Source organism: Vibrio sp. 10N.261.51.C6, from assembly GCF_041471785.1.
Classification (GTDB): Bacteria; Pseudomonadota; Gammaproteobacteria; order Enterobacterales; family Vibrionaceae; genus Vibrio; species Vibrio crassostreae_C.
On the sequence record NZ_JBFRPB010000065.1, the window covers coordinates 1 to 83,511 of the forward strand.

73 protein-coding genes, 2 tRNA genes and 2 pseudogenes are annotated in these 83,511 nt (G+C 43.7%); 35 read left to right on the forward strand and 42 right to left on the reverse strand.

Annotated elements, in window-relative coordinates; translation table 11 throughout:
- The 3 genes from AB4375_RS17375 to AB4375_RS17385 form a co-directional block, all read right to left on the reverse strand.
- Positions 1–1,176, reverse strand: a 1,176-nt coding sequence (locus tag AB4375_RS17375) for an efflux RND transporter periplasmic adaptor subunit (protein ID WP_372052136.1), incomplete at its 3' end; no start/stop codon positions are given.
- Between the two features lie 194 nt (positions 1,177–1,370).
- Positions 1,371–2,564, reverse strand: a complete 1,194-nt coding sequence (locus AB4375_RS17380; RefSeq protein ID WP_017069136.1) for an outer membrane protein transport protein — start codon at positions 2,562–2,564, stop codon at positions 1,371–1,373.
- Positions 2,554–4,785 (reverse strand): lipase, encoded by a 2,232-nt coding sequence (locus tag AB4375_RS17385; protein ID WP_017069137.1) that lies wholly within the window; start codon positions 4,783–4,785, stop codon positions 2,554–2,556. Before AB4375_RS17385 ends, AB4375_RS17380 begins: the two co-directional genes overlap by 11 nt.
- A gap of 356 nt (positions 4,786–5,141) precedes the next feature.
- Between AB4375_RS17385 and AB4375_RS17390 the strand changes: the two genes are divergently transcribed.
- The 3 genes from AB4375_RS17390 to dcuC all read left to right on the forward strand — a co-directional run bounded on the left by AB4375_RS17390 (position 5,142) and on the right by dcuC (position 8,169).
- The gene (locus AB4375_RS17390) at positions 5,142–5,837 is read left to right on the forward strand and encodes a winged helix-turn-helix domain-containing protein (protein WP_017069138.1); all 696 of its coding nucleotides are present in this window, start codon (positions 5,142–5,144) and stop codon (positions 5,835–5,837) included.
- Positions 5,830–6,336, forward strand: coding sequence for a hypothetical protein (locus tag AB4375_RS17395; protein WP_017069139.1), 507 nt, complete (start codon positions 5,830–5,832; stop codon positions 6,334–6,336). Before AB4375_RS17390 ends, AB4375_RS17395 begins: the two co-directional genes overlap by 8 nt.
- Positions 6,337–6,801: 465 nt before the next feature.
- Positions 6,802–8,169, forward strand: a complete 1,368-nt coding sequence (gene dcuC, locus AB4375_RS17400; RefSeq protein ID WP_372052139.1) for an anaerobic C4-dicarboxylate transporter DcuC — start codon at positions 6,802–6,804, stop codon at positions 8,167–8,169.
- Positions 8,170–8,371: 202 nt separating this feature from the next.
- On the opposite strand, the gene AB4375_RS17405 is transcribed toward dcuC, so the two are convergent.
- Together AB4375_RS17405 and narQ are read right to left on the reverse strand one after the other, a co-directional pair.
- Positions 8,372–9,004: a response regulator gene (locus AB4375_RS17405; protein ID WP_017062609.1), complete on the reverse strand. Its 633-nt coding sequence runs from the start codon at positions 9,002–9,004 to the stop codon at positions 8,372–8,374.
- A complete protein-coding gene (gene narQ, locus AB4375_RS17410) occupies positions 8,991–10,721 on the reverse strand; it encodes a nitrate/nitrite two-component system sensor histidine kinase NarQ (protein ID WP_017062610.1) in 1,731 nt (576 codons plus the stop codon). The genes AB4375_RS17405 and narQ overlap by 14 nt, the downstream gene beginning before the upstream one ends.
- 253 nt (positions 10,722–10,974) lie before the next feature.
- Between narQ and napF the strand changes: the two genes are divergently transcribed.
- The 6 genes from napF (at position 10,975) to AB4375_RS17440 (ending at position 15,591) form a co-directional block, all read left to right on the forward strand.
- The gene (gene napF / locus AB4375_RS17415; protein WP_017062611.1) at positions 10,975–11,454 is read left to right on the forward strand and encodes a ferredoxin-type protein NapF; all 480 of its coding nucleotides are present in this window, start codon (positions 10,975–10,977) and stop codon (positions 11,452–11,454) included.
- Positions 11,455–11,477: 23 nt separating this feature from the next.
- Positions 11,478–11,783 (forward strand): chaperone NapD, encoded by a 306-nt coding sequence (locus AB4375_RS17420; protein WP_017062612.1) that lies wholly within the window; start codon positions 11,478–11,480, stop codon positions 11,781–11,783.
- Entirely contained in the window at positions 11,780–14,269 is a 2,490-nt protein-coding gene (gene napA / locus AB4375_RS17425; RefSeq protein WP_104216304.1) for a periplasmic nitrate reductase subunit alpha, read from the forward strand. The genes AB4375_RS17420 and napA overlap by 4 nt, the downstream gene beginning before the upstream one ends.
- Before the next feature lie 109 nt (positions 14,270–14,378).
- Positions 14,379–14,834: a nitrate reductase cytochrome c-type subunit gene (locus AB4375_RS17430; RefSeq protein ID WP_017069143.1), complete on the forward strand. Its 456-nt coding sequence runs from the start codon at positions 14,379–14,381 to the stop codon at positions 14,832–14,834.
- A gap of 29 nt (positions 14,835–14,863) precedes the next feature.
- Positions 14,864–15,442 (forward strand): NapC/NirT family cytochrome c, encoded by a 579-nt coding sequence (locus AB4375_RS17435; RefSeq protein ID WP_017069144.1) that lies wholly within the window; start codon positions 14,864–14,866, stop codon positions 15,440–15,442.
- 11 nt (positions 15,443–15,453) lie between these two features.
- Positions 15,454–15,591: a TIGR02808 family protein gene (locus AB4375_RS17440; protein ID WP_017069145.1), complete on the forward strand. Its 138-nt coding sequence runs from the start codon at positions 15,454–15,456 to the stop codon at positions 15,589–15,591.
- Between the two features lie 127 nt (positions 15,592–15,718).
- Here AB4375_RS17440 and phaC read toward each other — a convergent pair whose 3' ends face one another.
- The 5 genes from phaC to AB4375_RS17465 all read right to left on the reverse strand — a co-directional run bounded on the left by phaC (position 15,719) and on the right by AB4375_RS17465 (position 21,290).
- On the reverse strand, positions 15,719–17,545 hold the full coding sequence (gene phaC, locus AB4375_RS17445) for a class I poly(R)-hydroxyalkanoic acid synthase (RefSeq protein WP_372052143.1): 1,827 nt from the start codon (positions 17,543–17,545) through the stop codon (positions 15,719–15,721).
- Between the two features lie 75 nt (positions 17,546–17,620).
- Positions 17,621–17,968 (reverse strand): phasin family protein, encoded by a 348-nt coding sequence (locus tag AB4375_RS17450; protein WP_372052144.1) that lies wholly within the window; start codon positions 17,966–17,968, stop codon positions 17,621–17,623.
- A 130-nt stretch (positions 17,969–18,098) separates the two neighbouring features.
- Positions 18,099–19,310, reverse strand: a complete 1,212-nt coding sequence (locus tag AB4375_RS17455; RefSeq protein WP_029235610.1) for an acetyl-CoA C-acetyltransferase — start codon at positions 19,308–19,310, stop codon at positions 18,099–18,101.
- Between the two features lie 26 nt (positions 19,311–19,336).
- Complete coding sequence (locus AB4375_RS17460) at positions 19,337–20,077, reverse strand: SDR family oxidoreductase (protein WP_017062618.1); 741 nt, start codon at positions 20,075–20,077, stop codon at positions 19,337–19,339.
- A gap of 529 nt (positions 20,078–20,606) precedes the next feature.
- Positions 20,607–21,290 carry an SH3 domain-containing protein gene (locus tag AB4375_RS17465; RefSeq protein ID WP_136979884.1) on the reverse strand — a complete coding sequence of 228 codons (684 nt, stop codon included), beginning with the start codon at positions 21,288–21,290 and terminating at the stop codon, positions 20,607–20,609.
- Positions 21,291–21,386: 96 nt separating this feature from the next.
- On the opposite strand from AB4375_RS17465, the gene AB4375_RS17470 reads away from it, so the two are divergent.
- Positions 21,387–21,962: a hypothetical protein gene (locus AB4375_RS17470; RefSeq protein ID WP_372052145.1), complete on the forward strand. Its 576-nt coding sequence runs from the start codon at positions 21,387–21,389 to the stop codon at positions 21,960–21,962.
- Between the two features lie 269 nt (positions 21,963–22,231).
- A complete protein-coding gene (locus AB4375_RS17475) occupies positions 22,232–22,474 on the forward strand; it encodes a hypothetical protein (protein ID WP_017062621.1) in 243 nt (80 codons plus the stop codon).
- Between the two features lie 169 nt (positions 22,475–22,643).
- Here AB4375_RS17475 and AB4375_RS17480 read toward each other — a convergent pair whose 3' ends face one another.
- Positions 22,644–23,102 carry an Lrp/AsnC family transcriptional regulator gene (locus tag AB4375_RS17480; protein WP_017062622.1) on the reverse strand — a complete coding sequence of 153 codons (459 nt, stop codon included), beginning with the start codon at positions 23,100–23,102 and terminating at the stop codon, positions 22,644–22,646.
- A 149-nt stretch (positions 23,103–23,251) separates the two neighbouring features.
- Between AB4375_RS17480 and AB4375_RS17485 the strand changes: the two genes are divergently transcribed.
- The gene (locus tag AB4375_RS17485; protein ID WP_372052146.1) at positions 23,252–24,181 is read left to right on the forward strand and encodes a DMT family transporter; all 930 of its coding nucleotides are present in this window, start codon (positions 23,252–23,254) and stop codon (positions 24,179–24,181) included.
- 148 nt (positions 24,182–24,329) lie between these two features.
- On the forward strand, positions 24,330–24,794 hold the full coding sequence (locus tag AB4375_RS17490) for an exoribonuclease R (protein ID WP_136974735.1): 465 nt from the start codon (positions 24,330–24,332) through the stop codon (positions 24,792–24,794).
- A gap of 48 nt (positions 24,795–24,842) precedes the next feature.
- Here the strand turns inward: AB4375_RS17490 and AB4375_RS17495 are convergent.
- Positions 24,843–25,598, reverse strand: a pseudogene (locus tag AB4375_RS17495) (sensor histidine kinase); the annotation flags it as partial.
- Between the two features lie 90 nt (positions 25,599–25,688).
- Here AB4375_RS17495 and AB4375_RS17500 point away from each other — a divergent pair.
- Positions 25,689–26,450, forward strand: a complete 762-nt coding sequence (locus tag AB4375_RS17500; RefSeq protein ID WP_026028612.1) for an IS5 family transposase — start codon at positions 25,689–25,691, stop codon at positions 26,448–26,450.
- A 229-nt stretch (positions 26,451–26,679) separates the two neighbouring features.
- Here AB4375_RS17500 and AB4375_RS17505 read toward each other — a convergent pair whose 3' ends face one another.
- Positions 26,680–27,021 (reverse strand): YggL family protein, encoded by a 342-nt coding sequence (locus AB4375_RS17505; RefSeq protein ID WP_017062629.1) that lies wholly within the window; start codon positions 27,019–27,021, stop codon positions 26,680–26,682.
- Positions 27,022–27,275: 254 nt separating this feature from the next.
- On the opposite strand from AB4375_RS17505, the gene AB4375_RS17510 reads away from it, so the two are divergent.
- The gene (locus tag AB4375_RS17510) at positions 27,276–29,303 is read left to right on the forward strand and encodes a PhoX family phosphatase (protein WP_372052147.1); all 2,028 of its coding nucleotides are present in this window, start codon (positions 27,276–27,278) and stop codon (positions 29,301–29,303) included.
- A 256-nt stretch (positions 29,304–29,559) separates the two neighbouring features.
- On the opposite strand, the gene AB4375_RS17515 is transcribed toward AB4375_RS17510, so the two are convergent.
- The 3 genes from AB4375_RS17515 to AB4375_RS17525 form a co-directional block, all read right to left on the reverse strand.
- Positions 29,560–30,180 (reverse strand): LysE family translocator, encoded by a 621-nt coding sequence (locus tag AB4375_RS17515; RefSeq protein WP_017064486.1) that lies wholly within the window; start codon positions 30,178–30,180, stop codon positions 29,560–29,562.
- 164 nt (positions 30,181–30,344) lie between these two features.
- Positions 30,345–31,631 carry a DEAD/DEAH box helicase gene (locus tag AB4375_RS17520; protein WP_017062632.1) on the reverse strand — a complete coding sequence of 429 codons (1,287 nt, stop codon included), beginning with the start codon at positions 31,629–31,631 and terminating at the stop codon, positions 30,345–30,347.
- Positions 31,632–31,813: 182 nt separating this feature from the next.
- Positions 31,814–32,797 (reverse strand): GTP-binding protein, encoded by a 984-nt coding sequence (locus AB4375_RS17525; RefSeq protein WP_017069160.1) that lies wholly within the window; start codon positions 32,795–32,797, stop codon positions 31,814–31,816.
- A gap of 551 nt (positions 32,798–33,348) precedes the next feature.
- Here AB4375_RS17525 and clcA point away from each other — a divergent pair.
- A complete protein-coding gene (clcA, locus tag AB4375_RS17530) occupies positions 33,349–34,755 on the forward strand; it encodes a H(+)/Cl(-) exchange transporter ClcA (RefSeq protein ID WP_372052148.1) in 1,407 nt (468 codons plus the stop codon).
- Between the two features lie 239 nt (positions 34,756–34,994).
- The gene (locus AB4375_RS17535) at positions 34,995–35,942 is read left to right on the forward strand and encodes a TDT family transporter (protein WP_017062635.1); all 948 of its coding nucleotides are present in this window, start codon (positions 34,995–34,997) and stop codon (positions 35,940–35,942) included.
- A gap of 158 nt (positions 35,943–36,100) precedes the next feature.
- Here the strand turns inward: AB4375_RS17535 and hmpA are convergent, their stop codons facing one another.
- The gene (gene hmpA, locus AB4375_RS17540; protein ID WP_017072224.1) at positions 36,101–37,297 is read right to left on the reverse strand and encodes an NO-inducible flavohemoprotein; all 1,197 of its coding nucleotides are present in this window, start codon (positions 37,295–37,297) and stop codon (positions 36,101–36,103) included.
- A 368-nt stretch (positions 37,298–37,665) separates the two neighbouring features.
- On the opposite strand from hmpA, the gene norR reads away from it, so the two are divergent.
- Positions 37,666–39,258 carry a nitric oxide reductase transcriptional regulator NorR gene (gene norR / locus AB4375_RS17545; protein ID WP_372052149.1) on the forward strand — a complete coding sequence of 531 codons (1,593 nt, stop codon included), beginning with the start codon at positions 37,666–37,668 and terminating at the stop codon, positions 39,256–39,258.
- Between the two features lie 89 nt (positions 39,259–39,347).
- Positions 39,348–39,707, forward strand: a complete 360-nt coding sequence (locus AB4375_RS17550) for a glutaredoxin (RefSeq protein WP_017062638.1) — start codon at positions 39,348–39,350, stop codon at positions 39,705–39,707.
- A 109-nt stretch (positions 39,708–39,816) separates the two neighbouring features.
- On the opposite strand, the gene AB4375_RS17555 is transcribed toward AB4375_RS17550, so the two are convergent.
- Entirely contained in the window at positions 39,817–40,452 is a 636-nt protein-coding gene (locus AB4375_RS17555) for an OmpA family protein (RefSeq protein WP_029235219.1), read from the reverse strand.
- Between the two features lie 258 nt (positions 40,453–40,710).
- Between AB4375_RS17555 and AB4375_RS17560 the strand changes: the two genes are divergently transcribed.
- From AB4375_RS17560 to AB4375_RS17585, 6 genes are all read left to right on the forward strand, one after another.
- Positions 40,711–41,337 (forward strand): thioredoxin domain-containing protein, encoded by a 627-nt coding sequence (locus AB4375_RS17560; protein WP_017062641.1) that lies wholly within the window; start codon positions 40,711–40,713, stop codon positions 41,335–41,337.
- Positions 41,338–41,413: 76 nt separating this feature from the next.
- The gene (locus AB4375_RS17565; protein ID WP_017062642.1) at positions 41,414–41,887 is read left to right on the forward strand and encodes an FKBP-type peptidyl-prolyl cis-trans isomerase; all 474 of its coding nucleotides are present in this window, start codon (positions 41,414–41,416) and stop codon (positions 41,885–41,887) included.
- A gap of 172 nt (positions 41,888–42,059) precedes the next feature.
- Entirely contained in the window at positions 42,060–42,650 is a 591-nt protein-coding gene (locus AB4375_RS17570; RefSeq protein WP_017062643.1) for a TetR/AcrR family transcriptional regulator, read from the forward strand.
- Positions 42,651–42,793: 143 nt separating this feature from the next.
- Positions 42,794–43,825 carry an NADP-dependent oxidoreductase gene (locus AB4375_RS17575; RefSeq protein ID WP_372052151.1) on the forward strand — a complete coding sequence of 344 codons (1,032 nt, stop codon included), beginning with the start codon at positions 42,794–42,796 and terminating at the stop codon, positions 43,823–43,825.
- Between the two features lie 35 nt (positions 43,826–43,860).
- Positions 43,861–44,481, forward strand: a complete 621-nt coding sequence (locus AB4375_RS17580; RefSeq protein WP_017064479.1) for a glutathione S-transferase family protein — start codon at positions 43,861–43,863, stop codon at positions 44,479–44,481.
- Between the two features lie 150 nt (positions 44,482–44,631).
- Positions 44,632–46,308, forward strand: a complete 1,677-nt coding sequence (locus tag AB4375_RS17585) for a pseudouridine synthase (RefSeq protein WP_372052152.1) — start codon at positions 44,632–44,634, stop codon at positions 46,306–46,308.
- Positions 46,309–46,474: 166 nt separating this feature from the next.
- On the opposite strand, the gene AB4375_RS17590 is transcribed toward AB4375_RS17585, so the two are convergent.
- The 3 genes from AB4375_RS17590 to AB4375_RS17600 all read right to left on the reverse strand — a co-directional run bounded on the left by AB4375_RS17590 (position 46,475) and on the right by AB4375_RS17600 (position 48,894).
- The gene (locus tag AB4375_RS17590) at positions 46,475–46,768 is read right to left on the reverse strand and encodes a YkgJ family cysteine cluster protein (protein WP_372052154.1); all 294 of its coding nucleotides are present in this window, start codon (positions 46,766–46,768) and stop codon (positions 46,475–46,477) included.
- Between the two features lie 175 nt (positions 46,769–46,943).
- A complete protein-coding gene (locus tag AB4375_RS17595; protein ID WP_017064476.1) occupies positions 46,944–48,128 on the reverse strand; it encodes a D-alanyl-D-alanine carboxypeptidase family protein in 1,185 nt (394 codons plus the stop codon).
- A gap of 178 nt (positions 48,129–48,306) precedes the next feature.
- Positions 48,307–48,894 carry a DUF4136 domain-containing protein gene (locus AB4375_RS17600; protein ID WP_017064475.1) on the reverse strand — a complete coding sequence of 196 codons (588 nt, stop codon included), beginning with the start codon at positions 48,892–48,894 and terminating at the stop codon, positions 48,307–48,309.
- Between the two features lie 268 nt (positions 48,895–49,162).
- Here AB4375_RS17600 and AB4375_RS17605 point away from each other — a divergent pair, with 268 nt between their 5' ends.
- Positions 49,163–49,417 carry a YgjV family protein gene (locus tag AB4375_RS17605; protein WP_017068159.1) on the forward strand — a complete coding sequence of 85 codons (255 nt, stop codon included), beginning with the start codon at positions 49,163–49,165 and terminating at the stop codon, positions 49,415–49,417.
- A 135-nt stretch (positions 49,418–49,552) separates the two neighbouring features.
- On the opposite strand, the gene AB4375_RS17610 is transcribed toward AB4375_RS17605, so the two are convergent.
- The 7 genes from AB4375_RS17610 to AB4375_RS17640 form a co-directional block, all read right to left on the reverse strand.
- The gene (locus tag AB4375_RS17610; RefSeq protein ID WP_372052156.1) at positions 49,553–51,016 is read right to left on the reverse strand and encodes a diguanylate cyclase domain-containing protein; all 1,464 of its coding nucleotides are present in this window, start codon (positions 51,014–51,016) and stop codon (positions 49,553–49,555) included.
- A gap of 295 nt (positions 51,017–51,311) precedes the next feature.
- Positions 51,312–54,479, reverse strand: a complete 3,168-nt coding sequence (locus AB4375_RS17615; RefSeq protein ID WP_372052157.1) for a chitinase C-terminal domain-containing protein — start codon at positions 54,477–54,479, stop codon at positions 51,312–51,314.
- 232 nt (positions 54,480–54,711) lie between these two features.
- Positions 54,712–55,176 carry an acyltransferase gene (locus tag AB4375_RS17620; protein WP_372052159.1) on the reverse strand — a complete coding sequence of 155 codons (465 nt, stop codon included), beginning with the start codon at positions 55,174–55,176 and terminating at the stop codon, positions 54,712–54,714.
- Between the two features lie 118 nt (positions 55,177–55,294).
- Entirely contained in the window at positions 55,295–55,444 is a 150-nt protein-coding gene (locus tag AB4375_RS17625; RefSeq protein WP_017067591.1) for a hypothetical protein, read from the reverse strand.
- Between the two features lie 94 nt (positions 55,445–55,538).
- On the reverse strand, positions 55,539–55,895 hold the full coding sequence (locus AB4375_RS17630) for a hypothetical protein (protein ID WP_017062659.1): 357 nt from the start codon (positions 55,893–55,895) through the stop codon (positions 55,539–55,541).
- A 213-nt stretch (positions 55,896–56,108) separates the two neighbouring features.
- Entirely contained in the window at positions 56,109–57,356 is a 1,248-nt protein-coding gene (locus AB4375_RS17635; protein WP_372052160.1) for a RidA family protein, read from the reverse strand.
- A gap of 569 nt (positions 57,357–57,925) precedes the next feature.
- The gene (locus AB4375_RS17640) at positions 57,926–58,810 is read right to left on the reverse strand and encodes an AraC family transcriptional regulator N-terminal domain-containing protein (protein ID WP_372052162.1); all 885 of its coding nucleotides are present in this window, start codon (positions 58,808–58,810) and stop codon (positions 57,926–57,928) included.
- A 193-nt stretch (positions 58,811–59,003) separates the two neighbouring features.
- Between AB4375_RS17640 and AB4375_RS17645 the strand changes: the two genes are divergently transcribed.
- Positions 59,004–60,152, forward strand: a complete 1,149-nt coding sequence (locus AB4375_RS17645; protein WP_372052163.1) for an iron-containing alcohol dehydrogenase — start codon at positions 59,004–59,006, stop codon at positions 60,150–60,152.
- A gap of 123 nt (positions 60,153–60,275) precedes the next feature.
- Here AB4375_RS17645 and AB4375_RS17650 read toward each other — a convergent pair whose 3' ends face one another.
- Together AB4375_RS17650 and AB4375_RS17655 are read right to left on the reverse strand one after the other, a co-directional pair.
- Positions 60,276–61,604 carry a hypothetical protein gene (locus tag AB4375_RS17650; RefSeq protein ID WP_372052164.1) on the reverse strand — a complete coding sequence of 443 codons (1,329 nt, stop codon included), beginning with the start codon at positions 61,602–61,604 and terminating at the stop codon, positions 60,276–60,278.
- Between the two features lies 1 nt (position 61,605).
- The gene (locus tag AB4375_RS17655; protein ID WP_372052166.1) at positions 61,606–62,064 is read right to left on the reverse strand and encodes an SET domain-containing protein-lysine N-methyltransferase; all 459 of its coding nucleotides are present in this window, start codon (positions 62,062–62,064) and stop codon (positions 61,606–61,608) included.
- A 213-nt stretch (positions 62,065–62,277) separates the two neighbouring features.
- Between AB4375_RS17655 and AB4375_RS17660 the strand changes: the two genes are divergently transcribed.
- The 3 genes and pseudogenes from AB4375_RS17660 (at position 62,278) to AB4375_RS17670 (ending at position 65,039) form a co-directional block, all read left to right on the forward strand.
- Positions 62,278–63,378 (forward strand): ISAs1 family transposase, encoded by a 1,101-nt coding sequence (locus tag AB4375_RS17660; RefSeq protein ID WP_102319868.1) that lies wholly within the window; start codon positions 62,278–62,280, stop codon positions 63,376–63,378.
- Between the two features lie 27 nt (positions 63,379–63,405).
- Positions 63,406–63,876, forward strand: a pseudogene (locus tag AB4375_RS17665) (amino acid ABC transporter permease); the annotation flags it as partial.
- A 218-nt stretch (positions 63,877–64,094) separates the two neighbouring features.
- The gene (locus AB4375_RS17670) at positions 64,095–65,039 is read left to right on the forward strand and encodes an ADP-ribosylglycohydrolase family protein (RefSeq protein WP_372052167.1); all 945 of its coding nucleotides are present in this window, start codon (positions 64,095–64,097) and stop codon (positions 65,037–65,039) included.
- A 63-nt stretch (positions 65,040–65,102) separates the two neighbouring features.
- Here the strand turns inward: AB4375_RS17670 and AB4375_RS17675 are convergent, their stop codons facing one another.
- Positions 65,103–65,984 (reverse strand): LysR substrate-binding domain-containing protein, encoded by an 882-nt coding sequence (locus AB4375_RS17675; protein WP_017062668.1) that lies wholly within the window; start codon positions 65,982–65,984, stop codon positions 65,103–65,105.
- Positions 65,985–66,086: 102 nt separating this feature from the next.
- On the opposite strand from AB4375_RS17675, the gene AB4375_RS17680 reads away from it, so the two are divergent.
- On the forward strand, positions 66,087–66,698 hold the full coding sequence (locus tag AB4375_RS17680; RefSeq protein ID WP_372052168.1) for a LysE family translocator: 612 nt from the start codon (positions 66,087–66,089) through the stop codon (positions 66,696–66,698).
- Between the two features lie 68 nt (positions 66,699–66,766).
- Here AB4375_RS17680 and AB4375_RS17685 read toward each other — a convergent pair whose 3' ends face one another.
- The 6 genes from AB4375_RS17685 to AB4375_RS17710 form a co-directional block, all read right to left on the reverse strand.
- Complete coding sequence (locus tag AB4375_RS17685) at positions 66,767–67,954, reverse strand: DUF1501 domain-containing protein (protein ID WP_017062670.1); 1,188 nt, start codon at positions 67,952–67,954, stop codon at positions 66,767–66,769.
- Between the two features lie 8 nt (positions 67,955–67,962).
- On the reverse strand, positions 67,963–69,324 hold the full coding sequence (locus AB4375_RS17690; protein WP_017081500.1) for a DUF1800 family protein: 1,362 nt from the start codon (positions 69,322–69,324) through the stop codon (positions 67,963–67,965).
- Positions 69,325–69,464: 140 nt separating this feature from the next.
- Positions 69,465–69,917: a GNAT family N-acetyltransferase gene (locus AB4375_RS17695; protein ID WP_372052169.1), complete on the reverse strand. Its 453-nt coding sequence runs from the start codon at positions 69,915–69,917 to the stop codon at positions 69,465–69,467.
- Between the two features lie 46 nt (positions 69,918–69,963).
- Positions 69,964–70,386 carry an N-acetyltransferase gene (locus AB4375_RS17700; RefSeq protein WP_017067098.1) on the reverse strand — a complete coding sequence of 141 codons (423 nt, stop codon included), beginning with the start codon at positions 70,384–70,386 and terminating at the stop codon, positions 69,964–69,966.
- A gap of 99 nt (positions 70,387–70,485) precedes the next feature.
- The gene (locus AB4375_RS17705) at positions 70,486–70,824 is read right to left on the reverse strand and encodes a zinc ribbon domain-containing protein YjdM (RefSeq protein ID WP_004731484.1); all 339 of its coding nucleotides are present in this window, start codon (positions 70,822–70,824) and stop codon (positions 70,486–70,488) included.
- 178 nt (positions 70,825–71,002) lie between these two features.
- The gene (locus AB4375_RS17710) at positions 71,003–72,166 is read right to left on the reverse strand and encodes a threonine/serine exporter family protein (RefSeq protein WP_004731486.1); all 1,164 of its coding nucleotides are present in this window, start codon (positions 72,164–72,166) and stop codon (positions 71,003–71,005) included.
- A 525-nt stretch (positions 72,167–72,691) separates the two neighbouring features.
- On the opposite strand from AB4375_RS17710, the gene AB4375_RS17715 reads away from it, so the two are divergent.
- The 3 genes from AB4375_RS17715 to AB4375_RS17725 all read left to right on the forward strand — a co-directional run bounded on the left by AB4375_RS17715 (position 72,692) and on the right by AB4375_RS17725 (position 73,462).
- Positions 72,692–72,766: transfer RNA gene (locus AB4375_RS17715), tRNA-Gly, on the forward strand.
- A gap of 38 nt (positions 72,767–72,804) precedes the next feature.
- Positions 72,805–72,879 (forward strand) — tRNA-Gly (locus AB4375_RS17720).
- 325 nt (positions 72,880–73,204) lie between these two features.
- Entirely contained in the window at positions 73,205–73,462 is a 258-nt protein-coding gene (locus AB4375_RS17725) for a hypothetical protein (RefSeq protein ID WP_065583933.1), read from the forward strand.
- A 126-nt stretch (positions 73,463–73,588) separates the two neighbouring features.
- Here AB4375_RS17725 and AB4375_RS17730 read toward each other — a convergent pair whose 3' ends face one another.
- The 5 genes from AB4375_RS17730 to AB4375_RS17750 form a co-directional block, all read right to left on the reverse strand.
- Entirely contained in the window at positions 73,589–74,128 is a 540-nt protein-coding gene (locus tag AB4375_RS17730; RefSeq protein WP_372052172.1) for a cupredoxin family protein, read from the reverse strand.
- A 107-nt stretch (positions 74,129–74,235) separates the two neighbouring features.
- Positions 74,236–77,379: an efflux RND transporter permease subunit gene (locus tag AB4375_RS17735; protein WP_372052173.1), complete on the reverse strand. Its 3,144-nt coding sequence runs from the start codon at positions 77,377–77,379 to the stop codon at positions 74,236–74,238.
- Entirely contained in the window at positions 77,376–79,115 is a 1,740-nt protein-coding gene (locus AB4375_RS17740; protein WP_372052174.1) for an efflux RND transporter periplasmic adaptor subunit, read from the reverse strand. Before AB4375_RS17740 ends, AB4375_RS17735 begins: the two co-directional genes overlap by 4 nt.
- 11 nt (positions 79,116–79,126) lie before the next feature.
- Entirely contained in the window at positions 79,127–80,569 is a 1,443-nt protein-coding gene (locus tag AB4375_RS17745; protein WP_372052178.1) for a TolC family protein, read from the reverse strand.
- Positions 80,570–80,668: 99 nt separating this feature from the next.
- Positions 80,669–81,133: a hypothetical protein gene (locus AB4375_RS17750; RefSeq protein WP_372052175.1), complete on the reverse strand. Its 465-nt coding sequence runs from the start codon at positions 81,131–81,133 to the stop codon at positions 80,669–80,671.
- Positions 81,134–81,367: 234 nt separating this feature from the next.
- Here AB4375_RS17750 and AB4375_RS17755 point away from each other — a divergent pair.
- Positions 81,368–83,511: VCBS domain-containing protein (locus AB4375_RS17755; protein WP_372052177.1), on the forward strand; the 2,144-nt coding region annotated here is incomplete at its 3' end.

Below are 83,511 nucleotides of genomic sequence, written 5' to 3' on the forward strand. Positions count from 1 at the left end.
TGATTCAGTCCAATCAACAGAAGGTTCAATCGGGTGTGACTCATCAACTTGAATTTCGGTCATTTCTGCTTCAGGCTTAACGGCTTTTTCCGAGCTATCTTTAGCGGCCTGCTCGGTTCTCAGCTCAACCGTTTTCTGCTCAGCATTTGGGTTCATGACCTTAACTAACGACGCTTTCTTTAGGTTCTGTTGCCCCGTCACAACGACGTTATCGCCTAGTGTTAATCCCTTCTCGACAACAACATATCCGTCGTTAGTATTCACACCCAATTCAACAACGCGTTGCTCAATCTTTTCACCATTCACAACCCAAACAAAGCGCTGCGCATCTTTTGCTTGAACTGAGTTTTGAGAAACCACCATCTTCGTTGAATCCTCGCTCGTCATTTGACTTACTTTGGAAAACATACCTGGGACTAAACGATGATCAGGGTTGGTCACATGCGCGTGCACTTCTACGCGGCCAGAGCTTTCATCAACGGCTGGCGCTATGTAATCCACCACACCAGAGAAGGCTTCATCAACAAAAGCATCAACTTGGATGGAAACGTTCTGTCCAAGCTGCGCGTTACCTAAATCCGACTGTCCAATTGAATACTGAACTTCGACAGGATCGAGTTTGATCAAGCTCACCAACGCGGTTGCACTATCAATCTTACTGCCCACTGAGTGGGTAAAGTTGGTTAACTGCCCATCAAATGGCACAACCAACAAATAGTCATTCATTAGCGCTTCTTTCTGACGGAAATCAGCCGCTGCTAAATTCGCCTGCTCTCCCAATTCTTCAACATCTTGTTGAGACATAGAGTCAGGCTGTTTCTTTAGTAATTCTTGTACTCGCTTTAATTTCGACTTTGCTAGCGCTAGAGAGCTTCTTGCTTTGTCTAAATCAGCTTTCGCTTTGGTATTGTCCAATTGAGCAATCAGTTCGCCTTTTTTAACTGAATCTCCATCTTTGAAATGGATGTTGAGAATTTTGTCGGAGGCACTGAATGTTAATGCTGCAGAATCCGTTGCCCTGATTTTGCCAACCTCGTTGATTGAAGATGTGAATGCTTGTTTGTGCGCTTTTTCGATAGTCACAGGAATTAAGTTTGAGTCTTGGGCAAACGATGGAGAGATATGTAAGGCAAACAGTGCCAAACAGATTGTTTTACTAAGCTTTGTAAATTTCATTTTTAATAACCATAACCGTTGAATTCGTCTGAATTAAAACGTTTTTCTAAGCAGCTATTTCTTACTTAATGAGCTTCCAGCTATTTAAATAATGCTAAAACAGCTAATAATGAGAAAAGGGCTCAACTCACTGTCGAGCCCTGCAATTTTTATATGATTCCTAAATTTTTACGTTCTGAACTCCAAAGTAAAAGTTAAAAACGATGCTGATACTGAACACCGAGCAAGAGAGCATCGGCAGTCACATCAGCAGTTATATTGGAACTCGTTCCTGGGATCGTCGTCAGGCTTTCGTCAATACCTTGTGATTCTCCGATGATAAATCCGACACCAATGTCCACAGAACTGGCAGCCGTGAAGTTATATGTCCCTCCGACCGTGAGCCAATGACGGTTAACATCAGGAATTGATAACGATGTAAGTTCATCAGTTGGGGAAATGTCGTACATATAACCCGCTCGTAGAACGATGTCTTTCGACATGGTGTACGTACCACCGACAGAAACATGCCCTGCATCTTTCCATTGATATTCTTTGATCGAGTCGTCATAAGAGTTAGATGTTAGCGAGTCAAATTCAGACCAGTTCACCCACTGCAGGCTGTAGTGAAAAGCCCACTGTTCGTTGAGCTGGTGCCAACCGGAAAACTCTAGAGTGTCAGGTAACGGGACATTCATCTTGTCGGCAGGGACACCGCCTTTGGTAATGTCACCTTCCACTTCGATATCTGGGCTGTAACGGTAAGTAATGCCAAACTTGTTATGTTCATTGACTTGGTAGGTCGCACCAATATTTGCCCCCAAACCGAAGCCGTCAGCGTCCACATTCAGAAGATTTTTTCGCGAGATTTCGCCCTCTCCGTAGATAACATCAATACCTGCGCCTAAATTGATCTTTTCAGAGAGCTCATAAGCGACGGCAAAGCCGACATTGATACTTGAGAGCGCTGTTTTTCCTCCAAACTCATCCGCTTCAAACGAATCATCAAACTCAACATCCGTACCGAAATTGGAATGGACGGTTGCGCCCAAGGTAAATTTGGAATCTTGAATGGGATGCACGTAATGGATATTCGGTACTAGCGTACCCGCGCTGAGCTCTTGGTCACTGATTGATGTCGTATCACCTATCAAAGGCGTATAACTGATATTCGATACATCAATTCCACTATCAATATAGATAGCGCCTACCGACAACATAGGTTGTTCGATGTAAGCCATCGCTGCACTGTTTTTGGCAACAATTGCTGCGCTATCTGCCATTACAGCGTCGCCCGCGAATGCACGACCTAAACCTGTTGCTGACTGAGCGTTAAGTTGAAAGCCAGCCGCACTAGTTAAACAAGGGATCAGAGCAGCTGCAGTGCCCAATAAAAGTTTATTCTTCATCTTGAGGCACCTCTGTTTCGATATGATCTTCGTTATTAATGACAACAAGCGAACCGTCAGTCATCACCATCGAAGCAACAGCTAATTGTTGGGTTGTCACGGCTTCACGTACATCTGACATATTTTCGCCTGGCATACCCGGTAGGCCATTTTCATCAACGGGGCCTTCATACGGGAATAAGTACGTACCATGTCCACCGGTTGTCGTTCTTATGACTCCACCGAGTTCGATCTGATCACGCTTTGTACCCGTTATTGGGTCTAAACCAAGGGCAGTAATTAAGGGCTCAGTGCCAGTTCGAATATTATTTGGCGCGGTATTCGGAATTACGCTGTCTGGCACATAATCAACGCCAACGTCACAGGTTTCGCCGCAATCTCCAACTGCAGCTAACAAAAGAGTCGGTTGCTCAGCCTTAACTTGACGAGAGATGAAACTAGCAGGGTCTGCACTATCAATTGTTGCTTGAACTCCTTGTTTAAGGTCGGTAACAACTAAATCGAAGATGTCGTTCTCTAGCTGATTAACAAGCAGCGCGTTATCAGATGAAAGCTCTACAAACTCTCTAAGTGCTTCAATACATTGTTGATTCGTTGCTTCTGTTATGCATGTATCTGGTATGACAGTTTCAGCAATGCCACGCTGAACATCAGGAGACTTCTTAACACCTTCAGACATTTCAGGGCCTAAGGTTTGAGAAGACAGAACCAAGTTGGTTAGCCCCTGCCCCGGAACAACAAAGTTCACCGTATTGAATTCAAAATTAGGATTAGTATCCGAGAGAAAATCAGGGCTTGCTTGACTAAACTCACTCACCATTACCGACATGATCCCACCCAACGATTGTCCGATTAGATGAACGTTATTGTTATCAACCCAACCTTCTTGGCTCAACGCATAGCGTAGACCCAGAAAATCAGAAACAGACTGCTGGAGGTTAGAACGAAGCGCTAAAGGGGAATCAATATTGATGAAGAAGGCTTTGTTTGCTCGGGCACTAATTTCCACGTGCTCAGGGCTTGAGTCATAACGTATCCGCTCACCGTGATATGGCATATCGATCGTAACCACGGCATAACCTTTATCAGTATATTCCGCAGCCATTAAAGAAGCAGTGCCGCGCTCTGCTGTAACACCATGAATAAAAATAACGACAGGTAACTCTATAAAACTATTCCAGTTAAACTCTTTTGGTACGTATATATCTGCCGTCACCTCAAGGTCTTCTGTCTTTTGAGGCATTGGATTCTCCGCAGTTGGAAAACTACCGGAAGTGTTGGTAATCCATTCATACAGTGGTGGGCAATTTTCTTTCGGGTCAAATTCATCGACGATACATTCCGCCTCCCTCTCTTTTGTAAAAGGTAAGTACGACGGAATTTTTAGCACTTTTGTATACAGGTTATATCCCCGCTTTTCCTCTACAATTACAGGCTCTTCTTGGGTGAATGAACTACCATATTGCAGATGGTTTCTTTTCATTGCATCTAGCGACGAATACGAACTCTGTGTTTTAAACTGCGCAGCATAAACGGGAATACCTTTCTCTGGATATAACGCATAATATGATTCAATAGCACTCAATACTTGATCTTGAAGGACTTCTTCTTTTTCGTTATTTAATGGGACGTCTGAATAAATCAACTCATCAAAACTGGCATCTGCTTTTAAAGGCTCATTAAATTCAGTTTTTACCCCGTCAGTAACAACGATCGAATAAGTCGTCCCCTCTTTTAATCCTGATTCGCACTGAATAATTATATTGGAACCATCGGCCGATATTTGAGTGTCAACTTCATCACCTGTTATTTCATCAATTAATACAACATTCCCGGCTAAGGTTTCGTTATTGAGTGGATAACGTTTATCAGAATTAACACTTTTTAGAGGAATCAAAATCGGTTCTGCACAAAGTCCCCAACCGTCTAGGGCTGCGTATGAGTTGTTGTAGTCCTGATAATACGCGTCGTTAGTCGATGACATTACGACAACGTCTTCACCGACACCGGATATTGTTCCATCCTCGTCATACCCATAACCATCGTTCGGTTTTGGTAATTCATTAATGTTGTAGGGAACCAATATCAATACGGCATCTTGAGCCGAGTCTTCAGACTGACAGCCGAGTAAGGCAAGCGTAATTAGTCCACATATATACGGCTTATTGAAATCTTTCAAAACAGCTCCTTCGTAGCTTTCGCATTTAACTGGTGTGGTCATGCGATTTATCGTTATTTGAATTGCCGATTGAGTCGGAGGTAAGCTCGACTTTTATTCGTAGAGAGCAAGGCAACACAGAGTTGGAATGACACGTTGATAAAACTACGTAAGAAATTTGAGCAGTTAACCCACACCCACTAAATCAGTGTCACCCGTTAATGATCTAATAGCGACTGGCGGCAAGCACCTGAAACCACATTAAACAACCTCAAAAAGGTTTATAAGGGAATATAAAAAGAGGGATAATCAAACAAATTCAATTATTTAAACATAAAATAAGACAAAGTGAGTGAGTTTATATTTATAGTGGTATTTGTTATATTTCAGTGAGAACGCTTATAACAATGAGAATCCAGATGTCTGCTGAATTTATTATCAATGATGATATACAGGTCAATTTAGAAGAGAGTGAAATCCATCACTTTAAGACAGGTCGTACGTACCCAATAGGTTCTAACGAATCAGAGCTACTTAAGTTTTTTATCTCGAGACCCAATGAGGTGATCACGCGCCAAGTTCTTATTGAACAAGTGTGGGTGTCTAAAGGTATCTACGTTGAAGATGGCAGCCTAATGCAAACCATCTCGATTTGCCGAAAAGCGTTAGAAGATAAGAGGGGGATGATCATCGTCACTGAGCGCGGTAAAGGCTACCGATTTGCAGGACAAGTGACACAAGACAAAGAACGCGCGCTGCGTATAGTTCAATCGCAACCAATACAAGAAACGAAACAACCTGAAGACAACACAGCGCCAGACAGATCACCAACCGCGGCTAAGAAAAAAACAAGTAGTGTACTAGCACTGATTGTATTATTTGTAGTGACTGCAGGTTTATCCCATTATCTGTTTTCTTATTTAGATAGAAATAGCCTAGGCGAAGATCTCGTGGGTCAACATTTTATCTCTTGTAAAATCGAATCCGACGAGTTCACTTTTAATGAGTTATTCAACGTGACGCTTTACGAATATAAGGAAAAAAAAATCATCATCGATAATTCAGGAAAATCTCTGAGCTTCCCAAGTGAATTTAAAGGAGTGACTTGTGAATAAAGAAAAACAGATCTTCGTTGCAATCGCCATAATCGGTATTATGGCCGGATGGATGACAACCTTTATTCCTCAAAGTTATCTTAAAGGTCATTATTTATCCAACACAGCCTCGGTGGTCAACCCACAAGAAAAAGTCATTTATAATCAAGCTGCCGTTAATATCGAGTTTAAGAAGAATAACAGCTATGAATTGTTATATGTCTCTACGAAAGAAGCTGGCTTTGCGTCGTCAGGTACTTACGTGGTAACCCAACACGACATTTCTTTAGACGAGACTCAACATGAACAAATCATACCAAATAGAGAGCTCACATTTTACGAAAAGGTGATGATCAGTGAAGGTGCAGTGCTTTCTTCAGATACCATGGCTTATATCCCACTAAATAATGATGAATTATTATTGGTCACTCAGCGCGGAATGATTCACTTCTGTAAAAAAGTGATATGCGCCGACCTGCCCACTTACTCGAATGCAGATCCTGAATTGAACATTAACTAATCGTTTAACTATCAACTATTTCGGTCAGTAGCTGTACTTAAGCCAATACGTTAGGAGCTATGCATTTCCACATCAATTCAACTCTCGCTGAAGCCTACTTAACTTTCCATTCCCAGTAGGCATCAGTTCATAAATTAATCCGATATCATGTAAAAATACACACTTCTTTTTAGTTCTGCACGTTAGGCTCCAAAAGTCATAGATTTATAAATCCACACCTTTGTATACAACTCCTCACTATAAAAGTGATCCAAGTTATATTCTGACAAGCCACAAAATTTGTTTATTAACATCTAAACAACAGTAGTTATTCACGATTTACAACCACAATTAACATCGAAAAAAATGTTTGTCTTAGATCATATCAACCTCAACTATGCCTCGTGCCACAGTGCAGTTTTCTGTACATTCATTGTCATATTCTGAAACACTTTCTTATATTTTTTAAACTTTGTGGAGATTTCTATGTTAGAGCTCTTGATCGGATTAGTGATTACTATTGCTGTTGGTTACTTTATTGTAAAAGGCTATAAAGCGGCGGGTGTATTACTAACTGCTGGCCTTTCCCTACTTCTTATCACCGGCCTTATTGGTCACACAGTCTTACCAGCTAAGGTAGCTTCAACAGGTAACATGGTTACCGACTCACTAGAATTTGTTAAATACATGCTTCAGTACCGCGGGGGCGGCCTAGGCATGCAAATCATGCTTCTTTGTGGCTTTGCTTCTTACATGACGCATATCGGCGCAAACAATGTGGTAGTAAAACAATTCTCTAAACCGCTTGCTGCTATCAAATCTCCATACGTACTTCTTGTTGCGGCTTACATCGTAGCGTGTCTAATGTCTCTAGCAGTAAGTTCTGCAACAGGCCTTGGCGTGCTATTGATGGCGACCCTATTCCCAATGATGACGGCAATGGGTATTTCTCGTCCAGCAGCGGTGGCGGTTTGTGCATCACCTGCAGCAATCATTCTTTCACCAACGTCGGGTGATGTGGTTATCGCAGCAGAAAAATCAGGTATGTCTCTTGATGTGTTTGCTGTTCAAACGGTACTGCCTGTTTCTATCTGTGCGATCATCGTGATGGCGGGTGCGGCTTTCTTCTGGAACAAATACCTAGATAAGAAAGAAAACACGCCAATGGAAAAAGTAGACGTTTCAGAAATTGAAACGAATGCGCCGGCTTTTTATGCTGCTCTTCCATTCTTACCTATTTTTGGAGTATTTCTATTCAACGGTCGTACCATTCCGGGCCTTTCACTTGATATCTACACCATCGTAGTAGGTTCAATTTTCGTGGGCGCTGTTATCGATTACGTTGTGAAGAAGTTTGACGGCGAAAAAACACTAGAAGACCTAGATTCTTGCTACCAAGGTATGGCCGAAGCATTTAAAGGCGTCGTAATGCTGTTGGTTGCGGCGGGTGTATTTGCTCAGGGCCTAATGTCTATCGGTGCAATTGATAACCTAATCGGCCTTGCTGAATCAGCTGGCGCTGGCGGTATCGCATTAATGCTTATCCTGACTGGTCTAACAGTTGCTGCTGCTATCGCGACAGGTTCTGGTAACGCGCCATTCTATGCATTCGTAGAACTGGCTCCGTCACTTGCTGCGAAAATGGGCTTGAACCCTGCGTTCCTAATCATCCCAATGCTTCAAGCGTCTAACTTAGGCCGTACAATTTCTCCTGTTTCGGGTGTAATTGTAGCGACTTCTGGCATGGGTAAAATCAGCCCATTTGAAGTCGTAAAACGTACGTCTGTACCCGTAATCTGTGGTCTTATTACGGTTATCTTCGGTACGCTTGTATTGGTTCCAATGTCGGCGTAAGCCTTAAGTTTCTAATCTCAAAGAACGAAGAACAAACGAACACCAATACTGAATATAAAATGCGTAAACAAAAAGGCGCTGAACTTAATAAGTTCAGCGCCTTTTTTAATGTCACTTTCTCAACATCGTTAAAACTATCGAGACATGTACAAAATGTATAAACAGTCAGGCTTGAAATAGTGTTATCTCAAAGGAACAAGCCCTACTTCATTTCACCATAGCGTTCTAGATACAGAACCGTTGCAGCGGTACGGGAAGGCACTTGCAGCTTTTTCAACAAGCTTTTCATATGTACCTTAACTGTCGATTCAGAAATAAACAGGTGATCGGCGATCTGCTTATTACGGTAACCTTTCGCGACTTCTTGAAGGATCTGCATTTCACGTTCAGTCAGTTGTTCGAAGATATCATTGCGGCTTCCAGCATCATTTAGGTAGCGAGCAACCACACTGCTGTAAGCCTTGTCACCGCTGTGTGCTTGCTTAAGCAGTTCAATTAACTCATCGGGTTCAGTGTCTTTCAACAAGTAGCCATCAGCGCCTGCTTTTACAATCGCTTCAATGTCTGCAGGGCTATCAGAAACCGTTAGAATAACAATGTTTGCGCTAGAACCGTCAGTGCGAAGTGCTTTCAAGGTATCTAAACCAGACATGCCCTTCATATTGAGATCCAAAAGGATCAAATCAGGTTCTTCTTCATGAGCAAGAGCAACCGCTTCAGTGCCGTTACTTGCTTCTGCAATCACTTCGAATTCGTCTTCAAAGCTCAGTAATTGGCTTATACCTCTGCGCATCAATGGATGATCATCAACCAGCATTACTTTACAAATCGTCAACTTTAACTTCCTTCAAACTTTTATATTTCAATATGACTGTACAGCCTTCACCTTGCGCCGCTTCAATCGTCAAGTCGCCATTCAGTCTTGCCGCACGCTCCTGCATAATGCTCATCCCGTAGTGGTTCACCTTGGAACTACTTGAGTCAAAGCCATCTCCATTATCTTTTATCACGACTAATACTTCACCGTCCTCATCGATACAGCATACATCTATCAAGTCGGCATTGGCGTGTTTTATTGCATTTATTGTTGCTTCACGAATCAATTGAAGCAAGTGAACCTGACTATGCGCATCAAGCTCGATCGATGAGAGATTATTAGTGAGGTTAATCTTCGCATCGGTTCTCTCGCTGAGCGCCTCAAGCATGGTACTTAAGGCGTCTCCAAAGTTGCCCTCTTTAATGGTCAACCTAAATGTGGTGAGTAGCTCTCTTAACTGGGTATAAGCGTCGGCTAAGCCGTTTCCGATCTCAGACGCGATTTGTTCAGATTGCTCTCGGTGCTGTTGCTCTGGCAGTTTGCCAATCACACGCTTTAATAGTGTAACTTGAATTTTCAAGTACGACAGTGATTGAGCCAATGAATCGTGGAGTTCACGTGCAATCGTGGCACGCTCTTCCATGATAATAAGCTGTTCAGCTTTCTTTTGAGCACGATTGTAGTAGATCGCTCTCGATAGCAGTTGAATGAAGCTTTCGATCAGAGCTTTAGTTGAGTGCCCGTGGTGATATGAACAGTATAAATAGCCGAGAATAAGTTCGTTATCGTCGAGTTTCATCTCAAACTTTTCGTAGTCTAAATTCGAATCGTAACCTTCATCCATAATCAATGAACGGCCTGAGTTATCGACAATCTCGAGCCTCAGTGATCCAATCCCTTCCAAGCTCACTAGATGCTGCAAGATAGCTCGGAAGTTTTCAGGAGCAATACGCGTCACCGTGAGCTCTTGTGACGAGTTATAAAGTGCCTGCAGCGACTGGTTCGCATTTTGCAGCTCAATCGTCTTTGCATCCACCACATCTTCAAGGTTTCGATAAAGCACGCCTAAATCTTTGGCCATCGAGTTGAAGGTTTTGGTCAAAATGCCCATTTCGTTGTTACTGGTCACCTTGAGTTCTACCTCGAAGTCGCTGTTTTTGATTCTTTGGCTCGCACCGACAAGAGCATGTAGCGGTTTAACAACCTGTTTACGTACAAAGTGAACAACAAAAAGAGATATGACCAGAATCCCACCAAGGCCGATACCACCAGCCCACGCTAACTTTATTAACTTGTCTTCAGAGAATTCTTGCAGCTTATAAACGAAGCCATCGATTTCAGCCACGAAGTTTTCAACCAACACGAGATAGTGATCGCGCTCTTCGCTATTCAAGACCTGTTTTAGCTCATGCCAACGGCCGATAATTAAATAGTAATCTTCTGTGATGTCTGTCGGAACATTCCAACTGACCAAATTAGTCATGGATGGCGAGTAAAGAGAACTTTCGAATTCACGAATATGAGATTCATAATCGACAGATTCTATTTGAATATCATGGGCTAAACGGTAGCTTTGCATTCGCATTGAACCGGCCACGTTAACCGCTTCCGCATCATTCAAACTTGAAGCCAAAGTAAAGATGGCAAAGCCAGTCGTAGCAACCGACAACAGCAGTATAGAGAGCAAAGATTTTGCTATCGTACTTGTTACAGATGAAACCGGTTTTATAAGCAAAAGTGCCTTCCTATTGATAAATGACTTGCCAGCGATATCGTATTGTCACACATCAAAAATCATAGCTCCATTCAATATGTGATCACTCGCTCCGTAATTTATTGATCTAAGACAATATATGCCCCCAATTAGCCCTTAGGGGGTATTTATACAATTGTTTCTAAAACTACACTACTTGTGAGGACTCATTACAAGATATTAATAGAATAATGACCTACAATTACAACATCTTAGTAACATCTATAGGTATCTAGTGGTAGATCTATCAAAACGCCGTCTTTTTTCTAGACGAAAAGTTGACTCAAGCCAGATTCGTTTGCCTTGGATTGACAGCCTAGAAAGCTTTACAGATGACTGTACTCGCTGCGGTAAATGCATCGAGAGTTGTGAGACTAAGATAATCATTGTAGGCGATGGTGGTTTTCCCACTGTAGATTTCTCTATTGATGAGTGTACGTTCTGCTATCAATGTGCAGATGTTTGTCCCGAACCCATTTTTAAGCCAAAGCAAGGAGAGCCTTGGCAAGCAAAAGCACAAATCTCTGATAAGTGTTTAGCGCAACAAAATGTTGAATGCCGAAGCTGTGGTGACATGTGTGAACCTATGGCCATTCAATTTGAACTTAGAGCAGGCAGTGTTGCTCTACCAAAAATCGAGTTAGATGAGTGTAGCGGTTGTGGGGCCTGCGTAGCAATTTGCCCTACTTCGGCTATTCTTGTGAGTAATGCATAAAACAAAAATAACGAGAGCAATTTATGGCACTAAATGAAGTGCATATATCAAGTTTAGTCGTGCATGTGAGCCCTGAGCATCTAAATGAGATCAAAGCGGAGATCGATCAATTCGATAACGCTGAAATCTACGGAGATAGCCCTGAAGGCAAAATCATCGTGGTCCTAGAAACTGAAAACCAAGGTTTTGTAACGGACACCATCGAAGCAATAAACAACATTAAGAACGTTTTGGGGACAGCTTTGGTTTATCACCAAATCGAAACTGGACTCGACGAAACGGATTTAGAAACTGGAAGCAACAATTCTCAACTTGAGGGTGAAGTATGAAAATGACAAGACGTGCGTTTGTGAAAGCAAACGCAGCTGCATCAGCGGCAGCCGTTGCAGGTGTAACACTACCGGCAACAGCAACCAACCTGATCGCTAGCTCTGATCAAACAAAAATCACGTGGGATAAAGCGCCTTGTCGTTTTTGTGGTACGGGCTGTTCGGTACTAGTAGGTACTCAAAACGGCAAAGTGGTTGCGACTCAAGGCGACCCAGAAGCACCAGTAAACAAAGGCCTTAACTGTATCAAAGGCTACTTCCTTTCAAAAATCATGTACGGCAAAGACCGTCTAGAACAGCCTCTTCTTCGTATGAAAGATGGCGAGTTCCATAAAGATGGTGATTTCGCACCAGTATCTTGGGACAAAGCGTTCGACGTGATGGCTGAGAAATGGAAAGCATCTCTTAAGAAGAACGGTCCAACAGGTGTTGGTATGTTCGGTTCAGGCCAATGGACAGTAATGGAAGGCTACGCAGCCGTTAAGATGATGAAAGCGGGTTTCCGTTCAAACAACATAGATCCAAACGCTCGTCACTGTATGGCTTCTGCTGTAGTAGGCTTCATGCGCACTTTCGGTATTGATGAGCCAATGGGTTGTTACGATGACTTTGAACACGCAGACGCATTCGTACTGTGGGGTTCAAACATGGCAGAAATGCACCCAGTACTATGGACTCGTATTACAGACCGTCGTCTAAGCCACCCACACGTTAAAGTAAACGTACTGTCTACTTACTACCACCGTTCTTTCGAGCTTGCAGACACGGGTTACATCTTCGAACCTCAATCAGATCTAGCAATTGCTAACTTCATTGCTAACTACATCATTCAAAACGATGCCGTTAACTGGGACTTCGTGAACAAGCACACGAACTTCAAGCAAGCAACGACAGACATCGGTTACGGTCTGCGTGACGATGATCCACTACAGAAAGCAGCCGCAAACCCTAACTCAGGCGAAATGACTGCTATCTCTTTCGAAGACTACAAAGCGTCTGTTGCTGAATACACAGTTGAGAAAGCGTCTGAAATGTCAGGTGTATCTCAAGAAGACCTTATCAAGCTGGCTAAGCAATATGCCGATCCAAACATCAAAGTAATGTCACTTTGGACTATGGGTATGAACCAACATACTCGTGGCGTATGGATGAACAGCCTTGTATACAACATCCACCTTCTTACAGGTAAGATTTCTACTCCAGGTAACAGCCCATTCTCACTAACTGGCCAACCGTCAGCGTGTGGTACAGCGCGTGAAGTTGGTACATTCGCTCACCGTTTACCTGCCGATATGGTGGTTGCTAACCCTAAACACCGTAAAATTGCAGAAGATATCTGGAAACTTCCAGAAGGCACCATTCCACCGGTACCCGGCGCTCACGCTGTTCTTCAAGACCGTATGTTGAAAGACGGTAAAATCAACGCTTACTGGGTAATGTGTAACAACAACATGCAAGCGGGTCCAAACATCAACACTGAACGTCTGCCAGGTTACCGTAACCCAGATAACTTCATTGTATGTTCTGACCCGTACCCAACGGCAACAGCTCAAGCGGCTGACCTCATCCTTCCAACAGCAATGTGGATTGAGAAAGAAGGCGCTTACGGTAACGCAGAGCGTCGTACACAAGCATGGTACCAACAAGTGAAAACTGTAGGTGAAGCTAAGTCTGACCTATGGCAAATCATGGAATTCTCTAAGCGCTTCACTATTGAAGAAGTTTGGGGTGAAGAACTGGTTGCGAAAATGCCTGAGTACCGTGGCAAAACCATGTACGACGTGCTTTACAAAAACGGCAACGTTGATGCATTCCCACTGTCTGAAGCTCAAGAGCTTAACGACGATGCACAAGCTCAAGGTTTCTACGTTCAAAAAGGTCTATTCGAAGAATACGCAGCCTTTGGTCGCGGCCACGGTCACGATTTAGCACCATACGATCGCTACCACCAAGTTCGTGGTCTACGTTGGCCTGTTGTTGACGGTAAAGAGACACTATGGCGCTATAAAGAAGGTTCAGATCCATATGCTAAGAAAGGTTCTGATTGGGACTTCTACGGCAAACCAGATGGTAAAGCACTGATCATCAATGCACCATACGAAGCGCCACCTGAAGTACCAAACGATGAATACGATATGTGGCTATGTACCGGTCGTGTTCTTGAGCACTGGCACACAGGTACTATGACTCGTCGTGTACCAGAACTTTACAAAGCAGTACCGGATGCACTTTGCTACATGCACCCTGCTGACGCTAAAGCTCGTGGCCTACGTCGTGGTGATGAAGTTCTTATCGAAAACAAACGTGGTGAAGTTCGTGTGCGTGTTGAAACTCGCGGCCGTAACCGTCCACCACAGGGCTTGGTATTCGTACCATTCTTTGATGCAAGAATTCTGATCAACAAGTTGATCTTGGATGCAACGGATCCTCTGTCTAAACAGACAGACTACAAGAAGTGTCCAGTTAAGATCACTAAAGTTGCTTAAGCCCTAGGCTTAGAGAAACGATCTTAAGTATTTAATATTGCGACTACTTTTTCATCCTTTTGAAGAAGTAGTCCTCTCAAAGAATTAGCCTTTAGGCGGAGAAATTAACATGAAAAAACTGATTACTGCCCTACTATCAGCCGGTCTTTTGCTAGCTGGCGTAGCTCAAGCTGAGCTGGATAACCCTGGCGGCATTGGTGGCGTAGAATCTCTACGTGGTGCAAGTGAACTTGAAGCAACACGAGCAGCTGACGACTTCAAAGAGTACCCTCGCGACCAAGTACTTGAGAGTGACTACGTATACCAGCCACCATTGGTACCTCACAATATCCGTAGCTACGAAGTCTCTCTGAACGCAAACAAATGTCTGTCTTGCCACAGCTGGAAAAATGCGAAAGAGATGGGTGCGACAAAAATTAGTGTTACTCACTACATGAACCGTGAAGATGCAGTACTTGCTGACGTTTCACCTCGTCGTTACTTCTGTCTGCAGTGTCACGTTCCTCAAGCTAATGCGAAACCATTAGTAGAGAACGAGTTCAAACCTGTTGACTCACTACGCTAATCTTAGCCGTATTGTAGAGAGGCTATTATATGAAATTATTAAAAGCGTTTTGGAAAAGACTTGCGACACCAAGCAAAGCAGCCGTAGGCGTTGTTTTGTTCTTGGGTTTCTCGGGTGGTCTTTTGTTCTGGGGTGCATTCAACACGGGTATGGAGGCAACCAACACGGAAGAATTCTGTTCTGGCTGTCACGCACCTATCGTTGCTGAAATCCAAGAGACAATTCACTACTCTAACCGTTCTGGTGTTCGTGCAATCTGTTCAGACTGTCACGTACCGCATGAGTGGACTGATAAAATCGTTCGTAAAGTTCAAGCATCAAAAGAGCTATACGCTCACTTTATTGCTAAGACAATTGATACGCCTGAGAAATTCAAAGAGCGTCGTCATCACTTAGCTGAGCGCGAATGGGCTCGTTTGAAGAAGAACGATTCACTTGAGTGTCGTAACTGTCACCAGTTCGATTACATGGACTTCTCAGAGCAAAGCCCTCGTAGTGCAAAACAACACTCGACTGCGCTGGCTTCTGGTGAAAAAACGTGTGTAGACTGTCACAAAGGTATTGCACACAAACTACCAGACATGCACGGCGTTGAAGGCTGGCAATAAGGAGCGATTGAATGAGTACTTTAGAAAGCATAATTTGGCACATCCTAGGTTACAGCGCTATGCCAGTTATCATTCTTGGTGGCTTTGCAGGTGTTGCAGCCGTATCTCTTTGGATTTTATCTATGGGTAAAGACAAAGAAATCGATTAACAATCGAGATTCCATCAACTTCTACCAGATAATTCTGATATGAGTTGATACGAAAAAGCCACTGATTTCAGTGGCTTTTTTATTATCTGACGTTGTGTATCTTTATAATTGAATGTGACTTAACGCCCTAAGCTTCGTTTTCTGGCGCTTCTTTCTCTGCGGTCTCTTTATCAACCTGCTCTTGATCGACAATCGGCAGCACCTGTTTTACATAGTTGCCTGGCGCTTTGCCAATCACAGGATTAAGCTCTGAGCCTTGATTGAAAGGTTCGATTTTTTCGTCAGTTTCAAAACCTTGTAGCCACTGATTCCAGTGTGTCCACCAAGACCCCTCATTATGAGTCGCATTAGTTAGCCACTCATCCGCCGAGTCGTCTAGGTTGTCATTCAGCCAGAACCCGTACTTCTTCTTATCTGGATGGTTAACAATACCCGCGATATGACCAGATTCACCAAGCACGAACGTCTTGTTGCCACCGGTATTCAAGGCACCACGGTAAGTCCCCTGCCAAAGCGCGATATGATCTTCTTTCGCTGAAATGAAGTAGCTTGGTATTTTTATCTTATTGAGATCAATCCAGACACCGCCTACTTTCACGCCTTTGTCTTGAACAAGTTTATTCTCAAGGTAAAGCTCACGCAGCAAGAAATTATGGCATTTAGCTGCAACGTTAGTGCTGTCACTGTTCCAGTACAACAGATCAAACTCCATTGGGCTGCTGCCTTTTAGGTAGTTATCAATGTAGTAGTTCCAGTACAGGCTGTTTTCACGAAGCAAACTGAATGTCACGCTTAATGAACGACCATCCATGAATCCTTTAGCATCGTTCTGTTTCTCAATGGCGTTAATGATCGTTTCATTGATATATGCGCCAACCTCTCCCGGCTGAGAGAAGTCTAATAGAGTCGTAAAAAAGGTCGCAGTTTTAATGCGTTTCTTCATTCTTTTAGCAGCATAGTAAGCGACCGTTGAAGCGAGAACAGTACCACCAATGCAGTAACCTGCAGCATTGATTTGCTCTTTACCCGTGATATCTTCAATTGCCGTCACGGCTTTCGCTACGCCTTCCGTGACATAGTCACCGAACTCTAAGTCTTTTTGCGCTTCACCTGGGTTGCGCCAAGACATCATGAAGACGCTGTGCCCTTGCTCAAGCAACCAACGAACCATTGAGTTCTTTTCACGAAGGTCGAGAATGTAGTACTTATTGATGAATGGAGGAACGATCAACAAAGGCGTAGCGTTCACCTGAGGTGTTTTTGGGTAGTATTGAATAAGCTCGAACAGATCATTTTGAAAAACGACATCACCTTCCGTGTTCGCAACATCAACACCTAATCGGAAGGCATTATTGTTGGTCATACGGATCTTGAGGATATCCGCGCTCGCTTCAACGTCAGCTTGTAGCTGCTCTAGCCCATCTAGCAAGTTCTCACCATTGCGCTCAAGCGTTAGCTTCATCAACTCTGGGTTAGTCGCAATGAAGTTACTAGGAGAAAGAGCATTGATAGCCTGACGTGAAAAGAACGCCACACGTTCCTTGGTTTTCTCGTCTATGCCTTCGATTGAATTAATGGTGTCTATATAGCTTTTGCTGAATAACAAATAAGACTGCTTGATAAAGCTGTAAAACGGGTCATTTTTCCACGCTTCATCAATAAAGCGTTTATCACTGCGCTCTTCAGTAATGACGCTTTCGGTATTACCCATCAGTGCGGCATTTTGCCAAATCTTAAGTTGCTGCTCCCACCATTGAGATTGTAACTGAAGCAGAACGGCGGGTTGGTTGGCGGCTTGCTCGAAGATTTTTGATGCATCATCAAAGTTCAATTCTTGCATCGCTTGGTTTAGGGGAGATTGCGCGGCTTCCTTGTTTTGTTCAAAGCTTTCCCACCATTGCTGGTTCGTTTGTTGAAGTTTAACAAGGTAGTCCGAAAAGAAGTGTTGAAACATAACATGACTCCAATAATCGGAAAATCGCCACCGAGCCTCACAGTAAACACTGTGCTGACTCGATGGCGATTTTATTTATGCAGGTGTAACTGTTTTCAAGTTTTCAGTTGTTAGTTTTTCAACATCTTCTTTGAACTCTTTTGCAGCAGCTTGCATTTTTGAGCTATCACTCATCATCTGTTGAGACAGTTGAGTTAGCGCTGCTAGTTGCTGGCTGTTGAACGCCGTTAGGCTAGTCACGTCTTTTATTTCAGTCACTGCTTTCATTTGCGCAAGACCCATGTTCGTGTATGTCTGCATTGCATTCATTTGCAGTTCTGTCATCGTTTGGACGTTCTTTGCAACCAACTTGTTGAACTTTAAGTACGGTTCAAATTGCTTTTCAGTTTGGTCAGTAATTGTTTTGAAAATATCCGTGTACATAAGTAACTCCTGATGAATACATAGTTTAATAAATTTGTGTCACTATCGTTTCAGCCAACGCTCATCGATTAACTCGCGATGCTTTGAAAAGCTGATCCGATATTTAAGCTTGCTACCGATATATCAGGCTCTAACCTTCAATACCTTTTAGCAAAACAGCGGTTCCCATTCCTCCACCCACACAGAGTGAAGCAACGCCATAAGTCGTTTTCTGTTCAAGCATTTCATGGATGAGTGAAACAATAATTCGATTGCCTGAAGCACCTAAAGGATGGCCAAGCGCGATTGCACCACCATTCACATTGACCTTTGGCTTGAACTCATCAAGCGGTAAGTCATGCTGCTCTGACAATTGGTACATTACGCCAAGAGCTTGTGCTGCAAACGCTTCATTCAATTCAAACAAATCTACTTCTTCTAGAGTGAGATTCGCTTTATCAAGCGTTTTAGAAACGGCTTCTACTGGGCCTAAACCCATGATTTTTGGGTCCAAACCTGACTGTGCGTAGCTGGTCAGTTCCACTAAAGGTGTTAGACCATATTTCGCTACCGCCGACTCAGACGCTAAGATAATTGCACTCGCTCCATCATTGATGCCCGAAGCGTTACCTGCCGTAACAGACCCTTCACGGTCAAAAGCTGGACGAAGCTTTTGCAGACCTTCGAATGTCGCGTCTGACTTCGGATACTCATCGGTATCAAAAGTGACGGTTTGTCTGCGCTGCTTAACTTCTACAGGCACGATTTGCTCGTTAAACTTACCCGCTTCAATCGCAGCAACTGCTTTCTGTTGGCTTTCTAAAGCATAGTTATCTTGAGCTAGGCGCGAAATATTCAACGTGTGCGCGATATTTTCAGCGGTCATGCCCATGTGGTAGTGATTAAACGCATCGGTTAAGCCATCACCAACCAGTAAGTCTTTCATTGAGATGTCACCCATTTTGTGACCATTGCGAACGCTCGCTGGTACCACAAAAGGAATTTGTGACATCACTTCAACGCCAGCAGCAATAACCACTTCAGCATCTTGTGCTTTGATGTGCGCCGCTGCGTCCATCACTGATTTCATTCCGCTGCCGCAAATCATGTTCACGCCGTATGCTGGTGTTTCCTCAGGAAGCCCTGCATAGATGGAAGCCTGACGAGCAACCCCCATGCCTTGACCTGCCGAAATCACGTTGCCGACGATTACTTCATCAATCGCATCTAACGAAAGATCGACAGACTCAAGTGCACCTTTGATCGCAACGCCAGCCAGTTCACCCGCAGATACGTTTTTTAGCGACCCGGTAAATGCACCAATAGGAGTGCGCTTAGCCGCAACAATAAATACTTTTTCCATCATTCCAACCCCTTCAGTTTCGCCAATTACTGCATGTACAAGCCGCCATTCACAGACAATGTTTCGCCTGTAATGTACGCGCCAGATTCACTCGCTAAAAAGCCCACTGCGTCTGCAATTTCAACAGGTGTTGCTAAGCGTTTCATCGGAATTTGGTTCTTGATTGAATCCAGTACTTCAGGCTTCATTTGCTCAACCATAGGAGTTGCTGTGTAGCCAGGGGCAATCACGTTCACGGTTACGCCGCTACGAGCGCCTTCTGCAGCCAAAGCTTTAGAAAAACCAATCATTCCAGCTTTCGCTGCTGAGTAGTTAGTCTGTCCAAATTGACCTTTAAGACCATTGACGGAAGAGATGTTGATGACACGGCAGTTACCCTTTTCACACATAGGAGCGAACAAAGGTTGAGTCACGTTGAACAAACTGTTTAAGTTCGTTTCAATCACATCTTTCCACGCTTCGGCATCCATCTTTTTAAAGACGCTATCACGTGTAATACCTGCGTTATTGACCAGCACATCCACCGTGCCTTCTTCTTCTAACAACTTGCTTAAGCTCAGCGCACATTCCGCAGTATTGGTAACATCTAATTCAAACAGTCTCACTTGATCTTCGGTGAATTGTTTTTCGTTAAACCAATCCAAGGCACATTGGTAATTTCCAGTAAAATAAGTCGCGATAACACGATAGCCGTCTGCAACTAATTTAGAGGAAATTGCTGAGCCGATACCGCCTTTTGACCCTGTAATTAAAGCAAGCTTTTTCATTAATGGTTCCATCCCTTACAAGCAATTAAATAACAATGATGTTAATAAGATAATGTCTTAGTTGATAATTAAACTTTACGTTTTGCTTTAATTAAACCCTACAACTCAAAATCAAAAATTATTATTACAAATATAAAATATTTTCGTATTATGATTAAAAACTAGACTTGCATCCCAAAACCAATGAAATGTTACGATTATGTAAATCAACGCAAGACTCTGATATTAATAAGGTTTGTTTAATTTTACTTTTATCACCAAGCAGATAAGCCTTTGTAAATACGAGATAAATCTATATCTCTCAGCTTGTTTCAAGAATAATGCAATGTGGGAATTTGAAATGATTGATCACGAGAATAATAACAAAACTCTTATTAGCCATTAATAAATGGTTCCTAATTATTCTATATAACCTTCGATATAATTAACGTTCTAAATGGGAAAGATGAACATTATGGATAGACAAAAAAGCCCACTCAACCTATGAGTGGGCTTTAGTAAATAGCATTAATAAATTGAGCGTGGGATCTTACTTCGTAAATATTTCATTTGTATTTACATCAAGATAAATTTTGTTTTCAAGGGACAACCCACCACAATAAATAAAATAGACATCTCGATTGCTGTACTTAACAGATTTCACCCATCCGCCTAATTCTTCAAAATCACTTGGGGCACACTCCCCCTCAGAGATCAGTTTAGCCACCGAATTACGGAATTTTTCTTGATGGATCTTGAGGTCATCAGACTTAACCAAATAGGAATCCAATATCTCTTTGCTTTCTTTTTCCGAAATAATGACTTCATCATTCGATAAGCCTGACATAGAGACCCATTCCGCCGTCTGTGGGCCGCCATCTTTAAGGACAATATAGTCTGAGATACGAGCCCATTCTCCCTGTTTCTCGAGTACCTCCACCTTTTCCCCTTTGTAGAGGTAATCCGTTATCAAGCCATCAATTTCAGGTTGCTCGACCACTTCAAGCTTTCTCTCCAAAACGTAAAATTCCGTCTGCTCGGGTTCAGGCTGAAGATCCATGATGGGTACAAGCTCAGATTCAGATTGCTCGGTAGCTTCTAACGCCGGCTCTTCCGTTTTCTCTTGTGGGATTGGGTCTTTATTCATGACCAAGAAGTAGTATGCCGCTCCTCCCCCTCCGCCCAATATCAACAACACAAGTAAAGCGATCAGCGCTTTTTTCATCAAATCCACCAGCTCTTCCGTTATAGGTATGTCTCAAGTGTACATCAACTCATGCTGCTGCTCATCTATACTCTCAATAGAGCGCACGGTAAGTAGAGGAAAGTCATGAGTTTTTGGGGGAAAGTTATCATTGTAAGCGCAACTTTTAGTGCCAATGTCGCTCTAGCGAATCATTGTGACCGTGAAAACTGGCAAACACTGTTGGATCGTCAGCTCTCTTTTGAAGGTCGCTATAATCAGTACACCAAAGAGTTCAACCAAGTTCTTTCAACCTATGAGTCACAGACATTGTTATCTAAACACTTTAATGAAAAGCAGATCATTGAGCTTTGGGCAAAGTATGAAGAAAGGTTTAATGTGCAGCTCAATAGTCATATGAATACCGCGTATGACGTCTCCGAGGTTTTGCTACAACAGGCGTATGTTGTGTCTAGTGAACTTGAAGGCGCTGACTCTCTAGCGTATTCATGGCAAGCCGTCGCCAAACACTGCACCAAAGCAAAACTCCCACGCCAGGCAGAAAGCGCGCAGGTGCACGTCCAAAGCTCACAATCACTCTCCCGAGATCTCCATACACTCAGTGAAAAATTCCGTCAGCTGTCTTCAAAATACCGCAGAGAAGCGACGATGATTGATGAAGCGCGCCACATAAACCAACCAGCAAACGATGCATCAAACTGAAATCACCATTAGATTCTCTCACTCGTTCGACTGGACTTTTCCGATAAATATGCTCAATCCCATTCATAATATTCTAAGAACTCGTTAATCAAAGCTTTATCAATAGGTTGTAAAAGTAATGTGCTATCTATCAACAATGAAGTTCAATTTCCGACCAATGCAAGCGAGTATGTGAGATATTCATCACAAAATAGATTTACAAACGCCAGAAAATTGTTATCATGATTCTTCATATAACTTAATAACAAGAAACATTTTGGCTAGGTAATATGCAAAAGACTATGGCTTTCAACTGCTTGAGTAACACGGAATGGACTGCAGAGATAAGAGGTAAACTTTTATCTGTAGCTAAACACATGGAAGAGTTCGGTTCAGTAAGTGAGCTAGAGCTATGTAAGATATTTGGAGAGACAATTTGGAATGACGGCGTGGATTATCATTCACATGCTTTTTCATTCAGAATTAATGCACAAACTGGGGATTGTTCAATCTCTAACTTTAAGTATCACTAAGTTTTGCACCTATCATATACGGAGTACCTTTCAAGAGGTGCTCCGTTTTTTATTGCCTGAAGCCTGACACTTAATGGATGATTTTTGATATTGACCACGCTTCTACTTCAGGAGTAAACCATTTCGTTTTCAGCTCATTCTGCCTTCGTGTTACTGCTCAGAGTTTGGCTTAATCGGTATAAATTGGCAGTGGTGCATTGCCTTTTACTTGTCTTATCGCAAGGTGGGTATGAATATCTTTCACGTTAGAGAGCCTTTGAAGTTTTCTTGTAAATGCCTCGTAGGCCATCAAGTTCGGGCTAACCACTTCTAGCAAATAGTCATAAGCCCCAGATACAACGTGGCAACTGATCACCTCTTCCATCTCTACAACAGCCGCCTCAAACTTATCTATCGACACTTCTTGGTGGTTGTTTAGGCTCACCTCAACAAACACACTCATTGCGATGCCGACTTGTTCTCGTGACAAGCTCACACGATAACCGTCAATAATGCCCTTTTCTTCTAGCCTTTTGACTCGTCTTGCACAAGGCGAAGGTGATAAACCCACTTCATCAGCAAGTTCAGCCGTGGTTAACCTGCCATCTTTTTGTAACAGTTCGAGAAGATGTCTATCAATTCTATCCATAGTAAATGCCAAACATTAGTTAAATCCGTTAATTATTTGGTGAATATTAGCAGAAATCATCAACGATAGTTCAAGTTTAGCCAAAACTTGCCAACCTGTGGCACACCAACTGTTCCATAATGAGTCATCACCCACTCTCCTTCTAAATTATGAATCTTGGCTACTTATCTATTACTGTCACCCTACTCATTTGGGCGAGCTTTTTTCTTTCTCTTAAAGGCGGCGCAAATTCAGATTTAACACCTGCCGATATCGCTCTCACAAGATTTCTCATACCGGCTTTGGTGTTATTGCCTTTGATGTGGAAAGCACGCAGCGCAATTTCCGTCGTCCCTAAACGGTATCTAACGGGTATGTTCGTAGGTAGCGGATTACCTTATCTGCTTGTTGCCGGAACGGCCATGCAGTTTGTTCCGGTATCTCATGGCAGTGCTCTTGTTCCGGGCACGCTTCCTCTGTTCGTTACAGGAATTGCGGTACTCTTTTTTAAGCAGCCACTCAGCCGACATCGTGTTGTTGGTTTAGGTTTGGTTTTGCTCGGCATACTGTTGTTTTTAGGGAGTAGCTTAAGCAGCTTCAACTTCGAATACACCAAAGGTCATTTATTGTTTTTATGCGGAAGCTTAATGTGGGCGACGTTTACCATCTCAGCTCGTGTCGCTAATCTTAATGCGTTAGTCAGTGCCGGTTTTATTTCTCTCTGCTCTACTTTGCTGTTACTCGTCCTAATCTTTACTGGAACCCTCCCAAGCCACCTAATGGACACACCAATCGCTAATTGGCCCTTCACAGAGCTTGCCGTTCATTCAGCAGTGCAAGGCGTTGGGGCGGGTTTAATAGCGGCGTTCACTTACCTTTATGCGGTTAATACCTTAGGGGCTGAACGCTCTGCCGCTTTTGGCAGTGCAACACCTGCCGTTGCAACACTATTGGCAATTCCACTGTTTAACGAAGTGCCAGATACAATGGCTTGGATCGCCCTTGGCTCTATTTGTATTGGTAGCTTAGTCGCGAGCAATATCTTCATGAGAAACGACCAATCCATGCAGTATCAGCCTCCCACTCACAGCAAGGCCTAATTGCGGTTGCTCAGGTATTCCTACTACTCACTTTCACAAAGATGATGTCTAGATAAGCCTCCCTATGCAGGCTTATCTAAAATCTTCTTTTTCTCAGCCCGCTTCTCCATTAAACTGTCCGACCTTTTTGCAGATTCAAGAGAACACCATGCAACGCGACTACACCTTAAATTGTTTAATCACCATGCCTCGCCATGAACTAGAAGAATTTAGTTTAAGAATGATCCATCGCCTTGTTCCTGAAGACGCAATGACAGAATTGTTCACGTTCGAACAAGAAGAAGTGACCAGCGAAGAGCGCATGCAGTCGGCAAAATTCGATGCGATGCTACGAATGACGGCGATTGCGCTTGGCGAAGTAAACCTAGCGTTTTCTGAGTCGGACAACTCACAACAGAACATTGAACGTATGACTCGTCTGCTTCTTTGGCACTTCTACTCGATCTCTTTCAACCTAGAAGAAGCCATCGCTATCGAAGTGCACTGTGAGAAGGTTGAAAAGATCTTAAAGAACGCCCCAAAAGATGCGTTGGGCTGGGTTAAAGAATTAACTGAGCTACTTCACTTCTACGCGAAAGTGAACGAAGGCAACGAAGACAGTAAAGACGCTTAACGTTAGTTCTACGTAAGTATACATCGAGCTAAACGAAGGCAGACAGAGCTATACCGAAGGCAAATAAAAGCTTTGCTGAAAGGAGTTCTCTGCCTCTGTTGTTTCTAGCACGCTGTGATGTAACATCAGTATCGACTGCGCGATCTTGGTTCCTATTCCCAAAGAACCATTCGGCGCTTCCAGTTCAACCTCATTATGAATCACCACCTTCACCCGTTTGGAATCCGCTTCAAAACCAACATCTAACGACACCACAGTGCCACTTGGGCTATGCCTCAATGCATTATCTAACAGATTCAAAATCAACCTCTCAAGCAGATCACTGTCACCCACAGCCTTGATTCCAATAGGCATATTAATGTTCAACTCAACATTTTTATGGCGATATTGGCTTTGTATCGTTTCTAAGCATTCGCTCATCAGCCCATTGAAATCGATTGAAGCGTATTGATATGTGGGTACCGAGTTATCATTCTTGGCGCTATCTAACAGCGAATGGAGCTGTTCAGATAACTTGTTGCCATTGCGATATGCCACATCTATGAGTGGATCCGAATGTGGGTTTTGAATCCTCCACGTTTCTAGATACCCCAATACACTCGACAATGGCGTTTTCAAATCATGACTGAGCTGTAATAAGCTTTGTCTTCGATGTGACGACTGATATTCAAGTTGCAAAAATTGCTGTTGAATGTGCTTCGCCATCAACTGATACGAGCGTGCAATCGGCACCAATTCTGGTACTTGATGAATGAAGTTCGGGTCCAATCGAAAATCTTGCTCTGCTTGTTGTTGCAACTTGTTAGGGCGTGTTGATCTTTCGTGAGTGTTTTTTGAACAGCATGGTAAAGAGTTATAATTTGCTTCGCCAAAAGTAAAACCATAACCAATACCATGCCAAGAACAATGCTAACTGATATTCGCTGGGAACTGCTACTCCAAGTTATGAAAAGTACAGGTCGTATTTACGATAAAACTGAACATCGAATGACATTTGAAGGAATACTTTATCGAATGAGAACAGGTATTCCTTGGCGAGATCTACCCTCTGAGTTCGGAGAGTGGAGTACCGTTTACAGACGATTTAATCTTTGGTCAAAGAAAGGGATTTTAGATAATCTTTTCAAAAGTTTATCTAACATGGCTGATTTTGAATGGGTATTTCTTGATGGCTCTATAGTTAGAGCACATCAGCATAGTACAGGTGCAGCTACTGAAAGTTCAGAGCAAATAGGAAAAAGTCGCGGGGGCAACTCAACAAAAATTCACTTAGCCGTAGATAGTGGTGGCCTGCCGATTTGCTTTGATTTATCAGAGGGACAACGCCACGATATAGTGCATGCCGAAAGCTTAGTTGAGCAACTCGATGAAGTTAATACCATCGTTTGTGATAAAGGATATGACAGCGAACCTTTCCGTACTTTTGTTAAGGAACGTGGCGGAGAAACGGTAATTGCTAAACGCAATTACGGACAAGATATAGACAAAGACAGTATGGATTGGTGTTTATACAAGTATCGTCACTTGGTCGAAAATGCCTTTGGGAGAATTAAGCATTATCGAGCTATTTCAAGTAGATATGACAAGCTAGAAAGGAATTATGCCAGCATGTTATCGCTGGCATTCATGTTAATGTGGCTACCGATGTATTGTTGAACGCGAAATGTACAGCAAAGATCAACACGCCCTAATATTTAATCGAAAAATATCAATTTATCATTTACGTCAGAAGGGATAGAAAAGAAGATAAAGAATAGAAATGGAACGAATAAAACGCAAAAAGGCCGAATCGATTTAACGATTCGGCCTTTATTCTAGCGTACTGTTGTTACTCTTTCCTAAGCCGTATTTGGCCTTTCAATCGAGCTAACAACACAACATCAAATTAGAACGCGTAGTTTGCGTCAATCAGTTCGCTAACTTCCACTTTGCTTACTTCAGCACGAGCTTCAAGCCATTGAGCAACTTGCAGTTGTTCTGCTTCTGTTACTGAACGGTAGCGCTCAATTGAGCATAAGAAACCTTCAAACAGCTCAAGGCCGCCGCCACCAAAGCACAGACCGATGCTGTCGATGAAATCAATGAACTCATCAATGAACACATCGTATTGATCAAAATCAGTAATCGATGTCTTGCAGCTTACTTCAAAACCCAGAATCGCGAATTCACCTAGGTATAGCTTTTTGCGTAGGCGACGATTTTTGTTTTCGATTTTATCTAATTTCATAACTGCCTCTCTTTTCGTTTGATAAAGCATTTATACACAGTTCCACATCAATCCCCAAGAGTTTTGTATTACACAAGGGTGTTAATGGCAAAAATCGTGCTACAGAAACAAAACCTTAATCAAATCTATAAAAATCTGTCACTTAACTGCTTCACGATTAGTCACACATTGACCCAACTTATTAACCAATTAGTTAGTAGGTGGGTAAGTCATGAATAACGAATAATAAAATCAGCCAATAGGAAGCAGTAAAGATGAGCAAGGAAACATTTGATAGCACTCGTTTTAATAAGAGCAAAAACAAACCCTTCGAAGAAGTTTTAGATGCGAACCTTTCAAGAAGAAATGTTCTCAAAGGCGGTTTAGGCATCAGTGCAATGACCGCATTTGGCGCGTTTGGTTTAGCAGGCCACAGCACAGCGCACGCGGCGACAGCATCATCTAGCGCACCGCAAAAAAGCACTGCTACACTTGCATTCGAATCGGTTAAAGGCTCACTGACAGACAGTGTCGTTGTGCCAAAAGGCTATACAGCACAAGTATTGGTTCCTTGGGGTACTCCACTTAACAAGCAAGGCAATGCTTGGTTAAAAGATGGAACCAACAACGCACAAGATCAAGCAAACTCACTGGGCATGCACCACGACGGCATGCACTTCTTCCCGCTTAATGGCAACAGCAACGACGGTTTGTTGGTGATTAATCACGAATACATCGACCAAAAAGCACTGCACGCTAATGGTCCTACATACGATGAAGGCAACCGCCCTAGCCTTGATGAAGTACGTAAAGAGATCAACGCACACGGCGTGAGTGTGGTTCGTGTAAAACTTGAAGGCAACCAATGGGTGATGGTCGATAACGATCCTCTGAACCGCCGCTACACAGGCGCGACCGTAATGGATCTGTCTGGTCCTGTTGCACACAGTGAATTTACCAAAACCAAGTTCTCACAAGACGGCAGCCTAGCTCGTGGCACGTTGAACAACTGTGGTAATGGCTACACACCATGGGGCACTTACCTAACGTGTGAAGAAAACTGGCCGGGTTATTTCGTTAACAAAGGCGAGACAACACCAGCGCAAGAACGTATTGGTATCGCTACCGACAAAACACGTTACGGTTGGGACACGCTTTCTGGTGACAAACAAGAACGCCTAGACGAATTTGCTCGCTTTGACGTAACACCAACAGGTGAGTCAGCAATGGACGATTACCGTAACGAAGCACACGGTCACGGCTACATTGTTGAAATCGACCCATACACAGCAAACTCTCGCGCTAAGAAACGTTCTGCACTGGGTTGTTTCCGTCACGAAGGCTGTACGTTTGGTAAGTTGACCGAAGGCGAGCCAATCGTATTCTACTCTGGTCACGATTCTCGCTTTGAATACCTATACAAATTTGTTTCTGAAGAGAAATGGGACCCGCGTGACGCAGAGCCGAGTAATCGCCTAAGTGCGGGTGACAAGTACATGGACAAAGGCACACTGTATGTGGCTAAGTTCAACGATGATGGTTCAGGCACTTGGCTGCCACTGACAATGAGCAGTAAGACCACAAACGGCGGTAAGCTAGGTGATTCATTTGATTCTCAAGCAGCACTTATCATTAATACCGCAGGCGCAGCCGACCTTGTAGGCGCAACGCCAATGGATCGCCCTGAATGGTGCTCTGTTGACCCAATGACTGGTACGGCTTACCTAACGCTGACTAATAACAACAAGCGTAAAGAAGCGAACTCTGCGAACCCTCGCGTAGACAATAAGTTCGGTCATGTTATCCGTTGGGATGAAGGCAAAACGGCAGGCGAGTTCGATTGGGATATCTTCGTATTTGGCTCTCCAGCAGTGGAAGACAAATCTATTAACCGCTCTGGTCTAACAGACATGAACCAATTCGCGAGTCCTGACGGCTTAGCGTTTGATGCTCGTGGTATTTTATGGATTCAGACAGATAACGGCGCAGATGAAGTAACGGGCTACACCAATGACCAAATGCTGGCAGTGGTTCCATCTCAATTAACGGATGACCAAGGCAACAGCGCGGTAATTGATGCAAACAATCAAGCGCAGCTAAAGCGTTTCTTTGTGGGACCAAACGGATGTGAAGTAACAGGCTTTACCATCAGCCCAGATTTCAAGTCACTGTTTGTGAACATTCAACACCCGGCAAACTGGCCATCGTCTGAAGATGCAACCGCACAAACTCAAGGCAAAGTCCGCCCAAGAGCATCTACGGTTGTGATTCGTCGAGAAGACGGCGGTGAAATCGCGGTTTAAATATACAACGCAGGCTAAGATCAGAAACATTTCTGTTATCTAGTCTCTGTTCGCTAGCTAAGTAAAATCAAAAAGAGCGATAAGGCCAAATGCCCTATCGCTCTTTTTATATTCTATGCATTCTTCGGTTTAAGTAAGAATCCGAATTTTCAAAACTCACCGTAATCCTAAGTCGTCATCATCCCACGTACGCGTCACCCTCGAGAAGGAGGAACGACTGAGTCGGGGATCTCTGCTCGTTGTAGGCTAACCAGAATTAGCTCACGAACAACCAAACACCAACGCCCATCATCAACGTACCTGCAATGCGGTTCATCAACTTAACATTGTCGGCTTTGCCCAGCATATGCTTTAAGCTCTTTCCGCCTGTCGCGTATAAGGTCATGCAAACAAACTCAGAAACCAGAATGATTGACACGAGAATGAACAACTGCGGTGCTAAGTCTTTATTGCTGTTAATAAAAGGAGGCAGCAAAGAAATCATAAACGCCCAGCCTTTTGGGTTCGCAATTGCAGTGACAAAACCTTGAACCACCAAGTCCCAATCATTGCTGACTTTTGTTGTTTGGTTGTCAGTACTGATCGCCAGTTTGCCTCTCGAACGCCACATCTGAACGCCTAAATAAAACAGGTAACCCGCACCAACAAATTTAAAGCCCGTAAATAGCCATGGGTAATTCAACATGATCGAAGCGATACCCAATACCGCGGCAATAGAAACCACAGCGACACCAGCCAGTTCACCGATCATCATCCATAATGTACGCTTGTATCCAACACTCATTCCAAGTGTCAACGCCAAAGTCATACACATACCGGGCGTGATTGACACGAAGAAAAACGTGGGAATAAAAGCCCAAAGTAGTGCGCTATCCATATTATTACCTTATCGACTTGTTTTTATTTATTAGTTCTTGTTTCTTGATCGGGCTTGAAATGAAGCGAGGTTGAAACGAAGCAGTAATGACAATAAACAATATTGCGATCAATACAAACAAAAAGAGCCACATAACAGTGGCTCTTTTCAATCACCAACCGTAATTACTTACGACGGTTTTTAATTCGCTTCATCATAGTCAAACGACGTTCAGCGCTTGCTTGATCTTGTGGCTCTTCGTTCGCGTTGTTCTTACGACCCTGACGGTTTTTGTAAGCCGATTTAGTGTTCAGCTTCTCGATGTAAGCATCACGTTTCTTCGGTTCATAACCCGGTTGTTCAACACGACGAATGCGCTGTTGAATCAGTTTTTCAACTTGAACGACAGTCAGCTCTTCTTCGCGGTTAACGAAAGAGACAGCGTGACCTTGCTTACCTGCACGACCTGTACGGCCAATACGGTGAACATAGTCTTCTGCTAGGAAAGGCATGTCGTAGTTAATTACGTGTGGTAAGTCTTCGATATCAAGACCACGAGCCGCAACGTCGGTTGCTACCATTACACGCGCTTTACCTTCTTTAAAATCGTCTAGAGCACGACGACGAGCACTTTGCGCTTTATCACCGTGACACAGTACTGCTTTAATGCCGTCTAGCTTAAGCTCTTTAACTACATCGTTCGCTGTTTCTTTGTAGTTAACAAAAACAAGCACTTGGCGCCAGTTTTTACGACCAATCAGCTCAGAAAGCAGTTCTGTTTTACGCTCTTGATCCACTGGGTAAACCACGTGGCCGACAGTAGCAGCCGTTGAGTTTTCGCGCTCAACACTAATACGTTTTGGTTTACGCAGAATATCAACAGACAGTTGGTTTAACTGAGTAGAAGTCGTTGCAGAGAACATCATGATTTGCGGTGATGTTTCTACATCCAACATGATCTTACGAACGGCATTGATAAAGCCCATATCAAGGATACGGTCAGCTTCATCAAATACTAGAAATTCTAGGTTAGCAATAGACACGTTACCCGCTTCTAAGTGCTCTTCTAAACGGCCAGGTGTTGCAACCAAAATATCCACACCCAGTTCTAGTTGACGAACTTGTGAAGACATCTTGTTACCACCGTAAACCGCAGAAACACTTAGATCTGTGTATTTAACGTAGTCTTTAATGTTTTGAGCGATCTGCGCAGCAAGCTCACGAGTTGGAGCAAGAATAAGGCCGCGAGCCGTTCCTCTAGACGCCTTTTTACCGCTGTTCAAAAGGTGTTGGATAACAGGCAATGAAAATGCCGCTGTTTTACCCGTACCGGTTTGAGCAGTAGCAAAAATATCATGGCCTTTACGAGCCATTGGAATCGCTTTTTGTTGAATTGGAGTGAGTTTTTCATAACCACACTCAGTCAACGCTTTGACTAATTCAGGAGCAAAACCTTGAGAGGAAAATGACATTGTTACGGGTTCCTTAAGCAGACAGCCTACATTCTTATTTCAGCCGAGCACTATAAAGTAATTAGAGTGATTTATCTCACATTTATCGTGATATAACGCAAACTTTCTCATTTAATCTGGTGTTTATCCCGCCTTCAACGAGGTAAACACCAAGATCCTTGGTTCAAACAGCAAAAACAGGGCTATTTGATGCCACACAGCTTGAGTAGAATCTGCTCGAGATCGCCCCATGGCATGAGCTGCGAGTCGATCACTTCCAGTCGAGATTCAAAGCCATCAAGCGTAATTTCGTTCACAGACACGACTTGATTCGCCACATTGAATGCGTAGCAACCTTGGTCGGTGTTCACCACGGCTTTTACACGTTCAGCCGTAAGATCCGACAGCATTGAAAACAGCGCATCAAAGTCGAACTTATGCTCTGCGCCAAATAGCCAACCGCAACTGAAATAGCCCTGTCCTTTATTCTCTTTACGGATGAAAGCTTCACCGGGAGGAAGTTGGAATTGAGGCTCTTGTTCAGCGTGATCGTGATGATGCGCTTCAATATGAGAGGAAGCACTGCCGTATACTCTTTCAATGTCCAACACTTCCAATGGCACTTCACCATCGTGAATTAGCTTATGGAAGACTTTTGCTGGCGTTTGATCCGTCACCCAATCATTGAACACATCGATGTCTTCAGAATGAACAAGGTCAACCTTAGTACCAAGAATCACATCTGCACTATTTAGTTGATCATTAAAATTCTGATTCGAGGTGTACTTTTCATTAGACAGATTTCGTGGGTCAACCAAACCAAGCGTCGCTTTTAAATCGACATATGGTGTGTACTGATCGGAAGTCAGTGTCGCTATAACCTGTTTAGGGTGACCAAGCCCTGTCGGCTCAATCAATAAACGGTCTGGCTTTTGGCGAAGTAAGGCATTAATACCTACCGACATCGGCACGCCCGCAGTACAACACATACAGCCACCCGGCACTTCTTTAATCAAAGCGCCTTGATCTGTCATTAATGCACCGTCAATACCGATTTCCCCGAACTCATTAACCAGAACAGCCCAGTTTTCATTCTCAGGTTTATTTTTTAGCAGGTTCAAGATGGCTGTCGTTTTACCAACACCCAAGAAACCCGTAATGATGTTCGTAGGAACTTTTTTAGTCATATCAGTTCTCCTTTTTAAGGGAGTATATACTCAATCACCAAAAAGTTGACCCCAATCGATTGTTTACACTGAGATTCGTTAATAGAGGTTGGCGCGAAAATAATCAGAAGAGATAAACAGTAGAGGCAGAATGTGGAAATGGGATGCTCCAGACGAACTAAAGGCGTACTTACTCAGTACGCCTCACCCTCGTTACTCAATCGTGAGTTCGCGAATCAGGAAGCCTTAAATATCGACCTGAACATTTAACGAGGAACTAAAACTTTGTTTCTGAATCCATCCAAATTGTGTGTAAAACCTCACTTCTCCTTGCGGTTCGTTATGTTGCTTTACGATTTAACTATGGTTCATTTTTGGGGATATTCAAGCCGCCGCCAGAGAATCGATCAAAATTGTGACGGTGATTCCACTATTGACCATAGATTCCATTTATGTAACACGTACATTCCATAAATGAAATTCAACTTTTCATCTTTGTTGCTATAGGATATGCGGAGGAAGCGTATAATTTAATGCAACCCCGCCTTAACTCATTCAGGAAACTTATTTCTATGACCACAAGAGAGAAAATTAAGCAGTCCTTATTAGCAAAAATGCCAAGGGATGCTATTAATCAATTTCTCTCAAGAGATAAGACCCCAGCTTCAGTTCTCTTTCTTTCTTGTATTGTGGGTGTACTTGCGGGTGTAGTGGGTACCTATTTCGAAGTTGCGGTTCATTTCATCACAGAAACTCGTACCGATTGGCTAAAAGATGAAATCGGTAGCCATTTACCACTGTGGCTTGCTGCTTTCCTTATTAGTGCTGCATTCGCCTTTATTGGCTATTTCCTCGTTCATCGCTTTGCTCCAGAAGCTGCTGGTTCAGGTATCCCTGAAATCGAAGGTGCAATGGACGGCATGCGCCCTGTTCGATGGTGGAGAGTATTACCCGTAAAATTCTTTGGCGGCATGGGCGCGTTAGGCTCTGGTATGGTTTTAGGCCGCGAAGGGCCAACCGTTCAAATGGGCGGCAGTATCGGTCGTATGGTCACAGATATCTTTCGAGTCAAAGATGATGACACTCGCCATTCACTGTTGGCTTCAGGTGCCGCTGGTGGCTTAGCCGCCGCATTCAATGCACCGCTAGCTGGCATCATGTTTGTGGTTGAGGAGATGAGACCACAGTTTCGCTACTCACTCATATCAATCAAAGCCGTCATCATCTCAGCAGTTTCGGCCAACATTGTATTTCGCTCTATCAATGGTCAATCAGCCGTTATTACAATGCCTCAGTACCAGCCACCTGAACTCGACGCACTTTGGTTGTTCTTGCTGTTAGGTGTGTTGTTCGGTCTGTTCGGTGTAATTTTCAATAAGCTGATCACGCTTTCCCAAGACCTGTTTGTGGCGATACACAAGAATGACCGTAAACGCTACTTGATGACAGGTACCCTACTTGGTGGTTGCTTTGGCTTGTTGCTGCTCTATATACCTGAATTAACTGGTGGTGGTATTGGTATCATCCCGAACATCACGAATGGCAGCTACAGCGCCAATGTGTTGCTGTTGATTTTCTTAGGCCGAGTCCTCACTACCCTGCTTTGTTTCGGCTCTGGTGCACCCGGCGGTATCTTTGCACCAATGCTTGCGCTAGGAACACTCTTTGGTTATGCGTTCGGGCTTATCGCGGCGGCATTTTTTCCTGAACTGAATATTGAACCGGGTATGTTTGCCATTGCTGGCATGGGAGCCTTATTTGCTGCCACTGTTCGAGCGCCTATCACTGGCATACTGTTGGTTATTGAAATGACCAATAACTACTACCTGATCCTGCCGTTGATCATCACCTGCTTAGGTGCGGTAATCATTGCTCAAATGTTGGGTGGGCAGCCAATTTACAGTCAACTGCTTAATCGTACGCTGAAAAACGAAAAACTAAGACAACAAGATCTCCCTCAACAAGAGAAAGTATGTTAATTACAAATGACTCATGAAACAAAAGCACACATTCAACGTGCTTAATCTCCCGATTCCGTATCAAAATCAAAAAAGCAAACGTTAAACTTGGTATCATCCACTCAAAATTAGTTGAGTGCCCTCAAAATCAATTGATGAAAGGCCTACACACTCTAACTAAAGCAAATATTCTAAAAGTCTTTAATTAACTAAGTCGGAGTAAGTCGTTGAACTGGAGAAGATTAACCCAAGTAAAAAATGTGCCGCCATCTCAGGCGTCTTTAGCACTTGGCGTTATTGGGTTAGGACAAGCTTGGGCGTTATATATCCCGGGCATTGGTGAGATAATTCGTCCCTACCTCGCTGCATTCGGCGCGCTATTATTGCTGCCTGTTTTACTGCGCTATTTAACGAGCTTTAATACCTTCCTTAATGACATTCGCCACCCGTTAAGTGGAAGCTTGATGGCACCAATGAGCATGGCTTTACTGATTCTGTGCGACTATTTAGCCGAGATATCGCCAGCTATCGCCTACCCAGTTTGGTTCTGCGCGCTATTGCTGCACTTTACCATGATGGTGTTGTTCTTTAGTTTTCAGATCATCAACTTCAAAATGTCGAACATTGTACCGAGTTGGTTTCTGTATCCGGTCGGTTTGATCAGCAGTTCCTTAGCTGGCACACAGTTCGGGCACACCGTATTTTCAGAAACACTTGCGGTCACTTGTATTGGTATCTATTTCCTTATGTTGCCAGTGGTGTTATACCGCTTGGTGTTCGAAGGCAATCTTCCTCGCCGAGCAAGACCAACACTCGCTATCATGGCAGCTCCGGTTAACTTGTCTTTAGCCGCTTACTTGGTTAACTTCGACAACCCAGACCCGATTCTAACAGGTGCATTGGCGGGCATTGCCATCACCATGACTTTGTTGATTTACTTGTGTTACATCCGCCTAATGCGTTTGAAGTTCCAACCTTCGATTGCTGCCGTCACCTTCCCATCTGTGATCAGCGCTATTGCCATGCATCGTCTAACTACATTTTTCGGCGCGGAATACCCACAATGGTATTGGCTACACAAGTTTGGTTTCTTTGAGCTAACCATCGCCACCATTCTAGTGATTTGGGTTGCCGGTGGTTACGTAAAAATGTACTGGCCTGAGTTTTTCGATTCCGACTACATGTCCAAGAAGATGAAACGTTCTTAGATAGAAGCGAAAAGATCTTAGCTGAACCATCGTGTTCTGCAGGAGTCGATGATGTCAGACAAAACCAACCAAACCCAAAAAGGCCTCACACTGTGAGGCCTTTGAATAGGCAAGGTATTAATAGTTCAGGCGAGTGTTACTAGAAATACCGAGACCTATTAGAAGTTAGCGTGAGGGCCGAATACTTCGTAGTGAACGCGTGAACGGTCAACTTTCATTGCATCTAGCTGCTCTACGATGTTCTTCATGAAACCAACAGGACCACAGATGTAGAAATCGCTCTCTTCAAAGCCTTTAGTATCAGAGATAGACGCTAGATCCATTTGGCCTTGATGCGTGTTTTCACATGCAGATTCGTCTTTGTTCATGTACCACGTTTTCGCTTCCCAACCTTTGTCGGCAACAATATCTTTAACACGAGTCGTGAAAGAGTGTTGGCCTACGTTCTCACAAGCGTGAAGGTAAAGTACTGGCTCGTTTTTATCTACCGTGTTTAGGAACTCAAGCATAGACTGCATTGGCGTTACACCAACACCTGCAGAGATAAGCGTTACTGGCTTGCTGCGCTCTTGATACATGAAGTCACCTGCTGGTGCGTATAGGCTAACTTCATCACCAACAGCAACCGTATCGTGTAGGTGGTTAGATACAACGCCTTGTGTCTCTTGGCCTTGTCCTTCACGTTTAACAGAAATACGGTATTGCTTGCCGTTTGGCTTATCAGACAGTGAGTATTGACGAATCTCGCTGTATTGAGAGCCTTCTGGTTTCACTTCGATACCGATGTATTGACCTGGTGTGTAATCCAGAACTTCACCGCCGTCTTTTGGCTGAAGGATAAAGCTTGTTACTAGCGCTGACTCTTCGATTTTGTCTGCAATCACAAACGCACGCGCTGCTTCCCAACCACCAACAGCTTGCTTACGCTGTAGGTAAAGTTCAGCTTCACGATCGATGAATACTTGCGCCAAAAATAGGTAAGCGGCTGTCCATGCTTCTTCCACTTCTGGAGTAAAGGCGTCAGCAGCTAGTTCACGTAATGTCTCAATCAGGTGCAAACCAACAATTTGGTAGTGCTCTGGTTGAATGTTAAAGCTTGTGTGTTTCTGAGCAATACGTTCAACGGCAGTTGTTAACGCTGCTAGATTTTCAATGTTCTTTGCATATGCCGCGATAGCTTCAAACAGTGCTACGCCTTGGCGACCTGTTCTTTGGTGCGTCATATTGAAGATATCTTTCAACTCAGGGTTATGCGTGAACATACGTTGATAAAAATGCTGAGTTAAAGCTGGGCCTGCGCTCTCAAGTAGAGGAATAGTAGATTTGATGATTTCGATATGTGCATTGTTAAGCATGAATTTACTCCGAACACTGAGCCTTATGACCTATATGTCATTTTGACTACTAAAAATTAAGAATGACTTATCGATTTTCTGAAACCTTAGTTATTTTTAGAAACTGAGTTATTTTGACTCGTTTTCATTTCAAAAAATCGCGAAACCTGATTAATGCAACCTGATTGATTGAGATCAAGAATAGTCTGTTTAATCAGCGCTATAATTGGGCTTCTCTGTATCTTCAGCACAATCAGTGCCAACTTTATCAATCCCCGTCATTACTGGTTTTCTTTTCAAAACTCATCTTATAAAAATGTCAAAAAGACCTTTTTTTTAAGTCAATAAGACTCTATTATGTAGATAAACACACACAGTTAGAGTTTTTTATGCAAGATATCTCCGCATCTACCCTCATGGAAATGACCATTGGCCTCGCAAGTGGTGTCAACGATCAAGATCGTTTCAATCGCCTGATCGATGCCATTCGCAAAACCATAACGTGTGATTGTGTCGCGCTTTTAAGCCTTCAAGGCGACACACTAGTACCTATCGCAATGCAAGGGCTCAGCCGAGATACGTTCGGTCGTCGCTTTATCATTTCGGAACACCCTCGCTTTGATGAGATCTGCGCATCACGTTCTCCTGTTCGTTTTGATGCTGATAGCTCATTGCCTGATCCTTTCGATGGCTTACTGATAGACCACGACGGCGATTTACCAATGCATGCCTGCATGGGTTTGCCTTTGCTATTTGGCGATAAGCTCTTAGGCATTCTGACTCTAGACAGCTTGAAACCTGATGTCTTTGCGAATATACCGGCGCGTAACCTTGAAGTGCTGGCAGCTATTGCAGCCTCAACCATGCAGATGGCATTGACCTTCTCGCAACTTGAACATCAAGCAAAACAGTCAAAGCAATTACTCGAAGAATTGAACGTAGAAGCGTGGGAACGTGACGGCGGTGAGTTGATTGGTAACAGTGACACCATGGTCGCGCTTAAGAACGACATCGCTGTTGTAGCTCCATCTGAGTTTAATATCTTGATTCATGGTGACACCGGGGTTGGTAAAGAGCTCGTTGCTCGTACCCTGCACCACCAATCGCAACGTAAGCGTAATCCGCTGGTCTACGTGAACTGTGCTGCTATTCCTGAGAACTTGGTAGAGAGTGAACTATTTGGTCACGTTCGTGGCGCATTTACTGGCGCAGACAAAAACCGCTTAGGTAAGTTTGCTCTAGCCGACGGCGGCACACTGTTCTTAGATGAAATTGGTGAATTGCCTTTAGCAGCACAAAGTAAGTTACTGCGTGCGCTGCAAAACAACGAAATCCAACCGGTAGGCCAAGACAACATCCAAACCATTGATGTTCGTGTTCTGGCTGCAACCAATCGAGACTTAAAACAAGAAGTTGAAGACGGTCGATTCAGAGCCGACTTGTATCACCGACTGAGTGTGTACCCTATCGCGGTACCTGCATTGAAAGAGCGTGGTGACGACATCAGCTTATTAGCTGGTTTTTTCCTAGAACAAGCGCGCCGTAAGCTTGGTATCAACCAAGTTAAGTTCCGTTCTGATGTTCTGGTATTCCTAAACCGTTACGGTTGGCCAGGTAACGTTCGTGAGCTTGAACACGTTATCAGCCGTTCAGCACTGAAAGCATTGGCTCGCAGCACTAACAAAAACCTCGTGACAATCACTAAAGAAGATTGTGGTCCTCTAGACCAAGATCAGCCAATTGCGACGACTCAGGTGAAAAACACACCATTATCGACACCAACGATCGACCTTTCTGCAGGGCTACGTGGTGCAACGGACGATTTTCAACGCAGTATCATTACTGAGGTGTTGGAAGATGCCAACTTTAACTGGGCACAAGCAGGGCGAGTTCTGAAAACAGACCGAGCAAATCTGACTCGACTGTCTAAGCGTTTAGGGCTAAATGTGGCTAAGTCTCATACGATCGAACGGACAAAATAGATATTAGCGGTTTGTTGCGAGCATCTGACAAAACTTGTGTATATAATGCTGCAAATTGTAACGCTAATTTTAAATATGTAGAGAGAGTTATGAAGTTTATCCGTTGGTTCTTAGGTCGTGTCATCTTGTTATTGAATTTTGTTTTCAGCCCACGTGGTGTGAAGCGTTCTCAAGAAGAACAAAGCAAAGTAAATGAGCAAGCAAAAACGCACACGTTATACCAATTCGAAGCGTGCCCATTTTGTGTGAAGGTGCGCCGCGCGATGAAACGTCAGTCGGTTCAATTTGAACTTCGTGATGCAAAAAACAACGAGCAACACCGTGCTGAGCTTGAAGCTGGCGGCGGTCGTGTGAAAGTGCCTTGTCTACGTATCGAAAAAGACGGTAAAACTGAGTGGATGTACGAATCTTCAGATATCGTGACTTACTTAGAAAAGCAGTTTGCATAAGCAATAAAGCAACAAAAGTCAGATACAAAAAATCCCTCGAATGTGAGGGATTTTTTATGTCTGTTATTTGGCGTTAATCGCTTCAAATTGGGCGCGAAAGTTCAAACGACTACTTCGTGACAATCAGCATCAATTCAACACGGCGGTTACACGCCTTGCCTTGCGCAGAAGCGTTCGTACAAGCTGGAACATACTCACCGAAGCCACGAGTATAGATGGAACGACTTGATACGTAGTTACTCTCTAATCGAGCCTTCACTTCTTTTGCTCGCTGCTCTGAAAGCGGATCATTGATTCGATCTGTGCCCGTGTTATCGGTGTGCCCTTCAATCACCACATCAATATCTTGGCGTTGAGCAAGGTAGCTGCCTAGCGTATCTAGCCATTGATTATACGCTGGCTCAGGGAATGCTGAACCTGTTTTAAAGTTCACGTGCTGCTCAAGCTTTACCATCACATGGTTACCCGGCAACACTTCAAAATCGATGCGGTTTTGTCTTAAAAAGACTTCCAGTGGGTCGTTAGTCGAAACGCCACGTCCGTAGTTGGTCGTGATGGTTCTGTGTTGATGAGTGCTACTCTGGATAGAGTACCCACGATTGCTTGCTACATGAGTCGTTTGAACCACACCCCATTCAGGATGCATCAAGTCGTAATCGGTTTGTGGTGCAGTCTCTAGCATGTCACCGCCAAGTAAGTCAGTTGGTGACGTGGCTTCACACCCAGCCAAAGCTATGCTTAACATTATCGCTAAATATCTCATTACTTCACCAACCACTCATGCAGATAAACCATTCACTAATGTCTATATCGGCACCGAGGGAAAAACTTTAGACGAAAAGAAAGCAGAACCCAAAAAAGTGCTTTTGATCACAGTTAACCGTCAACTAGCCTGTCATCACCCTCTAGTTCGAACTGTTTGCATTTATTTACCTTATAATTGTTTTCCAATTCGTACTAAATAGTTAGAATCTCACGACTTCTCAACGCTAGAGCAAACATTATGTTTAAACCATTTACTAAATTCATCACAGCACTCGCTGCCGTACTCATTATCGCGGGTTGTAGTGAAACAGACGAGCCACAAAAAGGCGTTCAATACGAAGCGCTTCCTACTGCTCTAACAGAATTTAACTTGTCTCCGATCACTGAAATCTTCTCTCTTAACTGTGGTCACTGCCGTCAAATGGAAAGTGCCATTCCAGAGATTGAATCTCTAACAGACCAAACTATTGGCAAGATGCACGTGACGTTCAACGAAAGCGCTCAAATCAGCGCAATGATCTACTACACAGCAGTGATGCAGCTTGATGCGACGCCTGACCACGCATTCATGGACGACCTATTTGGTGCCGTTCAAATGGGTGCAGATGCAACACCTGAGCAGCGTCAACAAGCACTAGAGACAGCGTTTACTTCTCGTGGTTTGGTTAGCCCATACCAGCTGAATAAAGAACAGCAAGTCGCTCTTTTCGACTACGTTAAGCAAGCAGAAGAGATCTCAGTAAAAGGTCAGATCAACTCAGTACCAACCTTTATCATCAACGGTAAATACCAAGTACTAACAGCAGGTCACCAAGACGTTGCTGGCATTGCAAAAACGATCAACTATCTTTTGACTCAACCATAATCACGGCTTTAGTCAACTGATTAACACATTTTGTATTAACTACGAAATTCAGCACTCAATATAAATAGGTTTTACTATGTCTAAATTTGTCATCCCGGTCATTGTCTTTCTTTTGGCGGGTTTCATGATTTACCGTACTTGGACGAATCATAAGTCTGGCGGAGAAAACTTCGAACAAGGCCAACAATTTCTAATTGAAAACGGCACTAAAGAAGGCGTGATTACGACTGAAAGCGGTCTTCAATACCTTGTTCTTGAAGAAGGTACAGGCACAGAGCACCCAACTAAGAACAGCAAAGTAACGGTTCACTACCACGGTACGCTAATCGACGGCACTGTTTTCGACAGCTCTGTTGAGCGCGGCGAGCCAATCTCATTTGCTCTTAAGCAAGTAATTAAAGGCTGGCAAGAAGGTTTGACTTACATGGTTGAAGGCCAAAAAGTTCGTCTATTTATTCCAAGCACTCTAGCTTACGGTAAAGGCGGTTCAGGCCCTATCCCACCATCATCGACTCTGATTTTTGATGTAGAACTCATCTCTATCAAATAATCGAAGTTACTGATTTAAGCCCCAACATACGCGCTATGTCGGGGCTTTTTTATATCTGAACATTTGAAGCCTCTTTAGATATTGAGCTATTTAGCTACTGTAACAACGACCAAATATACCCTCGAAAACCGACCACTAGACGACTGGTCTAATTTAACTTATAGTACCGCCCATGAACGAAAAAACGAATGACACACGCCTGCATGTTTTAGATGTTGGCTACCAATTAATAGTGAACAACGGCTTTAACGGCGTTGGCTTATCGCAATTGCTTAAAGAAGCGGACGTGCCGAAAGGGTCGTTTTACCACTACTTTAAATCGAAAGAGCAATTTGGCGAGGCTCTGATCCAGCACTATTTTGAGACCTACATCAGCAGAGTTGAAACTATTTTGGTTCATGGTGAAGGCAACCATTACCAGAGAATTGTCAGTTATTTCACTCGATGGTCACAGATTGAAAACGGCACCTGCAATGCTCATAAATGCTTGGTCGTTAAACTCAGCGCGGAAGTTTCTGATCTTTCTGATCCTATGCGCCAAGCGCTATTAAAGGGTGCAGAAAAAGTGACGAATACCATCGAACAGTGCATTGTCGGCGGTATTGAAGATGGCTCCATAAAGGTTGAAGAGAGCCAAGAAGCAGCTCAGAACCTATACTCAATGTGGTTAGGCGCCAGCTTATTGAGCAAGCTGAGCCAAAGCTCACATAGCTTACAGTCAGCTTTGAGCCTTACCGAACGAATTTTAAAAGGTGAAAGCTAATAACGCGCAGCGCGCTTTTTTGGCTTTAACTTAAAAAAATCACCCGCCCTCTTATCAATTTGATGACGGCGGGATTTTTAGACAACAAGACTAGACGACTGGTCTAATTCTAAATGTATAAAATACACAATTAAGGACATCCAATGACTCAACAAGACAATCGCCGAATCGTATTGGCTTCTCGCCCAGTTGGCGCACCGACTCAAGACAACTTCCGTTTAGAGACAATAGCTGCGCCAAGCATCAAAGACGGCGAGATGTTACTTCGCTCAGTTTACCTTTCTCTAGACCCATACATGCGTGGTCGTATGAGCGATGCTAAATCCTACGCAGATCCCGTTGCGATTGATGAAGTGATGGTAGGCGCAACCGTATGTCAGGTTGAAGAATCAAACCACGCTGATTACGAAATTGGCGAGTGGGTACTGGCTTACACAGGTTGGCAAGATCTTGGTGTGTCTAACGGTGAAGGCCTTATCAAACTAGGTAAAGAACCAACGAACCCTTCTTACGCGCTTGGCATCATGGGTATGCCTGGTTTTACCGCTTACATGGGCTTGCTTGATATCGGCCAACCTAAAGAAGGCGACACGCTAGTCGTTGCAGCAGCAACAGGTGCTGTAGGCGCAACCGTTGGACAAATCGGCAAACTAAAAGGCTGTCGTGTTATCGGCGTTGCAGGCGGTCAAGAGAAGTGTCAGTACGCGAAAGAGATTCTTGGCTTTGATGAATGCATCGACCACAAAGCTGACGACTTCGCGGAGCAATTGGCTAAAGCGTGTGACAACGGCATCGACGTTTACTTTGAAAACGTTGGCGGCAAGGTATTCGATGCAGTAATGCCTCTGCTTAACACAGGTGCTCGTATTCCTGTGTGTGGCCTTATCTCTCAATACAATGCGACTTCACTGCCTGAAGGACCAGATCGTATGTCTAGCCTGATGGGTATGCTGCTTGTTAAAAGAATTAAGATGCAAGGTTTCATCATCTTTGATGACTACGCACACCGTTACAACGAATTTGCTGTTCAAATGACAGAATGGTTGTCTCAAGGCAAGATGCACTATCGTGAGCACCTGGTTGAAGGTCTAGAAAATGCGCCACAAGCATTCATGGGCCTATTGGAAGGTCAGAACTTCGGTAAGCTTGTTATCAAAACGAACGAAGCTAAATAAATTCAATAAACTGAACCCGTTAACTAGGTAGAATCATGATTACTTTGCATCACCTGAATAAGTCGCGCTCAAAGCGCATCATCTGGCTATTGGAAGAGCTTGGGGTAGATTACCAAATCAAACCCTACCAACGAGACAGTGTCACTTTTCTTGCACCACCAGAACTCAAATCCATTCACCCATTGGGTAAATCTCCTGTCATTGAAGACGATGGCGTCGTGATCACTGAATCTGGAGCTATCACGGAATACCTAATCGACAAATACGGTCAGGGTAAGTTCGCACCTACACGCGGCACCGCAAACTACGTTGAGTATTCGCAATGGCTTCACTTCGCTGAGAGTTCAGGTATTTTGCCAATGCTGCTTAAGATCTTTGTGATGAAAGACGGCTGCGAAACTAACTTCCTAGGCGGTTATGCAGACGATGAAAACCAAAAGATCTTAACTTACGTGAATAATGCACTTGAAGGTAAAACCTACTTGGTTGCAGACACACTAACAGGTGCAGATTTTATGATGTCGTTCATCGTAGAAATCGTTGGTAACTTTGGTGCAACTGCGCTTTACCCTAACATCGCTAAATACGGTGAACTTTTAAAGAGCCACCCTGCTTACCAAAAAGCTGAGCAAGTAGAGCTAGAACACTCGAACTGATCGAGTTTCACTCAAACACGTGCTTGCTAGAGTAAACACAAGAAACTAAATGAAGCCAAAGCCGATTTATCTTCTGCTTTGGCTTCTCATTTGCCTTGATTTCGACAACAATACCGAACTCTAACTGAACAGCCATAGAGTTTGATCTTAATGCCAACAAACCTCGCTCAATACACACCTCTGCACCTAGCAAACACGAATGTCGATTTAGCGCTACCGACTCGTTTTACGTTTCCGTATTACTATACCCCGCACCCTGTGTGTGAATTCGCTATGCTGCAGCTTCAGCAATCACTTGTCGACTGTGGTGTGAATGAAACCTCGCAAGGTAATCTCTACGCTGTGCTTCTTGTTCAGAATCCAACCACACAAGGGTTAGGTTACCTTTCTGCGTTTTCAGGCTTGCAGTTAGATCCGGCTTTGGTCTCTCAGTTAAACAACATTCACTTTGTTCCACCAGCCTTCGATTCAAAACAGTTTCAATCTCAAAACAGTGCGAACCTTGCTCGACAATTGCAGCTCTCGGACGACATTGAAAAGCTGCAACAGTCGCACAATCTAGACACATTATTGGCCGAGCTTGAAGGGTTAAAAATCGAATCAGCAAAAGCTATCGAAGCCTTTCAGTTAGCAATGGCCGCAAACAAAGCTCAGCGTAACGAACTCAGAGAACAAGCCAATCAAGAAAAAGCATTAGGGAATCTAGAGTCAGCGGCGAATTTGCTCAAACAACTGGGCAATCAAAGTAGCCAAGAGAAACGTGACCTAAAAGCACTTCGTATTGAGTGGAAACAGAAGATCGCAGAGCGCCAATCACAAATTGATTTGATTGAAAGCGAACTGAAAAACCGTAAGCAAGATCACCAAGCAGTTTCACAACAGTTGGAAACTCAACGCCTCTCTCACTATCGCTTTATCAATCAAGCCAAGCAATCTAAGAATTTACTCGAGTTGCTCGATGGTAAAGACGCGCTTGAAGGCTCTGGTGACTGCTGCCTACCAAAGCTGCTTAACTTCGCCTTTGAACACGGGTTCAAGCCGTTAGCTTTGTCTGAATTTTGGTGGGGATTACCGCCTACAGACATCATTCGACAACACGCAAACCTCTACCCTGTTTGTCAGAGTAAAAGCTTTGAGATCCTCGAACACCAGTTAAGTGGCATAGAGCTAGAAGATAACCCGCTTATCGTGAACCCTGCGGTTGGTAAGTCTTTTAATATTGTTTATGAAGACGATGAAATCGTAGTCGTCAATAAGCCTGAAGAGTTCTTGTCGGTTCCCGGTAAGTTCATCGAAGATTCAGTTTATACCCGCATAAAAGCGCGTTACCCGGATGCGACTGGTCCTTTGATTATCCATAGGTTGGATATGTCGACGTCAGGTTTGTTGATCTTGGCGCTCACGGCGGAATCAAACAAGCATATTCAGAAGCAGTTCATTAATAGAACCGTAGAGAAACGCTACACCGCTTTGTTAGATGGCGAGATAACGGGCGAACCTGGCAATATCAGCCTTCCTTTGCGCGGCGACATCACGGACAGACCAAGACAACTGGTTTGTCACCAACACGGCCGAAATGCAGAGACCCATTGGCAAGTGGTTAGCACTCACAATGGCAAAACCAAGGTTCACTTGTACCCTAAAACAGGGCGAACCCACCAGCTGCGAGTGCACTGTGCTCATCCATTAGGGCTTGGTGTACCTATTCGTGGTGACGACTTATACGGATACAAACGCGAACGCTTACACCTACACGCTGGCTACTTAAAGTTGATTCACCCGACAACCGGTGAATGGATGGAGTTTGAAGTGCCTTCTGAGTTCTAAACTCTAACTTATCGAGCTAAGACTCTTATCTCACTCAATATTTGGTCTCATAAAACGCATCAGGTTTCTACAACGGCTTAAGGTATAGAACCCTGATATTTAATTTTAATGTGATTATCACAGTTCATTAGCGTACTTTAGTTACTGAGTTCAATACTGCAGACGCCTAGCCCATTACGTCCTTGCGCTGATCAACGCATTCATAAGAGCCCATTTCGAACTCACGACAGATCCATGGTCGGTTTTCGTAGATAGTACACATCAGTGTTTCTCTATCTACCGCAGAACACCAGCCGTCGTCTAAGCGCTTCATGGTTTCACCGCCCCATTCATCATAAGCGATGTGCTCTTCAGGTACGCCCGTATCTGTGATGATCATAACCTCTAAACGACAACAGCATGCCTGACAATTTGCACAGGTTACTTCGGGTTCGGTTACGTTCTTTATATCTATGGTCATAAGTGACTACACTGCTAAATTTTGCGTATAGTAATCGAAACCGCCCGCTACGGCTAATAAAGATAGTGCGGCGCGGCGTTTTCATTGATGTAGAAATAACAAAGGGCGCTGTGATTCACTCACAACACCCATAATATTTCGACTTTTCAGCGCGGCTTATCGCCACAGGCTCTATTTAGAACAGGCTCGCGAAGAACAGCTTAACGTAGTCTATTAAACGTTTGAACAAACCGCCCTGTTCAACCGCTTCAAGCGCGATCAAAGGCTGAGTTTGAACATCTTCGCCATCAACGGTGTAATGAACCACACCTAGAGTTTGACCTTCTGCAATTGGCGCTTTCAGTTCAGAGTTAAGCTCGATAGATGCAGTCAGCTTTTTACTGTCTGACTTAGGCAACGTAATGAACGTGTCTTCTGCCACACCTAATTTCAATGTGTCTTGCTCACCAAACCATACCTTCTCTTCAGCCACTTGATCGCCGCCTTTATGCGGGTTTAGTGTATCGAAGAAACGGAAACCGTAGCTCAACAGCTGTTTGCTGTCTGATTCACGGCTCTTAACGCTTGATGCGCCCATCACAACCGCGATAAGTCTCATCTCACCTTGTGTCGCTGAACTCGCCAAACTGTAGCCAGCACCAGAGGTGTAGCCCGTTTTCATGCCATCAACGGTTAAGCTTCTATCACGCAACAAGCCATTACGGTTATGTTGAGTGATGCCGTTGTAACTGAAAGAGCGTTCGCTGTATAAGCCATACACATCCGGTAAATCACGAATAATGGCACGACCGAGTAACGCGATATCGTAAGGAGTCGAATAGAGGTCGTCTGCATCCAAACCATGTGCATTGGCAAAATGGGTGTTTTCTAGCTTCAGAGAGGTAGCCCAAGAGTTCATCAGGTCAACGAATGCATCTTGTGAGCCTGCAACATGCTCTGCAATCGCAACGCTAGCATCATTACCAGATTGAATAATCAAGCCACGATAAAGATCCATCATTGCTACATCGGTGTTTACTTCGATGAACATTTTTGAAGAGTCTGGGAAGTTCTTCGCCCACGCGTTCTCACTGATTCGTACCTGATCATCAGCAGAGATGTTGCCTCGCTTCATCTCTTGACCTGCCACATAGCTGGTCATCAGTTTGGTCAAGCTTGCTGGGTTTAACTTCGTATGTGCGTTTTTTTCTACCAGCACATCACCAGAATTAAAATCAATTAACACATACCCTTTTGCGCCTAGGCTAGGTGGGCTTGGTACTATAGAAGGTGCTGCGATAGCTGCATTACTTACCATCGCGGCGTTACTTACAATGAATATACTTAATAGAGGGAGAGAGTATTTGGAAAACAGTTTCATTGAATCAAACCTAAGTTAACGTTTTGAGCAGTATAGACAAATACTAGCAAAAGAAGCGCGAGCTTTACGTTGCTTTACGTATTTGTACCATTCGTTACAAATAAAAAAGTATAATCTGCGATCTGACCATATTTTCCACAACTAATATTTACTCCACGAATGCATTCAACGCCTAATGCTATCGCTCAGGCATGCGTCTAAATAACATTTCAACAAAGCCAGTAATACGCTGTTTGCTCTCGCTTGGCTCTAAATCAGGTTGGATGCCAGACTGTGCTAATGCTTGCCATTGTACGACCTCTGAGTTAGGTACGAAAAACGCAATGTACAACGACCCTTTCTCCGCGACTTTACCTTCACCATCGTAAAATGGCACACCAGTAGATAGCTTAATCGCATCGAAGATAGACTCATCGTTCAGTTCCGATTCTTCCGCTAATCCAAAGCCTACAACAACATCACCGACACCATCCTGCTTTAACTGATAACCTTTACTTGAGAGCTGTTCTTGAATCGAATCACGCACTAAATCGGTTACCACGGTTTCATCGTATTTTTGAGAAAGGTAAACCTTTTCTGACTCAGGGTGCCAGGAGTACGTCATCACGCCGTGTTTCATGAAACCAAAGTCACCGCTAGTGACCACACCATAATTGTGTGTGGGTGGTATTTCTTGCGTAGAGCATGCGGTCAGCCCAATAGCCATCAAAGCCAATAGTGCTGCTTTTTTTATGCTTTTTGTTGCACAAATGGATCGTTTTATCATTCGAGGCTTCCTTACCTATATAAGAATAACTATCAATTCAACCTCCAACATAAATAGTAATTATGTTAATAGAAAGGTCATTAAACGTTTGCGTAATCGCTAACCTTCACCTCTGTCTGTTTTGGGGGTTTAATCACAAAAACAGAGTTGGTATAGTTCTCCCCGTTAAACAAAACCAGACCATTCGAGGCACGGAGCTTCCTCAATCATCTCATGAAGAGAAGAATTGGTACCGACAAAGTATCGGCAAATTTAAGAGGGTCAAACAATGGAATTCAATATGGTTGAAATTTTAGGTTACGCTGCGTCTATTATGGTCGCAATTTCATTAACAATGAAAGATATCGTTCGTCTGCGTGTCCTTAACTTTATTGGCTGTGCACTCTTCACAGCATACGGCATCATGATTGACGCATGGCCAGTTGCAGCCACCAACGGCTTTATCGCTTGTGTAAACATCTACTTCCTTGCAAAAATGCAAAAGGAAAAAAAAACGGAAGCGATGAAAGCAGCGAAAGCTTAAATTAACGATTAGCCTTTCAAATAATTCTGAAAAAGCCCAAATAGAGCGATCTATTTGGGCTTTTTTGTGTTTGTCGTTCTCAAGAGCTCGATTTGTGTGAACAAAACTTTTCAATTCAATGAGGCTTTCAACCGATCACATGTAAGCAACGTGATATTCGTTGTCTCGATACGCTTGAGTGTTGTTACGTCCACTCTCTTTTGCTTGATAAAGCGCTTTGTCGGCTTTATCGATAGCGGTTTCAATGTCAGTCAGTGCTTGAGCATGGCAACAACCAGCGCTGATTGTTACTGGCGACACTAAGCCTTGAAGTTGCTCAACACATAACCGTAACGCCTCTGATAATTCGAATAACTCATGTTCATCACAATCAAACGTCACCAAAATAAACTCTTCACCGCCATAGCGTGCAATCAAACGACGACGGTTAACAAATCTCTTCAGTGATTTTGCGACCTCACAGATAACCCTATCGCCTTGAGCATGACCATATTGATCGTTCACCCGCTTGAAATGGTCAATATCCAGCAAAATGACACCGACATTTGTTAGCGGATAAGGCGACCTTTGAGTAATTTTCAGTTTTAGCTGTTCGATAAAACTCCGTCGACTAGGAAGCCCAGTAAGGTAATCGAGGCTTGCCACATCCAAGATTCTAAGATGACGATGCCGCAGGTAAAGCACCAACACGACAATAATGCTCAACAAACTTACAACCAAAGCCATCAAGCTAATAAACAATAGGCTATGATTTCGATTAAGCTCTTGCTCTAAGATACCTGCAGAAATGACCCAATTAAGATAAGGGTAAAACTTATAGAAGATTTTTTTGTTGGTCGTGCCACTATCACTGGAAATCGAGTAACTGAATTGACCTTCTGGTTTGGTGGCGATTCGATCAATAAGCAGTTCAGACGAGTAGCCTATTAAGGATTTCAATGATTTGTGCTCATAATCTGGAGGAAGCACTAAGTTACCCTGCAGATCGACAATGTACACATATCCGCTATCACCAAACGCATACTTTCTAAGTTTATCTTTTAAACCTTCAAGGTCGACCAAATACATCAATTCTTCTTTATAGGTCGTCGCAACCAAAGTATTACCACTCGGTAGCCTCATCGAATAAGCGACTTTGGCTCTGCGGCTTATCTCATGAGGGTTAGCGTGAAAGTACTCGATCATGCCAGAGTCAATAGTGAGCTGTTTTTGGATATGAGTAAAATGCCCACGCTTCTGACCTTGCAAGAATGGATGGTAGAGATGGACGCCTTGGGGTGACATCAAATAGATATAACCCGATTGTCCAATATGCAATTCACGGGCAATTTGGCTTACCTGTTCAACTTCTTGTTCTGGCGTGGTATGCCATACATGAGACGCAACGGTATCCGTAATTCCTTTAAGATATGTCTTTATCGCCTCATTAACTGTGGTGTCGACAATATCGTAACTCGCGTTCACAATCGTACGAAAAAACAGTTGGTTAGATTCCAACAATGACCTTTCAGTTCGATTAAATTGAAAGGCAGAAAGAATCATCGACACGACGGCGAGCGCAATTGAAAAATTAAGAATGTATTTACGTCTGACTTTCAAGATTACCCCGTAGATTTATAATTTCAGGTAACGCTGTGACTTCTCTTATATACAGACTGTTTTATATCATGTTTTTTATTTTTTACTGAACGAGTGTCGATATTTTTAAGGGTTTCTATACGTAATCTGTGACTTATAACAAAAACGCCGAACTGGATTCAGTTCGGCTTTTTGATTTTACGTCTAGATTGATTACTTAATTGATACTAATTCCTGATAAATAGACTTAAAAGCATTTGTGTTTATTACCTATTACTACACTCTATTGTCTATAAATAGTTTGCTTAGCATTAAATTAAGAACAAACTTGAGTCCAGCTACCATCGCTACCCGGTTCAGAACTTGTCCACCAGTTTGCTTGGTAAACACTACCGTTGTGAACCACTTGGTCTCCTGTGTTTGCATGGCTTGGGTTACCTGCCCAATCTTTCTGAGGTAAGTCTGGGTAAACCGCTAAACCTGCCGTATCACATGTACCTGGATTGGTGCCACCATCGCCAGGGTTACCGCCACCTGAACTGATATCACCTAATGGTAGATCTGGCTGCTCGAAGCTAAACGCGTAATCAACGCCACCGACATTCACCGCGTAGTTAGCAGGGCCAGAAATTGGCAAGTAATACACCATGTCTAACTCATACACACCGCCAGCAGGAAGCTCTTCCCATGTAGGCAAAATAAACGCCACTCGGTGCATGGTTCCATCTAGTCCACCGATGTTATCCGCGCGAGTATGACCTGAAGCAATCACGGTCAAACCACCACCCGATTGATCTTTCGCGTTATCAGGTGCAGATACTGGGATATCGAATTGGAACTCAGTTCCACCCGGAAGAGCTTGCCCTGTGTTGTTCGTGAACGTGATCTTAGGGTTGATTGGGTAGTTTTGGTCACCGACTTTGAAGCCACCAACCGATACCGCGATATCTAGCGCTTCTGTTGGAATAGCACCCGTCGCTACTTTGTTTCCATATGGTGTTGCAGACTTAAACTTATCGTAGATAGCTTTCGTCATGGTGTTACCCATGTGGAACTCACCGTTACCGCTGTTACACGCTTGCTCAGTCGTATCGATAGAGCTTCGGTTGCCATTCGCATCGAGAACATAACAGTTATAATCCCCTGCTAGTTCCCAGAACATAATGCCGCCGATCTCTTTGTCGATAACGTAGTCCGCTTTCACGTCGATAGACTGTTTATCTTCTGTTGAAAGGAATACGCCCTTCTCTGCGTTCCACAACCAAGGGGCAACCGCCACACTGTCGTAGTTTCTCGTGTAAGTGCCCGTTAGAACATCTGAAGGATCATTCACAGGATCAAGCTTGTAAGCTTCAGCGTAAGAGCCCCAAATACCCTTCTCTAGGTTCTTCGCGTGCCACATAGGGTTAGAACCCGCGCCCATTTCGTTACCTTTTGGATCGGTATCGTGCCACATGTTGTCGATACCAATAGCGCCATGGCCACAGTTGTTTTTCTCGCCTTCACCCGTACCCGCTGAACATTCAGATTGGTTTGGCAGTGCTGCTCGGCCCCAAAGACCATTCTCACCACCCGTTACGCCTTGCCAACCACGAGTGTAGTAAGGCACACCGATGTTAATACGGCCTGCTGGCATAGAACCACGGAAGTAATGGTAAGCCCAATCCGTGTTCAGATAACCAATACCACCGTAAGCCGCCGTGTCGTATACGTTCCACTGCGCTAGCTCTGAATCTTTACCCGTATCAAACAAGGCTGCGTTATGACCTACGTGATCGTTCCACGCACCGTGAAGGTCGTAAGACATGATGTTTACGTAATCGAGGTACTTGGTTACATCGAATGTTTCCATACCGCGTAATAGGTAACCAGAAGAAGGCGCTGCGATCGTTAACATGTAGTGATTGCCATCTTGCGCAGACGCCGCATCGAGCTTCTCACGTAGCACTTTCATCAACACTTGGTACGACGCCCACAGGTATTGACGACGCGGCTCCATGAAGTCTTTGTCGTATGGGTTACCTGCGCCAGCCATAGAAGTTGGGTATTCGTAATCGATATCTAGACCATCGAACTGGTACTTACGCAGCATTTCGACCGCTGAAGTCGCGAATGTTTCGATACCTTGATGGTTGATAGAACCATCAGCATTGGTCGTCATGGTGTAGAAACCACCATCAGCCACGCGGCTGCCATCAGTCGCGAAGTGACCACCTGTTTCAGCCCAACCACCGATTGAGATTAACGTTTTCACGCCGTGTTTTTTCTTCGCTGTCGCTAATGCACCGAAGTGACCTTTGAAGCCTAATGCCGGATCAACTTCCACACCCGGCCACTCTTTACCAACCGCTGCGTTATTTGGATCGTTTACATCACCGACGTTTACTTTGCCATCTGAACCGATGCTCACGAAAGCGTAGTTAATGTGTGTGAGTTGTTCCCAAGGAATATCATTTACTAGGTAAGCAGCTTGTGGGTCATCCCCTGCACGCCAACTTGTGAAGTAACCAATGACACGACGGGGATGGTCTGCACCCATTTTCTCACGGCCTTCATCATCGTAAATTGTACAGTAAGGAACATCGACACCTTGAGTTTGATATAAGCCATCAGGGCGACATGTGCTCACTGTTGGAGCGCCGTTCACGGTCAAAGATGCCAACGCAGAATCTGCAGTCGCGCCTTGGTCGTCTGTTGCTTTCGCGTAAACCGCTAAAGAACCCGCTTGAGTTGTTGTGTAATCTAACGTGTAAGGGCTCGTTGCAGCAGTGCCCACAAGAGCACCCGCTACGTAGAAATCAACCTTATCAACCGTGCCATCGCTATCTGCTGCCGTTGCTGTCAGTGTGACTACACCACCAACATCAACAGATGTCACTGAAAGTGCAACTGAAACTGTCGGTGCTTCATTCCCTGGTTGTGCTGAATCAACAGAAACAGAAACCGCACTTGCAACACTTGCTGCGCCTTCATTATCCGTTGCAACAACAGAAACCTGATGATTACCCGACGTTGCAGCCCAAGTCGCTTCGAAAGGTGCCGCTGTGACTACCGCAACAGATGCGCCATCAACAAAGAACTCAACCGAAGCCACACTGCCATCAGAATCTAGTGCTGTTGCACTCAATACAACATTATCGCCTTCAGTAATCACGTCAGAAGCAGAGGGTGCCGTTAATGAAGCCGTTGGTACTTCATTTGGCGTACCGCCACCTCCGCCACCACTACACACATCAATCTTTTTCCATTGTGCATAGTCACCCTCAAATTGGCTCGGGTTGTTATTTTGATTCCAGTAATTCGCTGAGTACGCGCTGCCGTCATGTGAAACCTGATCACCACCGGTGTACACCGTGGCGGAATCCCACGCTTCTAACGTTGAACAATCCACAGCCGCGTAGCTGTTGAACGCCATTAAGCATGACGCGGTGAGAGTACTGAGTGTAAAAACCTTCTTGGCCACTCTTCCTTGGTTTAGGTGCATGTTAGCTGTCCCTTAAGTTATTGTTTCAAGATGCTTAATTTAAGTGTCATATTTCTCATTACTTAAATCTCTTCGCAAAACAACTGTAGGTAACAGTGCCAATTTAACACCTAAAATATTCGATATTTATAAAATGACTCGCATTAATTTGTTTATAGCATGCAATGAGTCGACACTTATTTTGCACGAACAACTAATATTAAATTTATTTCGGTACGCTAAAAAAATACGGTTACGGTAAACCTCTCAATTTCTTAGCAGGATTGCCTGCATAGATACCTTTCTCGGTGATGTCTTTTGTCACCACACTGCCCGCACCGATTACCACCCCTTCGCAAACACTGACAGACAACACTGTCGCATTAGAACCGATGGTAACGTTATTTGCGATAACAGTTCGCCCCCAACTGTCTGGGTTTGGATCTGGCTTGCCCTCTTTGAATAAGTCGTTGGCAAACATGACTCCGTGACCAACAAAGCAGTCACTTCCAATGGTCACATACTCACAGATAAAGGTGTGAGATTGAATCTTGCTTCTCGCACCTATCACGGTGTTCTTTTGAATCTCAACAAAGGGGCCAACGAACACATCATCTTTAAGCTCACAGCCATAAACGTTACTTGGCTCGATGATAGTGACATTCTCGCCACAGGTAATATCAGTAATCTGTGACTTTAATACTCTTGGACTTGCCATACTTCACTTCCTCTCGACATTAGCGTCACAATTCAACCTAAGAGATTGTGCCGTAAGCATTAAAGTGCAGCAAATAGATATGTTGAGAGTTGGCAATGGATCAGAAATTCTGCATAAATTAAAACAGTCCCACCAGCACAACTGACAACAGCACCCCACCGATAAAACTTGGGGCGTGGAATGGCTGAGCTTTAGATCTAACGTACTCTTTTTGAAGGTCTTCTTGGTAAGTTTTAACGGCGAGTTCTTTTATGTAGTTATTTTGCATAATAAGCTCCTTCTTAATCAGTAAGAGAAGCTTAAGACTTGAAGTTAGGTTGAGGTAAAGCAAAAAATCAGATTAATTGAACACTTTATTTTTGTTACTCGAGGATTACCCTGAACACATCGTTATTCACGCCGCCAACATCTACTAACTCTCCCGGTTTCATTAGAAGCGAGGTGTTAAGCTGTCGTGTTGAACGTGGCTCTTTTGTTTCTCGAATCACTAACATATCGACAAAATAGCCAGAGTCTTTCTTTGATATTGAGCCCGAAAACGTAACGCTTTCAACCCTATCGGCAAGGACTGAATTGAATGTTTTATCCTCTAAAACACCTGCGGCGATGGATGTATCACCATAAAATAGCGTGATGGTTGTTGGGTCGGGTACCAACTCTTGATTGGACGAACACCCTATTAGGGTAAGGCATAGCAGTAAAATGGCTCGAAATTGCATAAACTGGTTTTCTTTATTACGTTAAGCGTCTGTTTTTCATATTAAAACACTTCAACCTTATAAATACCATGTTTACGGGATAAGCTTAGGTGTGTCGCTTCGATGGACTTGAGTAATGAAGTGAACGGATCAGATCTCGGCCTGTTGAGTTTGCTCCCTATTTGGAAGCTAAACCGAGATCTGATCGATATTATCGAGAAGGGTTCAATTGATTTATGCAACAACGTCTTGTGGAGGTGTCCCTTCACAGTTAGAAACGACAGCATCAATTTGTACTAAAGCATTCATTGGGATTTCTGAAACCCCTACTACCGTTCTTGCAGGCAGCTCAGCATTAAAGAATGTGGTGTAGACTTCGTTTACCACATCAATATCTGAAATATCCTTAAGTTGAATATTAATTTTCACCGTATCGTCCATGCTATGGTCAACGCTTTCAATTATCGCCTTAATATTGTTTAAACATTGTTCCGCTTGTTCTTTTACCCCGCCAGCAACGATTTCATTTGTTTTCGGATCTAGAGGTAATTGGGCTGAAATATGATTGTAGTGAGAGAAAGCAACAGTATGCGAATAAGGCATGAATGGTGCAGAAACAGTATTATTGGTTTCAATAACCAGTAAGCGAGTGTCTTCTGGTAATTGCGGCAGTGTACCGTCGCCATGTGAAATGGATGTATCAATTTGAATTAAAGCACCCATTGGTAATTCAGCTGCGTTAACAACAGTACGAGCAGGAACGTAGCTTGGGAAGAATTTAGCACATACTTCATTTACCACTTCCGCATCTGCGATATTTTTTAGGTAGATAGTCGTTTTAACCACATCATTCATGACGTGTCCGATGCTTTCTAAAATAGCTTTAATGTTTGATAGACATTGCGCTGTTTGCGCTTTGATACCACCATCAACCAACTCACCTGTGGCTACATCTATAGGCAACTGAGCTGAAAGATTGTTGTAGTGAGAAAAGGCTGCAGTCTGCGTAGACACAGCACTTTGAGGTGCGTTATCCGTATTTCTTGAGACCTTAATTAGCGCGCAAGGAGCTTGTGGTTTAGTGCCTTCACCGTTAGAAATGAGAGCATCCATTTGAACCAGCGCATCGCTGCTTGGCAGTGCAGTGACACCCACGACAGTGCGTGTTGGAAGGCTGTTGTGGAAGAAGTTTTTGTAAACTTCATCAATAGCATCGATATCAGAAATATTCTTAACGAAAACATTAATCTTCACGACATCATCCATAACATGGTCGATGCTTTCAACAATCGCTTTAATATTATTCAAACATTGTGCTGCTTGATCTTTAATATCACCGATGACTATTTCACCCGTTTTAGGGTCAATCGGAAGTTGAGCAGAAAAGTTATTATAATGAGAAAAAGCGACCGTTTGTGTAGATACAGAATTAATTGGTGCGTTTTCAGTGTTTCTTGAAATTTTAATGATATCGCTACTCATCGGTATTATCCTTTAAATAAAATAGGTATACGTATTTATATTTAACAATCGTATTTGGAAGAATGATTAAAGTAGCGCCATGTTAAGTGAATTATTTTAGGGTAAACGTGATATCCATCAGACTCTCAGTTGACTATAAATCAGCAAGTTACAGAATAATTAGTCATCAAACGACTAATTATCCGTCGTACTAGGCTTTATCAACTGCTAAATTATCTTTAATTTTAAGTCTATTCAATAATCCTGAATACTCTCTCTGATAGTACGGTGAGTAATTCCAGAATTTTAGATAATATTTGATAGGTTGTTCACACAAAAACTTCGTTAATAGCTAAGTTAGTGATTTTCTCCCCTATACCTGTGCATAAACTCTTAGGCTATTTAATTAATTATTTTCGAGAGCTTATTTTATATAAGTACGTTAATAATATATTCGAGAATCAAATACCTACAATCTGACAATGCCTATGATTAGATACATTTACTCATATAATTCAACAAATATGAGCAATCGTCACCATAGCTTTTGGCATTATAGCTCTCAACACATAGTTTCGTTGAAAGAAGAACTAAACCGCTCTTGGAGTAGTATTGAAGTGGCGCTTAAATTCGCGGCTAAATTGAGATGGGCTGGAGTAACCGACTCGACGTGCAGCATCACTAATACGAAGGCCTTCTAGTTGAATCAGCTCTTTCGCTTTGTTGAGCCTAACCTTTTTCAAATATTGCAGTGGTGATTCAAAAGTGACATTACGGAATGCATAGTGGAAGGCAGACACGCTCATGTTGGCTTCGTCAGCCAGCGATTGAACAGTGATGGTTTGGTCGTATTCTTCATGCACTTTAGACAGCGCTTTAGCGACACGTGCGTAATGGCCATCATGATGAGCTAAATCAAACAGCACACGCCCTTCTGAACCGGTTAATGCGCGGTAGACAATCTCTGTCACCATCGCATCGCCCAATATGTTGGCCTCAATGTCGCAATGCAGCGTTTTCACCAACCGGGTAAAGCTCTCTAGCATTTGCTTTTCCATCGGCGTCGATTCTAAGCCACTCGAGTTCTGTTTATGCTTGTTGCAGTAGCTCTCTAGAAAGCCTTGGTCTTCGAGCTTTTTGACTAAGCTATGCAAACGTTGAGAATCAATGCTTATCGACAAACCAAGCAATGGTTCGCCATTAACAGGCAAGGCTTCGCACTCTAACGGCATTGGCACACCCACCACAAGATAATCACCTGCAGCGTAAGTCACTGGCCTTTCACCAATGTAGATGTTCTTTTTGCCCTGTCCGAGCATGATAATGCCAGACTGGTAAGTAAATGGCTGACGCTGATTCCCGCCACTGCTTCGATACAACCACACACCGCTAATTTCAGTTTCTCTGATCCCTTCAAGGTCATCCCAACCTTTGTGTTCAACATAAGACTGTAATAACTGAGCGAGTGTTTTCATAAGTGGCGACTTTCCATTCTAAGTGCTAAGAGTAAGTAAGCTAAAGCAGAGGAAGAATATCAAGTTTGTAGAAATAGGCAATTTATTTGGAGGAACAGCTCTTCATTGACCTAGATTACTGTACTAATATGCAAATATAGAAATTGAGCAATAAACCAAAATAACAAATTTCGCTTTACACAAGGAATCTCTGATGCAATTTACTTACGTTAACCCTACTGTTATCCATTTCGGCCAAGGCCAAATCAACGCTATCAGCCAAGCGGTTGATACTTCGAAGAAAGTACTGGTCATCTATGGTGGCGGTTCAATCAAGAGCAACGGTGTTTACGACCAAGTTGTAGAATCTTTGAAAGATCACTCTTGGATCGAGTTCTCTGGCGTTGAAGCAAACCCTACCAAAGAGACGCTAGACAAAGCAGTCGCTCTTGTTAAAGAAGAAAACGTAGAATTCATTATCGCTGTTGGCGGTGGTTCAGTAATCGACGGCTCTAAGTACGTTGCTGCAGCGGCTAAATATGACGGCGACGGTTGGGACATCCTAACGGGCAAACACCAAGTAACTGAAGCGACGCCAATCGGTGCGGTACTGACACTTCCTGCGACAGGTTCTGAATCTAACATGGGTGCGGTAATCACGCGTAAAGCGACTCAAGAGAAACTGGCATTCATGAACCCTGCAGTACAGCCTAAGTTTGCGGTTATGGACCCAGATGTAATGAAGTCTTTACCTGAGCGCCAGCTGATCAACGGATTAGTTGATGCGTGGGTTCACGTATGTGAGCAATACATCACGATGCCAACAGACGCAATGGTTCAAGACGGTTACGCAGAAACACTGCTTAAGAACCTACTTGTACTGGGTAAGCAATACGACGAGCGTGACAACGACGCATGGCGTGCAAACCTAATGTGGACAGCAAACCAAGCGCTTAACGGCCTAATTGGTACGGGTGTTCCTCAAGATTGGGCAACTCACATGATTGGCCACGAATTCACAGCACTATGGCACGTAGACCACGCACGTTCGCTTGCGATTGTCCAACCTTCACTACTTCGTAACCAAATCGAAGCAAAACGTGGCAAGCTAGAGCAAATGGGTCGTAACGTATTTGGCCTAGAAGCGGGTGCTGATTTAGCAGAACGCACAATCGCTGCAATCGAAGCGTTCTACCACAGCCTAGACGTAGCAACCATGTTTGACGGCTACGAAACAAACAAAACAACGGCGATTGACAATGTTGTCGCTCAACTTGAATCACACGGCTACCTACAACTTGGTGAGAATCAAGCAATCACGCCAGAGAAAACACGTGAGATTCTAGAGTCTGCGATTCACTAAGAATCGGGAAAATAGAGAGAAAGTAAAGATAGTGGTCATACAACGATGAATTTTCACATCTGACTGAACCCATTACTTTTTTCTTTCGTACAACAGAAGCAGCGTTCATTTTGAGCGCTGCTTTTATTTTTTAAATATAGCATTGTATACCATAACAAATATTAAAATAAGAATCAGCAATGGCAACCAAGTATTTATAATCAGAAGTAACACTTTGTCAGTATCACGTGTTAAACCTGTTGTTTGAACAAAGCCTTCCAGCTTGGAGAGTGATAGGTAGTCGACCCAAATACTTATAAGGCCAAGACTTTGAATACATGATATCACAAATAATATAGTATTCTGCCTGCGATTCATTTTTTCCATTTTTCTTTGGTAGGATCTTTCAATAAACTCTTTAAATGAAGATACATAACAATTAACTTCATCTAAAGATTCCTTTATCGTCCATGCTGTTTCAATTTCAGAAAACACCAATTTACTATCTGATTCAAAATACATTTTCATATCTTGGTTATGTATTCTAACCAGTTCAAACTTGTTTATATATTCATCTATAATTTGAGCTGAATTTCCATTTGATAACTCGCCAAGTAGGACCTTCCTATTAAGGAGATCCATAACTGTCGTAAATTGATGGACAGAACTCCACATAAACTGAGCATGATATAAAATCGGAAAGTATCTATAATAATTGTCAAAGTTACTTGATATAATAGTATGAAAACGGCCATGAAAAATAAACTCTATTTCACTATTCTTCAAAAGGTATATTTGGTTGTTTTCCACCCTTTCAGCCATTTGATTGGAGTTTGAAATTTTATTTCTATAATTTTTCTTATTTTCTTCCGATATACCGTTTACTAGTAATGATATATTCCCTGTGTTGTCATATATACTAGGAAGAGCAGTACCTGTCGATTGAAAACCGAAGATATAATTAATTCTATGTAAGCACCTATCTCGTATCTGACTAGCCCAACTACCAATTAAGCTATTCTCATCCTCTTTTACTAGTAACTTTCTCACAACATTATAGAAATTATGCCTATATTCATGGTCATAACCAGTATCGTTAAACAGTTTTTCGATTATTTCCTCATCTATATTAAATGAAAACTCATAAACTATAGTTAAGCTCGAAACACGCTCATCAAATATCAGATCAAAACCTACTGAATTCAAATCTAGATATTCGAATAGAGCGATTTCCCCATATACTTTATATATCTCAGATTGCAAGTCATCAACGAGAAATTTAGAGTTAACCTCTCTCTCAGAAAGTAGAGACTTAAAGTGATTACAACGGTAGTGGGTTTTATCAAATGCCATTATCCAAGGGGTAGAAACTTTCCCATAATAACTTTCATTTATTTTCTTATTAGATATGACTTTGAATGCTTCTAATGGTATCTCTATTGGCTGAACGCACATCACAGTGAAGTTAACCATATTATAGATAATCTCCCTTAATTCCATTAACATATATTTCAGGAAGACATTCCATCCTATAATCTAAAAAAAGCTCTTCTCCGTCATTTATATCTCTAACAGCGACAATAGATAAAGAATTATTTTCTATTTCTAAATTTGGAACGCGATGATGATTTATATATGAGTATTTCGTTCTTAATGGCCTTACAAGAACTACACTTTCTTCAAGGTAATTACACTCCATAAAGAAATAATCATAATAATCTTTAATATCCTCCTTAATATTATACTTAATTTTTTCCCAGCTATCTAAATTAATTCTTTGACCATCAAGAGTCCCTAGAGAGTTTCCCTTACTAATATTTCCTTTAGCGAACAGGCCAAATCCGTGAGTACTCGATCGAGAAATGAAGGTCGGATTTAGATTATCCACTGTGTTATTTACGACAAAATCGATATCATTAGTTACGCTGTTCATAGCTCAATCCTGCTAAATTTAACTTTATCTACATGATATCATGTAGATTATTAATTAATTTAACGGCAGCTCTAAAGCGTGAAGCAGAGCAGAAAGTCGAAGCAGCTTCACATTACTTGGTTTAGAAAGTATCTTGCGTGAACACCAGGGCGGGATCGCACTTTGTTAACAAATATGATCTAATAGTGCTAAATCCACAATCACACAGCCATTTTGAACTTAATCGAACACTTATCAGTCGTCCAAGACACTCGGTCAGACATTAATCAGAAGCATGATCTTATCGATGTCATGTTCCTTGTAATTAGCGCCATCGCATCTGGATGTGAAGGATGGCAAGATATTGAATTGTTTGGGAAAGACAAACTAGATTGGCTGAGAAAATACAGAACATTTGAACATGGTATTCCACGTCGGCATACAATAGCCCGTATTTTACGTTCAGTTGTCGCAGAATCTTTGCTAGAGGCATTAGCCCTGTGGATTAACGAGCAACGCACTAGTCAACACAAGCCGATAATCGCATTCGATGGAAAAGTGCTGCGTGGCTCATACCGAAATGACAAAAAAACAGCGTTACAATTGGTTACCGCCTACGACACTGAACGTGGCCTCGTTTTGAGTCAAAAGCCGACTGAGAGCAAAAATGGCGAGATCAACGTTGTACGCCAAATGCTTGATGTTATTAACGTAAAAGGCAGTGTCATCACCATTGATGCCCTGCATTGTCAGCGCGATACGCTCGAGAAAATTGCAGAGAAAAAGGCTCACGTTGTTGTTCAAGTGAAGAACAACCAGCCCAAATTGAGAGTGGCTATTGTGGAGCAATTTCAAGCTGTCTTTGAAGCAGGTAAAGAGAAAATAGTTACCGAAATCAAAGAGAAGCACCATGGCCGCAGTGAAGAAAGATATGTATTTCAGTTAAAGGCTAAGTTACCTAAAGAGCTTGCGGAGAAATGGCCGACAGTACGAAGCATCATTGCGGTGGAGCGGCATCGAGTGATCAACGGAAAAGGAAGTGTAGACACCTCATATTACATAAGCTCTATGTCGCCGAATCACAAAATGCTAGGCCACTACATTCGTCAGCATTGGCGTATTGAAAACAGCCAGCATTACGTATTAGATGTTGTTTTTAAAGAGGATTACTCACGGATCACGCTAGATGGTGCTGTAGAAAATATAGCGTTGTTTAGACGCTTTGTGATGAACATGCTGAAGCAATGCGAATGTGGTGCACCAAGCCAAAAAGTGAAGTTGAAGAAGGCTGCTTGGAACGATGATTATCGGGCACGAGTCTTCTTTGGGTTATAAATTGAACAAAGTGTGCTCGCGCCCTGGCGTGAACACAACGGCGAGATTAACGCTGTTCAAGATTTCCTGTTCGGCCCAGCTAACCTTTGGGAAAACTTGGCGTCTGGTGTTATCTGTATTGGCTTGCTCTCTTCTGCTTATATTGCTGAAGTGATTAGAGCTGGTTTAGAAGGTATTCCAAAAGGCCAATGGGAAGCGGCCGATTCATTGGGTTTGTCTGCCCTATCAAAATATCGATTTGTGGTTGGCCCGCAAGTATTAACGGCCATCACACCGCCTTTAGCAGGTCAGGCAATTTCTCTAGTAAAAGATACCTCGATTGTATCCCTGATTTCGATTCAAGAGATGACATTTGTTGGCACTGAAATGGCGAACTCTTCCGGTTTGATCTTCGAGATCTGGCTGATTGTTGGTGCGGTTTACTTCGCGTTATGTTTCACCCTTTCACGTATTTTCAAAGTCATTGAACAACGCTCGAGTGTTTACCTTAACCGCTAGTGTCATTGTTTATTTAGACGTGTATTCAAGCGTCTGTTAGATGTCAACATAGCCACCTAAGTCATAATATTCATCCACTTACCCTGATTGGTTTAACTCATTGACCAATCAGGATTAATTGCTTGAAAACTCTCTACTGAAACACAGCAAACCCATCATTTAGTCACTATACTTGAAGTATCAAATTCCATTGGATCTTCTCAAGGACTTCACTCAGCATGGACAATCATAAAGAAAGAGCTTTTTACGCCGTTGTTGGCGCATTGGTTGGAGACGCCGCTTCCATGGGGCTGCATTGGTTGTATGACCAAGAGAGGATCTTGCACGTGGCGGGTTTTGAACCAGAATTTCGCTCACCGAATCAGTTCGATTATCAAGACAAGGGCTACTTTGCTCACCAAGGAAAAACCGCAGGTGAACAATCACAGTATGGTGCTCAGCTATTGGCGATGGTCGACAGTTTAGTCGACAACCAACAGTACGATGAAGCGAGCTACATCAAGCACTTCCGATTCTGGTTTGATTTTGGTGGTAGTTGGCGAGGCTATATTGATAAAGCGACTCGTATGAGCTTGTTGAACATCCATCAATTAGAATTGGCAAATGCCCCGATTACTGCCTGTGGCGCGGATGATACACAGCTCCCCGCAGTCTCAAAGATCATTCCATTAGTGGCGTGTATTTACACCTCTCACACCTTACCTGCAATGGTAGAGAGTGCGGTACGAGTCACTAATAATAATGATAAAGCGGTAGAGTGGGCACAAGCCATCACCCTACTGATTCAAGCCGCGATACAAGGCAATTCACCATTACAATCAGTAGAGATGGTACGACAAACCTGCAGCAAGTTTATACACGATCAAATCGATGAAGCCCTCTCAGCGCCTGAGCTTTCAATAACAGATGCCGCGAAAAAGTTCGGGTTGCATTGCGAATTGAGTGCCGCGTTCCCGCTGCTGATTCGCATCATTGCTGGCGCTCAGAGCTTTAAACAAGGCATTCGCGACAACATCTTATGTGGTGGTGACAGCTGCGGTCGTGCGATTGTAATTGGCGCGGTATTAGCGGCGTGTTTCTACGAAGGAGATGGCGAAATTCCAACCGAATGGCTAAAACAAGTCGAACTCAATGGTGGCGTGCTGTCTTTGCCTATTGAGTGATTTCCACAACAACGAACTAGAGCCTGACATAAGACAAGCACACTTCTAGGTCGGATGTCGTTCCTATAAAGTTGGAACACACTGCGATAACTCATTCTTCAGCCAAACAACAAACGGGCTTTCTGGCTCTTCATGGTTGCTATCTTGCGTGAGCAATATGTACTGGTGACCAGAAGGTACGAAGCCAAACGGCGCGATCAAGTTACCTCTTTCAAGATCGTCGGCGACAAGTGGATAAGACCCAAGCGCTATGCCTAACCCATCGACAGCCGCCTGAAAGCAAAAGTAGAAGTGTGCAAATGTTTGGTTCGCTCGAGCTTTTGACCACTCTCCACCATTAACTTTATCTATAGTGATAGCACCCCAATGACTCCAAGCACCTGGCCGTGTACTGCTGTGCAGTAATTTCACATCATCTAAGTTATCTTTTACCTGCTGCCAATAACCCGGGGAACACACAGGGCCTACCCACTCTTCAACTAGTGGTATCTGTTCGTAACGCTCGGTTAATTTAAAGTCATCTCGGCGAATCGCCATATCGAGCCCTGTCGCATTCAAGTTCACAGGCCCACCAGCAGTCGACAATCGAACATCAATTCCGGATTCGTTATAGAAATCACCGAGTCGAGGCATTAACCAACGCATGGTCAATGTGGGTTCGCATGAAACTTCCAACGCTTGATGATTCAGCTGATTAAGCTTATGGACTCCAGTCTCCAAGGCTTGGAACGCTTGCTCTGTGTAACCTTTGAGTAATTCCCCTTCTTTGGTGAGACACACATTCCTGCCCTGTTTGTAGAACAAAACTTGGGATAAGTGATTTTCCAATACCTTGATCTGCTTACTCACCGCGCCATGTGTGATATTGAGTTTATCCGCCGCTTCACTGTAACTACTCGAATGCGCTGCTACGTGGAAAATATGAAATGCTTTCAAATGTCTCATGTGTGATTTTTTCTCACAGATAGGTGGAATTCATTTCGATTATAGGCAGCAATAAAAAACCATACAATGCTGGCTCATCAAATATAAAGAGTTGGAGTCATTATGGAGTGGTTAATCCTAGCAGTATTGGGACTATTGATTGTTATCAGCCCAGGCGCTGATTTCGTTTTAGTTTTGAAAAACAGTGTCAACCAAGGAAGACAAGCAGGGATTTGGACTGCAATCGGTGTGAGTTTAGCGATTTGTGCTCACATCAGTTATTCAATGCTTGGGATCAGTTACTTAATCTCACAGAATGAGCAGCTGTTTGACATGATTAGATACGCAGGTGCAACCTACCTTATTTATCTAGGGCTAAAAGGTATCCTGAGCGCAAACAACAAACTTGCACCTATCGAAGATACGAAGCAAAGCACCAGTGTTTGGCGCTATTTAGCCCAGGGCTTTTTGTGTAACGTGCTCAACCCAAAAACCATGTTGTTCTTCTTGAGCATCTTCACTCAAGTCATCTCACCTGATGCAGAGAACCAGCATGTCGCACTCGGCTATGGACTTTATATGATTTTTCTTCACGGATTATGGTTTGGAGTTGTCGCCATGCTTTTCACTTCGAAGACGTTACAAAAGCACTTATTGAGAGCCAAGAAAAGACTCAATCAAGCGTGTGGGGTTGGCTTAGTGACGTTCGGAGCACTGTTGGCGATTAAATCGTAAACAAGCGAGTCAGAAATAGAAAGCGATTCAAACGACTGAATCGCATCTAACTGGGTCTTGGTAAAACTCTAAACAAGATTCATCGGTCTAATATCGGCACTATCAGGGAAGATAGCGTTGAGTTGTTTCACTTCTATCGATAAATGTCGGTTGAGCACACCCTTGATAACCGAACGCATATCAATCGTTGGATTAAGATCTCGGCCTTCATATAGTTGGCTTTGGCTCAAGCCCGGCCAATTGGCAATAACCTTACCACCCGCTCCTTTCAACGATGGCATCGTGCCACCTGCAACAAACATGACGTTGCCGGTGCCATGGTCGGTTCCTTTAGTGCCATTTTCTTTTGCTGTTCGACCAAATTCACTGGCTGCAATGATCACTGTCTTCTGCCAACGATCACCAAGTGAAGCCTTGAGAGCCGCTAACCCAACATCCAAAGTTTTAAGCTGATTACTCAACCGTCCATTTACGTTACCTTGATTGGCGTGAGTGTCCCATCCACCGAGTTCTAACGCTGCGATGTTTGGTCCGTTATCAGCCGACAATATGTCGCCTGTTTTACCCATCAATGATTTAAACTGTTTGCCGACACCTTGGTCGCCTACCAGTTGATCTATCTTCATGACACTTTCAAAGTTTGAAGACAGCATTTGGTCACTTTGAAACAACTCTTCCAGCAGTTCCGTTTGTTTATCACGTGTTTTTAAGCGGTTTGGGTACCAACTTGCCACGGTCGATTCGCCCTGCATGATGAGTGGTAAGCCCGAATCAATCGCTATTCCATCGTATTTTTCTGAGCTCAACGTGAGTAAACGGTTAATCCACCCTACGGTGTTAAACGGGTCGGAAGTGCCATTCTCCAATATCTTCTGTCCATCAAAATGTGAGCGCTCGCGATAAGCGGTTGAACAAGCGTGTACAAAGCTGAGTTCGTTACTCTCATACCATTGATGGCATTGCTTTAGGGACGGATGGAGCCCAAAGAAATCATCCAACTTCACTAGCTGTTCAGGTTTTAATCCGATGTTGGGTCTCAAATTAGAGTAATCCGGATCGGCATGCGGCACTACAACATTTAAACCATCCATCGCGCCACGCAGTGATACCCAAATGAAGATATTGTCTGAACCTGTTTTGGCAAAGCTTGGAAATGGCAGCATCGCACTGACGCCAACAGCCGCCGCAATACCCATGAACTGGCGGCGGTTAATACTATGTGGCGCTTTATTCTGAGAACAATCTGACTTTTTCATACCCACTCCTAACGATATTGAAACTGCGGACTTAGCCACAACAGGGAAAGTTGCATTGCAGCGCTGTCGGCTTTGTTCAATACAATTTGGGTGTGTTCATCAATAGCATCGCCATATAAACCCGCGATCACTTTATCCACTACCGCTTTCGGCTTAACTCCTGACGCTTTAGCCGATTTTATTGCAGCAGACGCAAGCCTATTCGCAACTTGCATACGTTGAGTCAACGCCGAAGGGCTATTGTAGTCTCTGTCTTGATCCGACCAGCCTGCAGGTGAACCCGGTTTAAAAGGAGGCTGCCCTAAATTGTTGAGTGCATTGAATGCCTGTTTCTCGTTTAAAGAAATATCGGCACTACGAAGAACGGCAAACAGCCACTCCTTCGGCGGTCTAAAACGATTAGGGTTAGGTTTACTCGCCTCAGCGCTGTTCAATAACAAGCGATAGATAGGCAGTAAATCTCCCTCGCCTTTCAGATATTCAGCAACCATTTGCTCTGAGAGTTCTTTAGATATGTCGCCAATGAAATGCTGGCAAAGCTTATCAACCAAGTGCGCAGCAGTGTCTTTGTGGGTCGCTAAGGTTTTTAAACACGACTCTCCTTGCGAGACCCCGGATTGAGAATAGGACTTTCCAAGCAGTGTGATACTTCCTGGCTCATGCAGATTATTAGCGAATCGAAAACCAGCATCAGGAGATTTGAATTTAATGCCCCAGCCTGAAATGCCTTTTGCTAAAGCAATAACATCTTGCTGAGTATAAGAACCGTCAACGCCAAGAGTGTGGAGTTCTAAGATCTCACGAGCGAGGTTCTCATTGAGCCCCTTATTACGGCGCTTTCCGACTTTTGAATTGGGACCAATCGAGAGTTGATTATCGAGATACAGAAGCATCGCAGGATGTTTAGAAGAAGCCATCAGCATCTCGCCAAAGTTACCATTCCAATGCTGGCGAACCACATCGTTTTCAATGCTGGCGGCCAAGGGCATCAGTTTTCGATTATCGACCGAGATGGCGAAGTGATTGCTCCAAAACTGAATGATGCGCTCTTGAAAACCATAAGGAGTTTCAACACTTTGTAGGTGGCGAGCTTGAGCTTGTTGTCGATACTGCGTTCGAAGAAAAGACTGCGCTTCTTTCTTGGTGGCTTGCATCTGTTGTTCGTCACCCTTGGCCTTCATTCGTTGTACACGATTCTCTCCTACTTTAATCAGAGTAGATTCAGTACTCGGTAAGTCTTGTATAGCTTGGTGAACGAATGGCTTTTTATCCAACTGTTCTACAGGAGAATAATAGGTTGTTTGACCTAGTTTTGGCCCAAAGCCAAACCTTTGTTCACCCACGATTTTTGAAGTCGGGTAATAATTCATTGCACACTCCCTTACGCTCGATCTTTTCTAAGTGTAATCGCTTAGTCATCAAGCATAGGGAGCTTTACAAGGTTTTACGTTAGATAAGTGTCAGGTGCCTATCAAGTTACCGACACGGTGTGATCATTTTGAATGAGTGTCTATTCACGCCACATATAGACAAACTGATCGTTTTGCGAGGTGATTTCGAAGCCAAACCTTAAATACAACTCCCCAACTCGATTACCTTGTAAATAACACAACTCCACAGGCTTATTGAGTTTGGCTGCTTGAGCTAAGCAATCCGTTAAAACTTGGCTGCCAATACCTTTGCCATGATATTCAGGCAGTAGAAAGAATCGGCAAAAATAGAAGTGCTCGCCTTTGTCTTGCAACAACACACTACCAATCGCTTTATCTTGATATTCAATGATTTCAGGGCGTTCTTCAGCCCATTCTTCGGCGTGTATATCTCGTTGAATTTGCTCATCCCAGCCAAATACGGCTTTGATCGGTTCAAACTCAGCGGCCTTCTTAAGCTCGAACAGAAATTCATAATCTGATGACTGAGCCGGTCTTGTTGAATGCGAAAGAGCAGCTTTAACCATGTCCATATGATGTTGATTCCTGTTACTTTTCTACCGGGTTTAGTTATCAAGCTTAAGATAAGTGCATGGTGTATTCTTGATGTCCTGTGTGCTCATCAGTTTGTTCGCTCACAATAGAGAAACCTTGAGACAAGTAGAACTCAATGGTCGCTTGGTTCTCTTTATACACATTCAAAGACAGATTCGGGCATTCAAGCTTCGCGTGTTGGATAAGTTGCTTACCAACACCACAGCCTTGATGCTGTGGGCTCACAAATATCGCCGCTAAGATACCTTCATAAAGCGAATAAAAGCCACAAACCTCACCGTCTACTTGATACACGTAAGTTATTGATGCAGGAATGTATATGTCGCGCATATTACCTACTTGAGACTCCCAGAACTCAGGAGCCACAAAGTCATGCGCCTTGATCGAGGCGGTTAACCAAATATCTAAAACGACCTCAATATCAGCTGGGTTGTACTCTCTAATCATCTTAATTCTCTAAAATTATTGCGTTTTAATATGCGAATCAGTATGTCGAGAAGCGACTTAAACTTATTGAAGATTTACGACAATTATTTGAAACAATGGTTACTGCTTCTTAACGTACTTCGCCGTAACCAGCATTTCACCGCCACCATCCAGCTTGCAATCTAGTTGGTGATCTTTGCCTTCATTGATGCGTCGAATCACAGCTTTAGTGCCGATTTTCAGTACGCTAGAACTGCCTTTAATTTTTAGATCTTTAATGAAGGTAACTTTATCGCCACTTTCCAATACAACGCCATTTACGTCCTTAACACGCGCGGCTTCTCTTTCTAAACGCTCTTCTTCTGGATTCCACTCATAGGCACACTCAGGGCAGATTAGGTTGTTTTGGTCTGGGTAGACATATTCAGATTGGCATTGCGGACAAGGAGGTAAGGACATACGTTAATACTTCATTTAAATAGAATTTGTTCCATTTTAATGGCTCTTGTCAGGCTTAGCGAGCATAAATCTAACAAGTTTTACGGAGAGCTAATTGTCTTAAAAAAGAGCAGTACCTAAAACGAACAAACACAGCCGCTAAGCTGTGTTTGTTTAAAGGTTTGAAAAGCGGAACGGCTTAACGTTCGACTTTTGGTGAGTAAATCGAGTAAGCGGTGATTTGCCCTGCCACGATTGCAGAGAACATGAATAACGCCGACAAACCAATACTCGGGATAGGCAGAATCGATTGTTCAAACACCGATTGGCTGGCACTCACTAATACTCGGCTACCCGGAACCAAGATGATGATCCCTTGCACGATATAAATAGAGCCCGTGAGCTCCATCTTTTTAGCAATCCAAGTTCCGTACAAAGTAATAAGAACCGTCGTAACCCAAGTACCGACAACCCAACCACTATCAAAACCTAGATAGAACGGGCCCCACATACCGAGAACCGCTACTGGTAAACCAAGTAAGATATCTTTAGGTCGCGCATTGAACATTACACCGATAGACACAGAGATCAGCACCAAGCCAGATATGTGCATCCACATTGGTACCGCATTGGTATAGTCGATGGAAACCGCTTGTCCCCATATCGCTTCACCGATGTTGAGCCCCATGATAATCCCGACAAACAGCTTAATCAGGGTTAAGGCGCTCTGCCCTAACAAGCTGGTACCAGAGACTAGATCATTAAACGCCAAACATTCTAATGCGTTGGCTATGGATAACCCGGGGACAAACAGGACAATCGAGGCGATACACAACGCCCACACCGGAATCGGCAACCCTGTACTCGCCAGAAATGCCACGAAGATACCCGTTAACAGTGCCGAGATGAACTCAACCGCGATTGCGCGACGTGAATGAAGAACTTGCTGACATACCCAAACCATCAAACCCAATAAGGCAGAAAAGCCCACAGCTTCCAACGTGCTGCCCACCAGCATCAAATACGCAGGCGGAATACCCATATTGGCAAGTGCCGTCACGAATTTAGAGTAACCGACAGGCTCTGGTACAGGCTCACTACTCGGTTGGTTAATACGAATGATCGTATTGGCCAACAAACTCAGGTTAATTGACGCAGGCTTTAGACGCTTAAGAATAACGGCGTTGTTATCGTCTGGAAATTGATAGTTAATCGCAGTTGGCGTTGCTTGGATCATCACATCCACACCATGCTTTTTTGCATAGAATTGAGTGTATTTCTCTAGCTTGTAAGGAGCACAGCCACTGCGGTGAAGAGTGTCACCAATTTCAACAATTTTGTTAATTCGGAACTGAGAAGGCATGGGAATTTTAGGGGAGACAAAATGTGCGGCAAATGTACCAAACGATAGACGGGATGACGAGGCTTTTGCGTGAATTATCAACTGAACTCGTTACTTTTTTCTGCAAAGGCTTATAAGTGCCTATAACTCTACTAATTTGGGATTAGTTTACTGAATGTTTTGACAGGCTGATAAGTTAAATTTATGCATTCAGATTGTTATTAGTGGACGCCAAAACACGAATAAAAATCAGTTTATGTTAACACTCCAAATTCCTTAATTTTCAGGAGATTTATGACAACCAAGCACCACTGAAACAGGTTTATAAATTAAGGCGGATTTATCGCAAAAAGCAACATGACATTTACTATTATTTCTCGCCCTCCTTTTTTAGAGATTTTAGTCACATTTTATTCACTCTGAAAACGCCGAACATGATGGAAAAACTAGCGGAGTGGTGGTTATGCGAGCACTTAGAATAAAAATGAAAGAAAAAGGTTTCGTTTTCAGTTAGATGTGGCATTATCAAACTCGTTAAGACGATGTGCGTGCATCGTATAATGGCTATTACCTCAGCCTTCCAAGCTGATGATGCGGGTTCGATTCCCGCTGCACGCTCCAGTCTTCTTGATACCTCAGTCTTACTCTTAAGACAGTGTGCGTGCATCGTATAATGGCTATTACCTCAGCCTTCCAAGCTGATGATGCGGGTTCGATTCCCGCTGCACGCTCCAACTTCTCCTTATGCTCCATGACGTGCTTTATTCCAGCGACACGCTATTCAAAAACTTTCTCCGTTAGTTAAATCCATAGTCATTAAATCTATACTGACTAAACTTATTTTATTTAAGCTTAGATTGACGAATCAACGCTAAGTGACCAACCAAAGCTATTAGCTCCTTAATTCGCTTCGTATTTCTGACACCTATCCAAATCACACATTGCAGTTCAGCTTTTAATGATTTTCAAAATTGTTCCAATTTAATAATCTTGGTCAATATCTGCAAAAATCATTGTGTTAATGTGCGCGCATTAGCAACAACCCATAAATAATAAAAAATGTTTAAAAGCAATGAGTTAACAATTAGCATCGAAGCAATTAATGTCGCGCTAGCAAAAGTTGAAAATGCCAATAAAATTCAGCTAGATACATTGAAAGGTTATGTGAACAGCGAGCCTGAACAGGCTGTACTGGCTTTTCGATCGCTGAATGAAGCAGAGTCAATCGATGACAAGTTTAAAAAGATCATGGCAGAGCTACCGCATCTGAGCGGCGAAGCACACCATCTGCTTGAAACTTCTATCTTGCTACAGTGACTATAAATAAAGATAAGCCTCAGCGAATCCCTCACAGCAAAGCGCTTTAGGTATAAGTTAAGACTTATCTTTAATTTTCTAGCCCTCATTGAATTTCTAATTCAACAAAGCGCTATTGATTAACGTCTAAAGCGTTAACGACTTCACCATACCCGCTTCAGCGTGACCAGGGATATTGCACGCTAACTCTACGTTATTATCACCATGGAAATGCCACAGCAATTGCTTCGCTTTACCCGGCTTAACTGTAACTGTGCTGCCCGAGTCATGAGCGTGATTACCCATGTTTTTCATCATTTCACGGTGCTCTAGCTGCTCTGAAGCAGAACCAATCGAAAATTCGTGATCAATCTTGCCTGTGTTCATCACAACGAACTGCACCACGTCGTTCGGCTCAATATCAACCTTGTTCTTAAATGTGATTTTCATATCGTCACTTAGCAGAACATGAACCACTTTATCCGGCTTTGCGCCTGTCGCAGGCATACCCACTTCAGACATGCCTTCCATATTCATCATCGAATGGTCCATCTCTCCACTCTTCATCATCGAGTGATCCATGTTTGAATGGGCGATACTTGAATGATCAACAGTTGAATGGTCCATTTCAGCAAAAGCCGTTGCAGTAGTTAACGTCAGTGCAATCGCAATAAGTGTCTTTTTCATGATCGTTCCTTAGATTAATTCAGTTATTTATTTGTTAGTTTCACATGTTCATGTGGTACGCCCTTACTCACTCTGTTTTTAGTCAGTAAGGGCTAATAATCAATACGTTATTTGTTTATTTCATTTTGACTGTGCGTAATCTCACGCTGTTTCCAGAGCTTAAAGATTGCAGGCAACACCAGTAGGGTAAGCAATAGTGCAGACGCCATTCCGCCTATCATCGGCGCAGCAATTCGCTGCATCACTTCAGAGCCCGTACCTTCGCCATACATAATTGGAATGAGGCCAATGATCACAGTGAGAACCGTCATCATTACTGGACGCACACGAAGCCCTGCCCCTTCACGAATGGCATCAGTGAGATCGGTTTGTTGGAGTGTTTGCTGGCTCTGTTCGGCATCAAGCTTTTTGAAGTGCCACGCTTGGTTGAGATACACCAACATGATCACACCTATCTCGACAGCTACCCCGGCAAGCGCGATAAAGCCCACACCCACCGCACTGGAGAAGTTATAATTGAGGACATGCATCAGCCATAAACCACCCACCATCGCGAGTGGCAATGTCAGCATGATCATCATCACTTCACCGACACGGCGGAAGCTCAAATACAGCAGCAACATAATGATGGCAATGGTGATAGGCACGACCACACTTAAGCGATCTTTGGCGCGTTCCATGTACTCGTATTGACCAGACCAAGCCAGTGAGTAACCCGCAGGCAAAACAAGCTGATCTGTAACGACTTTTTGTGCCTCTGCCACATAAGAACCAAGGTCACGCCCTTCGATATCCACGAACACCCAACCATTAGGACGCGCATTCTCTGTTTTGATCATCGGAGGGCCATCTTCATATCGAATATCCGCGACATCAGAAAGCGCGATACGAGCACCGTTTGGTGTCACTAACGGTAGGTTCTGTAACTTAACGACAGAATCACGATAGCTTTGTGGATAACGGACATTGATCGGGTAACGCTCTAGTCCCTCAACGGTTTCACCCACGTTCATGCCACCAACCGCAGTCGAGATAACCTGTTGCACTTCTTTAATGCTCAAGCCATATCGCGCAGCAGAGCGGCGTTTAATGTCTATCGTGACGTAACGACCGCCCGCAACACGCTCGGCGTAGACAGAAGCCGTACCACTGACGCTGTTGAGGATGGGTTCAAGTTGCGAACCAATATCCTCTATCACGCTCAGATCCGGGCCAGCGATTTTGATACCAATTGGCGTTTTGATACCAGTCGCTAACATGTCGATACGCGTTTTGATTGGCATGACCCAAGCATTGGTCAAACCGGGGAATTGAATCAGATCATCAAACTCTTTACGCAGAGACTCCGTAGTGACACCGTCACGCCACTCATCTCGCGGTTTAAGCTGAATAACCGTTTCAATCATAGTCAGTGGCGCAGGATCGGTTGCTGTCTCTGCTCGACCAATTTTGCCCCACGTGGTTTCGACTTCTGGAATGGTTTTGATGAGTTTGTTGGTTTGTTGCAACAACTCACGCGCTTTACCAATTGAGATGCCCGGATACGTGGTTGGCATGTACATCAAATCCCCTTCATCCAAAGGAGGAATGAACTCACTACCAAGCTTACTGGTTGGGTAATAAGCAGACGCCATTAAGCCAAGTGCGATAACAATCATCACCTTGGGATACTTGAGGCTGAGGTTCAGAAGCGGTTTATACATCGCCACTAGGCTTCGGTTTACTGGGTTTTTGTGTTCAGGTAACACGTTGCCGCGAATGAAGTAACCCATTAGCACAGGAACAAGCGTGATAGCCAAACCGGCTGCAGCGGCCATTGCATACGTCTTGGTAAATGCAAGTGGCGAGAACATCTTGCCCTCTTGCCCTTCTAGCGCGAACACAGGCACAAAACTCAAGGTAATGATAATCAGAGAGAAGAACAGCGGTGCGCCAACTTCTTCTGCTGCCTTACCAATCACCTGCCAACGGTTTTTGTCAGTGAGCGGAGTCCGTTCAATGTGTTTATGAACGTTCTCGATCATCACGATGGCACCATCCACCATGGCGCCAATCGCAATCGCGATCCCGCCAAGAGACATGATATTGGCGTTAATACCCTGCCAATGCATCACAATGAATGCACCTAAGATACCAACAGGCAGACTTAGTGCGATAACCAACGACGAGCGGATATGGAACAAGAACAGCGCACACACCACGGCGACCACGATGAACTCTTCAGCCAGCTTCTTCCAAAGGTTTTCAACGGCTGAATCAATCAAAGTAGAACGGTCATAAGTCGCGACAATCTCGACACCATCAGGTAAGCCTGCTTGCAGTTCCGCAAGCTTGGATTTAACCGAATCGATCACTTCACTGGCATTTTCACCAAAGCGCATCACGATAACGCCGCCAACCGCTTCACCCTCACCGTTGAGCTCCGAGATACCACGACGCATTTGCGGGCCGAGGTTAATGTCAGCAATGTCACCTAATAGTAGCGGTGTACCTTTGTCTGTCACTTTTAACGGCAGAGATTGAATGTCTTCGATGCTTGTCAGGTAACCCGTCGTACGAACCATGTGCTCGGCTTCGGCAATCTCGACAACAGACGCTCCTGTTTCTTGATTACCATCTTGGATCGCCTTGTTGACCTGTTGAAGTGTTAGGTCATAAGCACGTAACTTGGCAGGATCAATCTGCACTTGATACTGCTTCACCATGCCGCCAACGGTCGCCACTTCAGACACGCCTTCTACGGTTTGCAACTCATACTTCAAGAACCAATCTTGCAAACTACGAAGTTCCGCTAAGTCGTGCTGACCTGTTTTATCTTGCAGAACATAGCTGTAGACCCAGCCCACACCGGTTGCATCTGGCCCTAGTGTTGGCTTAGCACTCGAAGGCAAGTTAGGTGCAACTTGGCTTAGGTACTCCAGCACTCGTGAACGTGCCCAGTACATATCAGTATCGTCATTGAAGATGATATAGACATAGGAATCACCAAAGAACGAGTAACCACGAACCGTTTCAGCTCCTGGTACAGCTAACATGGCGGTGGTTAATGGATAAGTCACCTGATCCTCAACCACTTGTGGCGCTTGCCCCGGATAACTGGTTTTGATGATCACCTGAACATCTGACAAATCAGGAATGGCATCGACCGGTGTGTTTTTAACGCTGTATAAGCCGCCAAATACGATGGCTACAGTAGCAACCAGCACTAAGAAGCGGTTGCTAATAGACCAGCGAATGATTGCATTGATCATAGTTCGCCCTCACCCGTGCTATTCGTCGGTTCGAGAGATTTGAGCAGATAATCAGAACCCTGCTTCGCTACTAGAAACCGAATGGTTTGACCCTCGGCAAACTCAGATAAATCAAGGTCATCACTGGCTTGGAAATTCATTTCACCCGCTTTCCAATTCCACTCAGGGACTGGCTGATGTTTTACGGTGATCATGCCAAAATCTGCCATCAACATGGTAATGTCACCCGTTACCCAAACTTCGCCGGCGATCTTGTGTTTGTTGACCTTGTAATCAACAACCTCGTATTGCCCTGACTCTGTCTTTCGCATCTCAAAGTCAACTGCCTTACCACGTTCCACGTCACTCATGTCCAAGCCTTCCGCAAAGGTGAAGTTCATCACCATGCCCGGCCAATCCCATTCTGGAACAGGCTGATGGTTAATCGTCACCATACGACTGCCTTGCATAACGTCGGAAATTTCACCGTTCGCCCATACGGTTTCAGCTTCTTCTTCAACACCATTGATGCGTGACAGATCAGCGGATTGGCTCGATTCAGAATCCAACATGAAGTGCGCAGAAGTGACAATGTTTTCGCCTTGCTCTAGCCCTTGAAGCACCTCTATTTTTTCGCCAGCTTCACGACCAACCTCAATACGAGCAGAACGATACTTGCCAGAACCTTCTGACATCACCACTCGAGTCATACCACCGGAGTGAATAACCGAAGATCTTGGGATAGTAAGAACGGCTTCATCACTGATGGGTTTCAGCGCAATATTGGCGAACATATTTGGCTTAAGCTCGCCATGGGGATTGGAGAACTTCAAACGAACGCGCAAGGTTCGAGTTTTTGGATCAAGGATTGGGTAAACGTAATCGACATTACCCAACCACTCTTTGCCAGGAATGGCATCTAGCGTCATCACCGCATTGCTGCCTGACGAGATCCAGTGCGCTTGACGCTCAAACACCTCAGCATCAACCCATACTTCGCCTAATGGACCAGCACTGATCACCGCTTGTGCAGGTGAAAGGTAACCACCTTCTCGGATATTCAGACTTGCGATGACACCATCGGCTGGCGCTTTTATTTCAATGGTTTGCGAAGCTTTGCCTTTGCGCGTAATAGCGCGGATTTGAGTCTTATCAACACCCAAGGTAATTAAGCGTTCAGTCGAGCCCTTGATCAAACCTTTACGACCCGTTTTATAAGCACTGATCAACTCTTCTTGTGCTTTAACAATCTCTGGAGAATAGAGTGTGAAAAGCACATCACCTTTGTTTACCTTCTCACCCACTGCGTTGATGTAGAGCTTCTCAACCCAACCAGCTGCTCTTACGTTGGTTTGCCACAATGTACTTTCATCGAACGCCACATAACCCACGGTTTCAATCCGAGGAGACAACGCTTCGAACTTAACTTTCGCTGTTTTGACACCCAGATTATTTTCTACCGACGAATCAATAAACACGGTACCGGGCTCATCTTTAGCACCACTTGAGTCATCCGCGTAAACAGGGATTAAATCCATCCCCATAGGTGACTGACCCGGCTTGTCTCGCTGATAATTTGGGTCCATCGGAGCCACCCAATACAGAGGTTCATCCTTGGTTTGTTTACTTACTTCGGCGCCTGTACTCGTTGCCATTGCTGACATGTCGTGTGCTGGATTAATTAGAAAATGGTTCACACCAAAACCCAATGCACCACCGACCAATAAAGCGATTGTTGCTACTTTTACTGTATTCATTGTCTATTCCCTTATTGATTGGCTGTGTGTTTAGTTGCGCTTGAGTTGAGTTGTGGTTGGTTTACTTGGTATTCAAAACCACTGATTAACGCCGCCAGTTTGCTGTTAACGATATTGAGATCGGTGATCAAACGTTGTTGCTCTAACTTAAGCGCCAGCTCATCGGTCGTTGTTAAAATGACATCGTTAAACTGAGCGGTATTGTTTTGATAACCCCTTTCAACCGCGCTGATTCGGGCTGCGGTTTGAGGAAGCAAGGACGTTTGATAGCGATCTAATCGCTGGATAAGATTTGATCTGTCCACCAGCAATGCGTTCACTTGCGCGTTCATTTGGGAAAGTAAGGTGTCTTTTTGAGATTTAGCCGCACCAACTTGATACTGAGCAGCCGATAAGTTTTTATCTTGTCGATTCCCCGTAAACAGCGGAATGTCGACTGTCAGATAAGCACTCACCAAATCAGAAGCAGGTTCACCCGCCATGTTATTGGCTTGGCGGTACGCATACATCACTTCTACCCCAAACTGCGGGGTATAAGCTTGCTCGGCTAACTCAACCTGAGTTTGATTGGAGGAAATACTGACATCGGAGATCTTAACCAAAGGATGGTCAGTCAGTAGCTGGTAGTGCTTGGTTGAATCGATATTGGTCGCTAATTTACTTTCTAACAATGACCAATCGATTTGGTTAGTTGCATTCAGTGTGCCCTGAGAATCAAGAACCTGAGAGCCTAGCCAATCAGAACCCAACCATTCAGAAAGCTGAGAGATTAAGCGGCGCTGAACCTGCTTGTTTGCCTGAAGTTTCTCATCAAGCTTACTCACTTGAAGCTGAGCGTTAAGCAGATCTTGCGCTTCACTTTTACCAATCGAGTAATTGGTTTGTACATAGTTTTCAAGCTCAATCAAAAGGCGTCGGTTTTCACGCATCACGCCTTCTGCAACTTGCTGGTAACCCAGCTCAAGCCATAACTGCGTCATGCTATTCGCAACCGTCAATTCTCTTGCTTGCACCTGCAAAGCTAAAGCATCTGCCTGTTGGCCTGCCTTTTTCTGTTGGAGGTTAAGCGTATCGCCACGCTCAAACTGCTGCATCAGCCCTACCGATATATTAGTCATCGGGTCTTCGTCGAATTGAAAGCTATCGACAGGCAAACCGCCAAATCCAACTTTCAATTTCGGGTCCATTAAGGTCGAGCTGGCAATGCCCGTTTCTCGCATCGCTTGAGACTGAGCAAAGTACTGTTTGCGATTTCCATCTTCGCTTAACGCTATCTCAATCAGTGTATTGAGTTGCTGCGTCGAGCTTGCTTGGTCATGTGCTGAAATGTGTTGAGCATTTGAAGCTGACGCCGTGGTAGCCGCGAGCATAGCACTTGAAAACAAGGCCATAGGCAAGGCAGCAGCAACCATTAAGCTCGTGTTCATGACAAACACAGAGGTTGTTGGTTTCATATTCACAATGAATGTCCATATCTAACGCTAATTAGCGCATAAAAAAGAATGGCTTATCAGATTTATCTAACTGATAGAGCTGTATTTTTAGATATAGATTTATGCGGAAGGTGGGCGTAGCAAAGATTGAGCGCGTGCGACTTTCTGGCCAATCGTGACCGATTGAAAACGAGCTAATGAAAAGGAAAGTTGATCAACGGCTTGAACAGCCTGAATTGGATAGGGACTTGCAGAACACATTGAAGCACAGCAATCGACACTCGAACAATGGTTACCCATCATCGAGCTACCGTCTTCGCTCATTGAAGACATATCGTATTGAGCCATCAAAGCATGGGCACTCATGTTAGAGTCTTCAGCGTGTACTTCTTCACTCATCACATGACACCCCGCCATTGAATCATTAACCGAAGTATCGCTGTGGTAACAAGCCGACTTGCTCGACCCCATTTCCATCATCATTACTTCAGTCATCAAGGCTGAGGAGCTTGAGGCATAGCTAGACATCAACATCGCAATGATGCTGAAAACAATAATCCAAGTTTTTCGGAATGTGTTTGTCATAGTTTACCTTTGAATTTACAACGCAACTATAAACGTTCCCCTTAGGGTAAGGTCAATGTCATTGTGCCGATATTTACCTGACCGTTGAAAAAGTATTCATCCTCTCTTTCATCAAAACGAGATAATTCTTCGACTTTACAGTTTTTTTCTTTAAAAATTATCCAATTAGCTAGCGAAACCTCTATCTGTGTATTTTACTTAAAATAGTGCAACCACGATTCACGGATGAGAAAAATGGCTAACAAAAAAAACGTCGAAGCAAACAAGAAAAATACAGAAATCAAAAATAAGAAAAGTAACGAGCTAGAACAAAAGAAACCAACACAAAAAAAGAAGCTCAGACTGCATTCACATCTAAAAGTGAATATCCCACTTTTTCAGTCACTCATGATGATTTTGCCATCATTGGCTAAACACGCTGCTGCAGAAAGTATAGACAATTCCAGCGACGCTGCAGATCAAGTAACCGCAAATAACGTGACCGAAAAAGATGTCACCGATGACCATAGCAAGGCGGACTCATCAGCGGTTGCTCTCCAAGAAGCTCAGACGAGTGACAGCGACGTAAACTCCACCTTAAGTGCAAGTCATGCCACCCATGGTTCAAGCTCTCACTTGGTTCCTTCTCATCATTTGTCGACGCTTTCTCACCCGCAAGTCCATTACATTCCTTCGGTATCGATGCCGACTATCTCCTCAGGAAGTAACGGTCAGCCGACTCATTCAAATGCGCCGACGACACCCGCTTTACCCGTCACCTTTATGCCAGAAGTCATAAAAGGTACCTACGGAGAGCTTCATGTTGATGCAAATGGTCAATACACATTCGTATTGAATCCAAATTCTCCTCAATACATCCTGTTAAACCAGCACCAACCAGGTACTGATCATTTTGCGTTACATCTATCTAACGGCTCGAGCATCATTGTTCAGATACCGGTAACAGGTAAGCAAGACACGCCAAATATTTCTGGAGACTTAACAGGTGTGGTAACAGAAGATCACAATATTGATTCACAAGGCTTGTTACATGCGAACGGCAAAATCGATGTCATAGACCCTGACCAAAATGAAAGTTCGGTTACGCCGGAAGTTATCTCAGGTAAATATGGTTCATTAACTATCGATGCTGATGGACATTGGCAGTATCAAGTTGATAACTCGCTCTCTAATGTTCAAGCTTTAACCGCAGCCACTTCACTGCATGAAAGTTTCACAATTCACACCAAAGATGGCACACCGCAAACGATCGATATGACGATTGGCGGAAACGACGACAATGCCGTAATTACGGGTGTGGATGCTGGCACGTTAACTGAAGATTTAACGACACAAGTTCAAGGGCAGCTTTCGGTAACGGACTCTGATCTTGGAGAGGACCACTTTCAAGCCTCACAAGTGACTAGTAATTTCGGTACGCTAAGCATCACCAAAGACGGTGCGTGGACATACAGTTTAGACAACAATAACCCAGTAGTTCAAAGACTTGGCCAAGGTTCAACTGCGACAGACATCGTCACTGTTCACTCAGCTGATGGCACAGCGCATCAAGTTATGGTTACGATTAATGGCACCAACGACCATGCGGTAATCACGAGTAGTACAGCAAATTCACCAAGTTCGTTTTTGGCTATCGGGAAAAGTAATGGCTCAAGCCAAGTTACTGAAGATAAAAACCTAACGGTTTCGGGCCAACTCAACATCACCGATATCGACTCAAAAGAGGCGCATTTTTCTAATTCCGACCTCAAGGGGACACTGGGTACTTTACACCTTAAAGACAATGGCGATTGGACCTACGATCTAGATAATAAAAATCCACAAGTTCAGGCTCTTGGTCAAGGCTCTACGACAACAGACATCATAACCATCCACTCCGCCGACGGCACTCCTCATCAAATTGCAATTACCGTTAACGGCACCAATGATAAAGCCGTGATAAGCGGAACCAGTGCCGGCGCGGTAACCGAAGAGTCCCAACTTCAGACCTCGGGCACACTTGCGGTAACGGATGTAGATACTGGCGAAGCGCATTTCGCTACTTCATCCACAGGAAGTACCGATATTGCAGGCTCGTTTGGTACGCTTCATCTGACCGATACTGGTTCTTGGACGTACGATCTTGATAACACTAACCCGACCGTTCAAGCATTAGGTAAAGGCTCGACAGCTACTGATACCATCACCGTTCATTCTGCTGATGGCACGCCGCATCAAGTGACTATCACAGTAAATGGCACTAATGACAAAGCTACTGTCAGCAGCGCAACCGTTGCCATTGATGAAACTGACAAAGCGGTAACGACATCAGGAACATTGACTAGTACCGATGTTGATAATCCAGACAATGCGTTCACGCCGGATTCTATTTCAGGTAC

Coding starts and splice junctions, on each gene's coding strand:
- AB4375_RS17725 (WP_065583933.1), top strand. CDS start 73,205: ATGTTTAAAAGCAATGAGTTAACAATTAGCATCGAAGCAATTAATGTC.
- AB4375_RS17500 (WP_026028612.1), top strand. CDS start 25,689: ATGCCAAGAACAATGCTAACTGATATTCGCTGGGAACTGCTACTCCAA.
- AB4375_RS17670 (WP_372052167.1), top strand. CDS start 64,095: ATGGACAATCATAAAGAAAGAGCTTTTTACGCCGTTGTTGGCGCATTG.
- AB4375_RS17435 (WP_017069144.1), top strand. CDS start 14,864: ATGAAATTATTAAAAGCGTTTTGGAAAAGACTTGCGACACCAAGCAAA.
- AB4375_RS17520 (WP_017062632.1), bottom strand. CDS start 31,631: ATGTCATTTTCCTCTCAAGGTTTTGCTCCTGAATTAGTCAAAGCGTTG.
- AB4375_RS17510 (WP_372052147.1), top strand. CDS start 27,276: ATGAGCAAGGAAACATTTGATAGCACTCGTTTTAATAAGAGCAAAAAC.
- AB4375_RS17735 (WP_372052173.1), bottom strand. CDS start 77,379: ATGATCAATGCAATCATTCGCTGGTCTATTAGCAACCGCTTCTTAGTG.
- AB4375_RS17740 (WP_372052174.1), bottom strand. CDS start 79,115: ATGAATACAGTAAAAGTAGCAACAATCGCTTTATTGGTCGGTGGTGCA.
- AB4375_RS17695 (WP_372052169.1), bottom strand. CDS start 69,917: ATGGACATGGTTAAAGCTGCTCTTTCGCATTCAACAAGACCGGCTCAG.
- AB4375_RS17580 (WP_017064479.1), top strand. CDS start 43,861: ATGATTACTTTGCATCACCTGAATAAGTCGCGCTCAAAGCGCATCATC.
- AB4375_RS17470 (WP_372052145.1), top strand. CDS start 21,387: ATGAGTTTTTGGGGGAAAGTTATCATTGTAAGCGCAACTTTTAGTGCC.
- AB4375_RS17655 (WP_372052166.1), bottom strand. CDS start 62,064: ATGAACAGCGTAACTAATGATATCGATTTTGTCGTAAATAACACAGTG.
- clcA (WP_372052148.1), top strand. CDS start 33,349: ATGACCACAAGAGAGAAAATTAAGCAGTCCTTATTAGCAAAAATGCCA.
- AB4375_RS17515 (WP_017064486.1), bottom strand. CDS start 30,180: ATGGATAGCGCACTACTTTGGGCTTTTATTCCCACGTTTTTCTTCGTG.
- AB4375_RS17615 (WP_372052157.1), bottom strand. CDS start 54,479: ATGCACCTAAACCAAGGAAGAGTGGCCAAGAAGGTTTTTACACTCAGT.
- dcuC (WP_372052139.1), top strand. CDS start 6,802: ATGTTAGAGCTCTTGATCGGATTAGTGATTACTATTGCTGTTGGTTAC.
- AB4375_RS17630 (WP_017062659.1), bottom strand. CDS start 55,895: ATGCAATTTCGAGCCATTTTACTGCTATGCCTTACCCTAATAGGGTGT.
- AB4375_RS17570 (WP_017062643.1), top strand. CDS start 42,060: ATGAACGAAAAAACGAATGACACACGCCTGCATGTTTTAGATGTTGGC.
- AB4375_RS17485 (WP_372052146.1), top strand. CDS start 23,252: ATGAATCTTGGCTACTTATCTATTACTGTCACCCTACTCATTTGGGCG.
- AB4375_RS17750 (WP_372052175.1), bottom strand. CDS start 81,133: ATGACAAACACATTCCGAAAAACTTGGATTATTGTTTTCAGCATCATT.
- AB4375_RS17590 (WP_372052154.1), bottom strand. CDS start 46,768: ATGACCATAGATATAAAGAACGTAACCGAACCCGAAGTAACCTGTGCA.
- AB4375_RS17390 (WP_017069138.1), top strand. CDS start 5,142: ATGTCTGCTGAATTTATTATCAATGATGATATACAGGTCAATTTAGAA.
- AB4375_RS17450 (WP_372052144.1), bottom strand. CDS start 17,968: ATGTACACGGATATTTTCAAAACAATTACTGACCAAACTGAAAAGCAA.
- AB4375_RS17700 (WP_017067098.1), bottom strand. CDS start 70,386: ATGATTAGAGAGTACAACCCAGCTGATATTGAGGTCGTTTTAGATATT.
- AB4375_RS17705 (WP_004731484.1), bottom strand. CDS start 70,824: ATGTCCTTACCTCCTTGTCCGCAATGCCAATCTGAATATGTCTACCCA.
- AB4375_RS17460 (WP_017062618.1), bottom strand. CDS start 20,077: ATGAAAAAGCTTGCTTTAATTACAGGGTCAAAAGGCGGTATCGGCTCA.
- AB4375_RS17685 (WP_017062670.1), bottom strand. CDS start 67,954: ATGAAAAAGTCAGATTGTTCTCAGAATAAAGCGCCACATAGTATTAAC.
- phaC (WP_372052143.1), bottom strand. CDS start 17,545: ATGTTTCAACACTTCTTTTCGGACTACCTTGTTAAACTTCAACAAACG.
- AB4375_RS17650 (WP_372052164.1), bottom strand. CDS start 61,604: ATGGTTAACTTCACTGTGATGTGCGTTCAGCCAATAGAGATACCATTA.
- AB4375_RS17490 (WP_136974735.1), top strand. CDS start 24,330: ATGCAACGCGACTACACCTTAAATTGTTTAATCACCATGCCTCGCCAT.
- AB4375_RS17645 (WP_372052163.1), top strand. CDS start 59,004: ATGCAATTTACTTACGTTAACCCTACTGTTATCCATTTCGGCCAAGGC.
- AB4375_RS17550 (WP_017062638.1), top strand. CDS start 39,348: ATGAAGTTTATCCGTTGGTTCTTAGGTCGTGTCATCTTGTTATTGAAT.
- AB4375_RS17640 (WP_372052162.1), bottom strand. CDS start 58,810: ATGAAAACACTCGCTCAGTTATTACAGTCTTATGTTGAACACAAAGGT.
- AB4375_RS17385 (WP_017069137.1), bottom strand. CDS start 4,785: ATGACCACACCAGTTAAATGCGAAAGCTACGAAGGAGCTGTTTTGAAA.
- AB4375_RS17555 (WP_029235219.1), bottom strand. CDS start 40,452: ATGTTAAGCATAGCTTTGGCTGGGTGTGAAGCCACGTCACCAACTGAC.
- AB4375_RS17635 (WP_372052160.1), bottom strand. CDS start 57,356: ATGAGTAGCGATATCATTAAAATTTCAAGAAACACTGAAAACGCACCA.
- AB4375_RS17560 (WP_017062641.1), top strand. CDS start 40,711: ATGTTTAAACCATTTACTAAATTCATCACAGCACTCGCTGCCGTACTC.
- AB4375_RS17505 (WP_017062629.1), bottom strand. CDS start 27,021: ATGAAATTAGATAAAATCGAAAACAAAAATCGTCGCCTACGCAAAAAG.
- napA (WP_104216304.1), top strand. CDS start 11,780: ATGAAAATGACAAGACGTGCGTTTGTGAAAGCAAACGCAGCTGCATCA.
- AB4375_RS17565 (WP_017062642.1), top strand. CDS start 41,414: ATGTCTAAATTTGTCATCCCGGTCATTGTCTTTCTTTTGGCGGGTTTC.
- AB4375_RS17575 (WP_372052151.1), top strand. CDS start 42,794: ATGACTCAACAAGACAATCGCCGAATCGTATTGGCTTCTCGCCCAGTT.
- AB4375_RS17745 (WP_372052178.1), bottom strand. CDS start 80,569: ATGAAACCAACAACCTCTGTGTTTGTCATGAACACGAGCTTAATGGTT.
- AB4375_RS17680 (WP_372052168.1), top strand. CDS start 66,087: ATGGAGTGGTTAATCCTAGCAGTATTGGGACTATTGATTGTTATCAGC.
- AB4375_RS17620 (WP_372052159.1), bottom strand. CDS start 55,176: ATGGCAAGTCCAAGAGTATTAAAGTCACAGATTACTGATATTACCTGT.
- hmpA (WP_017072224.1), bottom strand. CDS start 37,297: ATGCTTAACAATGCACATATCGAAATCATCAAATCTACTATTCCTCTA.
- AB4375_RS17585 (WP_372052152.1), top strand. CDS start 44,632: ATGCCAACAAACCTCGCTCAATACACACCTCTGCACCTAGCAAACACG.
- AB4375_RS17420 (WP_017062612.1), top strand. CDS start 11,478: ATGGCACTAAATGAAGTGCATATATCAAGTTTAGTCGTGCATGTGAGC.
- norR (WP_372052149.1), top strand. CDS start 37,666: ATGCAAGATATCTCCGCATCTACCCTCATGGAAATGACCATTGGCCTC.
- AB4375_RS17625 (WP_017067591.1), bottom strand. CDS start 55,444: ATGCAAAATAACTACATAAAAGAACTCGCCGTTAAAACTTACCAAGAA.
- AB4375_RS17605 (WP_017068159.1), top strand. CDS start 49,163: ATGGAATTCAATATGGTTGAAATTTTAGGTTACGCTGCGTCTATTATG.
- AB4375_RS17675 (WP_017062668.1), bottom strand. CDS start 65,984: ATGAGACATTTGAAAGCATTTCATATTTTCCACGTAGCAGCGCATTCG.
- AB4375_RS17440 (WP_017069145.1), top strand. CDS start 15,454: ATGAGTACTTTAGAAAGCATAATTTGGCACATCCTAGGTTACAGCGCT.
- AB4375_RS17480 (WP_017062622.1), bottom strand. CDS start 23,102: ATGGATAGAATTGATAGACATCTTCTCGAACTGTTACAAAAAGATGGC.
- AB4375_RS17475 (WP_017062621.1), top strand. CDS start 22,232: ATGCAAAAGACTATGGCTTTCAACTGCTTGAGTAACACGGAATGGACT.
- AB4375_RS17380 (WP_017069136.1), bottom strand. CDS start 2,564: ATGAAGAATAAACTTTTATTGGGCACTGCAGCTGCTCTGATCCCTTGT.
- AB4375_RS17595 (WP_017064476.1), bottom strand. CDS start 48,128: ATGAAACTGTTTTCCAAATACTCTCTCCCTCTATTAAGTATATTCATT.
- AB4375_RS17430 (WP_017069143.1), top strand. CDS start 14,379: ATGAAAAAACTGATTACTGCCCTACTATCAGCCGGTCTTTTGCTAGCT.
- AB4375_RS17710 (WP_004731486.1), bottom strand. CDS start 72,166: ATGCCTTCTCAGTTCCGAATTAACAAAATTGTTGAAATTGGTGACACT.
- AB4375_RS17690 (WP_017081500.1), bottom strand. CDS start 69,324: ATGAATTATTACCCGACTTCAAAAATCGTGGGTGAACAAAGGTTTGGC.
- AB4375_RS17730 (WP_372052172.1), bottom strand. CDS start 74,128: ATGAAAAAGACACTTATTGCGATTGCACTGACGTTAACTACTGCAACG.
- AB4375_RS17455 (WP_029235610.1), bottom strand. CDS start 19,310: ATGGAAAAAGTATTTATTGTTGCGGCTAAGCGCACTCCTATTGGTGCA.
- AB4375_RS17525 (WP_017069160.1), bottom strand. CDS start 32,797: ATGACTAAAAAAGTTCCTACGAACATCATTACGGGTTTCTTGGGTGTT.
- AB4375_RS17600 (WP_017064475.1), bottom strand. CDS start 48,894: ATGATAAAACGATCCATTTGTGCAACAAAAAGCATAAAAAAAGCAGCA.